Source organism: Bartonella grahamii subsp. shimonis (genome assembly GCF_036327415.1).
GTDB lineage: Bacteria > Pseudomonadota > Alphaproteobacteria > Rhizobiales > Rhizobiaceae > Bartonella > Bartonella shimonis.
Genome location: NZ_CP123961.1, coordinates 1 through 114468, shown reverse-complemented (window position 1 = coordinate 114468; position 114468 = coordinate 1). Strand labels below are relative to the sequence as shown.

Genomic DNA, 114468 nt, shown 5'->3' with positions numbered 1-114468 from the left:
CTTCATTGTATATTTTTATAATTTAATTGTTATTTTGTTGTTGCTTAGCGCGCTCTTTTGCTCTTTGTTCTTCTTCAGCGCGTTCTTTTGCTTCTTGTTCAGCTCGGAATTTTTTATTCTCTGCTCTCATTTTTTCAATCCTGGCGTCTTGTTCAGCTTTAGCTTTTTCCATTGCTTTACGATAACGTTCGTCATCTTCACGTGCTCTTTCTTCAGCTTTTGCTTCATATTCTTTTTGAAGTTCTAAAAATGCTAAACGCATGTTTTCACAATTTTTTGAAGTTCCTGCAAATCCACATTTCGCATCCCACTCTAGGCGTAATTTTTCATCTTTTTTAAATTCTGCGACGCTATAGGTTTTTTCACAACCAGCCGTGATGAGCCCTGTGCAAAGTAGCAGTGTTGTTATGAGAACTTTATTCATGGCGTGCTCCAGATCTTATCTATTCTTTTCTGATCCTCTTTAACTTTAGCTCGCCATTCAGCGTCTTCTTTAATTCTCTGTTTTTCAGCTTCAGCTTCCCGTTTTTCAGCTTGTTCTTTCTCTTTTTGTTCTTCTTCCGCGCGCTCTTTTGCTCTTCGTTCTTCTTCCGCGCGCTCTTTTGCTTCTTGTTCAGCTCGGAATTTTTCATTCTCAGCTCTCATTTTTTCAATCCAAGCTTTTTGTTTAGCTTTAAATTCTTCATCTAGTTTGCGATTATGTTCTTCAGCTTTTTTCCGGCGTTCCTTTTCAAGTTCTAAAGCTGCTACTCTTAGGTTTTCACAATTTTTTGAAGTTCCTGACCATCCACATCTTGCTCCCCATTCTTCCATCAAATTTTTATCTTTTTTAAATTCTGCTACGCTATAGGTTTTTTCACATCCAGCTGTGATGAGCCCTGTGCAAAGTAGCAATGTTGTTATGATGATCTTGTTCATGTTCAAGCCCCTCTTTTTTTACCCTTTATTGACCACGCAGTTTTTGGGCTAAAGCTTTGGTTCGTGCTTTAAATTCTTCCATTTCACGTCTTTCTGCCGCTTTTTCTTCTGCTTGTTGAATCATTGCGGCGGCTTGCATTTGAAGGACTTGTGTTTGCAGTTTTGCTTGTATCGCTTCTAGTTTTGCTTGAATGCCTTGAATTTCACCAGCCTTTTCAGTGTTCCCAAGTTCATCGAGAAGCTTGTTAATCTCTTTTTGTGTTTCACTGGCTTCTTCGTAGACGTCTTGGCCTTTTGCCGCTTGTCCTACAACGCGCTGTTCAGCTTTTTTGACTTCCTCTGCGTAAAAAGCATCTACTGCCTCTTTTGAGTCTGCTCCGCCTGAGGGCTCTTTGTATTTAAGTTCTTCTTGCCATTTTTGCGCGTTTTTGCTGCTGCTCCCGCCGCCACCGCCGCTGCCCATCGATTGTTGAAAGTGGTTAAAGTCAGAAGGTAGAGCGCCATTGCTTCCCTGCTGGTTAAACATTTCTTTCAATCCCGAAATGTCAGGCTTGGTATTTAAAGAGTTATATAATTGTTTCGCTTGATCGAGTTGATTTTGTAATTGCTTGAGTTGATCGTATCCTTGTTGAACTTGTTCTTTCAATTTGTTAAGTTGTTGCACGCTGTTCCGAATTTGCTCTCCCATGTTAGCCGCAGCTGTGGGATCAAATACCACGATAGCAAAGGCATTTGTTTGAAAGCCAAATGAAGCTGCACAGATGGCTGTTGCCAATAAAAGTTTTTTCATTGTTTTGACCTTTCTTGAAAAATAGGAAGCCATTTTTCTGGAGATTCACCAACTTCATCCATAATGGTCTCTAGGAGTTCAATATTCTTGGTGGTGCCACTTAAAATGGCTATTTCATCATCAAAGCCGCGTAAATTCAGTTCTGCTACAACTGAACTTTGCCCTTGTTTGATGAGAAAACGCCGCGACTCACGGCTTAATTCTGATTGTATCAGGTTAAATTCTCTATCCGATAATTTAAAACCTTCTACATAATCCCCATGATTGCCCTTTTGATTGGGAAAATAAATCTGCGTGGGGCATTGCTCTATAATGGTGTGGGCAATGGTCGAATTAATCGCATCTTTGGGGGATTGTGTCGCAAACAACATCAAACCATTTTGTTTACGAATGGTCTTCAGCCTGTCTTGCGCAAAGGCTTTAAAAGAATCGTCTTCTAGTGCTTTCCAGAACTCATCAATGACAATGATAATACGACGTCCATCAATCAGAGACAGAATTCTATGAAAAAGATACATCATTAACGGTGGACGAATTTCATTATTGTCTAAAAAATCCGTCATGTCATAACCAATAAATTTTGCATCAATGCCAATGTCGTCATCAGGATTGTCAAAAACCCACCCTAAGGCATTGCCTTTACACCATCTTTCTAAACGACCCGCTATCCCCTCCCTATGCGTGGTGTCAAAAAACATTTGTAAGGCGGAGATCGTCCTTTGTTCTTTTGGCAACAAGGCAAGCTGCTCAACAGCCGCCGTGATGTCTTGTCTTTCTGATTCACTGATCTTTTGATCTTCAGAAGAAACAAGCTTTATAATCCATTGGCGTAAAAAAACTCTATCTGCTGGATTGTTATAGTCTAAGCCTTTCAAGGGGGCTATGCCTGTCGGCCTACCATTTTTCAAAGGCATATAAGTGCCGCCACCCGCTCTGACAAAAAGTTCTGCACCCCGATCTTTGTCAAAAAAGACCATATTGGGATCATGCTTTTGAAGTTGTGCTAAAAGAAAATTGACGATAACCGTTTTCCCAGAACCAGAGGGACCACAAACAAACGTATTGCCTAAATCACCAAAGTGAAAGTTAAAATAAAATGGTGAACCAGCAGAGGTTTTCATCAAGGCTACCGCCGGTCCCCACACATTGCCATCTATTTTTCCAACCGGAAAAGAATGAAATGGAGAAAGCGCTGCATAATTGCGGCTGGTTATCGCCCCAGAGCGGGTTCGATAAGCATAATTGCCAGGCAATTGTGCCCACCAAGCCGCCGCTAACCCTAAATCTTCCCGCGCAATCACAGCACCACCATCTGTAAGACGAGAACGCGCTTTGGCAAGATTATCCGCTAACTCTTGTGGCGTATCAGCAAAAACTGCCAATGATAAATGATGCTCGCCTAAAACAAAACGATTGGATTCAAGATCATCAAGCGCATCATCAAGTTCCATAATTTGTGAGCCCGCACGGTCTCCTGCATTGACCATTTGGTTTTGTTTGCGCCCCATAATCTGCTTGGCAATGTTTTTGCTCTTGAAAACAAAAGATTGGGTGAAAATAAATTCAAAGGGAAGGGTGAGCAAACCATCCGCCATGCCTACCCTGGTTTTTGCTGGATATTCTTTCCAACCAAACATGCCCGCAAAGCGCTGTCCTGCCTCGGTGCGTATTTCTATGATCTCTTTCCCAAAAATGAGACGGTCTGAATAAACGGTCGACGCTATCGTCCCCCATGTGAGGGGAATACGTTCACGACGACCTCCCACCAATTGGTGGATAAACTCACTTTGCTGCGAATAAATATTACCTTCATGTTCATAAAGGCTCAGTCTTTTTGCACCATAGCGCTCTAAATTTTGAATAAGATCTGTCGTAATATCTTCAAGCTTGCGAATGGACTCTGCATCAACTTCTGTCTTTTCTTGCTTGGCTTTGCCTAAACGTTTGAAAAACTCCACTAATTTATCCGTCTGATCAACGTGTGGATTCCACAAAATTGAAAGATAAAGATCATTGCGATAAAGCTCCTGTGAAACCATCCGCTCGCGATATTTATCATCTAATTGCTTGGCAAATGCCGATCTGAAAGTGCCATTCGGATAAACGGTTTCACGCTTTCTGATAATATGGCTATAAAGCGCTATCCGTTCATCCGCAATGTTTTTAAACAGATTGTTGAGCTGTTCGTGAAGAACATTCAGATCAATAATATCCGCTGTCTCAAAGTTAATCCCTTCAAGTTTAATAACGGACATGAGAGCGCGTGAATCCAGCGCAATGATGTATTTATTAACATGGCGCACGTAAGGGATAATCGCCTCTGGCTGCTTTTCACGTTTGCGCTCTGTTGTTTTCATTTCAATTCCTCATAATTACGAATTAATCGTAATGGAGAAATACTTCCCCCACCCCATAGACTCGAATTTCTGGCAAAAATAGATGTCTTTTGCCATGTCAGAAGAATACGAAATTTGTTATGGTCATGCTTTAGGATTTCCTTGAATATGAAATGCATCATCACACCAAAGGTGAGAAGAAAAATATTGCCTGCCATAATGAACAATATCATCGTTCCTATCCCATTTAATCCCATAGCTTCCACCGTCACGCCTGCAATCATTGCAGGGCGCGTGCAAGCAAGAAATAACGTATCTTCTGTTAGCTTGTCGTGCTCTTTCATGGCTTTGAAAGGCAACGTTTAATGGGAAAACATGGATACAATTTGCGTTGCACCCATAACAATGCCGATGCCAACACAAACAAAAAAAGCTTTACGCATTTCAACATAACCAGCAATCCAGGCAAGCCCAATACCAGCAACCGCAATGGTTGCAATTGATGTTGCAATTTTTCCTGTTAAAGCTTCAATTATTTTATCAAGAGCAGTTTCAATTTTTCCGAAGCCGCCATCTGCAAATGCTGGTTCACTGAGTGCGATGAAGGCAATAAACAGCATCAATGCTGCTGTTAACCATTTCTTTTGGGTGTTGGATAGAGTAGTTTTTTGTAAAGTATGTTTACAACTGAACAAATTATTCATGTTTTTCATGAAAATTTCCCCGCTTTATGTTTAAGTTGATCGTAAAATTAATATTCAAAATATTAATCAGGAATCATATAAATGAAAAAATAAATTTTTCTATCGATAAATTAACAATATTTAATCTTTTCTTAGTTAACGAACAAAAAATATAGTAATATTCAAAATGATACTTATTATTATTTTTGGGTACTTTTATTTAAGTAAAAATAATGAACAACTTATTCAAACTTCTTTTTTAGAAGGATCAGAAAAGACAATAGAAAATCCTGTTCAAAAGCCGAAGTCACAATTGATGGATTATGCAAACCAACAAGGCGTAAACCAACAAAATGTAGTGTTGCAGCCTGAACTACTTGCATCACAATTTTATGAAGAAAATGTACCGGTTTATTCAGGTGCTATACAGGTCACAAGTGGTGTGACCTTTAAAATGATTACACCCGTGGATGATGGATGGAGAAAAAAAATCATCCGTGATATCCGATTATATGGTGTGGAAAGCTGTGAAATGAGGCAATTTGCCTCACGCAATGGAGTTAAATGGCCATGCGGTGCTTTTGTTACTGCTTGGCTTGTTTCAAAAACAATCGATAAAAAGGTTACTTGTCGGCAAGCACGTGTCATTCAACAGGTTCATTATGCGCAATGTTTTGTTGATGGTGTTGACCTTGCACGTTTGGGGCTTGCTGAAGGGTTGATGGTGTTGACAAAAGATCAGCATAATTTTCCATCCCCCGCAGACTATAAAACCTTACAATTGACAGCTCAAAAAGCACAAAATGGCTTATGGTCGAGCCAATTTCAACAACCAGAAGATTGGCGAAGAGATCACGGGAGCTATAATCCCATTGATCATAATTAATATTGACCATTATTGATAAAGCGGTTCTCTCAAGTGCTATTTAAAAATCAAGACAATATTCCACAACGAGCTTTATCAGAAAAAAGTTAACCACAAGCACATAGGTCTTGGTGGACAACCCTCGTTATGAAAAATTGTTTTATTTAAAGCTCGCTTACTTGTATAGGTTGGTCACTACAGCGCTGTAGGAGAGCACGTTTCGTTTCTTATACGTCATTTCGTTTTGCTTTTTTAAATGAAAGGCTCTCTGTTTCTCAAACTCTTAATAATCGTGCCCCAAAATCATGACATCAAACCTGCATTTAAATGAGAAGGCGAAAGGCCTTAAGTTAAAGACAGCAAAGGTGTTTTCACAAAAAATGTTGAATTAGAAAATAGGAAAACGGGGACCTCATTTTCCTTTAATATATTGAAAAGATTTTTGCCAATATCGTGGCATTTGACTCATTATGTAAAGTCATGAGTCGTTTCAAATAGAGGGAAATATGATGGCAAAAAAATAAAAACCCAACTGCGTTAACAGAAGGGTTTCTAAAATATCCGCACTAGCTATACGGCAAATTAAATACTACAGTGATTCCTAATTTAATTTATCGTGATGCATTCTGCAAGAGAAATTTTGTGGAAAAAGGGTATTTTTAACATTTTTTTTGCCTCCAATAGAGAGGTTTTAAAAATTATGGTTAAAAAAACATCTGGAAGAAAGATAAATGCACATCATATGGAATACAGAAAATTAGCAGAAAGCGCTGAGATTGGTTCTGTAAGCCGTGGTCAATTGATTGGATTGGCTAGAAACATGAAAAAAACTGGTTTAGTTAAAAAACCAGAAGGCGAACTTCTTCTTGAGTTACTGGATATAGCTTCAAGAGATTCATTTGAAAAAGGAGGAGTTCCTATTGTTTTCAAAAGCAATCAACAACTTGGTTATGACATTAGTCGTAGTGAAGGACGCGTTAGTCGATTGCTTTCATCTCTCTATGATTGTGGTTTTATTGTTATGCGGGATTCTGGAAACTTTAAACGCTATCCTATACGAAGCCGTGATCATGGAATTATAGCAGCTTGCGGTATTGATTTACGTATTCTTGTTGCGCGATATCATGAACTTACCAAAAAAGTTGATGAAGTCCTAGAGTTTCAGAACAAACAAAAGGATGCTTTGCATTGTTTTCGGGGCTTGGTGCGGCAAATTAAAGCTTTTTACGTAGCAATTGAATCTACATCATTTACATTATTGCTTTTTTCTAGAATGCAAAAAATTCTTCATATTATTGGACGACCGGCTAAAGCTTCGGTGGAAAAATTGCGTAAAGCAATAGGTCTTTTTGAGTGGATTTTACAGCGTTTTTTTGGGCAAAAACATCAAAAACAAGATACACGGATCTTGCTGGCAATATACACATAGAACATACAACCCCTAACTATAATTGTAATTGTAACAAAAATGAGTGTTCAGAAAAATCTGAACACACTCAAATCGTTAATGTGACCTCCGGTCACAATAAAATGGCTTATGAAAATATAGAGAACGGCAAAACCGAACCTTCACTTCCTTCAAAAGGTAGTACATTGCCTCAAATTAAGCCGGAGATACTAGAAAAGGCTTTACCAAATGCCGTCTTGTTTTCTAAATGTAGTTTCCAAACAGAAAGCGATTTGATACATTCTATGTATCCTATGTACAGAATGATTAAAGTTTCAGAACATGCCGCTGAACAAGCTACAAAAATTATGGGACTTAAAAAAACAGCTCTGGCCATTGCCATCATTTTTGAAAAATATGCTAGAGGACTTGTAAAATCCCCAGGAGGATATCTCCGCGGCATGATTGATAAAGAAAAAAAAGGGAGAATTATATCTAGAGCGTTCTTTATTCGCTTTATTGAAACAAGCTGATCAAGAAGAAATAAATAGTTTAAACTTAGAAAAAAATCAGAAAATAAAGCTAAACGAAGAAAAAAGCTCTTTGTTTGAGTTTGAACTCAATAAAACGTTAAATAATCTGACGATGTCAAAGGTTATATAAAAAAACTACTTGGTTTTAAAATTTACATAAAGAATAATTTATATACGAAATAAATATTTTAATTATTTATCTTTAGTGCCATTAATCCTTATTTTTAAAAGGCGTAAAGAAAGTCGAAAATGAGAAAAATTTTTGATTTTGAAAAAAGAGAAAGAGATAAATGATCAACTTATCCTAGCGGGGATAACTTTTTAGAACCTCTTCCTCCAAAAAAGATATATACAAGATATTTTTATTTAGCAATTATTTTATTAGATCCTTTATACTTTTTTAATGAGAGGCTATCCGCCTCTCAAACTCTCCGGAACGCTCACCAAAATCATGAGATCAGATCCGCGTTTAATGAGGGGACTAACAAGTCTTGGTTCTTAGTGTCAAGGAAACCATTACATGGCGCCTAACGGCGTCCTGGACCTAGAACCATAGAGGCTTGTTTCGTCCATCTAACGCGGCTCCGAAATCATGATTAAAAGGGAGAGCTTGTAAGGGCATATACTACAAAAGAAAGAGATAAAAATTATAAGCTATTTTATGAGATAAATATTTGAAAATATTATAAAAAATGCCAAAAAAAAGACAAAAAATAGTTGACAATAAATGGGTATTTTGCTGTATTAATACTTAAGTGATCAAAACACTAAACAACTGGCGGATAGATTACGAAACAATCTTCCCTATTCTATAAAAACTGACTGTCTTTTATGCTTTTATTAGCATATATAGTGATTTTGTCGGGTATGGTCACACCATACAATACCCTTATGGGAAAAGTGTGACGATGGACTAGTTGCTATGTTTCTAACACCCGACGCCCTTAAAGGGCTGTCAATAGAAACCTTTTTACAACTAGGAAATATTCAAATGAAAAAATATGAATTTACAAACGAAACCCAACAAGTTGGTGATGCTACACTTTATCGCATCCGTGCATTAAGAGGCTTTGGTGATGTCAAGGCTAGTGATTTAGGTGGTTTTATCGAAAAGGAAGATAACCTCTCTCATGACGGAATTTGCTGGGTTTACAATTACGCATGAGTCTTTCAAAATGCACGTGTTTTCGGAAATGCTATTTTTGAAGGCGGTATAATAAAGGGCAATGCAAAGCTTTATGGCAATGCACGTGCTAAAAATTGTGTGGTTATTGAAGGCGCTGCTCATATTTGTGATAGAGCTCAAGTTTATAATGATGCTGTTGTGTGTGGCGCTACCGTATCTGGTTATTCTCTCATTCATAGTAATGCCTCTTTATCATCTGATGATTATCATTTATCATTGAATTTGGAAAAGGCGTTTGGTCTATAAAGATGCAGGTGCTCTCGCGCCTGCTTTCAAAGAGCAATAAAGCCGCGTCTTTATGTGACGTAGCTTTATTGAAATGCAGATATTCTATGGGGGATCTCAGGTATGTCAAAAATTTTTATTGTTTATAATGATCATACTGTCTTAGAACAAATTAAACGTATTCTTTTCAAGCTTGGATTGGAACCATACGTTCTGAAATTTACTAGTCGTGATGATTTAACTACTATTGAGGATTTTAAACAAGAAATTAGTATGCAAACTAATTCTCCAAAATTTGGTATTGTGCTACTTACTTTCGATGACATTGGCTATGCAAAATCTGCTGATAAAAAAGACGCACAACCGCGCTAATCAAAATGTTATTTTAAAAATGGGTATGTTAGTTTCTGCAATTTCTTGCAGAAATCTTGCTATTTTAAAAAAACGAGATGTTGAAGTGCCTATAGATTATGAAGGGATTCATTACATTCCTTTTAATGAACACGTAAAAGAGACGCTCCCAAAACTTGTTGAACTATTAAACACAGCCGGATTCAATTTAGATACAGTTAACTACGGAAATTTTTGCTTTGCATGAAGTATACGCAAAATATACACTCTTCTTTGTTCTAAAGGATAAGGCTTTAGGAGCATATGGGATAAAAACGTCCCGTACAGGTTTATTTTCTTGTAATAAAAACATAAAATGATAAAATCATCCCGAAAGGGATGATTATGATTGAAAGCAGAATGAAAATATTAGGTTTTATTGTTAGAAATACACGTAAACAACAAGGATTAACACAAGAACAGTTAGCAGCTACATCAGGGGTTGGTGTGCGGTTTATCCGTGATTTAGAAAGAGGCAAAGAGTCTTGTCATGTTGGAAAAACCATACATGTGCTTTCAATGCTTGGTCTTGATATTCAGATTGAAAATGAAAAATTATGACCCGTATACTTGATGTTTATTTATACACAAAATTAGTAGGTCAATTGCAACAAGAAAAAAGTGGAGATCTCACGTTTCTCTACGATACTGACTATTTGTATCAAGATTTACAGGGCATCTCTGTCTCTCTTCCTCCTCGTGTTGAAGCTTATAAAGGTCAAACAGTAAAAGCTTTTTTTTCCGGTCTTTTACCTGACGAAAGTGTAAGATATCGTTTAGCAACTTATTTAGGTCTTTCTGAACAAAATGCTTTTGCTTTGCTTGAAGTTGTTGGTGGGGATTGTGCTGGAGCTCTCGCGTTATATCCCCATGGACAAGTTCCAAATTTGCCAACAGATGATATAGAAACTCTTGATGATGTCCAATTGAAGGAAATTCTTGAGTGTATTAAACGTCGTCCGATGCTTGCGGGGGATAGTGGTTACAGATTATCTCTTGCTGGAGCGCAAGATAAATTAGCGGTTGGCTTTAAAGATAACCATGTTCAGCTCATTAAAGGGGGGGCACCCACTACTCATATTTTAAAACCCCTGATTGAACATATTAATGATAGTACTCATAATGAACTTTTCTGTATGAAATTGGCAAAACTTATAGGCATTAACGTGCCTAAAGTGCATTTACATTTTGTGAATAATACACCTTACTATCTTATTGCGCGATATGATCGTCAAATCGCTTCTGACGGGACGGTATTGCGTATTCATCAAGAGGACTTTTGTCAAGCACTTAGCATTGCTCCAGAATTTAAATATGAGTGTGAAGGAGGACCTAGTATTGCTGCGTGTCAAACCATTATTTTTCAACATACATTGCGTCCTGCTGTTGATCAACTTAATTTCCTTAATATAGTTATTTTTAATTATTTAATTGGTAATGCCGATGCGCATGGCAAAAACTTTTCACTACTTTACCAACAGAAAAAAACAGAACTTGCTCCTGCATATGATTTGTTAAGCACAGCTATTTATTCAGATTTATCTCAAAAAATGGCTATGAAAATAGGAGGAGAATATATACCTAAAAAAATATATTTACGTCATTTTTATAAAATGGTTGCGGATACTAAATCCGCTCAATTGTCCTTAAAAAAGCAAATAAAAAGAATGACTGATTCAATCAATGATACAGCAATAAAATTAAAGAAAGAACTCGAGGGGGAAGGTTTGCGTTCTGAAGTTTTTGATGCAATCATCAATGTTATTCAACAGCGTTCTCAACATTTAAAAATTTAATTTCTTTTCTTTTTCATTTTCTAACGGATAAAGTTTTATGGCGCTATGGATAAACTGCTTAAATGTCCGCCTGATAAGGCTAATACTAATTTAATAATGTTAAGTAAGAAAAATTCTCAATTTTAGCTCTTGGTAGATATACAAAAAGGCTTTAGTTGAGTACAATGTACTCAACTAAAGAGGAGTTTTAGATAATGGCAAGAATTCAGGTACGAATTCATGATGATATAAATGATTCCGCAAGTGCCGTTATTGAAAAAGCAGGTCTCACTATATCTGATGTCGTATGTATGTTTTTAACAAATATTGCTGTAGATAGAGCCTTGCCTGTTTATTTATTTAGAACTGAAGGTAATGTCAAAATTCATCAATCTGTAGAGTGAACTAAAACTAGCCTAAATGAAGAGGAGTTTTGGATAATGGCAAGAATTCAAGTCCATGTCCCAGATGCCATCAAACACGTTTCAGAAGAGGTTATTCAATCTACGGGTTTAACTATTTCCGATGCTGTACGTATGTTGATGGTATATATTGCTAAAAATGAAGTTTTACCGCTTGATCTTTTTTAACCTTCTCCAGAAACGCTACAAGCTATCAAGGATGCAGAGGATGGGTGTATGGAAAGTATGTCATTAGATGATTTGCGAAACATGATCTGCAATGATGAAGATAAAAAAATCGACTTAAAAAAGCGCGCTTAAGCCAAGACATATGAGGGAAATTATCAGCACTAAATTATTTCGGCGTGATGTTAAACGTGAAAAAAAAGAAAGCACGCTTACATATTAAAAACAGACTTACTCCTTGTGATTGAAACATTGGCAAAAGACAAACAAACCATTGGAAGTACGTTTTAAAGATCATAGGATGATAGGTGCTTGGCGCGGTTGGCGCGGTTGTTATACACGATTGTTATAATTGCCATATTAAACCAGATCTTATTTTGCTTTATAGAAAGCCTGAAACTAATACATTAGAATTATTACGTCTTGGTTCCCATTCAGAACTGCGTATATGATTAATTATTTTTCCGTTCTTAAAAAATGAAATTAAAAAACATATATAACAACTTCTAATATCATAAAAAATGATGGATTTTTTAGCCACAATGAAGGGGATTTCTTTTCAGGCTCTTGAAGAAGCTAAAGAAATTATGATAAAAAATGTGCTTTCTTTTGCTATAAAAGAAAGCACATTGGGGGGGGATAGGATGACAGCTTTACATATTTTATTCTGAAAAGCGGTCTTTTTTATCTTTTTTCCACAGAAAATAAGTTGCAAGCCCGAGAATGGGAACACTCAATTTGGCAAAAGGGAGATGTCGACTAAGAGCAGCAAGGCTGGAAACAGTCGCATCTTTCATCAGTTTGTGGTGTTGTTCTTCTGTCTTTTTTTGTTGATCATAGCGTTGATAAGCCTTGAGAATTCGACTGATAATAAGACCTAATCCTGCAAGAGAAAGCCAAATTAAAAACATAATACTGGCGGCGGCAAGAGGCTTCATAACAGAACATAACGCAATAAAACAGATGATACATAAAAAAAGCAAAGACATGAAGAATGAAATGCCAATAACCCCACAAAAAATTGCTTGAAGGCGTATTTGCTTGACAGTGCTTTTAAGCCCTCCACCAACAAGATGGTTTAAAAGAGGAGTGATAAACTTATGCATTGCTTAACGACGCAGTAATTGAGAAAGAATAAAACCAACCCCTGCGGCAAACAAAACGCTTTTGCCAGGATTTTTGCGAACGCATTGATTCATGGTTTGTTCAAGATCACTGATTTTGTGTTTTGCTTGAGACATCATGTCTTCACTACTTTCTTTCGCTGAGTGATATAATTTTTCCGCTTTGTCTTTGGCGGCGTTAAATTTGTTTGCACCAAGATCTGTCAGGGTTGAGGTAATCCCTGAAATTTCATTGCGTAACTTTTCTAATTGTCCTTGTAGGTCTTTTTCTACGGCTGTTTTATCGTGCTGTGTTGTTTTATTCTGGGCCATGATATTTTTTCCCTCTTTTGATTTATTATATTTGTATTGGTGTGTTCATAGTGATCATTTGCATTGAAGTGAAAATTTTCACTGCTTGGGTAACGCCAAAAGTTTTTTTTGGTTCCTTTCATTTTGTCAAATTTAAAACTGTTTTTGATAAAATAAATCTTTCCTATACAATATGCTCTGTCCGTAAAGGATCACATCTGTTGAAAATTGTCTTATGTTTTTGCAGCAATGCGGCACCATTCTTCAGTTTTTCGTGGCACAGCTTTTTATAAAAGTTTTTTAAAAGCGTGTTGAGGCTTATTTTTTAGGCTTGTGATCGGTAAAAAACATGGTTGTTGCGATTTTGCAGCAGAAGTAATGTCATTCTTATGCTTTTGAAGCAAAGAAAGGAAAATAATATTGCTGTTCTTTGCTCTCTATGTATTTGGAGGCTAAACGAGCACTCCCTTTATACTTTTGCTCAGTTTAAAATATTACGATAGTTCTTTTTTAAAAAAGTTATATTTTTATTTTGGGATAAGAGGTATTTTAGCACATTGGTTATTAGAGATTGGAATAACCTTTTCTTCAAGAGTTTTATGACATTTTTGCTGCTTATTCCGTGCAAGCAAATATTTTGTTGGATTTAAAAGAGCCGCTGAAATGAGAGATGCTTTGCGATATGAAGGATTCATTCAACAGGAACAATGATAAATTATTCTTATAAGTCAATGTGTTGTAAATAGAAATATGATGCGTTATTCTCATGAATTAAAATATTATATGCGATATTTCTTGTAAGTCTATCATTTTGCCTAATTTAGGTAATAAATTGATTGGGTAAGATAAGCTTGTTGAATTGTTAGAAAAAAATTTCTTGAGTGGTTTCTTTAGAACAAGAAAGAGCTTGTAGAATAAAGCTATACTTGATTTATCAAGTCTTCTTTCTTAAGAGAAATGCGAAAGTGGTGTTAGAAGGGTAGTGGCATTGTGGAACAGTGATGCTATCCGGGGTGACTATCCAGCTCATAAAAAAATGAGACCACAAGAATGTGAGATAAAAATGGAATCTGAAACAATACCTTTAGCTGATATGTCTGCTGTATCGATAGCGCATGATTTTTCTCCTTTTTCTATGTTTATGGCTGCTGATTGGGTGGTGAAAGCCGTTATCATTCTTTTGTTACTTGCCTCTCTTATGTCTTGGACAATTGCTTTTGTGAAAATTATTGAGATCACTGTGGCAAAACGAAGAGTGCGTCATGAACTTCAATTGGTTCTTAATGCTCAGACTCTTACGCGTTTGGCAGCTAGCTTGAAAGAAAGCAAAGGGGCTGGTGTGTTTTTTCTCAAAGAAGTCCTTAAAGAGGTGTATCTTTCCACACAACAGGTTCATTTTGTTGCTCCTGAAGGGATAAACGAAAGCTCTGGTGAAAAAAACAGAGCAAGGGAAAGTGCACAAACGATTGAAGATATTCTCTTTTATGAGGAGAGCAATCAATATGAAGATGTTTCCCGCGATGTTCGCGATGTTAAGGCTCGCGATATTCATGAAGGTTTAAAAGAAAGGGTTCATTCACTTTTGTCGCGCTGCTTGTTGGCTGCTACACGCCGTGTTGCATGTGGAAGCGCTGTTCTTGCAACCATTGGTGCAATTGCCCCTTTTGTTGGTCTTTTTGCAACTGTTTGGGGAATTATGAATTCTTTTATTGGGATTGCTCAGTCTCAAACAACGCGGCTTGATGTGGTCGCTCCTGGGATTGCTGAAGCCTTATTCGCAACGGCTATTGGGCTTTTTGTAGCTATTCCCGCTGTTGTTATATATAATAGCCTTATGCGTGCTTTGAATGGTTATCGCAGTGATTTAGGCGATATCGCTGCTGCTCTTGAAAGGCTCTTGAGCCGTGAACTTGATAAACAAAGACAACAGAAAAGTCATAAAAAATGAAAGCAAGCCTTAATAATGATTGGGATACAGACGAGAGTGGGTTGCAAAGCGAAATCAATGTGACCCCTTTTATTGATGTTGTGTTGGTGTTGCTTATTGTTTTTATGGTTGCTGCACCTTTGGCAACATCTGTCATTCCTGTTCAGCTTCCTTCTATAACTCAAGCACCTTCAGTGGTTCAGTCTGATGAACCTCTTTATGTTACTTTGCAAAAAGATCGTTCTCTTTACATTGGTGGTCATTTTGTAGAACAAGCAGCTTTGAGAGAAGCTTTGTTGAGGGAAACTACGCAAAATTTAGAGACAAAAATTTTAATCAAAGCGGATAGCGAAATTGATTATGGTACTGTCATCGATCTATTAAATCAAATACGCATGGCTGGATATCATAAAATCGGTCTTGTAGGATTGCAAAACTCTGCCAATCTTGCTTCAAGAAGTGTGATCAATAATAAAACCACAGGGGTAACGTCTGCTGCTGTTGAGGGAGCGGGTGGTCGTGCGGGTGGTAACATTGTGGGGCATGGGGATGCCGTAACACCAAGCACTGCGGTAAACGCTAATATTTCGGGAGCTGTCTCTGACCAGTGATAAAAAACAGCCTTTGTTGAAGGAAGAAAGCATATTACTCAAAGTTATAGAGTGAAATTGATTATGGTACTGTCATCGATCTATTAAATCAAATACGCATGGCTGGATATCATAAAATCGGTCTTGTAGGATTGCAAAACTCTGCCAATCTTGCTTCAAGAAGTGTGATCAAGAAAAACAGCAGGGGCGATTGTCGTGTGTCTTAATATATCTTAAAGCTCTTTTTGCGATGGTGTTCATAAATGGTATAATGGTAAAGCCCCCGTAAAATAATCAAAAATCTATTGAACCTCACTATCTTTATGCGTAACAAAAGAGCAAGCGAGCACCATTATTATATTTGCCTCCCAATGTTGTGACAGATCTTGCATTAAGATGGTTCATAAGAGCCATTTTAGTTCTTTCTTGTACAGTTTTTACCCACACGCTAGCCCCGCTTTTGGCCTGCAAGGAAATGCTTTTGATTGATTCAACATGAGAGAGATTTGAAACGAGAGAATCTTACGGTATTTAGCTTTCTAATACAATATCAATAACGCTAAATTATCATTATAATCAATTCTTTGTCTTTTCAAATTGCTGCTTGTCAATCCAAGATCAGCAGAACCCGTTGTCGCGTAGTGAGGAAGCTCTAAACCTTTTCCGTGTGCAAGACGCTGAACAAATAAAGTCTGGGCATGTGAAGATTGAGAAGAGACTGGATGATTGTTTGGAGGGGCTTTTAGTGAAAGAGCTTCAAGAATAAATGCGCGTTTCTTTTACACTTTAAAAGCCCAAAGGACTTCCAGTGAAAGAGCGGTTAGAATAAGCGTGTGTTATTTTGAGAGTAGCAATTGTTTTAGAGCTTTTTAAGTATGCCCCGTTGAACCAAAACCTCCTGTTCCACGGCTCTCTTTATGGCTTTGGGTAGTTTGCTCTGGTTCAATGGCGCAAACATTGACTTGGGTTACGGGGGCGATGACTGTTTGGGCAATACGCATTCCCCGTTGGATGGAAAAGTCTTCTTGGCCCAAATTGATAAGAAGAACTTTGACTTCACTTCCGGATAATCACACTCAATCGTTCCTGGGGTGTTAAGACATGTGATGGTGTACTTTAAGGCTAAGCCAGAGCGTGGACGGATTTGTGCTTCAAACCCAAGAGATAAATGAAAAATGAGACCTGTTGGAATAAGTGCACGCTGCCCAGGGGCAAGAACAAGCGTTTCTTCTTCTCCAATGGCAGCACGTAGATCAAGACCCGCAGAACCAGCCGTTGCATAGTGAGGAAGCTCTAAACCTTCTCCGTGTGCAAGACGCTGGACAAATAAAGTCTGGGCATGTGAAGATTGAGAAGAGACTGGATGATTGTTTGGAGGGGCTTTTAGTGAAAGAGCTTCAAGAATAAATGCGCGTTTCTTTTACACTTTAAAAGCCCAAAGGACTTCCAGTGAAAGAGCGGTTAGAATAAGCGTGTGTTATTTTGAGAGTAGCAATTGTTTTAGAGCTTTTTAAGTATGCCCCGTTGAACCAAAACCTCCTGTTCCACGGCTCTCTTTATGGCTTTGGGTAGTTTGCTCTGGTTCAATGGCGCAAACATTGACTTGGGTTACGGGGGCGATGACTGTTTGGGCAATACGCATTCCCCGTTGGATGGAAAAGTCTTCTTGGCCCAAATTGATAAGAAGAACTTTGACTTCACTTCCGGATAATCACACTCAATCGTTCCTGGGGTGTTAAGACATGTGATGGTGTACTTTAAGGCTAAGCCAGAGCGTGGACGGATTTGTGCTTCAAACCCAAGAGATAAATGAAAAATGAGACCTGTTGGAATAAGTGCACGCTGCCCAGGGGCAAGAACAAGCGTTTCTTCTTCTCCAATGGCAGCACGTAGATCCAAGACCCGCAGAACCAGCCGTTGCGTAGTGAGGAAGCTCTAAACCTTCTCCGTGTGCAAGACGCTGAACAAATAAAGTCTGGGCATGTGAAGATTGAGAAGAGACTGGATGATTGTTTGGAGGGGCTTTTAGTGAAAGAGCTTCAAGAATAAATGCGCGTTTCTTTTACACTTTAAAAGCCCAAAGGACTTCCAGTGAAAGAGCGGTTAGAATAAGCGTGTGTTATTTTGAGAGTAGCAATTGTTTTAGAGCTTTTTAAGTATGCCCCGTTGAACCAAAACCTCCTGTTCCACGGCTCTCGTTATGGCTTTGGGTAGTTTGCTCTGGTTCAATGGCGCAAACATTGACTTGGGTTACGGGGGCGATGACTGTTTGGGCAATACGCATTCCCCGTTGGATGGAAAAGTCTTCTTGGCCCAAATTGATAAGAAGAACTTTGACTTCACCACGGTAATCACTATCAATCGTTCCTGGGGTGTTAAGACATGTGATGCCGTACTTTAAGGCTAAGCCAGAGCGTGGACGGATTTGTGCTTCAAACCCAAGAGATAAATGAAAAATGAGACCTGTTGGAATAAGTGCACGCTGCCCAGGGGCAAGAACAAGCGTTTCTTCTTCTCCAATGGCAGCACGTAGATCAAGACCCGCAGAACCAGCCGTTGCATAGTGAGGAAGCTCTAAACCTTCTCCGTGCAAGACGCTGGACAAATAAAGTCTGGGCATGTGAAGATTGAGAAGAGATTGGATGGTTGTTTAGAGGGGCGTTGGTTTCAGTATGCGACATGATCAAGGTATTTCCAAAATATGAGGTTTAGAAAAACGACACTTTAACAAAAGATATCCATAAAACCAAGTCGATAAAGGTTTGTTGATACAGGTTGTCCCCAGACCTTGCTGATCTAGAATATTCCAAAAACACCATCTAGCACCATCAATAGCATTTTTCAATAATGGCATCATCAATGATGGCCTATGCTTAGGGAAGTGCGCTTATTTGAGATCTAAATTATGTTTACGGATAAGATTTTTAGATACTACCGATAAGAATACCCGTGGCAAAAACCAGAGCACCACCAATGATGACCTGTAAAGAGGCGCGCCAAAAGGGAGTTGACATGAATTTGTTCTGGATCCAAACGATGGCGCCTAGTTCGAAAAAAACAATGATAAAGGCAATAATTGTCGCTACATAAAAAGAGTTGATCAAATAGGGAAGAGTATGGCCTAATCCTCCTAATGTTGTCATAATGCCGCTGGCAAGACCTCTTTATCAATGATGGCCTATGCTTAGGGAAGTGCGCTTATTTGAGATCTAAATTATGTTTACGGATAAGATTTTTAGATACTACCGATAAGAATACCCGTGGCAAAAACCAGAGCACCACCAATGATGACCTGTAAAGAGGCGCGCCAAAAGGGAGTTGACATGAATTTGTTCTGGATCCAAACGATGGCGCCTAGTTCGAAAAAAACAATGATAAAGGCAATAATTGTCGCTACATAAAAAGAGTTGATCAAATAGGGAAGAGTATGGCCTAATCCTCCTAATGTTGTCATAATGCCGCTGGCAAGACCTCTTTTTAATGGCGAACCACGCCCTGATAATTTGCCATCATCATGGGCTGCTTCTGTGAAACCCATCGAAAGTCCCGCACCAATTGAAGCAGAGAGCCCTATCAAAAAAGTTTGATGCGTATCTCCCGTGGCAAAAGCTGCTGCAAAAATGGGGGCAAGGGTGGAGACAGAGCCATCCATTAATCCTGCAAGACCTGGTTGAATCCAAGTCAAAAGTGTTTGTCTTTGCGTTTTCGAAGGTTTTTTTATGGTGTGATTGGCAGCTGTTGTTTTTTGGGAGGGAGGGCGGCTTTTGTTTTTTACAAGAGAAGTGCGGTCACATAGTGAACCGATAGTGTTTGCACGATTATGGCAAGAAAGACACAAAAGTTGCTTATAATTTTCAAGCTCTTGAAGCCCCATGGCGGTAAAAACCGCGGCTTCCTTAGGGGAATAAGGTTCTAGAGCTTTTGCATATTTTAAATAGAGTGCTGCATGTTGCTCTTTTACTTTGAGTGCTTGAAGTATCCTCTTTTGTGCTGAACGAAAGAACAAAGCTTTATGTTGTACAAATGAAAAAAACAAATTCAACATTTTCTGTTCCTTTGCACTTTAGAATAATTCTAAAACATAAGAAAAATAAACCGAAAGTCAATCTAAAAGTTAAAAACTGACAAATTGCAAAAAGGTTGCACTGAGAAAAAAGAATGCTGGGAAGTCAAGAAAGCAAAGGAGATTTATTAAGAAGAATGGTTACATGAAAGAAATGATTGCGTGAAAAAATTAAGAGACAATGTGCTTTATTTTGTTAAAGGGGCGTTCCAGTGAAGTGTTTCAATGTATTGTGCTAGGAGGTATAGGGAAAGGAATAAGCTGGCGCCATCATTCATTTTACTCGTTCAAAAGTCTGTAACAGCTCTTGAAATTTGAAATGATTCTTTTAAAGGAGACCTTTTTCAAGGGACAAAAGCCCATTTCGCGAGGGGGGCCCTGTGAAGAGTATAGAAGGGTAGAGCGACAAAATTTTCATGAAATAATATAAACTCCATTGAGTCTTCTTCTCTTTACGCTTCATAAAGGAGCAAGCCGACATCATCATACACCTTAATCATATACCTTAGCTCCCAGTGTTGCGACAGCCTTTAGCACGGTTCATTATAGGCATGGTATTTTATTGTACAGTTTTACGCCACTCGATCCCACTTGTGGAGGTATAAGACAGTATTCTTATGATATTTACGCGCATTTAGCGTTGTTACAGCTTTTGCATTTAGGTGGATTTTTAGCGTGTAACGAATTATCTTTTGTGCTGGGATTGCAGGGGCAGGTTTAAGGGTGGGGGTGTGTAAATGAGAGAGATATTATCATATCAAACTGTTTGAGATCACGCATAAAAATTTATGCTTTATGAAGAGGCATTTATCGCCTTGTAACTTGTCTGATATCTTGCATGAAAGCCCAAAATTCAGTAGGATTCTCTCATTTCAAAACTTCTTATCTTAAATCAATTCAAATCATTTTCTTGTGTATCACAAGCAGGGGTGTGGGTGCTGTATTTTTATTTAAAGTATGAGTTGAAATGTGAGAAGTGCATAATCTCTACGCGTTAACAAACGTTTTTGATGTTTTTAAAAAAGAATTAAGTTTCGTAGAAAAAAGAGGAACTTTATGGAAAATAGTGATGGTTTGAAATTATGGCAACTTTCTGAAAAACTCACAATATCACAGGCCGCATTGTTAATAGCCGGATTGAATCCAGGAAAGTATTGGTTTGTCAACAAAATAGAACCAGAAAAAGGTGATATTTACGAAAGTAACCGTCGCGTATCATCAGAGAAAACTGCTAATTTCCGTGCAGCCTATCATGCTATCGTTCAAGCAGGAAAAAGCAATCGATTAAAGATAGAATGGTCGTACTATAATTTTTTGGATTTTATAAATGCGGATTCCTCATATGTTCTCGTTGAAGATTTAAAAGAATGGCTTTTATTGCGTAATAAACGATTTTCCTTTTTTTTCCCTGAGGATGCTGCTGCTGAGACTAAGGACCAAAAATATGCGTTTCAAGATCCAACGCATCCACGTTATGCTCCAAAGCTTGCGGCGGTGGTTGCAGCATGGGAAGCGGTGAGAGAGGCTGAGGGTGGTAAAACTGTTAAAGGAACGCTTGCAAAATGGTTGCAACAGAATGCTGATCAATATGATTTACACAATAAGAAAAATGGTAAGTTAAAAAAGGATGTTATTGAGGAATTAGCGGCTGTTGCGAATTGGGAACCTACCGGAGGGGCTCCTAAGACACCTGCCAATTAATTTTATCAAAAGAAAAAAATAAAAAGATCACTAAAATTGTGCTGCTTTTTTTGATAATTTTGAAGGTAATCTCTTTTTCTGGGGGAGATTTTTACTTTTCTTCCCTAGATTATAAGTAATTGTTTTTCAATGAAAATAATTTTTGTAATGTTTCAATGACTGTTCAGACGGGGAAAAATAGACGTTGTTGGGCAGTAAAATTTACCCTGTAGTTTTCGTAACTTACCTCTCTATTTTTGTTTGATTTTTTTGGGCACTTTTAAAATCAAGATCAATTTAAATGGAATGCAACATGAGAAAAATATTTTCTTTTTTTACGGTGCGTGGAAGTGCAAAAAATTCTCAAGTAAGTGCACCGATAAATACACCGATATTGGAGCAGCCTGTTACGGATGAGGTAGTGCGTAAATCGTTTAGAGTAGGCGTATTATCGTGTTGGTTAAAGTTTGAACTTATCATTGTTATGGAAAAGGTCAAAACTGAACGCCATACGCTCTCTCCATAAAGAAATCTTGCTATCTATGAGCGGGTGAGAGTTTTTCTTAAGAAATTTGTACAATAGTAAAACTCGTTAGCAAAACCCGTTCTGTGGCGCAACAAAAAGGATATCATAAATGATTATCTCATCATAAATATGCTCTAAGCATGCCCCGTGTGTGGCGAAAGTCTATGGCGTAGTCGCTATAGATTTTTGCTCCGTGTGTGATGATCAATACTTTTGTTTATCTCTTGTCAATGCAAGTGCCAATGAAAGTGATGGATGTCTATTGCTCCACTCTGATGCTTGGTTGTTCGTGTTTAGAAACGACAAGTGTATTGAATGCGATAGGGCTGATAGATAAGGAGAACGCATCCTGTAAAAAATAGGTGTGTTTTAAAATAAAGCTGATAAACGGAATTATTTTTTTATCTACCTTTTATATGGTGAGAAAAGGGATTCAAAGCGCAAGCATAAGCAATTCAGCGGTAAATTCCAAAATAGCTTAACATAGATCGTTTTTAGGAGAAGAGGAAGAAAGGTCTATCTGCAAAAGCTGTGTTAGGTCGTGTGACCGGTGAAATAATGTGGTTAGGGTAATAAACAATTGTTATTGGTAAAGAGATAGAAATCGGTTGGGTGTTGATTTCTGGTTTATTAAAGAATTTTCTTTGTTATCTTGTAAAATACGATTATTTGAGGTGAGGTCATATAAAGCAAAGCTTTTTTGATATATTTTTTCAGTGTGTGGTGAATATTCTTAAATTTGTTGAACCTTAGATTTAAGTAAATTATGTATCAGTGACTTCACACCAGTGGGGGAAAGCCACTAAAATTCTAACTCTTGAGAAATCGACATTGGTTAGGAATCTTCGTTTTTTAAAAGAGCGAGGAGGAAGTCAATTTGATCATTGGTTAAGAAGAGTTTTGGGGTCTTGGTTGTCATCATATGGAATAATTCTGGGGAGGCATATAATTTGTGTGTTCTAAGGTGATATGAGAGGGGAGAGCGATTTACACTTTAAATGAGGGGAGAAAGATGCGAGCTCTTAGAACAAGTTTGTTGCTCTAAGTGTAAAGTACTGAATTGATAAAGTCACGGGTTTTGGAAGGTTGAGAAGAAATAGGAGAAAAGGAGAATTTTCTTTCATTGTTTTTGGACGTTGGTTATTCAAGGGAGGCGTTTTAAAAGATGAAAACCCATGGATGTAAATGTGCACTGCTTTGTTTCAAAAGGGGTGCTTTTTTATAGCTTCTTAAAGTGTATGCTCTGCTGAAACACCCTTGTAGTATGACTCTATGGCTTGGAGAAGGAGAATTTTGCTTTCGTATTTACGCTGGGGTGTAAGAAGAGGTATGTCTTTTTTCGAAAGAGTATAGGTGTTTTTAAGTTATGGTTTTTTATGAACTGAAAGAATGCCTTTTGAAGTAATATAGAGGCTCATAAGTGTGAAAAATAGGCTTGCAACGACATTCCAACCGGCAAATGAAAGAAAAAGAAAGCGCATGGATGCTTCAGAACAAGAAGGGGGATGAATGTTGTTTAATTGGTTTAGCAGTTGGTTAATGTCTGAGGTTTTTCTCACGGCACTTAAACCACAACTGAGGGGGGCTGCCCAAAAGCCATATTCAATACCTACATGATAAATGGCTAAAACAAGGCTGATGCACATTAAGACAAAAACACACAAAAATAAAAGTTGTATCCAAGCAGATATGCGGGAAAACCATGCCCCAAAACCTGCTAAGAGCAAAAATGGTATGGCACCATAATAGGGAAAACGCTCTATGAGACATAAATCGCAAGGAAGATACCCTCCAAAATATTCAAAACAAAGGGCAAGACCTATTGTGGCGGACAAGCAAAAAGCGAGAAAAAAAGCCCATAAACTTTGTTCTTTTCTGCTGGGTTCAAGATGAAGGTGCTTGTGTAAAAGTGGGTGAGAAGACAAAACGCATGCCATTAAGTCTGTTCCTTATAAAAGCTTTTTGTTTAAAAAAGCTATGAAAATCCCATAAATTAAAGGGAGACTAACACAACCAATAAGAATAATCCATTTGAAATGCTGTACTAAAAAATTCATTGCTTTTTGTCCAAAATGTTTAATAAGCCACGCGAGAAGATAAAAACGAGCGCCTCGGGAAAAAATACAAATAAGAATGAAAAGTTCAAGACGTACACTCATGACACCGGCCAAAATTGTGACAATTTTGATGGGGGGAAGATGTAAAAAACCCGATGTTATCAGTAAAACAATTAGAAATTGCAGAGTTGCATTATTTTTCAGAGATTCAAAACTTTCAACCTTACCGTAAAGTTCTAAAATAGGTTTGGCAAGGGTATCATAGGCAAAATGTCCGATAAACCAACCGGCAATTCCTCCCAAAACAGAACAGATAGTTGCAAGAAAAGCATAGCGATAAACTCGCTTTTGATGGATAAGCAGCATCGGAATATATAAAACATCTATGGGAATTGGAAAAACAGAACTTTCAATAAAGGCAATGAAACCAAGCCAGTGTGGTGCTGTACGCCGATTTGCTAAAGAAATCGTCCAAAGCTTTAATTTGTTTAATATCATGAGGCTTTTATAAATTTAAGAGGTAAAGACTTTACAAATGAGATTGCTATAAATCCGGTAGAGAAATTCAATAAACGAAAATATTCCCAAAAACAGATAAGAAAATGATATGAATTCTTAAAAAATGAGAAGTCTGGTGTTGACGAATCTGTGCTTCTTCATATAGTGCAAAGGAATAATCGGCAAGTCTATCTTTTATAGTCCTGTCTTTTATAGCAATGTGCGGGTGTGGTGGAACTGGTAGACGCGCCAGACTCAAAATCTGGTTCCGAGAGGAGTGTCGGTTCGAGTCCGACCACCCGCACCAGTTATGGGTTTTCTACAATATCACTTGATGTTGTTGTTTATCTTATCTTGTTGTTTTTATTTAATTAATTGTCTTTTATATACGACCTTGATATCCGATGAATCTGTCAAAAGCGCAATTCAAAAGGTGGTTTGAAAGGTGGTTTAAAAAGTGATTAGGAAAACAAGAACACGTGATAGATTATCCGCCTTATCTGTCAAAAATTTACCTAAAGGTAAATATGCGGATGGAGCTGGGCTATGGCTTATTAAGACAGCACAGAATCAAGGACGTTGGGTTTTTCGATTTGATTTCAATAAAAAACGTCGTGAAATGGGATTAGGCTCTTGTAGCATTGTATCTTTGAAAGAAGCAAGGCTTAAGGCTACAGCTTGCCGTGATCTTTTAAACCAAGGTATTGACCCGATTCGTAAAAGGAAAAATGAAAAATTACGGCGGGTGGTTGATAGTATTTCTTTAAGAGAAATTGTTTTAAGCGCTTTTGAAGCCAAGAAAAGTGAATTGAAGAATGAAGGAACAGCCGCAAGGTGGTTAACACCTCTTACATTGCATGTTTTTCCTAAGCTTGGAGATATAGCAATTACTGAATTGACGCAGATTGATATAAAAGAGTGCTTATCTCCTATTTGGAAAACCAAAAACGAAACAGCAAGCAAGGCTTTATCGCGTTTGAATATTGCTATAAAACATGCCGCAGCACGTGGCATAGATGTGGATATGCAATTGGTACCAAAAGCAAAAGCTTTATTGGGAAAATTTATTCAAAATGTTCAAAATATTCCGGCTATGCCATGGAAAGAAGTTCCGGAATTTTATCAATCCTTAGATGATAATATTGTATCAAATTTAGCCTTAAAGCTTTTAATTTTAACGGGGGTTCGTTCAATGCCCATTAGGCATATACGGTTGGAGGAGATTAATCAATCAATATGGATAATTCCAAAAGAAAATATGAAGGGGATAGTTGGAAAGGTTTTTGATTTTCGTGTACCGCTTACAGAAGAAGCGATTGCTATCATTGAAAAAGCAAAAAGAATCGAAAAAAATGGATTTTTGTTTGTTGGAAATTCTGGAAAGCCTATATCTGATATGACGCTTTCTAAATTTATGAAAGATAGAGGGATTGCTTATCGACCTCACGGATTCAGATCTAGTCTTCGTGATTGGATAGCAGAGACAACATCAACACCATTTGAAATCGCGGAATTTACTTTGTCTCATTCAGTGGGGAATTCAGTCACAAAAGCCTATATGAGAACTGACTTTTTAGAACAGCGTCGTATTCTTTTAGATCAGTGGTCATCTTTTGTGACTGGGCGTTGATTGTTACGATAGTGGTGGTAGTTCTATGGAATCTCTTTCGGCTTTTTTGCTTTCAATATATCGGTCAATTTCAACGATATCCCATTTTAAGTATCGTCCTTCTTGTATTGGTTTAGGGAAAACACCAGCTTTTACAAGCTCTCTAATATAGGTCATAGACATTCCAAGATAAATTGAGAGGTCTTGTATATTGACGAGCCTTTGCAAGCGCATTGATAGTAAAGCTTGTTCAAATAAACTTACTTTTTCTATTGAGGCTTTTAATTTTTTTTCATTCATTTAATGTAATCCTTCTTATTATAATTATGAAAGGGTGGAGGTGCTGGGAGGAGAGAGCACCCCCATAAGGTTAAGCAGCTTTTGTTGAGAGTTGTTTTATCTCTCGTTCTATTTCTGCTAAAAAGGCTTCAACAGCTTTATTAATCTGTTCAATTTGTTTCTCATCACGGTGGATGCGTTTGATTTTCATGCGCAAGTGAGATGATTCCCCCACAAAACGTGGGTCATAGCTTACGAAATCACACCATTGACGCTTTGTACAAGCCATTTGGAATTGTATTTGTGCGAGATATTCAGGCTTGATTTCGTCACCTATACAAAAGCGCATATGTGTTACTGATCTCGGGCATTTGACTTCGATTAAACCGTCTTCTCCAATAAGCCCATCAGGGCTAGCCCCCGCCATTTCCATTGTGGGGTGTTGGATAAACCCGCATCTTGTGACTTCTGTGTCATAAATGAAGCCATATTCTCTCAAGGCATCTTCTTCATGTTCAACGCCCCAACGCATATCTTCAGTTTCATAATGGGGGCTGGTTTCGCCTGTTAAGCGTTCTGTAATAAGTTTTATTTTGTAATCTTCATATTTGCTTGTAGGCAATCCTTTAGCTGTCTTACTGATTACGCTGTAAACATTAGATGCGGTGACTTTTCCCAAGCGGGCTTGAAACCATTCTGCTGTTCTTTGTTCCATTTTACACCGCCGTTCTTTGTTCTTGTGGTGTTGGTGCATATTCAACATCTTGAATGTGAATATATTCGGCATCTTGAGTGGAGAGATCGTTTTGCTCTTGTGGTGGTAAGGATTGTTGTATTCTTTCTTTTTGTTGTCTTGCTTTTATTTCTAAAAGCCCTAAAATCTCTTGTGCTGTTTCACAAGACATCTCTGTTAGATTTTCTACCTGCGCAAAAGAGAGAAGCTTCATTTCATCGGCTTGTGTTTGTTCGATTAATTCTCTGATTTTTATCAGTATATCTTGAGAAACCAATTGTTTTTGACTGTTATGGTTTGTTTCATTGATACGAGCTGCTTCATCTTCTTCATAAATACCGGAAAATCCGAAAGCATAGCGTGCACATTGTATAGTGGCTTTGTGACGCAACATACGGGCTGGAAAATCTTTCCAAGGCTTGCTGTTTTCTTGCTTGCATTCTTTTAAATATTCCGTGACCTCTATGGGGTCTTTAATGTCTTTGAGACGTATAGCACATTTAATTGCAATGAGATTACCATCCTTATCCAATTGATCTTGAAAGGTCATGCCATCAAATTTGGGATTAGACTTTATGATCTTTATCCAACCGTCGATAGAAACAACGGGTATGATGCCGCCGCCTTTTTTAGGGAGTGCATAGATTTCTTTTGTTAAAGGGTTAAGTCCATAAGTATTGGCAACAGAGATAAATGCAGCAAATTCTTCATCAGTACAATTATGACTGATACATGTTTTGATAATTGTTTTTCGAAATTCGTCATGAGAAAATCCATATTTTTGCGCCATAACGGTTAGGGGGGAATGTGTCATGTTTTATTTCTTTCAGTTGTACGCAATTCACCCGTGGCGTGAATTACGCATGTGTTAAAAGTTGTTTGTGTGGTTAGAAAGGGCTTATAGAGATACTATAAGATTAGTAGTTCGTATTTTCTCATCTGGTCTTTTCTCCAGTTGATATGGCGGTATAGCCGCCAACGTGTGCACCAAGATGAACTACCGCATCCCCGTAAACTTTTGCGTCACCATACACTTCTGCATTGTCATAAATTCCAGCATCACCGTAAATCCTTGCATTATCGTGCACAAGTACATAACCACCAACCAAAGCATTGTCATAAATCTCTGCACCATCATAAATCGAGGCATGCCCATAAACCCGTGCATTACCATAAACCTTGGCATTATGATAAACCCAACAGGAGTCCTCATGAGATAAATTGCCTTCACGCTCTATATAACCGCCTAGGTCACCTTTCTCGACATCAGAAAAGTCTCTCAGTGCACGAATGCGGTGGAGAGTTTTGCCATCAACCTCAATTGTTTCATCAGTCAGTTCGTATTTTTTTTCCATGGTTTATCTCTTTATTTAAAGAAGAATCTGCTTTTGCCATTTTTGCAAAAGAACGGCATTGCATTGTGTGGTAAATTTTTTGAAAATAACGGCGCTTTTAGAAACGCCCTGTATAATGAGGGTAGTTTGGAATGACATCCCAAAGAGTTAAACGGTGCTGTTGTTCATATGTCCCGTATGTTTCGTCTTCATATCGCTGCTGTTCGATTTCTTCTAAAAAAAAACCGTATGCTGAACTATGCTTAATAAAATCGTGAGGTATGTTTCCGTTGAAACACTGCTCTTCACATTCTTTAAGATAGAATTCGGCAATATCTTCAGAGATGTCTTCGCAACGGTTAGTCGTTGGTTCAATACGTAAAATTTGGACAGCATTATCGGCTTGGTCGATAAATTTTATAATGTCCTTTTCTTCGAAGAAAGTTCCATATTTAGCGAGATTTTGCTCTTCATTTTCGCACATCACTAAGAGAATTTCGTCAGATTTTATGAAAACGGGTTTTGTCACAAAAGCCTCCATAAGCCCTATTGGCAACGGTTATTTTCTAAGATATGGAGTGAATATATTTTCGTTTTACGGTAATGTCAATAAAAAAATACCGTATAACGAAAATTATTTTATGAATATTCATTTAAAGATTAGTGTATTTTTATAGATATTTGGAGATTTTATGAAAGGTTATAAGGTTGCCAAAAGAAAATTTTCACAATTGTCAAATGAAGAAAAAACAGCAGTTATTGCTTTTTTGATTCGATTAAAGTATGAAGAAACGCTAAAACTGCCCTCCGTTCTTCTTCATTGCAAGACGAATATAGATCATAAAAATCTTGATCTATCTTGCTTAAAGCCGGATACGGAGGATACTCCTTAAAGAAACTGTGTAGCAGCACTAGCTCTTCTGCGGTGATATCACGGTAGGCTTTAGAGTCAGAGTTATCAATCGATAATAAGCGCGTAATAGATGATGGACTCAATCCTAAATGTTGCCCTAAAGCCTTACGGCTTCCATGCCCCATTTCATTTAATTTTTCATTAATCCACATTTTTATTAGCTTTTGAAAATCCATTTCATTTTTCTCTTAAAATTATTAAATAATCAATATTGCGTATTACGAAAATTTTGTTTATATTTGCGTAATACGTAAATATATGACAGAAATTTTGGATTACATGATTACTCCAGCAATTATGATTATAAAATATTTAGGTGGTGCAAAACGTGTGTCGTTGATTTCTCAATGCCATGTGTCTGCTGTTTATAAATGGACTTACCCCTTTGAAAAGCGAGAGGGTAAAGGCGGCATCATTCCTGCTAAATATCAAGTTATACTTTTAAACTATGCACGAGATCACGGCATAGATTTACGCCCTGATGATTTCTTTTATCCAGAGCGCTTGCAGAGATTAATGCAAGAGAGACAAAGAATCTCAACATCAAGGTTTACCAAAAGTTCTGGCGTTAATGCGGCGTCTGATCACAGCAACGTTGTACAGCCTTAAGGAGATGATGATGGCTTTAGAAAAGAAGTATGAGTCCACAGGACATGGGATTATATTCGCACAACCTACAGAGTTTTTACATCATAGATGTGTCACTTAAACGTATACGCGCCTTAAGAGATTTTGGAAGCGTTAAAAAAGGCGACGTTGGTGGTTTTATTGAACATGAGAGTGATTTATCACACTTGGCGCATGGAGTTTGTTGCCTTCTTTTTTTAATGGAATGCGAAGCAAAACAGATTGGTCATGATGACCGTCCTCATAAAAATTAAAGGAGATAAAGATGAGTTTAAATGAAATTTTAACTGTAACATTCGTGGTGTTTGGAGCGTTGCTTATCGTGGGGATCACTTTTCGCGTTCTTTTGTATTATCGAGATCAGGCTAAAACACTTAAAGAAGAAATCGAAAATAAAAAGGGTGAGTTTGTACGGAAGCTTCAGAATATGAAAGAGGACTGGGATATTAAGATTAGAGAGAAAACTAAGCTAATTACGGAACGTGACAGAGAGATTGAGAGACTGAATCGAGGGCTTAATCAAGTGATTGAAGAAATGAAACAAAAAACAGGGGAGTATGATAAGGCGTTCAGAGATGTAAGTGAAGTTGTGACGACACTCGAAGCAGATGTGCAATCACGTGATGATGAAATTGAAAGATTAAAACAAGAGCTTAAGCCGCGTGATGAAGCAGTAAAAGCGCCGCCTCATAAGAGTAAAAAGAGTAAGAAGCAGGGTAAGTGAGGAGATAGAGATGAATGCAGGATCGTATACTGGTTTAATAGTATCTATAGCGGTAAATATTCAATTAGCTATTCAACTTTATCTATTTTATAAAGAATTACAAATAGTTAAAAAGGAAATAACGAAGAAAAATGAAAAAATATGGAGGCAAGAAGAGGAAATCCAAAGATTATCTTATCCTAGCATGTTCTCTTCTTCAAAAGATAGAAAAAAATCTGGCCAAAACTTAGTTTGAACTACTCTTTCTGGGTGATTTGATGAAGTGTGTTCAATTATAAAGATTGGTACAGTTTCGATATTTGGTTTGAGGTGGCGAACTGTGAGAAAAAATACTCTTTCTTCATCTTCCTTTAGATTAAAATAATTGCATATATCTTGCGATTTTAAGTCTGCTGTAAAAGGATTTTTAAAACTCATATATTTCTCGTTTTCGAGGATTAAAGATAGCGGATAATCTCCTAGGAAACTACCTTCAACAAATGCAAATGGGCTTTCATCAGGTATACGAAAATTATTCATTTTTATTGGATGTTTTGTAGGATTTTTTATGATTACCTCTATGTCAATAAGGAAATCTTTACCGCTCTTATGTGCGCATGGTTCTCCTTCTATAATAGGCTCTAGATTTGGACCTAAGTCTCGTCTCTCTTTTTCTTCCCATAAGATGGATAGATGTTCTTTTGCTGTTTCAGATTGTTCTTGTAATTGTCTTAGTTGTTTATTGAAATTTATAAGATCTATTTTTCGATTTCTACAACCTAACCATATTCCAAAAAATGAGATGAAAGTTGGTACTATTAATGAAATAATATCAATCACATCTTTATCTATTTGCATACTTCTTACACCCTTCTTTCCTTCATTTTCGGAAAAAAACACTTCTATAAAACACATTTTGTATGGAGTGGAGCTGTGATTAACACGATTCTTTGTTTTGATCTAGGTACCAAAACGGGGTGGGCGATACGTGGTGCAAGTGGTGACATATTCAGTGGTACCGTGAATTTTCAATCACGCCGTTTTGAAGGCGGTGGGATGCGTTATTTGCGTTTTAAGCAATGGCTATCAGAAATAAAGCAGACAGCAGGTCAAATTGACGCGGTGTATTTTGAAGAGGTGAGGCGTCATGTTGGCACGGATGCAGCGCATGTTTACGGTGGCTTGTTAGCAACGTTAACGGCGTGGTGTGAACATCATCAGATACCGTATGAGGGTATACCAGTAAGTACGATTAAGAAAGCGACGACAGGCAAGGGGAATGCGTCGAAAGAAGAGATGATTAAGGCGATATGTTCCAAAGGTCATGCGCCTTGTGATGACAACGAAGCAGATGCTTTAGCAATTTTATATTTAGTTAAAGAAAGGGAATTGGGGTATGTCCATTAAATTACCATGGACGAGGCTTTTTTCTTCACAATGGATTGTTGATGTTAGTGGCATGAGTATAGTGGAAAAAGGTCTTTATATGACACTTGTCTTATATATGTATGAAGAGCGCCGCCCTATTATTGAAGATGCTCCCAAATTAGCACGGTGGGCAGGTTGTTCAGTGAGAGTTCTAAAAAATACATTAGACATCCTATTACGTGATGAGAAGATCATACGTTTAGAAGATGGTCGTTTGTGGAGTTTAAGAGTTGAAGAAGAACTCAATAACTCAAACGAAAATTTAAACAAGTTTTCAGAGAGGGCACAGAAAGCAGCGCAAGCAAAATGGGCAAAACATCATAACGCAAAAACAATCAGTGATGATCAAGATGCTAAGCATGATGCTAACGGTATGCTTAATGATGCTAAGCATGATGCTAATGATGCTCTAAGCAATGCTAATAGCAATGCACAAGCAATGCTTAATGATGCTAAGCATGATGCTAATAGCAATGCTTGTGCAATGCTTAATGATGCTATTAACAATAACATTAACAATAACAATATATATAAAAAAACTAAAACTATCGTTTTAGCAAAAAAAGAAATTGATTTTGAAGATTTAGAAACAATCGATTTGGTTGACGAGCCAACAGAGGTTTATGCTGTTGAGAGCCAATCAGAGCAAATCGAAACGTTAGAAACAAACCAACCTCCCATTCACGAGCAAGAGAACGTTCCCAAAAAAGCAAAACGAGCGCAAGCTAATCGCGGTTGTCGCTTGCCTGCGGATTTTGAACCCGATTGCGATTTTGCCATTGCAGAGGGCTTGCCTCCAGAGCGTGTGAAAGTCGAAATTGCAAAATTTAGAGATTTTTGGAAAGCTAGAGCAGGCAAGGATGCACGCAAAACGGATTGGCAAGCAACATGGCGCAACTGGGTACGCAAGGCAATTGAAGATTTACAGAAAGGAAAAAACTATGGAAAGCCAAGCACTGAAACAACAGAACAGCAGCGTGGATGGAGTTATCGCGTTGCACAGCACATGTCCAATATCAAAAATTCAGATAGTGTGTACAAATTTCTATTCGAGGATGACAACCGAACCACCATTCCATTGGAAAACGGGGCAAAAACCATTGATTGCAGAAGCGGAGAGAATTACCTCATTAGTCCATGATGCGTTGCAAAAGCTTGAAAAGAAAGCGACTGAAGAAGAAATTCAAACAACGTATATTGTCCTTTCAAATGGACTTAAGAGCCCCATGGGATCAGATGAAAAAGCGACAGCGCTTGCGTATCTTTACGCTCTTGAAGGCATAAGCAGCTGGGTATTGCAAACAGCAACAAAGAACGCTTTGAAAGGCAAAGCAGAGGGCTTAAATGCAACCTTTATGCCATCAACAGCTGATTTTTATTGTTACTGCGAAAAACTTGAAAGCGATATTCGTTTTCGTGCAAACCGCATTCTTAGAAACCTTGAAAAGCCTGAGGTAACAGAAAAATCACAAGAGGTACCGTTAAACCTCGGACCGCATTGAAAAGCCTCAGAGAAGTCTTGAAGAGGTTTTAAAAGGTATTGAAGGATAAACAGCAAAGTAGTGAAATTTGCTGATGATTTTGAGAATAGATATGCGTTTAAATTGGCAGAAAGGTACCGTACAGAGCGATTTAAAGATTTTATGATAGAAACCATATTGTAATTAAAAACGCTTCTGTACGGTCCATTTTGAGGCAAATAAACCCATTGGTAAAGTTATGGATTTAGATAGAGGATATTAAACCAAGATGTTCTTAAAAAAATGTAAACAGCCAATGCAAAAAAAGTTTGTTGCAACAGCTGTTGGTTATGTTCCATGGGGATTGGGGGTTGCAGAGTATTTTTATAACCTTTACGAATATGAAGATGGGATGAGGGAATATGAGGAATTTGAAGGTGGACAGTATCATGAGATACCTAACAAAGTTGACTACAGTACCAAGGCACGAGTGAAAGCGTGGATTTATGGGGGTGATTTGCCAAAAAGCGTATTGAGTTATGAGGCGTTGATATGTGAGGTGAATAGGGAAATCAAAAAACGTACAAAGGATGATCAGTTGATTTGTGAGGTCACGAATGATTTTGAGAGAGGGTATCCATTATCAAGTGAAGAGATAGACAGAGAGCTAGAAAAAGCACTTGATATTCAATTAGGTAAGTATCAAAATGAAAAAAAGTGAAAAAAATAAAAAATACGTATTGACATTAAAGAAGGGTTCGTTTAGCCAAGTTGGTAAGTGCTTCAAAAACACTTAGCGATTAGCGGATAAATCACGATAAGATTTCTCCCATGCCTTTAAATACTGACTGTCTTTTATGCTTTAAGAGCGTATAATGGTTTATGTCGGGTGTGGTTACGCTATACAATACCCTCATGGGAAAAGCGTGACGACGGACTAATCGCCGTGTTTTTGAGCGCCCGGCGCCCTTATAGGGTGTCAATTCAAAAACAATTTTACGATTAGGAATATTATCATGACATATATGAATGATTTTCGTCGCGCTCTTATTAAAGCTATTGCAGACCACATGGGAGCAGATGATACCGGCCCCGTTCCTCCTAAAAAACAAGGCGTTCCTAAAAAATATGAATTCACAGGCGAGACGATTGTAGCTGGTATCCACACATTAAGACGTATTAGAGCCATTAGAGATTTTGCAGACGTTAAAGCAGGCGACTTAGGTGGGTTTATAGAAAGCAGTGAACATCTTTCGCATGATGGCGATTGCTGGGTGAGGGACAATGCTCGTATATGCCAACGGGCTCGTGTTTATGGGAATGCACAAATTGCTGGCGACGCATGGATTTATGGGGACGCTCGTGTTTACGATAATGCAAAAATACATGGCAAGGTTTGGATAGATGGTTGCGTTTATGGGAATGCTGAGGTTTTTGGTGAGGTACAAACTTTACATAGCGCTCGTATTTATGACAATGCCAAGGTTTATGGTAAAGCCGATGTAAGTGGTAAGGTTTATGGGAATGCGCATGTATTTGGCAATGCAAGTGTTTATAGAGATGCTTGTGTTTATGGTAATGCAAGAATATTTGGCAATGCTAGTGTTCATAATGATGTTAGTGACAATGTTGTCATCACTGGTCGTGAAAAGACTTTAGAGAAAGTTGCATAAAAAAGCAGCGGCGGCGCGGGGGGCTGCTTTATAGCAAAAAACCGCATCAAAATGAATTGATACGGCTTTTATGATCAAAAGAGCTAGCGATCCAAATAAACGATTAAAATAACCAATCGAAATATAAGAGAACATCTCTTTATTGCACAAAACGTGTAAAAACGCAAGCTGTTAAGTAAAATAAAAATGAGATTCATTCTTTAGATTCAGTTGGTTACAATAAATTTTGTTTGTAAAAATACACCATAATGTGTTATACTATTATCAGTTGTGAGATTGTTTTGTTCTAAGTACTATTTTCCATTAAAGGACAGAAAGCAAATGCTTAATAAAGTGATTTTAATTGGTCATTTAGGTGCTGATCCCGAGTGCAAAACTATGCCTTCTGGTGGTGAGGTGGTCAATTTTCGAATGGCTACGTCTGAGAGCTATACAGACAAGGCAACCAATAAGAGAATAGACAAAACAGAATGGCATTCCGTAGTGGTTTTTAATCCACATTTAGCAAAAGTAGCACTTCAATATCTCAACAAAGGTTCAAAGGTTTACATAGAAGGAAAATTACAGACACGCAAATGGCAAGATAAAAACGGTGTTGATCGCTATGTAACAGAAGTCATATTGCCTCAGTACAAAGGCGAGTTAAAGCTTTTAGATGGCAAAAATGATGATAATCAAGAGCAATCATCACCTTATGACAGAAGCTTCCAGAGACCCTTTGATATGCCTACAAATGCTTTAAATGACAGTGTTCCTTTTTAAGGATATTATTGAATGAGGAAAGTGATCATGTTAAAGAAATTCTGTAAAGTTGTACATTTTGTAGGGTATGAATGATATGTACCAAGTTCAGCAAATTGCTAACTTCTTTCTTGAAAAGGGACGTGAAGAGAATATCCCAATTTCTCCTATGAAACTCATTAAACTGGTGTATCTTGCGTATGGATGGATGTTAGCAGCTACAGATGAGCGTCTCTTTCCTGATCGCATAGAAGCATGGCAGCACGGTCCCGTAATTCCAGCTCTCTATCACGAGTTCAAAGATTGGGGAAGGCGTTTTATTGATTGTTATGCACGGACGGTTGATTTGGAAACAGGAGAGATGTTTATCCCCAAAATTCTTAAGAATTCAGCCAATGAATATACAGTTAAGTTATTAGAGATTGTTTGGAATGCTTATAAAAATTTTTCACCTTGGCACTTACGTACAGCTACTCATGAAGAAGGGTCTCCTTGGCATAAAGTGTATGATGAGCAGCGATGGGGTGTGGCGTTGAATGATGACGACATTAGAGAGTATTTCACTAAAAAAATTAATAGATATTTGAAAGCAGCAGATGAAAAAGAAGCCGCCTATTCATCTTGAGCAACTTCAGCGGGCTAGTAATACTGTTGAAGATGAAGATATGTCATCTGTATCATCACAGCCGTTTTTTAGAGTTACTGCGGATTGTCGTTCTAGAGTAACAACTCATTATGCTGTCACGGAGTTAGAAATAGAGTCATTAAGAGATTGTGCTGTGTATGCACATCATTTTGATACAGTCATAGGTATTTTATTAGGAGCGCTCGTATCTTTAACTTTAGGACTAATATGGGATGAAAGTCATTGGGAAAAGAAAGCTATAGTTATACTCATAATAAGTGTTTTTCTTGTATGGTTATGTTATTTGAAGAGAAAGGCACGGTTAAGATCAGATAGGATTTGGCAATATATTAAACAAGCATCTGAGGATATGAGTGAAAAAAAATAAAAAGAGGGGACGCCCTAAAATAGCAGGGCAGGTAAGAGAGCCAAATGGTCGTATAACACGTGCAAAAGCACCTCGTGAAGCCGTTGATAAGTTGGCAATAGAAATACGTGCAAAGCGCTTCGGTTTAACGCTACAAGAGGCAAAAAATCCACTTTCTGGTACCTATATCGGGCGGCTTTGTTTGCAAGGTATACTTACACAAGAGCAATATGACGCCGCACAAAAGTATTTACAGATAAGAAACGACTATTTATGTGCAAAAGGCTTGCCTAGTGCTGTTTATGATGAAATGCCGTCATCTGCTGATGATAAGGCAAGAGATAAATGGGTAGAATTTGCAACAGAACAGTTTTCTAATATGCAAGAGGCGTTAAAAGAAGCCCAGTGTCTTTATAGACAGTACAATCTTTATGCAGCGCTACAGTACCTCGTTATAGAAGATCAAGAATTACCACATCTTGTGAATTCACTGCGGGTTGCTCTTGATGCGCTTCAGAAATATTTTGATCAAAAAAGTGAATGATAAATGTTTTATGTAGTTTTTGTAGCATGATGTGAAACGTTTTTCTGTACAATTCGTTATATTTGTATTACAGTGAATACAAATATAAGGATTGCGTTATGACAATATCTATTCGGTTGCCTAGCGAACTTGAAGCACGTTTGAATAATTTAGCTGCGAAGACAGGGCGTACGAAGTCTTTTTATCTGCGAGAGATTATTGAACGTGGAATAGAGGAAGCGGAGGATTATTATTTAGCTTCACACGTAAGAGAGCGCATTCGAAGAGGAGAGGCTACTTTTTATAGCTCTGAAGAGGTAAGGAAAGAGCTTGGCTTGGACGATTAGATATGAAAAAAAGCTCTCAGTTTTTTAAAAAAATGCGATAAAAAAGAAGCGCGGCGGATTGTTGATTTTTTAGATAAACAGATTGCTTCTCTTGAAGATGTGCGTGCAGTAGGAAAGCCTTTAAGAGGTCAGTTATCGGGTTTGTGGAGATATCGTGTAGGAGATTATAGGATACTTTGTGATCTTTATGATAAGGAGCTTGTAGTATTAGTTTTGGCTGTTGGACATAGAAAAAATATATATAAAAGCTAAAGCAAATAATGTTATTTTTATATTGACAAATTGTAGCAAAACGTATTTAATGACTTTGCTGTACTTAGGCGTATTGTGTCTAGAGAGGGCGATGTACAGTTCAAAATCCCCGCAAATGCGGGGTTTTTTATTATCTGGAGGGCGTATTTTATGACATCAGAAAATACACAGCAGGCTCCACAACCAGTTAAAAAGCGTATACCCCCAAAGGCAGGTCAAGGGCGTGTCAAAGGCGTTCCCAATAAAATGACGCGCATTTTAAAAGAAGCAGTGGTTAAGGCTGCTGAGAATGCTGGGAATAAAATTGGCAATGATGGTTTGACCTCCTATTTGGAAAAGCAGGCTATGGATTGCCCCGCTGCTTATTTGGCATTGCTTGGTAAGGTGTTGCCTTTGCAGGTGACAGGGGAAGATGGGGGAGCTATTAAAGTGATAACGCGTGTAGAAATCGCGCCTTTGGTCAATGACAACCACACAGATTAAGATTGTTCCAAAACTTATACCGATTTTTACAGGTAAGGCTTTGGTGCGTTCTGCTTGGGGTGGAAGAGGATCTGGAAAGACAAGATCATTTGCCTTGATGGCTGCTTTAAAAGGTTATCAATTTGGTAGGGGAGGAATATCAGGCACTATCCTTTGTGCGCGTCAGTTTCAAAATTCTTTGGCAGAAAGTTCATTGGAGGAGATTAAACGCGCCATTGAAGCGCATGACTTTTTAAAGGACTATTACAAGGTTGGGGAGTCGTCGATTAAATCGATAGATGGTCGTATAGCCTTTCAGTTTTCTGGTCTTGACCGCAATATTGCAAGTATCAAGTCTATGGGACGTATTTTGCTTTGTTGGGTTGATGAAGCGGAGCCCGTTACAGAGACGGCTTGGCAAACGCTTATACCGACTTTACGTGAAGAAGGAGAGGGGTGGAGAGCAGAATTATGGGTGACATGGAACCCATTGCGAGAGAATGCCCCCGTTGAGAAGCGGTTTCGCTTTTCAGACAATGAGGCAATTAAGCGTGTTGAGATCAACTGGTCAGACAATCCGAAGTTTCCAAAGATCTTGAATGAAGCGCGGCTTGATGACCTTAGAAACCGCCCCGAGACCTATAAGCATATCTGGGAAGGGGCTTACCTTACAGCGGTTCAAGGTGCTTATTATCAAAAGGAAATGTTGGCAGCCGAGCAGGAGGGGCGGATAGGGCGTGTTGCTCGTGACCCTTTAATGCAAATCCGTGCTTTTTGGGACATTGGGGGAACAGGAGCCAAGGCAGATGCAACAGCGATATGGATAGCACAATTTATTGGGAAAGAGATTAGAGTTCTTGATTACTATGAAGCACAAGGGCAGCCGCTCTCGGAGCATATAGGGTGGTTGCGTCAAAATGGTTATGAGAAGGCATTGATGGTTCTCCCCCATGACGGTGCGACCAGAGATCGTGTGCACAATGTAAGTTTTGAGAGTGCTTTAAATGATGCGGGTTTTGAAACACAGGTCATTCCTAATCAAGGGGCAGGGGCGGTTAAGATGCGTATAGAGGCGGTGCGGCGTATTTTACCCTCTGTTTGGTTTAATGAAGAGATGACAGTAGCAGGGCGCAAGGCACTGAATTGGTATCACGAGAAATGGGATGAGAAGCGTAATATTGGCTTGGGAGCAGAGCATGATTGGTCCAGTCATGGAGCAGATGCCTTTGGATTGATGTGTGTGGCTTATGAAGAACCTCCGACGATACACAAGAGACAAGCTTATAGCGGCAGAACGGAATATGAGAGTACCTCATGGATGGCAGAATGATGCATGATGAAGAGCATTTAGAAAAAGACAGCAACGTATCTGATCTCTCTCATGAAGGTTTGTTTCGCAAGCTTGTGAGTTGGTACAAAGAAGATGTGGAGCATGTGAATAAATGGCGTGAACATGCACGGGAGGATTTTGGTTTTTACAATGGTGATCAATGGAATGAAGAAGATTTATCGGCGTTAAAAAAGCAACGCCGCCCCGTTATGACCTTTAATCGTATTGCTCCGCTTGTGAATGCTGTTGTAGGCTCTGAACGCAATAACAAGCGTGAGGTACAATTTATCCCGCGTCAGATAGGGAAGGCATTGCCAAGTGAATTGCTTACCGGAGCAGCCGAATGGTTTAGAGACATGGCGCATGCAGAATACGCTGATAGCGATGCTTTCCAAGATGCGGTTATCTGCGGCATGGGGTGGACCGATACGCGTCTTGATTATGAAAACAGCCTCGATGGTGAACCGGTTATTACCCGTTTAGATCCGTTAAAGATGGTATGGGACAGTGCAGCGGTGCAACCGAACTTAACCGATGCGCAACGTTTGTGGTATGTGGACCGCAAGCCTTTGGAAGTAGCCAAGCAGATGTTTCCCAAAGCCCATTGGAGTGAACTGAGTGCGGATTGGGCAAGGGATGGGAGCTCTCATGAAGGTGTTCACCACAATGATCTTGATTATTACAGTGATGAAGGGAGCATTGATGTTGAAAATGGTCGGCGAATGGTCACGCTTGTTGAATGCCGTTGGTTTGAAAGCGAGAGGTATTACAAAGCGCCCGATTTAAGCACTGGAGAACTTCGTGATTATAGCGAGGAAGAATTTAAACAGCTTCAATGTATGATGCCGGATATCCAAGGAGCAGCTTTCAATAAAAAGGTTGTTAAACGTGCTTTTTTAGGGAGAAAATTGCTTGAATCGCCCGATCAACCCATGGTTCCTACTGGCCAATTGGGTTGGGAGTGTATAACGGGTTATTTTGACAAGATAGAACGGCAATTTTATGGGGTTGTGCGTCCTACAAAAGACCCACAACGATGGGCGAATAAATATTTCAGTCAAGTAATGCATATCCTTAATAGCCAATCCAAAGGCGGGATTATGGCAGAGAGGGGGGCTTTTGAAGATGAGAGAGAAGCCGTAAAAAGTTGGAGCAGGGCAGATAGTATTACGGTTTTGAAAAATGGGGCTTTGGCAGGTGGTAAAATACAGCCCAAACCGGTCTCTCAGTTTCCAGCAGGTTTTTTCCAGCTGTTTAATGAAGCGAAGGAAGCGATTAATCAGGTAACGGGTTTATCACCTGAATTCATTGGGACACGGGAAGTAACGCAGGCAGGTATTTTAGAGGCACAACGACGCCAATCTAGTTTAAATCTGCTTGCTTGTCTGTTTGATGCTTTACGTTTGTATCGCAAGCGGCAAGGTAAGATTATTTTACACTTGATACAGAATTACTTGTCCGATGGGCGTTTGGTACGGATATCTGGTGAAGAGAATGCACAATATATTCCTTTGACACGTGAAGTGGTGATGAGTGTTGAGTATGATATTGTTGTGGATGATGCCCCAACCAGCCCGAACGAAAAAGAGCGCACCTTTGGCATTATCACACAACTGCTCCCATTGCTTCAAAATGCCATTACGCCGGATATTATGCTTGATCTACTTCGTTATTCACCATTGCCTGCGTCATTGCTTAATCGTGTGAGTGAGAAGATGCAACAGCAGCAAATGGCACAACAACAGCAGATGGACCCCGAGCGGGAAATGAAGTTGCAGGAAAAGCAGCAAGATATTGCGGCTAAAAGTCAGATGCAACAGATGGATTTACAAGGCAAGCAGATTGAATTGGTCATGCGTCAAAAGAGAGCAGAATTGGAAGCGGAATTGATGCAACAGAAGCATGAGCTTGAACGGGAGCGTATTCTTAATGAACGAGCGCAAAATCAAATCATGCGTGAAAGAGCGGCAACATACAGAGGAAGAAGCATTTGAGAGAGGTTAGAGAATGAATGCAGAAATGAACGAAGCGATGAATGAAGATTATAGAGTTGGAGCACCGGTATTTGATGATGAGAGCTCTTTTGATGCTGGCTCTTTTGATGTTGATCATGATCTAGAAACGGTTGAGAGCAATGACATCACGTCTCCAGAGCCGGTTGCGCAGCCCGTTGAAAAACCTTCAGAGATTGTTCCTAGTATAGAGCAGCAGCGTGTGGAGCAACAAGCCAAACAAGCTCGTGAAGCGCTTGTCAAGTTTTATGAACCCCAATCCCAGACACCAATGGTTGAAGGTGAAGGCGGACCTCCAGACCTACGTGAGGACCCTGTTCGTTTAGTGGCGTGGATGTTAGATAAGATTCAAAAGCAAGATGCGTATATTAGGGAACAGAAAGAAGCGCTAAGACAAGCTGAGGAACAGCAGCAGCACGATATGCGTCTTGGTGAATTTTTTAATAATTCTGTTAAGTCGTTTCAAAATAAATCCAGTGATTTTGATGCCGCGGCAAATTTTCTTTATGAGGCACGCGCAAAGGAATTGAGTTCTTGGTCATCACTTTATCCTGAGTATGGACAACAAAACACAATAGATGCGATTATAAGAGATCAATTGCATGCTCTTGTAGCGACTTGTGCACAAAGAGATCTCAATCCGGCAGAAGAGATTTATAGAATAGCGCAAAATCTTGGCTATCAGAACCAAGCAGTACAAGCGAATAATCAAGTTGCAGAACTTCAAAGCCGTCAGAATTCTGCGAGAACCTTAACGGCATCTGGTGGAGGGGGGAGTGTTGGACCAATCACCTTAGGCACGCTTGAGGGGATGTCTGATAAAGAATTTAGTGCTTGGTATAGCAATCCGAAAAACAAAAGCATTTTTCGTCAATTGCATGGCGTATTTGATGAGGATTAAGGGGTTATTCCCCAATAGCCCCAATATGCGGGTTGATCACTCCGGCTTTAAGCCGGTTTTTTTATACAGCAAAGAAAGGTCAAATAAATGGCAATCACAACAGTTAGAGAAAGCGATCTCCACTCGATGGGGACATGGTCAAAAATACTCAACGTAGAAGTTTCAAAGGCGATTCCTATTGCACCCTTAATTGGAAAAGATTCCAATAGTATTATTCAATTAAAGACCGAAACACAAAAAGGCAAAGGAGATAGTGTTATCTTTAGTTTGCGTGCGCAGATGTTAGGGCGCGGTGTTTCTTCGGGGCAGGTTTTGGAAGGCAATGAAGAGGCATTACAATTCCTTCATGACAGATTGTATATTGACGAGCTTGCGCATGCTGCTCGAGTTGCTAATGAAGGAAGCATTGATCAGCAGCGTACGGTCTTTAATTTGCGTGAAGAAGCCAAAAATGCTTTGGTTGATTGGTATGCCGATCGGTTAAGTTTGATGTTCTTCATTCACGCTTGTGGTTATACAGCGCCGACCATTTCTTTTGAGGAACGTGTTATAGACATAGAGCCTGTGTATTACGGATTTAATGAACCAACAGAACCAAGTGGTAAGCGGATTATTCGTCCTGATGGCAAAACCAAGGATGAAGATCTTACAGATAAAGCAAAACATAGCTTTAGTCTCAAACTGATTGACGAGGCAGTTAAATGCGCCAAACTAGCCAATCCCAAAATTAGGCCTGTGCGTGTGAATGGTGATAGTGTTTACGTGATGTACTTACATCCGACGCAAGTCATGCAATTGCGCACTAATACAGACAAGGGAGAATGGCTTGATATACAGCGTGCTGTTTATTCGGGTTCACGGAGCAAAAATCCCATCTTTGATGGTTCCCTTGGCATGTATAATGGCGTTGTTTTACGTGAATCTGAACATGTCACCCATGGTGTAAAATCAACGGATAAAACGATGGTTTCCAGTGTTCGACGTGCTGTATTCCTAGGGGCGCAAAGTGTTGTGATGGCTTTTGGGAATAATCGCGGGGTCAATCGTTACAAGCTTGAAGAAGAATATTTTGATTATAAGCGTGAATATGGTTTAGCGGCAAAGACGCTGATAGGGATGAAGAAGACTCGCTTTGTTTTCTCAGGTTTACAGAAACAGGAGCAGGACTTTGCAACGATTGTTATTCCAACTTATAGCGGTGAAACTGCTTCGTAATAAGGAGAGATGATATGGCAAGCGGATTACCAGAACCCTTACAAGGCAGAAATTGTCATACCCAACAGGTAAGTTTTTTGCGGCTTGATTTTACCCATGAAGACAAAGAACGCGTCATGATCATAGGGACGTTACCTCGTGGGGCACTGATTACTTCGATTAAAGTGTTTATCAAGACGGCTTTTTCAGATGCGAAAGTAAAAATTGGCAGCACCCATGGGGGAACTGAGTTTGGGGAACCAGATATTAAACAGCAAGGCATCCAATCGGTTACAATTTCTGGTCAAAAGGAGTTTGTTTCTCAGGATAAGGAAGTTACTCTTTACGCGAAGGCAAGTAAATCGGTTCAAGCAGGTGAGGCAACGGTAGTTGTTGAGTTTGTTACAAATCGCTAATGAAAGGAGCATGACATTATGGCAAGCGGATTACCAGAACCCTTACAAGGCAGAAATTGTCATGCCCAACAGGTGAGTTTTTTTAGGCTTGATTTTACCCATGAAGACAAAAAGAAGAGCTTAAAAATTGGCATTTTGCCGCGTGGATCACTGATTACTTCGATAAAAGTCTTTATCAAGACGGTTTTTTCGGAGGCAAAGGTGAAGATTGGCACCACTCGTGGAGGGGAGGAAATTGGTGAAGCGGATATCAAAGCACAAGGGACCAAAGAGATAACACCGAAAGATCAAAAGGAGTTTGTACCTTATGATAAGGAAGTTACTCTTTATGCCACAGCGGATAAAGAAGTTGCTTCTGGTGCGGCAACCATCGTTGTTGAATTCGTCACAAATCGGTAATGAGAGAAGAGAAGCATTACCGATTTCATGGAGTGGGAGACTGGACGCTTAGTTGCAAATTAAGAGCAGAGAGCACAGCGACTAAGGTAGAAAGTTTAGGGTCACCAGTTTTGCTTAAAGAGCGGTATAATCCACTGCGTTCGCGATTGGTTTCTTTTGCTAAGGCACTCATATTTTGCGCTCTAGCAACGATACCAAGGGCATCCGCTATATGCGCAGCATCACCTGTTTTGAAGGCTTCATTTAAAAAGACTTTTTGAGATTCTGGTGTTGTGAGGTGTTTTTCAAAGTTAAAGGTTTTCAATTTCATTTTTAAGATCCTCTAAAAGAGATAAGGCTTTTTGAATATCACTGGATTGTGTGGATTTGTCACCACCACAAAGCAATATAATGATTTTATCGCCTTTTTTTGTAAAATAAATTCGGTAACCAGCACCATAATGGATACGTAATTCACCTATACCATTAAAAAACTTTGCATCACCCAAAAGCCCTGAACGAATTCTATGAAGCCTTGCAAGAATTATATTAGCAGCTTTTCTGTCTTTAAGCTTTTCTAACCAGTTATCGAATTCATCTGTTGTTTTTATTATCGCTACCATCAGTGCACTATACTACACAAAGTATATAATATCAATAGTAATAATTTTTACAGAAAGGTATTTTGATGACGCGTCATTATATTCGGGTTAAGACCGGAGGACCGATACCTGTAAAGCGAGATGTTTATCGTCATAAGAGAACACTTTCTCACCTTGTATCGGTCATCCAAGATGAGATTGATGACATAGGGGATGAGTATGTTCATCAAATACAAGAAAGTATTTTTGCAGCCATTCGTTTTTGTGAGAGAGAAAATTTTTACTTTAACGAAAGCCGTGATGTGGTGTTTGAGACACGGGCGGGGAAAGGTGTTTATGATGCAAGTGACACCCACCATATTGAAACAGCCGTTAAGATCAAAAACGTTTATTTGAGTTCTGATCAACATCATAAGCTTGCATTGGAGTGTAAGGACCATGTTTCTTTAGAGCCTTTGTTATCATCAGAGCAGCAAGGAACGCCGGTTTGCTACAGTTATTTTGATAGGAAATTACATCTTTATCCCACGCCGGATAGAGCCTATCAGATTCAACTCATTCTCTCTCCATTGCGTTTATCAGAGATAGAGAGTGTCGATGAGGAGCATTCATGGTTTGTGCACGCGTTTGATCTGATCAAAGCGCGTGCAAAATACGAACTTTACAAGAATATCTTGAAAGACCCCGATTGTGCAGCAGCAGCTTACAATGACTTTAACGAACAGTTGAATGAATTGCATGCAGAGACGTCTCAACGTCATAACGTGACCAGAATAATACCAACGGATTTTTAGCATGGTTTATTTTCCCATTGCCGATTACAGACCAGATGTTGCGGTTGTCAACGGCAGCTTTACGGATAGCCTTGTGAATGTTTTACCGGCAGATGGCGGTTACATACCCATGCCTAGTGCAATGGTTGTTTCTAATCCTTTGGAAGAAAAGCCCTTGGGTTCAATCGCCTTTAGAAGCGGTAATGGTGTTAAGATAATCGTAGGAGGCAAGCAAAAGCTTTACAGTTATGATAGTCAAACGAAGGGTTGGAAGGACATAAGTCAAAGTGGTGTGACCTATCATGCGCATGAGGATAATCAATGGTCGTTTGCGTTATTTGGTGAAAGCGTTATTGCGGTGAACAAAAACGACAAACCACAGGTTTTAAATACCCATAGTTCTGAACGATTTGAAGATTTAGGAGGCAATCCGCCGAAAGCAGGCTTGGTGAAGGTTTGGGGACCTTTTGTTTGTTTGATGCAATTGACAGATAATCCTAATCGCATTCATTGGTCAGGTTTGGATGATGCAACTCATTGGACAGTTAAGCAGAAAGATTGCGATTTTCAGGATTTTCCGGATGGAGAATATGTTCAAGGGTCTACGGAATCCACCAATCCCCTCATTTTTATGCGTTCTGCTATTTATGCAGGAACCTTTGTTGCGGGTTCTAAGATTGTGTTTACGTTTCAAAAGATACAAGACAAGCGAGGAGCCCGCAGCGCAGCCTCTATAGCATGTCGAGGGAGTGATGCTTTTTTTGCGGGTGATGGTGGTTTTTATCAAATGAGTTTGGATGGTCAACTTTTACCGATAGGTTTTGAAAAGGTTGATAGAACGGTTTTTAAAACATTTGATAAGTTTGCTCTTGATGAGATGCAAGGAGTTATAGACCCCATTGATAACCGGATTTATTGGTCCTTAAAGAGTGGCAATAACGAGCAAACCACCTTTGTTTATGATTGGGGTTTACAGAAATGGTCGACACTACAGGGAAAGCTTTTCACGTTGTTTCCAGTGTTTACAACAGGTTATACTTTAGAACAGTTAGATGAGATTTCGATCAATCTTGAGGCATTGCCGGCTTCTTTAGACAGCCCTCGTTGGCAAAGTGGCGCGCCCATGCTTGGTGCTTTTGATGAAAACAATCGGCTTGTTATGTTTACAGGAGCCCCGATGGAGGCAACGGTTGTTTCGCAAGAGATGGGGGCACCGGATGGAAGTTTTAGCTTTATCACGAAGATGTTTGCTGAAGTTGATACGACAGAAGGTCTTTTAAGCATAGGAGAACGTCGTCTTCGCAATAATCAGACGCCGATCACATGGCATAAGGAGAGGGTGTGTTCTTATGTCACGGGCGCTTATCACGGTCGTTCGCGCAATCGTTATCACCGGTTTAAATTACGCATTCCTAAGAATGAACCTTGGACGATGATTACGGGCTTTAATGTGGATTTACGTCCTTTTGGTAGAGGGTAATGGCAAAAATCTTTTTGACCAGTTCTTGGGATATGGAGCGTATAGCGCCTTATCTTGAAGAAATCATTGCATCTTTTAATGAGTATGTAGAGCGTTTTAAACATGAAATTACGTTGCAGGAACTGATTGAAGCCATTTGCACGGGCAAGAAACAGTTATGGCTTGTTTTGGATGATGAAGAGCGATTTTTAGCGGTAGTCACGACACAGATACAACAGACAGTTTTAGGAAAGAAGCGCGCGCTCATTTGTGAATGTAGTGGGATGGGTGTTCTTGATTTGGTTGATAATTTGCAAGTTGCAGAGGATTGGGCGCGTGAGAATGGCGCTTTTGAAATGGAGATCTTGGGTCGTTTGGGTTGGAAACGTGCATTGGACAAGCAAGGTTACAGCATAGATATGCTTTATTACAGGAAGGAATTGTGAAATGGGGAGCAAGACACCAGCAACAACAGAACAAAAGCAGGTACAGACAAGCGCCCCTCCTGCTTGGATGGAAAATGTATTTAAGCGTGGGGGTAGGGATGCGTATCATCTGTATAATACAGGGGCGGGTGGTAATGTGTATGGGGGACCTCGTATTGCCCCGTTAAGTGATCAAACGCGCTATGGCATTGGTGGTCTTGGCAGTATTCCTCATCATTATCAAAATCGCTCTTTGATGAATACAATCTACAATCCAACGTCGGCAGCCATGAATCTTAGACATATGGCTTCTGGTGGTATGGTTGGACAGAATCCGTCTTTTAATGCCGCCCTTCAAAATAGCTTAGACCGTGTAAGAGATACGATTAACAGCTCTTTTGCAGGTGCGGGTCGTTATGGGTCCGGTGCACATGCAGGTGTATTGGCAAATGAACTTGGTGCTTTGTCCACAAGAGCTATGGCAGATCAATATAATCGTGATGCGGACCGCATGATGCAAGCGAATTCACTGATAGACCAAGCCAATCAAAATCAGTTGGGAGCCTCAAATAACTTCTTACAGGGTTATGGCAATGCCTATTCCAATGCCATACAGGGGGGAGGTGTGCTTGATGCCCACAATCAGAGAATTGTTGATGCCAATCGTGAACGTTGGCTGGAACAAGACAATAGCGGTTGGAATAGGTTGAATATGCTTATGAACGCCGGTCATGGCTTTGCAGGCAATTACGGCAGGACGACAAATAGCAACACAGCTTCTCTGATGCAAGGCAACAATCCTTTGCAGAATACAGGAACGGTAGGTTCTCTGGCACTTCAGGTAGCACCGATGGCTTTTGGTTACATGGCAGGTGGTCCAGCAGGAGCCACATTGGCAGGAGGAGCATCCAATGCCTTTTTAAATTACATGAATAGGTAATGAGAACTGTAAAATCATTAAATGATAGTTTTGTAGGAGAGTGTGATGGCATTTCCATTATTAGGCTTAGCTGCTGGGGCAGCAGGAGGGGCAGCATTGAGATATGGACCTCATATTTTTAGGTATTTTTATCCCAGAGTCGTTCCCAAAATGGTTACAGGGGCGAAAGGATTGGGACAATTAATGAAACCAAGCCCGAAGAATCCTTTAGTAATTGGTGGGGCGATTGGGAGTATTCTGGATAATATAAATGAAGCACATGCTCCCTCCAACCCTTATTTACAGAATATGCAGCAGCCATATGGACCATTTATGCCCTCTACGGCTCCTAGAACGGAAATGCCTCTTGGTGTAGGAAATCATCCACCACTCCCTAATGCACAGGAGGCAACCCCACAAGAACTTAAACCTTATATTAATGAACAAATTCAACCCCAAACGCAACCATTAGCTACAGCATCTCAAGCACCACCTCCTGAACCGACAGATTTAGATAAATTTTTACAGTCCAATACTTATAAGTTTTTTCAATCAGATGCTTATAAGAAGCTACAAGATCTTTTTGCAGGTATGTCAGCAGCGCCATCAGGCGGTTCAGGATGGGATGCGCTAGCAAGCGGTGTGAAGCATCTTAATGAAGTAGATAAACAAAGAGGGCAGGTTAACCAGACCGTCGAGTATCTGAAGTCTAAAGGATACAGCGAAGAAGAAGCTGCTGTCATGGCACGTAATCCTCAAATGCTTAGTGCATTGCTCACAGGTGGTACAGATAGCATAAAACATTACAATGATGGAAGTTCGTTAATTGATGACCCAACATCACCAACGGGAAAGAGAGTGGTTTATCACCCTGGTGGGAAGGCGTATCTGGACAACGAACGTGCAGCCGCTTTACGTCAACATAAAAACGTGTATGCAAAGGTTTTGCTAGACGATATTGATTATGTGCAGGAATACCTTGAGAAATTTAAGGATAAGGCGACAGGTAATATAGCTTTAGTTGCTAGCTATGCGTCGCCAACGTCGGAACAATCTGATGCACGACAAATTTTGGAATCAATACAATCGCGTATAGCGCTTGACCGTATAGATCAAATGAAACTGTTGTCGCAGAGAGGGGCGCTAGGACTTGGAAATGTTAGCGATAAAGACATTGAAATGTTAAAAGAGTCTCTTGGGAAATTAAGTTTACGTATGTCTACACGAGAGCTTAAACGGCGTTTGTCAACAATAAAAGATGTTTTATCAAGACTGAACCCTGAAGTACAAGGTATTGTATTAGGTAAGATTGAGGCTACAGAAGATAATATGAGAAATGCCGTTACGGCAGAAAATGGTCAATATTCTACCGACTATCTGATGCTTCCGGAAAAGTATGCCGGTGTGTCGGTTATCACTACAAATGAAGCTGTTCAAAATCTTCCAAAAGGATCAAAATTTGCATTTCATACTCAAGATGGCATAAGGATTTATGAGAGGTAAGTTGTAGAATGTCTTCTCCTAACAACTACAGCAGTCAAATACCAGATTGGCTTAAAAAATACAGATTAGTTGACATTATTCCAAATAATTCGACTTCCACAGGTTTTGAAGGTAATAAAAATCAACCTGTACCGGATTGGCTTAAAGAATACAAATTGGTTGATATTATTCCAAATACCTCGTCTTTTACAGATTATGAAAATGCTCAACAGTCTCCAGAAATCACGCAAAGTGAAGCTTTTTGGAACTCTTTAAAGCATGGTTTGAGTTTTAATTTAGATGATGAAATTGCGGGGATTACAGCGGCAGGACGTGATGATGAGAATGAGAATGCACTAAAGGCTTTTGGAAAGGGACTTATCGGATATTGGTTATCTGGAGATAAAAAATACGAAGATAAGTATGACAAAGCAGTCAATAAATTACGTGATTATCAACGTAGGGTAAGCAATGCGCATTATTGGACGTCTTTAGGTGGAAATGCTTTAGGTTCGGCACTCCCTTCACTTGCGACGTTAGGAACAGGAGCGGTTGCAGGGCTTGTTGGAAGGGTAGCGCCTCATGTTGCTTCAAAATTAGGTCAAGCCTTTTTGAAAGCGGGGCAAACGCCGGTAGGAAGAGCGGGGCGATATGTAGGCGAAAAGGCAAGCCCATTTTTAGGTATCACGAAAAACACAACACTTCCTCATTTGCTTAAAGTTGGTGCGGCATCTGGTGCAGCACATGGAGCAGGTGAAGGAGAGGGGTTTGGTAGTAGGCTTACAAGTGCAGCAGTTGGTGGAGGATTGGGAGCAGCAGGCACAGCGGTTGGGAGCTTAGTTGGTTCCGCGCTTGGTTCTACTGTCGGCGGAATACGAAGACTTCTTTCCCCTTCTCATAAGCAAGGTATTTCAAAAGACGTGTTAAGAGAAATTAGTAAGCATTTAAGCAATGATGCTTCTGAAGAGCTTGGAAAATCTTTTGGTCGTTCCAAAAGTCCTACAGATTATGTTGTAGATCACAGCCCAATTTTACAGGATTTAGTGTTTGAACTCTCAAGGAAAAATCCGGATGCTTCCCTTGATTTTATCGAAAGAGCCGCCGCGAGAGCGCTGGGAGGAGGGGAGCGTATTCATCAGGCAGCAGATGAACACTTTGTTCCTCGTCAAAATGTCACAGGTTTAAAAGATGATCTTATTGCAAGCAAGAAAGCAGCGACAGATAGTCTTTACGAAATAGCCAAGAAAACGCCGATAGGAGAAAAATATTATGGTGCTCTTAATGAATTAATGGAGCGTCCTTATTTTAAACAAGCTTATGACGAAGGATTAAAGGAGTTCACGAGTGGTGGGAACAAAGTCAGTCCGTTTTCGTCTCAAAAGTTTAGTCTCCTTAAAGAAAAACCGAACATGGGGCTTCTTCATGAAACGCAGCGTAAACTTCGTTTTATGACAGATACAGCAAGGAACATGAGAGATGATAGCAAAGTTCGTACCTTATTAGGTATCCGGAAAAAATTGTTAGAGCTTATGGATGATATATCGTCTGAATATAAGAAAGGACGGGCATTGTATCATCAATATAGTGCACGTGTAGACGCCATGGATGCAGGCTCCAAAATCCTTAGCAAGTCGGTTAATAAGGATGAATTCAGTAAAATTTTTGATGAATTACCAGAGGGACAACAAAAATACTTTAAAAAGGGATCAAGGGGAGAACTTTTCGAGGGCATGAGGCAAACGACAGATAAAGTCTCCAAAGCAAAAGAGATTTTTGATACGGATGATCTTTATGAAAGATTTGCAAAGATTTACGGAGCAGATAAAGCTTCTGCTGTTAAGAAGGTTGTCAATAAAGAAGCCAATTATGCAGATCTTTATAACAGAATACCCAATCGTATAGCGAATAAAGAGATATCTTTTACGCATAATATGCATATGCCTACCAGTACCCAAGATGCAGCCTTGCAGGTTGGAAAAGCAGCGGTGAAGGCTTCTTCTATTCCCTTCAAAGAAGCGGCTTTAAGAGAGCGTCAACGCATTGAAAAGGATATCGTCAAGTTATTAACAGGTGGTTCAAAAATTTCCAATGATAAAATTGTAGAGCTCATTCAAAGCATGGTGACAGCGCATAATCGCGGATACGTTACAAAAGAGTGGGTGAACCAATTTTTGGCTTCGTTGCTTGGAGGAGGAGGAAAAGCATTGGCTGGTCAATTTAATATGCTGAGTACACCAAGGTAGGGGAGAATGTATAAAGCTATGACCCGTTATAGTCCTTCTGTTAATCAAGCGATACGGCAAACAGCAGCGCGTTATGGCTTGCCAGAGAGTTATTTATACCGTGTTGCGCAAGTGGAAAGTGGAGGCAATCCGAATGCAAGGAATCCCCGCTCTTCTGCTGGTGGTTTGTATCAATTTATCGATAGCACAGCCAAACAATATGGTTTGCAGGATAGGTTTGACCCCATGCAAGCGGCAGATGCCATGGGGCGCTTGACACTTGATAATCGCAATCATTTAAGCCGCCTGTTGGGGAGAGCCCCTAGTGAAGCGGAGTTGTATTTAGCACATCAACAAGGGGCAGGAGGAGCTGCGCGGCTTCTTCAAAATCCCCATGCCAATGCGGCGCAAATTGTTGGGAGCAATGCAGTTGGCTTGAATGGTGGAAACAATGCTATGCGTGCAAGTGATTTTGTGAACCGTGTATTACAGATGTATGGTGGGCAGCAGGCAAGGAGCCCATCTCCTGTTGCTTATGGTCATCCTATAGCACAGGGAAAATTTGGCAATAGAGACAATTTGCTCGAGGTTTTAAGGGCATTATTAGCATCACAAGAAGAAGCTTCGGAAGAAGAAGAGAGTGATGATGATAATCCTTTGATGACGCAATTCATGCGGGCGTTTTACGGACCATTTTACCGGAACTAGGATTCATGAGAAATGTCAACGATCTATGATTGGTCGCTTAGAGCGGCGGATAATACGCGCGTGGATGATTTGATTGATTGGTCAGAGGGACAGCACCCTAGCAGTGTGAATACGAGCGCCCGTGTGATGATGCAAAGGATAAGTGAGTATTTATCGGATACGGGTGGAGCGCTTGAAGGCATTGTTACAAATGATCATGTCCAACAAACGAGTGTGATAAGACTTGCAAGCACCTCACAGTTTTTAGAGTATAAGAATGGTATCCTTTTGCGCTTTATGGCTATGGGTAAGAATGTTGGAGCGACCACGATTGTCTTAAATGATTTAGTTGCTAAGCCGGTTTATAAGGCGACAGAATTAGGCATCAGTGCATTATCGGGAGGGGAAATCCAACAAGGGTGCATTTATACATTGGTTTATAATGGAGATCATTGGCATCTTGTTAATCCTACCTCTATCCCTTTAGAAGAAGAAAGCAGTCTTTATCCCACGGGTTTTATAGGAACATTTGGAATGCGCGGGATTCCAAAGGATTGGTTACCCTGTGATGGGAAAGCTTATTTGCGTCGTGATTATCGTGATTTATTTGAGACAATAGGAACGGTTTGGGGAGAGGGGGATGGCGTTGAGACGTTTAATGTTCCAGATTTTCGAGGGATGTTTTTACGGGGTGTTGATGGAGGGCGCAATATTGATGAAGGGCGTTCTTTTGCAAGTGTGCAAACAGATTTAATCGAGGCGCATCAACATCAAGGACAGAGCCTTTCGATGTCTCATTTTACCAGCAACGAAAACTTTTGGGATGGGAATACGACGGATGTGTTGGGCTATCGTCTAGGCTTGTTTGGGGGGAGTTCTCTAGCGAATTTTATGGGCATAGAGCGTGAGAATTTAGGGGGATACATTGTAAGTTCTCATACTCTTGATGAGAGCCAAGAGGTTGTTTTGGAGAGCACTGGTGAAGGCGAGACGCGTCCAGTAAATGTGAGTGTTCTGTTTGCGATTAAGACATGAGGTTTAAGATGTCGACGATCTATGATTGGTCTTTAAATGCCTCCTTGAATGCCTATTGTGATGATTTGATTGATTGGTCAAAAGGACAACGTCCTAGCAGCGTGAATAATAGCGCCCGTGTGATGATGCAGCGTGTACGTGAATATTTATCCGATACGGGTGGTGTGATTGAAAATACCTTTAGGGTTGATGCTGAACAACAGACGACGTTGATAAGACTTCAAAGTAAATCTCATTTTTTGAAATATAAGAATGGGATATCAATATGTTTTAAAGCAAAGGGTAAGAATGTTGGAGAAACCGCAATTGCCTTGAATGATTTAGCCGCTAAACCTGTTTACAAGGCAACGGAATTAGGCATGCGTGCTTTATCGGGAGGCGAACTTCAAAGGGGATGCATTTATAGCTTGGTTTATAGGGATCATGCTTGGCAAGTTTTAAATCCTACGCCTCTCTCTTTATCACAAGAACCGGTTATTCCCGTTTATCCTACAGGGACCATAGGGATTTTTGGGATGCAAGTTTTGCCAGAGGGCTGGTTACCCTGTGATGGGAAGGCTTATTTGCGCAGTGATTATAGTGATCTGTATGCAGCAATAGGAACAAGGTGGGGAGGAAGTGATAGTTCGACCAAGTTTAACGTTCCTGATTTGCGTGGTGTTTTTTTACGAGGTGTTGATGATGACCGCGAGATAGACCGCTTTCGTTATCTTGGCACTTTACAAAATGATGCTATGAGAAAGCATGACCATGGGGGGCAATCCTTTACGATTTTGAATGATGAAGATGAGGAAGAGAGTTGGCATGGTGATATGACGATCATCTGGGGGTATGTGTTGAATGAACAGCAAAGGGTAAAGCTTGCAGAACGTCTGGATGTGAGAGCAGAGGATATACGCGTGCACCATAAGCTAGCCTTTCCCCATTCCCACCTTCATATGCGTGATGTTGAATTGGTAAGTTCAGGTGTAAGTGAGACGCGCCCGATTAATATGAGTGTTGTGTTTGGAATCAAGACGTGAGGTTTAAGATGTCGACGATTTATGATTGGTCTTTAACGGCATCTGAGAATGGTGGGGCTGATGCTTTGATTAATTGGTCAGAGGGACAGCATCCTAACACGGTCAATAACAGTGCTCGTGTTATGATGCAACGGGTGAGGGAATATTTATCGGATACAGGTGGAGTGCTTGAAGGGATTGTGACGGGTGATGATCAACAAAAGACGAGTGCGATAAGGCTTCTAAGCCAATCGGCATTTTTAGAGTATAAGAATGGCATATCGGTTTGTTTTAAAGCGAAGGGAAAGAATGTAGGGGCGACAACAATTGCTTTGAATAATTTAGTTGGCAAGCCCGTTTATAAGGCGACAGAAACCGGTTTATTAGCTTTATCGGGAGGAGAGATACAAGATAGTTGTCTTTATACGCTTGTGTATGATGAAGAGCTTACGGGGTGGCAAGTTCTCAACCCGACAAGGGGCAAAGTTTCTTCATTAAAACGCTTACCTTCTGGTCTGATAGGACCGTTTGCAATGGAACGCTTGCCGGATGGTTGGTTGCCTTGTGATGGGCGTGCTTATTCACGGCTTGTTTATTGGGATTTATTTTGTGTAATAGGAACGACGTGGGGAGAGGGAGATGGCGTTAGGACGTTTAATGTTCCCGATTTTCGGGGGATGTTTTTACGAGGACTGGATTATGAACGCAATCTAGATCCTTGGCGTTCTTTTGCAAGTGTACAACCCTGTTCTTTAAAAGCGCATGAACATTTTATAGGTCCAGCGTTATCAGAAGGTCTTTCTTCTCGTAAAAAACGGGATGTTTCTTCTTCTGAAGCTTTCTTGCAAAGGCGAAAGAGATTGGTAGACGAAGAGTGTGTAGGTTTGAGTGGGGATGCCTTATCCAAGTGTAATAAAGAATTTGACCAAATAGCAGGAAGTTCACAGTCAGAAGTTCCCTTTTGGTTTACAGAACAAGACAAACCGCCACGCTTACCGTGGTTTATCAGGAGTCCCTTTGCTAATTTTTTATATTATTCAACGCCTATAACAGAAGGGCTGAATGACAGAGCGCATCATGAACATCACCTTATGGCAGAGAGGGTTGGTGGTGTTGAAACGCGCCCCGTTAATGTGAGTGTAATTTATGGAATAAAGACATGAGGATATGAAATGTTATTAAAGCCGTTTGCGATATCAGAGATTAGCGACCCGTCCCAAGTACGGGTCGTTTTGTATTCGGGGGGAGGCTTTGTACATGCGCCGCTTGATGGCGTTTTTGATTTACTGAAAGCAGCTTTGAAAACGGAGCTTGATGGATCTGTGAAAGATTTAGAGAAGCGCTTAGAGACATTAAGAGAAGATTTTGAAGATTTGAAAAAGTGTTCATTATTAGACGAAGTACTCTGAATGATGTGAGGAGGAAAGCAGATGAAGATACCCGATCATGAACATGAATATTTGATACCTATCGCGACGAGAGAAGAAGTGATAGCAGGAACTTCTCAAGACAGCGTTATTGTTCCCAAGCTTTTAGGGACGGCCTCTTTGTATTCGTATGAAACCTTTGCGCCGTTAGAGCAGGTTGTTAATGCGAGGCAAGAAGCTGAAAAAGCCATGGCGCGTGCGAATGGCGCGCAACAAACAGCAGATCAAGCGAAAACTATAGCAGACAGTGTCAAGGAATTATCGGATGCAGCAGCGACGACGATAGCGCAAGCAGCCAGCACAGCAGCGAGTGCAGTTGCTGTAGCTTCTGAAGCCAAGACAACAGCAGAGACAGCTTTAGAGCAGGCAAATACGGCATTAACAGCATCCAATGCCGCTAAGACAACAGCAGAGGTATCGAAAGTCTCTGTAGAAGATTCCAAGATGAAATCAGAAGCAGCCGAGAGGTTAGCGCAAGAAGCCAAGCGTATTGCGGAGGATACTAAAAGTACAGCCGATAGAGTGACGACAGCGGTCACGGAAAGCTCTCAAATAGTGACACAAATACAAGGCACAGTAGAGACAGCTTTGACAGAGGCAAGAGAAGCCAAGGCAACGGCAGGAGATGCAAAAACACTTTCCGAACAAACCAAAAGCGCTTTTGATGATGCCAAGCAGGTGATGGGTGAGGTGAAGAATGTTGCAGAAACAGCGGCAGCGAGCAGTGGGCAAGCCCTCACCACAGCGAATGAAGCCAAGAGTGCAGCGGATACAGCATCTTCGGTAGCTGGTGATGCAAAAGAAACGGCGTCTAAAGCCCTGTCGGTAGCGAATGATCTTAAGCAATCGGTTGATCATGTTAAGAATACAGTTGAGGGAGTCAAAAGGACAGCAGAAGGGGTAGAACAGAAGGCTTTAACAGTAGAAGATGTTGCTACACAAGCCAAGACTAAAGCCGATGAAGCCAAACAATTGGTTGAAGAAGTTAAGACGACAGCGCATTCGGCAGAAACGTTAGCGAATAATGCAAAGCGGTTAGCGGATAGCGCAAAAAACACAGCGGTGGAAGCGAAAAATAAAGCAGAGGATGCTTATGTACTTTCGCAAGAAGCTAAGAGCACAGCAGAAACGGCAGAAGAGAAAGCCGCAAGAGCCGAAAAGAAGGCGGATGATGCGACAGTCACAGCTTCTGAAGCCAAGACTATGGCGCAAGAGGCAAAACAGGCGTTAGAGACAGCAACAGCGCAACAAGATGCTTCTGAAACACTGTCTAAAGCCGCTGAAGCGAAGAAAGTAGCAGATCAGGCAGCAACGTTAGCCAATGAAAGTAAAACGACAGCTGTTGAGGCAAAAGGTTTAGTCGAGGAAGTACAACAATCGGTAGCGACAGCGACAGAAACAGCAGAAGATGCAAAAAATACAGCAAGGAAAGCGACAGTAGATATTATTTCTATCAAGGCAAAGGCTTTAACAGCAGAGAGCGTAGCTAATGAAGCCAAAGTAGCATCAGAAACCGCTGTTAGGGCGGCGAATACAGCGAAGACCACAGCAGAAGAAGCCAAGAGTGCAGCGGATACAGCAACAGCGACGGCTCTTCAAACCCAACAGAGTGCAACAGAAGCTTCTAGGATAGCCTTGGAAGCAAAAGCGGCAGCAGAGTCTGCGGCGCGTTTAGGAGAGACAGCAGGGCAGGTAAGTTCAGAAGCGGTGAAGGGTATAGCGGAAGAGGCAAAGAGTAAAGCCGAAGCAGCTGAGAAGGTTGCACAAGAATCTCAAGGTGCTTTGGATGAACTAAAACAAGTTGCCAATAGTGCGAAGTCGATAGCGGAAGAAGCAAAAAAGGTTTCTGAAAGCGCCCAGAAGAAGGTAGTACAGGTAGAGACAGTAGCGGGTGAAGCTGAAAAGATAGCGAAAGAAGCCAAACAGACAGCTGGTTATGCTAACCATGAGGCGGCACAAGCGCGCAGTGAGGCGGAAAAGGCAAAAAGCACAGCGAATGAAGCGTGGAGTAAAGCTTACGACGCGAATGAGGCAGCCAATAATGCTAAGGTTATAGCAAGATTAGCGGAAATGGCAGGCGAAGAAGCCAAGAAAATAGCGGAGAAAGCCGATGACCGAGCGTATGAAGCCAAGAATGAAGTAGAAAAAGCCAAGGATATAGCGAGTAATGCAAAATATATAGCAGAACAAGCGCAGAGGGCAGCCGAAGCAGCGGGTAAAAAAGCGGCGTCTTTGGAAGAAGAAGCGGAAGAGGCACAAAAAACAGCCAAAGAAGCCAAGGAGTCTGCTGGTTATGCAAGACATGACGCGGGGCAAGCCCGTAGTCAGGCAGAAAAGGCAGAGAATATAGCCTCGTCTGCGATGAGTAGGGTTATCGATATCAATCAAGTGGTTGAGAATTTTAAAGCCCCCGTAAGTTTAGCGCGGATGTACTCAGAAGAAGCCAAGAAAAAAGCCGAGGCAGCAGATTCAAAAGCCTATCAAGCCAAGAGCGAAGCCGAAAAAGCCAAGGAAGTTGCCGATAGAGCGAAAAGAACAGCAGAAGAAGCCAAAACAACCGCCGATACGACGAAGCAAGAGCTTGGTGGTATCAAGAGTTCCCTAGCAACGGCAACAACAGCCCATACAGTAGCCTCACAGGCAAAAGTGCTAGCGGAAGAGATAAACAATTTACTGAAACGGTCTAATTTAACGGTTCTTTCAATCTCCACACCGTTTCTTGTTGCGACAGGCAAAGCGCAATTAACCGTGAAAAAAGGAACCTATCTAACTTTGCCACGAACTCATGATATTTTGGTTGCAAGTTATGCGGCAGATACAAGAATAAACGTTCCTTCTCTTTCGGCAGGTAAGGATTATTATGTCTATTTGGTTTCTGATGGAAAGCAGTCTCATAAAATTGTTGTATCAGAAAACTCTACGTATCCAAACGGTTACAGCGTCAATAATTCGCGCAAGATAGGAGGGTTTCATACGCTTTGTGCGGATGTTGGTACGATTTCTGGTCACCCCTTGTCTGGTTATAGGGCAGGGGATATTTTACCCAATTCAGTTTGGTGTTTAAATCACCGCCCGTATAGTTCACCAGAGGGAATGGTCTACGACCCCTCTACAGATCTTTGGGTTGATATTTATCTTCAATCAGGGACGGGTGAAAATACGAAATCAATGTATCGTACCAATATAATAACAAACCGTAATTATACCGAACATGTAACAGATATGGCGCGTGTTAAAAAATCTTTACTGAGTGATGAAGCGTTTGCTTCTGCTATGTATGGAAGCAATGAAAAGACACATATTGTTGGCAAGAAAGAACCAACCTCTAAGGTTTCAGGTGGATATAAGGATACGGCGAATCGTCGAATGATCTCGCATATCGGTTGTGAGGATGGTTGCGGTTATGTTTGGCAATTTTTATCGGGCACGTTTCCTATACCCATAAGCCGTACGCAAAATACGTTTGAAATGAGAGCATTGTTAGGGGGTGGTAGCTGGAGTAATACAACGGATAATGGGCGTTTTACTCGAGCCGCCATGATCGTCAATGGTGGAAATGAACAAGTTGCGGCGCGTGGATGTAGCCATACGCGTCATTTTGTTTAGGAGGGAGAGATGATAGATTATCCAGAGCATTTAAATAGCAAGGAAGATTATCTGAATATGCTTGAATTTGACAAAGTTGAAACGGTAAGAAGGCTAGAGGATCTTTTAGCAACCCGTTTTTATTGGGTCTTTGTTAAAGAGCTTGGAGAGGGAGAAGAGGGGATTGAAGATGATACGCATAAGGTTTGTCTAACAACAACTATGCCGTTTGATTCAAATGGTGATTTTGTAGAAAAGCGTTGTCAGTATGAATTACAGGAAAGCGAATATGCGCCGCTCTTTCAACTTGGCTTTCGTGTTGACGAAGTCGAGCAACTGATCAAAGAGCATAGTCAATAGAGATCATAAAAAAACATTTTTATCCAGCCCCACTTTTGTGGGGCTTTTTTTTATGGAGCGTCAGATGAGAAAGATATCGAAAGAAGGATTAGAGCTTATCAAACAATGGGAAGGTTTGCGTTTAGAGGCTTATAGAGATACGGCATGTGTCTGGACGATTGGTTATGGTCACACCAGCAATGCGGGTCACCCCCTTGTCAAAAAAGGCATGTGTATTAGCCAAGAGCAAGCAGAAGAAATCCTTTGTAAAGACTTAAAGCAATTCGAGCAGACGGTAGAGGAATCGGTCACGGTTTCGTTAACGGATTGCCAATTCGCGGCATTGGTCTCGTTTTGCTATAACGTAGGAACAGCTGCTTTCCGCAAGTCAACATTGTTGAAGAAACTTAATCAAGGCGATTATGAAGCCGTACCCTTAGAATTACAGAAATGGAATAAGGTAGATGGTAAACCTCTTCAAGGACTTGCGAACCGTAGAGCAGCGGAAGCGGGATTATGGGCAAAAGGGGCTTATATTTCCTCAAATTATCAAAGAGTGGAAACGAAAGCAGCGACAGGGCTTTTAAAGATAGAAGCACTTGCCCCGATTATAGGGTCTTGTTCTGGTTTTGGCGGCTTGTTAGCAGGCAATGGTCCAATCCAATGGGCATTAGCAGGCATAATGGTTTTAGCGGCTGTAACGGGCATTGTGTTTGTCGCCAAGAGGTTTCGCGAGCAACGCTTATGATTTTGTGGCTAAAGAAATATCATCTGATGTTTACAGCGGCTTTAGCCGTTTTTTTTATGGCTTTAGCCAAAGCCTTTCACCTTGGCAAGCAAAGCGAACGGCAAAAGCAAACAGAGAATGCTTTAAAGACAGCAACAACCCGTCTTGAGGTAGAAAATGAAGTTAATCAAAAAAGTGATGCTGGGGTGCGCACTGAACTTTCTCGTTGGGTGCGTGGCAAATAGGTCAGTTTCTTGTGGTGGCTGGTTGCCCATTTATTTGGATAATAAGGATGTTGCGGTCATCAGTTCCAACCTTGCAAGAGATATTTTGAAGCATAACAAGCAGGGAGCCCATTTATGTGGTTGGAAAGATGGTCAAGAAACGAAGCACCAAAGATAAAGATCTTACAGAAACAGAACAACAGCTCCTTCACGAGATGATAGAGATCTACCAAGGCGTAAAAATGATGTCACGCATCATGAAATGGTTAGCATTCATCATTTTTATGTTTGTAATAGATTTTGCCCGCATTATGGACGCACTCGATAATATCTTCTCACATCTCAAAAAGTGGATAACAAAAAGTTAAATATCAAATCTCTCCTTTTAAAATATGATGAAACAAGAATTTACACAAACATTGTTTGCGTGGATGGGTGGTAAACACTATCTGCGTAAGAAAATTATACCGATTTTAAATAATATTGACCATGAGACCTATGTTGAAGCGTTTTTAGGTTCAGGTGTTATTTTTCTAAACAAACGACCAGCAAAATATTCAGTTATTAATGATCTGAATGGTGAGATCACGAATTTGTTTCAGTGTGTTCAAAATGATTTTGATGATTTAGCCAAACGACTGGAGTGGTTTGTTTGTTCAAGACAGTTGTTTTTTGAACTTGCGGCTATTGAACCAGAGAGCCTCTCCGAAGTTGAAAGAGCCGCTCGCTTTTTGTTTCTCCAACGTTGTGTGATGTATGGGAAAAAAGAGTATGTCTCTTTTGGCTTTGGAAGGAAAAAGCCTCCATTATTTAATCCCGATAAGCTTTTAGCAAGGATGCGACGTGTTAGACAGAAGCTTCTTGATACGACGATCTTAAATTTGTCGTGGGAGCGGGTTGTCGAACTTTTTGATGCTCCAGATAGCTTGTTTTACCTAGACCCGCCTTATCTTGTGAAGAAGAAGTGTTACAGCTCTGGGAATTTTGTTGAAGATGATTTTGTGAACATGGCAAAAGTTCTCAAAAGCATCCAAGGCAAATTCGCCTTGAGTCTGAATGATTGTGATGCGGTTCGAGAGATCTTTAAAGATTTTGACTTTTTAGAATTAGAGACCCTTTGGACAGCAGGTACGGCAAAAAAACCTCCCCGAAAAGAACTCTTGATTTGTAATTGCAATATATAGATGATGGTGCTATTTGATAGTGTTATAGATTCTGTATATCAGGTGGTTTAAAAGGTGGTTTTATTATTTGATATTTTTATTAACTTATTGAAAATATTATAAAAATACTTATAAAATGGTACAGACCACCCGCACCAGTTATGGGTTTTCTTTATTCTGTTATGCATATCACGTTGATTTATAGAACACGTTGATTTATAAAACACGTTGATTTATAAAACACGGGGGATTTATAAAACACGGGGGATTTATAAAACATGTGGGATTTATAAACAGTGTTTAATGTTTTGCATGTTGAATGAAAAACCTCGAATACCGTAGGATTTTCTCATTTTAAGTCTGTTTATAGTAAATTAACCATAATCATGTCTCTTGTACATTACAAGCTAGGTAAGCTATTGCTATTGTGGAATGAAATTTTACAAAAAAGGAATAAAAATGCCTCTTAATAAACCGTTTCAAGGGCATCATTGGGGTAGGAGTGTATGATGGATGGTGCCAGCTTGCACTTTTATCTTGTACTTTTATGGAGTGTTAAAGATGGTGCTTTATAGATTTTATATTCTTGTGGGGCATTGTCGCAAAATGGGTTTGAGGGTTTTGAGAGATGTGTCTTTAAAATACGCATGGAAATTGGCAACCCAAGTGTTTTGGATTTGAGTGTGTTTGGTTTGGAGCGCTGTCGTATGACATGAAGGGCGTGATTCCAAACAGATCCGTGAGAAACAAAAGCATGAGACAATGCGTAATCTCCACTCTTTAAAGGACAGAGTTTTAGAGGCTTAAAAGATAGTGCTTTAGAGGCTTTTGAAAGTCGTAAAGCCGAAGTAAAAAGAAATGGTAAGGTTGGAAATTGATTTTTGCCTTGACAACTTCATGTTCTCCCTAAATGAAGCTGTCTCCCCGCTACAGAAATTACATAAACAGAGAACCGCAATATCCTCGCTCTACTTTGGTATATAATAGCTGTAAAACGTTGTTAGTTGAAGTGTGGTCATAGAGGGACTGTAAACTTCCTTGAAATGCTACAGTATTTTTTCAGTGTATGTGTGTTGGATATTCTTAAGTGTGTTTATCTTGCTTTAGGTTTAAGGGAAGTTCAATGGGGAGGCACCCAGAGAAGCCCGCCCCAAGAGTCCCCCAAGAAGCGCCCAAGAGAGTCCCGCCAAGAGCCCGCCCAAGAGCCCGCCCAAGAGTCTGCCCAAGAGACCCAAAGAGTCGTTGTGTTTTTGCAAACGGATATGGTTTTTAAAAATGGTTTTTTAGAATCTTTATCCTTTGAGGGGGGAGGTAAGTCAGCTCTCGTTATTTTATAAAGCGATCCTATCAGGAGAAGCTGGCGAGTTTATAGCGAAAAAAACAATTGTCTATGGATTAATGGAGAAAGTTTTACTTTTTAGGGGTGAAGTGGCGGTTACGATCCTTTATTCTCAGTTATTCGAAGAGCTGTAATCTTTTCTTTTACTGAGCAGTCATCTTTACAATAGAGGTTTTCTTTTGCAAAAGTATGGAAAGAAACAAAGTGTGAAAGTAATGGATTACACGTCGTGAAACCGTTATTTCTACCATTATGGTTTTGTTGGTAACTGCGTTGGTTTCAGCTCTCTTTTTTAGCGGAAGGGGGATTGGATAAAATCTCGAAAAGTAGATTCGTTATCTTATGAAGTAAAGCGCGAGAAGTGACTAGGGTCGTTACTGTTTAGAAAAAACTGAATTGTTTATGGATTAATGAGGGAGATATTTTTGCTCTTGAGGGAGATTAAAAATTAACATATGAAATAATCTGCTATTTTGTGCTGTTATTGCGTTATTCCGTTTATGTCGTAAAACGTTGTTAGTTGAAGTGTGGTCATAGAGGGACTGTAAACTTCCTTGAAATGTTACAGTATTTTTTCAGTGTGTGTTGGATATTCTTAAGTGTGTTTATCTTGCTTTAGGTTTAAGGGAAGTTCAATGGGGAGGCACCCAGAGAAGCCCGCCCCAAGAGTCCCCCAAGAAGCGCCCAAGAGAGTCCCGCCAAGAGCCCGCCCAAGAGCCCGCCCAAGAGTCTGCCCAAGAGACCCAAAGAGTCGTTGTGTTTTTGCAAACGGATATGGTTTTTAAAAATGGTTTTTTAGAATCTTTATCCTTTGAGGGGGGAGGAGGTAAGTCGACATTATCCTATGAAACTGCAATTGATGCACAATATCCATATTTCTTTTAAAGAAATAGTTCTTAATAACTGCTCTCAATTTGTTTTACGATGGTGCCAGTGCTATGATGGTAAAGCTTTTATATTCTAAATGCATTATATGAAAGGGTGAGAGGATAGGGGCTTGCTTTAAAAGAGGGAGAGGCTGAACTGTTTCGTGACTATTTGTTTATAGTTTCTTAGTTTTTAGAATCTAGGTCTTTTAAGGGGAAAGGGGCATAAAAAAACCCCGTTTTTAACAGGGTTTTTTAATCGTTCAATTTCTCTACAAAATTTAGAATTTATAAGCGATACCAAAACGAAAATCATGCGTTTGGGAAGAGATTTTAAGGTTATCGTTTGCAAATTTCTTTTTAAAAAAATCTGAATAACGATATTCTGTACGCATGATGATATTATCTGTCATTGCAAGATCAAAACCACCACCAACAGTGTAGCCAAACATTATTTTTGTCTCATCTAATACATTGCCAGAAGCAAAAATTGTCGAATCTTCTTGCGATTTTGATAAAAGTGACATGATATATTGCATCTGTGTATAGGCTATACCCCCTGCAATATAAGGCATAAGACGATGGGAAGCAAAACCAATACGCGTGCGCGCAGCACCAGTCCATTTTTCTTTCAATGTTACACTGCTGACAACAATATCACCATAATTGGGTATCGTTTCATCCGGAGCTGCAGGCTTTATGATAGGAATCCCAGCTTCTTTAAAGGCAATGTTAATAGAGTCTAATTCATCTAGAATTTTCTTTCCATTGTTTGTTTGGGTGCTTTTTTGCCCAGACCAGGCTATGTCTGTATCAAAACCGAAAACAAAGTCACCTCCCAGATCAATATTAGAACCTGCATACAAACTTGCTCTCAATCCTGATAGTTTTGGTGATAAATTTCTATCAACCCAAGCCCATTTCCCAGTCTTGGCTTCTTGTGCGTAATTTAGAGTATTTTTATTGGAAAAATATCCAATTTGTCCTCCAAAATAAAAACCAGACCAAGAAAAAGGTGCAGAAACAGTAACCGGAGAGATACGTGACGATGAAGCATTCTGCAATGAAACCTTCGGTTTTGATGGCTCAAAGATTACCGTATCTGCTGCTTGCGCTGTTGAAGCGGTAATGAAAGTGAGAATAGATAGTGTAATTAAACATGTCGTTTTCATAAAAAATATTCCCAATGTTATTTCAGATACAGAGCGCATTATACACGATTTGGTTAAAGAAATCTAAAGTTTAATTTCATTATGAAAACTAAAATACTCAAAAAATCTATAATTACCCATATTTAAGCATTTTTTAAACTTGCTTTCGTGCTATTACCCCTGTTTGTATTAATTTTTCAGGACTTTTTATATACTCTTTCAGTGTTGCTGTGTTTTAGAAAAAATTATGGTATAGTAAATAAGCTTTTGATTTATTTAAAAAATAATTATTTTATATATGAAAAATACTCTTTAATTAGTCAGTGTTAAACGTATTATCCATAATGATTAATATCATTGTGCTTAATATTTAATTGATAGTAAAAAATGCATAGGCGCACTATCATATTTTTTTACTGGTTTCCAATATTGCAGAGCTTTATATTGCGATAGTCTTTTGAGCCCTTGAGAGGATGAACGACTTTATTTCTTTTTTATCTATATGCCACTTTTGCTTATGACAATCCAAGCGAATGGTTTTGATTGATTGAATGGAATACGAAGAATAAGAGGGAGCAAAGTGCGAGAATTTTATGTTCTCTGAGGTTTCTCATGCAGCGTATAAAAACGATAAACGATTCTTTCCATTTGCCTAAACCGGAACGTGGACCAGAGCCTAAAAACCGAATGTCATTGGCAATTTTAAAGAGATTAGCGCGTGCATTCAAGCTCCCGTGGAAATGCGCAAGGGCGCCATGATGGGCAAGTGCTTCAAATTTATTGTGAGCTTTCAAGGATATTCCCGTTAGAGAGCTGATTGTTTTAGCAAAGGTCAAAACCTTTCGGTGCATTGAGTTCTGTTCCAACAGCTGTTTCTCCATTGAGCACTTCCATCTTTAAGCCTCTAAAAGGAGCAAGCCGCGGTACTATCACACTCATTTGCCAGCTTCATGTTGAGACAGCTCTCTCCCAATGTTGCGATAGCCTTTGGCATTTGAGGCTGTTCATTAGAGGCGTTTTAGTCCTTTCTTATACAATTGCTATCCACACATTCAGCCCACTTGTGATGTGCAAGCAAGTGATTTTGATTGCTTCAACATGGGACAGATTTAAAATGAGAAAATCTTACGGTATTCAGGATTCTTAATTCAAGATGAATAACGCTATATTATCATTATAAATCAATATATTATCTCTTTTATACAAAAGCATAAATATGGACAAAAGCTTAAAATGAATACTGTGAGTAATCGTTATCTGTCATCATCGGGGCATTTATGCCCCGATCTTTTGACAGAAAGATTGGGTTTAAGACGCTTGTATCTTTTTTTATTAGGTTGTTTATTGGTTTTATTGGGGAGAAATCATCTTTTTGGGATCAACTAATCGGTCATAATCTTCTACAGAAACGCCTGCTTTTAATGCTTCGGTGCGCAAAGTTGTATCATTTTTATGCGCTGCTTTGGCAATTTCAGCAGCTTTTTCATAGCCAATTTCTGGTGCAAGAGCTGTGACTAACATGAGTGAGCGCTCCATGAGCGAGTGAATATGAATGCGATTGGCCTGTAATCCTTGAATGCAATGCATATCAAAAGAGCGCATGCAATCACCAAGAAGGGTAATCGATTGTAAAACGTTATAGCCAATAACAGGTTTATAAACGTTGAGTTCAAAATGTCCTTGGCTTGCGGCAAAGGTTACGCTGGTATGATTACCAAAAACTTGGGCTGCAACCATTGTCATGGCTTCACATTGGGTGGGGTTAACTTTGCCAGGCATAATAGAAGAGCCGGGTTCATTTTCAGGCAAATTTAATTCGCCTAAACCGGAACGTGGTCCTGAGCCTAAAAACCGAATGTCATTGGCAATTTTAAACAGATCAGCAGCGAGGGCATTCAAGCTCCCGTGGAAATGCGCAAGGGCGCCATGATGGGCAAGTGCTTCAAATTTATTGTGAGCCGTCTTAAAGGATATTCCCGTTAGAGAGCTGATTGTTTCAGCAAAGGCAACGTCAAAACCTTTTGGTGCATTCAGTCCTGTTCCGACAGCTGTTTCTCCATTGAGCACTTCCATCTTTAGGCTTCATAAAGGAGCAAGCCGCGGTACTATCACACTCATTTGCCAGCTTCATGTTGAGATAGCTCTCTCTCCCAATGTTGCGATAGCCCTTGGCATTTGAGGCTGTTCATTAGAGGCGTTTTAGTCCTTTCTTATACAATTGCTATCCACACATTCAGCCCACTTGTGATGTGCAAGTAAGTGATTTTGATTGCTTCAACATGGGACAGATTTAAAATGAGAAAATCTTACGGTATTCAGGATTCTTAATTCAAGATGAATAACGCTATATTATCATTATAAATCAATATATTATCTCTTTTATACAAAAGCATAAATATGGACAAAAGCTTAAAATGAATACTGTGAGTAATCGTTATCTGTCATCATCGGGGCATTTATGCCCCGATCTTTTGACAGAAAGATTGGGTTTAAGACGCTTGTATCTTTTTTTATTAGGTTGTTTATTGGTTTTATTGGGGAGAAATCATCTTTTTGGGATCAACTAATCGGTCATAATCTTCTACAGAAACGCCTGCTTTTAATGCTTCGGTGCGCAAAGTTGTATCATTTTTATGCGCTGCTTTGGCAATTTCAGCAGCTTTTTCATAGCCAATTTCTGGTGCAAGAGCTGTGACTAACATGAGTGAGCGCTCCATGAGCGAGTGAATATGAATGCGATTGGCCTGTAATCCTTGAATGCAATGCATATCAAAAGAGCGCATGCAATCACCAAGAAGGGTAATCGATTGTAAAACGTTATAGCCAATAACAGGTTTATAAACGTTGAGTTCAAAATGTCCTTGGCTTGCGGCAAAGGTTACGCTGGTATGATTACCAAAAACTTGGGCTGCAACCATTGTCATGGCTTCACATTGGGTGGGGTTGACTTTGCCAGGCATAATAGAAGAGCCGGGTTCATTTTCAGGCAAATTTAATTCGCCTAAACCGGAACGTGGTCCTGAGCCTAAAAACCGAATGTCATTGGCAATTTTAAACAGATCAGCAGCGAGGGCATTCAAGCTCCCGTGGAAATGCGCAAGGGCGCCATGATGGGCAAGTGCTTCAAATTTATTGTGAGCCGTCTTAAAGGATATTCCCGTTAGAGAGCTGATTGTTTCAGCAAAGGCAACGTCAAAACCTTTTGGTGCATTCAGTCCTGTTCCGACAGCTGTTCCTCCTTGGGCAAGCATTTGAACATCAGCAAGGGCCGTTTCAATGCGTTGAAGATTGGCTTCTAATGCGGCACGATAGCCTGAAAATTCTTGTGCAAGCGTTAAGGGGGTTGCATCTTGCGTATGGGTGCGGCCGATTTTAATGATATCGGCAAATTCTTCTTCTTTTTTTCTTAAAGTGGTGATGAGTGCTTCAAGAATGGGAAAGAGATGTTGGCGTGTTTGCAGCGTGGTGGCAATATGAAGTGCTGTGGGAAAGGAATCGTTCGATGATTGGCTCATATTGACATGGTCATTGGGATGAACAGGCTTTTTGCTTCCCAGTTTTCCTCCTAAAAGCATGCTGGCGTGGTTGGCGATAACTTCGTTGACATTCATATTGCTTTGAGTGCCAGAGCCTGTTTGCCAAACAGAAAGGGGAAAATGCGTATCGAATGTGCCAGAGAGAACTTCATCGGCAGCCGTGACAATCGCTTTTCCAATCTTTGGTGAAAGCTTACCTTTGTCCATATTTACAAGGGCAGCAGCTTTTTTTACAAGGCTTAAGGCGTAAATGATGGTAAGAGGCTGCTTTTCACTGCCAATATTAAAATTATGCAGAGAACGTTCAGTTTGTGCGCCCCAATAACGATCTTGACGTACCGAAATCGTTCCAAAGCTATCCGTTTCCTGACGTGTTTCAACCATGATAAGATCCTTTTTTGTTTACGGGTTCTTAAAAAAGTTAGATAGCGCGAAAGTGCAATAAGAGGCAAGACTTTGAAGCTTAATTTAGAAAAATTATTTTATGGCTATTCTTGACATTGAGAGATGCCGATTTTATATCTAACCCATGCTAGCACTCATAGTTTGAGAGTGCTAGCAAGAACTTTTAAGATTAATGCAATTATGTTCAGTTTTAAGGATTTAAAACATGGCTAATATACAATTCCGCCCACTTCACGATCGTGTCGTTGTCCGTCGGGTTGAATCTGAAAATAAAACGGCAGGTGGGATTATCATCCCTGATACAGCAAAAGAAAAACCTCAAGAAGGCGAAGTGATTGCTGTTGGCAATGGCGCTCTCGATGATAATGGCAAGCGTGTGCCTTTAGAGGTAAAAACAGGAGACCGTATTCTGTTTGGAAAATGGTCTGGAACTGAAGTCAAGATTAATGGGGAAGACCTCCTCATTATGAAAGAATCTGACATTATGGGAATTATGGGCTAATTGAAGCGCTCAATTTTTCATTGTGTACTATTTTGAGAAAACTCCAAGGAGAAATTAAATGGCTGCTAAAGAAGTCAAATTTGGCCGTGAAGCGCGTGAGCGTTTGTTGCGCGGTGTCGACATCCTTGCTAATGCTGTTAAGGTGACACTCGGCCCTAAAGGTCGCAATGTGGTGATTGATAAATCATTTGGTGCGCCTCGCATCACAAAAGATGGTGTATCCGTTGCAAAGGAAATCGAACTCGAAGATAAGTTCGAAAATATGGGTGCACAAATGTTGCGCGAAGTTGCTTCTAAAACCAATGATATTGCTGGTGATGGAACAACGACAGCAACTGTTTTAGGACAAGCTATTGTGCAAGAAGGTGTTAAAGCTGTTGCTGCGGGTATGAACCCAATGGATCTTAAACGCGGGATTGATGCTGCTGTGGATGAAGTGGTGGCAAATCTCTTCAAAAAAGCAAAAAAAATCCAAACTTCAGCAGAAATTGCACAAGTAGGAACAATTTCTGCTAATGGCGCTGCTGAAATCGGTAAAATGATTGCTGATGCTATGGAAAAAGTGGGCAATGAAGGCGTCATTACCGTGGAAGAAGCTAAAACCGCTGAAACGGAATTAGAAGTCGTTGAAGGAATGCAATTTGACCGTGGGTATCTTTCCCCTTATTTTGTCACAAATGCTGAGAAAATGGTCGCTGATCTTGATGATCCTTACATTCTCATTCATGAAAAGAAACTGTCTAATTTGCAATCCTTACTTCCTGTGCTTGAAGCTGTTGTGCAATCTGGAAAACCACTTCTCATTATCGCTGAAGATGTGGAAGGTGAAGCTTTGGCAACGCTCGTGGTCAACAAGTTGCGTGGTGGTTTGAAAATTGCTGCTGTAAAAGCACCTGGATTTGGTGATCGCCGTAAAGCAATGTTAGAGGATATCGCAATCTTGACATCCGGACAGGTTATTTCTGAAGATGTGGGCATTAAACTTGAAAATGTTACTTTAGATATGCTTGGCCGTGCAAAGAAAGTGAATATTTCTAAAGAAAACACCACCATTATTGATGGTGCTGGGCAAAAGGCTGAAATTACTGCTCGCGTCAATCAAATCAAAGCTCAGATTGAAGAAACAACCTCTGACTATGATCGTGAAAAATTGCAAGAAAGACTTGCTAAACTCGCTGGTGGTGTTGCTGTTATCCGTGTGGGTGGTGCAACAGAAGTTGAAGTGAAAGAAAAGAAAGACCGTGTTGATGATGCTTTGAATGCAACACGTGCTGCTGTTGAAGAAGGTATTGTTGCTGGTGGTGGTACCGCATTGTTGCGTGCAGCAAATGCGTTGACCGTTAAGGGAAGTAATCCTGACCAAGAAGCTGGTATTCACATCGTTCGCCGTGCTCTCCAAGCGCCAGCACGTCAAATTGCAACCAATGCCGGTGAAGAAGCCGCTATTATTGTGGGCAAGGTGTTGGAAAATAATGCTGACACTTATGGTTACAATACCGCCACGGGTGAATTTGGTGATTTGATTGCTTTGGGAATTGTTGACCCTGTAAAGGTTGTGCGTTCTGCTCTCCAGAATGCGGCTTCGATTGCTAGCCTTTTGATTACAACAGAAGCAATGGTTGCTGAACTTCAAAGAAAGATACACCAATGCCTCCAATGCCAGGTGGCGGAATGGGTGGAATGGGCGGAATGGATTTCTAAGCTCTTGTTCCATAGAGGTAATAAAGAAACGGGCCTTTTGTGCCCGTTTTTTTTAGCTGCGATTATTGTGGGCAAGGTGTTGGAAAATAATGCTGACACTTATGGTTACAATACCGCCACGGGTGAATTTGGTGATTTGATTGCTTTCAAGAATTGTTGACCCTGTAAAGGTTGTGCGTTCTGCTCTCCAGAATGCGGCTTCGATTGCTAGCCTTTTGATTACAACAGAAGCAATGGTTGCTGAACTTCCAAAGAAAGATACACCAATGCCTCCAATGCCAGGTGGCGGAATGGGTGGAATGGGCGGAATGGATTTCTAAGCTCTTGTTCCATAGAGGTAATAAAGAAACGGGCCTTTTGTGCCCGTTTTTTTTAGCTGCGATTATTGTGGGCAAGGTGTTGGAAAATAATGCTGACACTTATGGTTACAATACCGCCACGGGTGAATTTGGTGATTTGATTGCTTTCAAGAATTGTTGACCCTGTAAAGGTTGTGCGTTCTGCTCTCCAGAATGCGGCTTCGATTGCTAGCCTTTTGATTACAACAGAAGCAATGGTTGCTGAACTCAAAGAAAGATACACCAATGCCTCCAATGCCAGGTGGCGGAATGGGTGGAATGGGCGGAATGGATTTCTAAGCTCTTGTTCCATAGAGGTAATAAAGAAACGGGCCTTTTGTGCCCGTTTTTTTTAGCTGCGATTATTGTGGGCAAGGTGTTGGAAAATAATGCTGACACTTATGGTTACAATACCGCCACGGGTGAATTTGGTGATTTGATTGCTTTCAAGAATTGTTGACCCTGTAAAGGTTGTGCGTTCTGCTCTCCAGAATGCGGCTTCGATTGCTAGCCTTTTGATTACAACAGAAGCAATGGTTGCTGAACTTCCAAAGAAAGATACACCAATGCCTCCAATGCCAGGTGGCGGAATGGGTGGAATGGGCGGAATGGATTTCTAAGCTCTTGTTCCATAGAATAAAGAAACGGGCTTTTTGTGCCCGTTTTTTTTTAGCCGCGATTATTGTGGGCAAGGTGTTGGAAAATAATGCTGACACTTATGGTTACAATACCGCCACGGGTGAATTTGGTGATTTGATTGCTTTCAAGAATTGTTGACCCTGTAAAGGTTGTGCGTTCTGCTCTCCAGAATGCGGCTTCGATTGCTAGCCTTTTGATTACAACAGAAGCAATGGTTGCTGAACTTCCAAAGAAAGATACACCAATGCCTCCAATGCCAGGTGGCGGAATGGGTGGAATGGGCGGAATGGATTTCTAAGCTCTTGTTCCATAGAGGTAATAAAGAAACGGGCCTTTTGTGCCCGTTTTTTAAATGCTTTTTCACGTTTCGTACAGTTATTTCTTTTACGACAGTGATCTTATAGCATTTTTTATTTTTCATTGGTTGATGTATCGCCATTGTGAGTAGATCTCTCTCTTTATTCATGACTTTTTTCTTGCATTTATGAGGTGTTTTTATTGTGGGGAGGGGGATCGTGATTGTCTTTGAAAATATTTTATTGATGAAAATACAACTTTTTGATTTATATTCATTTTTTCTTATACAGTTCCATTTTTTATTTCAAGTTTACGCATGCACCCTTAAAAAAATCCTGTGTTTGTGCTTTAGTGTTTGTGCTTTAGAAGGGGGGACGAACCAACGCAAGAGTTCGGGCCTATTGAAAGTTGAATAGAGCATGTTGGTCTTGTTTATTTTTTTATGAATAAGATGCTGGTGCTTAAGCTTTTGTATGAAAACAAAACTCAGTGTTTGCTTTGTTAAACGACTTTTGTATACTGGGACAAGCATATCTCTGTTTGAGTTAATCTCTATAATAGAAAGACAGTCTCATTGAGAAAGAATGTGAAAACATATAATCACTCGTCTTGCCATCATCTTTTTGCTTTATGGCTTTTAGAGGTATTTATAGTAATATCTTATTAAATAATGAAGATGATGCCTTCTTTTGTTGTTTGCGTGTTTTTTTGGGCAAAATCCCGTCATTATGGAGTACTTGATGTAGCATTTGCACAAAACCAATGTTTATGAGTGATGTGTGTTATTTATTACCCTTAGCTCTATTATGCGTTTTACAGAACATTTCACAATTAGCCTTGTCGGTTGCACCCCCTTTACTCCACGCGGTCACATGGTCTGCATCCATGTTGGCAAGTTTCCAAATTTTATTTTTATTGACATTGTTACTGATTACACATAGCGGGCAATTTGAAATACCATTCACTTCGGAATTGGTGGTTTGTTTGGCATAGGTTGATTTTTTTGTAGCTTCATCAAATACTCTTACATTAAGTAATTTTTTATCCATCATACCACCTAGCACATATTCAAAAATTCCTTTACGGTCTTTGACATAAGGGTCTGCATATAGGGTTTTTACTTGCTCACTAATGGTTTGCGGATTGTAAGGCTTGGATTTGTAGGTTTCATATAATCGCCCCCATTCTAACCCTTGCATTTCTTTCTCAACAGTAGTAAAAATCCCTGATACCCAGTCAATTACGGTATTAAAATAGGTTTTTAGTTTGCTGATGTTGTCATTATGACGGTAACGGCTCATGTAGTCGCCTACATTGTTACGGCTGACCCATTCAAGGGCGGTGGCTAAAAAGTCTTGGCGTAAAGCTGATCCTCGCACATAACTCGCCCATTTGTTAATATTGGCGTTTTGGCTGTTGCTAAATTCGGCTTTCGCTAGGGTTACAAATTTTCCTGAATAGACAGCATTTAATAATTCTTGTTCATTGAGTGGTACGCCTGCAATGTTGATGGTTTTAAACCAGTTTTTAATTTCGATTTCCTCACCGTCACATACATATACTAAAAGGTTGGTTTTATTAATCAAATCTTGCTGTTCAGGTGGTAGTGCGTTGAAATATTGCGGGGTCTTATTGTTATCCATGATGGCAAATTTATTGGTAACAAATCGCCCGATACTGGTAATGCGTTGCTGTCCGTCTAAAACCTCATAGATACCATCCCCTGTTTGGTTAAAATACAACAAACCCAATGGGTAGCCTTTTAGGATAGATTTAATAACGGCAACATCACGTTTACCATCAGCATAGATATAATTGCGTTGGTATTCAGGTTGAATGGTAAGTTTGCCTGAGTAAGCCAAATAAGCCTTTGCCTTCAAATTCGTTATAGGTGAATCCATGACAGATATCGGCAATGCTATAAGTCTTAAGCGTGGTTTTCATAAATTATTCTTATTTTCCGTTAGATGCTTCATCAGCGACAACGTTTAACATTAGTTGAATTATAGAAATACAATCAAGGGCATTTTTAATTTTTAATTTTCGATATTTTGCGGTGTTAGACTTATTGAAATTATCTGACTGCATAGAGCCATAATATGATATCGTATCATCAAGCATCATGTTTTTGGTGGCTCCACCGACAAAATAGACAACCAAATCTCGTTTCAAAAATAAATTATCATCGAAATACTGTTCACTTAAAAACTTAACTGTAGTAGCACTATAATCTATACCGCCTTTATTATTTTTAACGTACTGCCCGTTATTTGTAATCAAGACTAAAAAGAAAACGCAAATAGAAATCTTTATTCATTTCTATAGTTTTGACATGGTTAGTATAAGTCCCTAATTATCAAAATCTTTTATTATAGCCTCTGCTATCGGCTTAAATGGAAAAGAGGAGCGTATCTCTACTGTTTTTACGGCTTGATGTTCAATGTCTGATTGGTCTTTCCATCTTTTGATAATTTTTATATCAACTTGATTGATAGAATTATTTGAACTATCTATTTGTATAGAAACATTTTTACTTGTATTGTAGTGATTAAGCATAGTAAAGCATAGTTGCTCAATGATTAAAACCACACAAGCCTTTTAACTGAATTTCTCTTAAATTTCTCGTATCACCTGACGAATTGGCTGAATTAAAATTTATATTGCTTAAACGCTTTTTTGCAATCTCAATGATATTTTGCGTGTTTTGATTATCAGGTGTAAGCACAATACGCTGTATTCTAAATGGTAGATTGTTGAAATAATCACATCGGATCATGTGACTATTGTCAAATAGCATTTGCCTATCATTATAATCTATATATTCAATATACATATTAGGGACTCTCATTATTCTGCTTGTATGAGGATTCGTGAGTACATCCGATTACCATTAATGTAAGCACGGTCTAACTTACCATTCCAATCAGCAACAGCTAAATCACTTAATGATTCATTTTTGACTTCTAAATCCATACCAATAATTTTAAATTGTTCAGGGTTGTGTTTGTCTAAAAAGCTAATAGGCACACCCATAACACCTTTATAATCGCTTGGTGTGGCGATCGTTACGGGTACCTCAATGGCGTTGTAATAATCGTATTTTTGATAAGCATTTTTTCCTTGAATTTTCTTATTAAATTTAAGATTTTCTGCCATTGTCATCAGTTGCAAGGGTTGATGTCGTCTGCCATGGTCGATATTTGTAAACCACCGAACGCCTTTTACACGAATATATTTATTCCCCTCATCATCAATTCTAAATCCTGCTGCTTCAAGTGGGTAGCTTTCAGGCACTCTAAACTCTCTATCACCACTATTAATGGTCGCACCTAACCGTGCTTCATTATTTTTAATGAGTGAAAATATGTCTTTACAGGTAATGGCGTTTATATTTTCAATAATGGAAAATTGTTTAGCCGTTTCCACTATCCATGCCAAAAACTCACGAAATAGTGAAAAGGGTGGATTGGTGATAATCATATCCGCTTCATCTCGCAAGGCTTTGATTTCATCTGTTTTAAAATCCCCTGTGCCATTAAGGTAATGCCATTGCAAATCCTTAATATCGACTTTACCGTCATGGTTACTGTCTTTATCAAGGATGAATATTTTACCCTGTTTTACCGATTTATCTTTGTCATAATTTGGGCTTTGAGTTTCAAATAAAGACGGTTGATAATCAGCTTGTAAATCTTTACTGGTATGTGCGTAACTGGTGCTAATGAGTTTTTTAAGCCAAATCGTTCAAAGTTTTGAGCGAAATACTTGGTAAAGTTACTCCAATCGGGGGCGTCACATGGTAAAAAGACAATTTTACCTCGAAAAACGTTAACGTCATAGTCAAGGTGTAGGCGTGCATTTCCTTTTCAATATCGTTGTATTGCGTGTAAAATTCACCCTTTTTGGTACTTTTGGCTTTAGACAAGCCACTATTTTTACTTTCAAGATGTGCATCATTATTAAACATATTAAAACGTTCTCACTAAGACCAATTCAAAACTATCGTTTATAAAAAAATCTTATTAAATCAAACGAATTTCATTGCATCCAATCGCAGTCAAAACCTGCAACATAAAGTCCGCCCCAAAAGCTCCACGAGAAATCTTATTGCTAAGGTTCTGTGGGGTTTCCTCAATACCTAAGTCTTTTAACTTTTCTGCCACATCAGCATAGCTAAGGTTTCTAAGGGCAATTTCCGCTTTAACAATGCCTTTGGCTTTATTTCGCCATTCATCGCTCTTTGAGTGTTGCATATCGTACTTTCTCACTATTTAAAACATATAATCATTATAAACGATTATAAACCTATTGTCAAAATTGGTTATAAGGCGTATAATCATGACAAACGATGATTAACAGTCTTAAATTATGATAAAACACTTTTTATGAACAGCCTGTGCTCGCAGTATGTTGTCATTAGCCATTGCTTGGTTAAGTGATGACAAGTGCCATGCTATGCTGTGTGAATTGCGTTGGGGTAGTGCAGAAATCGTGGTTTGCCCGAAATGCCAAGTACAAAATAAAGCCTATTACATTGCCAGTTGTAAACAATGGCAATGTAAGCATTGCAAATATCACTTTAGTGTAATATCAAGCACTCTCTTTTCTCACCATAATTGCCATTATGGACGATTCTTTTTGCCTGTGCCATTTACGTCAATGCGGTGAAAGGTATATCAGCCCTGCCGCTATCTCGTCACCTAGATGTTCAGTACAAAACTGCTTTTGTCCTAGCTCATAAAATCCGTGAATTACTCCAAGCCCAAAAAGATGTGTTTCCGCTGTAGCTTGACACTAGGTTTTATACTAAGTGGGAAGAGGTGGGAGTAGGTGGGAAGAGGTGGGAAGAGGTGGGAAGAGGTGGGAAGAGGTGGGAAGAGGTGGGAATACGTAGTAACTTGTTGTTTTTATGACTCATTTTTAGCATTAAATGCGCGTTTTGTCAAAATAGATTTTGACACCTAAAATTGTGAAAATTAGCGAAAATCAGAAAAAAGAGTGGTTTCATAGTAAAAATGAGAAAAGACTTTGAAAGGTCTTTGAAAATCCTTTGAAAAAAATAAATTGGTACAAAACCTTCTGTCAAAATATACAAAACCCGCTGGAAAGTTACACCGCTGGCAAGTTATACCGCTGGCAAGTTATACCGCGCTGGCAAGTTATACACTGCTGGCAAGTTACACTGCTGGCAAGTTACACTGTTGGCAAGCTACACTGCTGGCAAGCTACATCCGCGCTGGCAAGTTACACTGCTGGCAAGCTATACCGCTGGCAAGCTATACCGCTGGCAAGCTACACTGTTGGAAAGTTACATCCGCTGGCAAGTTACACTGCTGGCAAGTTACACCGCTGGCAAGTTATACCGCTGGCAAGTTACACCGCGCTGGCAAGTTATACTGTGCTGGCAAGCTACATCCGCTCTGGAAAGTTATACACTGCTGGCAAGCTACACCGCTGGCAAGTTATACCGCGCTGGCAAGCTACACTGCTGGCAAGCTACACCGCTGGCAAGTTACACCGTGCTGGAAAGTTACACTGCTCTGGCAAGCTATACCGCTGGCAAGCTACACCGCTGGCAAGTTATACCGCTGGCAAGCTACATCCGCTCTGGAAAGTTACACTGTTGGCAAGTTACACTGCTGGCAAGTTACATCCGCTGGCAAGTTACACTGCTCTGGAAAGTTATACCGCTCTGGCAAGTTATACCGCTGGCAAGTTATACACTGCTGGCAAGTTACACTGCTGGCAAGTTACACCGCGCTGGCAAGTTATACTGTGCTGGCAAGCTACATCCGCTCTGGAAAGTTATACACTGCTGGCAAGCTACACCGCTGGCAAGTTATACCGCGCTGGCAAGCTACACTGCTGGCAAGCTACACCGCTGGCAAGTTACACCGTGCTGGAAAGTTACACTGCTCTGGCAAGCTATACCGCTGGCAAGCTACACCGCTGGCAAGTTATACCGCTGGCAAGTTACACCGCTGGCAAGCTATACTGCTCTGGCAAGCTATACCACTGGCAAGTTACATCCGCTGGCAAGTTACACTGCTCTGGAAAGTTATACCGCTCTGGCAAGTTATACCGCTGGCAAGTTACATCCGCTGGCAAGTTATACCGCGCTGGCAAGTTACTGCTAAATGGTGAAATCCACATGGACGGTAGTAGCTACGTCCACTCAAGTGTGCGTGAGGAAAATAAAAAGATTTGATAGGGTTGATAGACGTTTAAAGGTCAATGAGAACCCCAATAAGCGTTGTATCATCGTTATGCTTAATCGCTACACCACAGACGAAATCCTAGCCAATCTACAACTCGCAGAGGCTAAAATGGCATATACCTTCGTGGCATTGAGTGAAATCCCTCACGTAAAGTGGAAAAGCCGCAAATATACAAATACATTTGTCTCCAAATATATATTTTTGCATATTGACGTGTTTTTTAAGAGACATCTCGCTCGTCACACCGATTTTACAATGGACGATTTCGTAATGGATTCATGAATTGGATAAGGGTAAAGTTCCCATGAAGTGCATAACCATAGGGCACGACTATCTTTACGCTTAATAAAAGAATATGCTAACGTTATCATACACTTTTCCAGCTCTCAATGTTATGACAAGCTGTTGGTCCGTGAGACGGTGAGGCATGCCTTGCTTATAGAGTTTTGAACACTACACTGTAATATGCAAGTGGCGTGGTTTTTATGGTTTCAAAAGGAAATAGGTTTGGAAAATGAGAGAATCCTATGATAGGCAGTGTTTTAATTCAAGTTGAATAATGCTTAATGATAATTATAAATCAATGTGAGGTGGTTTTACGGTTTTCAAGAACCTTGCATTCTTGCAAATAACGATAATCATGTGTTGCTTCACATTTTAATGGATTTTAGTGGAGTAACGCTTTTATTTATAATAATCATTCATTGTTTTGAATGTTGAGTAAGAGATTTTTATTGCGGTGGATTTTTTTATTTCAATCCTCTCTTATGTTGAAAAAACTCAATCTTTTTCTTATACCTCACAAATGGAGTGAGCTAGAGTAAAATACTTAAAGAAAATAAAAATGCTTCTCATGAATATTTTCAAATAGTCAGTTTTTTATAAATAGGTTTTTTATAAACAGGGGGTATAAATATTGAAGATTGGTGATGTGTGAGGTGGTGTGTCCGATTGCTCTTTTTTAAGCGTAAAGAAAGGGGACTTTAGGCAAGTTAATACCCTTGCGTTGTTTACTTATACGCTTATTAAAAAATATCTTTAAATATTTTCAATTTTTTCGCGATGGTATCTTTCCGATGGTATTTGTGAAAAGTATAAAATCTTTTGAGCATCAATGGGTTATTTAAAAAGTGTGCGTTGGTATAATCATTTTCTTATGTTACCAAGGTTGTTGATTTACGCGTTTGTTAGAAATCTCTCTTAATGCTCTTAAGTTCATTTCATGAAGGCGTGTGTGAAGAGTGTATAAAAATTTTCCATGAGACGTGAAAAATCATCAATAAAATCTCCGTGTTTTCAAAAAATAACGGAAGGCTTTTTATATTTAAGAAAAGATTGAACACGTCTCACGTTTTATTGTTTATTTTAGAGTTGAATATTTGATTTTTGTGTAAAAATACTTCCCAACGCATCCATGATACGTGAAAAATCAAGCGCTAATAAGAAAATGATGAATATAATCCATTTCGTATAGCGTGACATTATTTTTACACTTTTATAAGTCGTGATGATTTCTTGTAGAATTTCTTTTTCCTTTTCTGTAAGCTCTATTTGTTTTTCTGTTTTTTTTCTAACCATGTTTCCACCCACACAAACCTTCCCCTTGTTTGTTATGCTTTAAAATATCTCTTGCGAGATTTGAGCTGATGATATTGAGATCTTTTTTGTCTAAATAAATGGGCATCCAACCAACGCAAGAAAAAGGCTCATTGATTGTTTTTATCGCGCAACCAGTGAGTAAGAGCAGCGCGTACATCAGGATCACTTTTTTGATTAATTTCATTTTCCACCTCTAGCCGTGTTGTTGATGACTTAAGCGTTTTTTCTATTTGCTTTTGTTGTTCAATCTTTTTTCCAAGAGTGAAAACTTTTGCTAAAGCGATAAAAAAAGCGGTCAGAGCCGCTCCTGTTATCATCAGATTTTTTTTCATCCACCACATCATAAGCGTTGCTCCCGAAACCGTTTTGCCACAAAGAAGATGCCAGCACAGGCGGCTAAAACCATAATAGTTGCCAATGCCCATTGGATGGGACCATTGCCTGCCAATAAGCCTCCAAGTCCAGAGAAAGAACCAATAATCGGTGTAAGCGCTTCTGCTTTGAAAAATCCCATTGGTGCTTGCGTTTCTACGGTTTGGTAGTTGGGAGAAACATAAGCCCCTTTTGCCCATAATCCTGCTTCGGCTGCACGACGGTGCGCTAAACCGTGAAGACGTTTTCCTCCTGCCTTAGTCCACTTTTGTAATTCAGCAGGGACGGCTTCATATTCTCCGTTATTGAGCTTTTTGAGCAGGGTCGAATTGCAAAAAGCCGATGTTCCTATATTATAGCAAAACGATACTAACGCGGCGAATTGTTCATCCGTTAAGGAAACCGTCACATTTTTTTCAACGGTATTCTCAAATTGTCTTAAATCTTGAGAAAGAATTTCTTCTGCTTGTTTTTCAGTAATGGTCATGCCCTTGTGAACGAAGGGTCTGCCAGCAGTGCTGGTATGCCCATAGCCGATTGTCCATACCCCGATGGTATCTTTATAGGCTTGTAAACGCAATCCTTCCCATTGTTTAATGAGCGCAAGGCCTGCTGATGATATTTTTCTCATTTGCTTCTCCATAAAATAAAGCCCCACGTTAAAGTGAGGCTGGCCGACATATTAAAAATGAAATTTTTCACTCTTCAAAAACAGAAGAGACATGAGACTTTGATGAAATCAAAAGGTTAGTTATGGCATCTTAGGGGATGGGGTAAGGGTTGGTTGGGGTGATGTTGGTGCGGGTCTTGTTGGTGCGGGTGATGTACGCAATGGCATTATGGTGGCATTACGGTTGTGTTAGCGGTGGCATGATGGGTGAGGTTGGAGGGGTAACATGTATGTATGGTAACATGTATGTATGGGTGAATGGAACTCTCAGAAAGCACTGTTGGCGCAGCAGGGGGGGTGGTTGGGGTGATGTTGGGGTGATGTACGCAATGGCATTATGGTGGCATTACGGTTGTGTTAGCGGTGGCATGATGGGTGAGGTTGGAGGGGTAACATGTATGTATGGTAACATGTATGTATGGGTGAATGGAACTCTCAGAAAGCACTGTTGGCGCGGCAGGGGGTGTGTTGGGGTGATGTTGGTGCGGGTGATGTTGGTGCGGCAGGGGGGGTTGGGGTCTTGTTGGTGCGGGTGATGTTGGTGCGGGTGATGTACGCAATGGCATTATGGCGGCATTACGGTTGTGTTAGCGGGGGCATGACGGGTGAGGTTGGAGGGGTAACATATATGTATGGTAACATATATGTATGGGTGAATGGAACTCTCAGAAGGCACTGTTGGCGCGGCAGGGGGTGGTTGGGGTGATGTTGGCGCGGGTGATGTACGCAATGGCATTATGGTGGCATTACGGTTGTGTTAGCGGTGGCATGACGGGTGAGGTTGGAGGGGTAACATATATGTATGGTAACATGTATGTATGGGTGAATGAAATTCTCAGAAAGCACTGTTGGCGCAGCAGGGGGGGTGGTTGGGGTGATGTTGGGGTGATGTACGCAATGGCATTATGGTGGCATTACGGTTGTGTTAGCGGTGGCATGATGATGGGTGAAGGTTGGAGGGGTAACATATATGTATGGGTGAATGAAATTCTCAGAAAGAACTGTTGGCGCGGCAGGGGGTGGTTGGGGTGATGTTGGTTGCCGGGTGATGTTGGTGCGGGTGATGTACGCAATGGCATTATGGTGGCATTACGGTTGTGTTAGCGGTGGCATGATGATGGGTGAGGTTGGAGGGGTAACATATATGTATGGGTGAATGGAACTCTCAGAAAGCACTGTTGGCGCGGCAGGGGGTGGTTGGGGTGATGTTGGTGCGGGTGATGTTGGTGCGGGTGATGTACGCAATGGCATTATGGTGGCATTACGGTTGTGTTAGCGGTGGCATGACGGGTGAGGTTGGAGGGGTAACATGTATGTATGGTAACATATATGTATGGGTGAATGGAACTCTCAGAAGGCACTGTTGGCGCGGCAGGGGGTGTGTTGGGGTGATGTTGGTTGCCGGGTGATGTTGGTGATTGTGTTGATGTACGCAATGGCATTATGGTGGCATTACGGTTGTGTTAGCGGTGGCATGATGGGTGAGGTTGGAGGGGTAACATATATGTATGGTGACATGTATGTATGGGTGAATGGAATTCTTAGAAGGCATTGTTGGCGCGGCAGGGGTGGTTGGAGTGATGTTGGTTGCCGGGTGATGTTGGGGTGATGTTGGGGTGATGTTGGTGCGGGTCTTGTTGGCATTGGTGTTGGTGATTACGGTTGTTTTGGCAGTGGTTGGGGTGAGGGCTGGGGAGGATGGATAGTGTGATTGTGAGGGACAGAGAGCGGCTGTTTGCGGTTGTTTTGTAGCATGGCATTGATGTGGAGGCGCTTGAGATAAAAGCGGACACTCTTAGAAAAATGCTACAGGAGGAGGCGTGTGCTTTTAATTAACATCCAAAACCATAAAATATTTTATGTATCCAGCCTTCTATCTATTCAAATAGGGTCCTATAGTACATAGCGAAGAAGAGCTTTGGACTTTTGATACAATTTTAAAATCGGCTGATTTTGATAGAACAATAGTGTCTTACTCTTAAGCTCAAGCTGTTGGTTGTTTGCGTCTTACAAACGGAAAAAAGATTAGCTAACAGCAACCTATATCTTACTGTCAAGCAGCATAACTTCGTTCTTTATGGGCATGAAAAAAATCTCCATTACATCATCAGAGATGTGTATTCCGTTGCCCTTTTTCTGTGTTGTGAAACAGAAAAAGTTTTTGTCTCTGTTGAACTTAAGTTTTTTTCAAATCTCTCGGTTAGCGTTTCTTGCTTTTTGTTGACTTTTTCATGTGCTGCTTGCGGATTGGCTTTTAGATATTGTTCGAGACGTCTTCTTCCTTGTGCGTGTTTATAAAAAGTGGTTGGAAGATATGTATCTAACTTTTCAGGAGATAGAGGCGTATCTGGTTTACATAATACACCCTTAATATTATCTCTGTGCAGTCTTTCTAATTTATCAGCTTCAAGATAAAGCTTTTTGGCAAGGCTTAAGCTTAAACATTCCACATTCAGAGGAACTGCGTTGAATATCCATTTCTGCCATGGCAAAAGAACAGTGAGACAATCCATGCGATTTAATGGACAATTGTGTCCTTAATGCTAGCATTGCTGGTCTCATATTGTTAAGTGTTGTAGGTTCAAAAAATATCACGGACGTTTTGTCATCGATGGTTTGATGGTCAATTACTGAAAAATGAATTCCTCTATCCTTTGTGTGAATGATAAATCTAGAAGATTGAACGCTGTTTTTGATGGCTTCTTTTAATGCAAGGGCAAAGTCATGAGATGACGCTACCAATTGAAGATGCATTTCTGGATATTTACGGTTTGCTTGTTCTACCAAGGCTGGCATCAGTTTGAGATCTGTACTTGCATAATTAGCTGTGAACCAACGTCCGGTTGAGATGTCATCTTCTAAACGGGCAATGATATTTTTTAATTCCTTATGATTGAATGGGATATTTTCTCCTTTTTCGTTGCTTTGTTGTTCTAAATGTGCAGCAAGATTTTCTAATGATGAATCTGCATGCGCCCCTTCTGGTGTCTTCGTAGCTTTTTGTGCGCTTGCTTCTTCGGGTGCATTTGCCATTCTTAGTATTTGTGATGCATGAGCGGCGGTATCTTTTGAATCTTGTGGCTTCATAATATTAGCCTCTATGTTGATAATCGATAGATGGCATTATTTTCTTTAATTCTGGCTAAACAATGTTTTGAAAAAGAACCTTTATCTCTTGAAGATTAAGGAAAAAATCATTTTTCAGCTATTTTTATATTTTTATAAGAAAGTGTGGGCGGGTCTTTTCAAAACTTGCGTGTTTTATGTTTTTTCAAAGTCTTAAAATACGGACTATGGGCTACTTTTAATAGAATACTATTGTTTGCCTTTTATCTTGAAGAGGTAATGGCTCACTTTTTGCGTATTTACCTCTTTCAAAGGAAAAAGAAGATTAGCTAACAGCAACCTACATCTTACTGTCAAGCAGCATAACTTCGTTCTTTATGGATATGAAAAAAGTCTCCATTACATCATCAGAGATTTGTATTCTGTTGCCCTTTTTCTGTGTTGTGAAACAGAAACAGTTTTTGTCTCTGTTGAACTTAAGTTTTTTTCAAATCTCTCGGTTAGCGTTTCTTGCTTTTTGTTGACTTTTTCATGTGCTGCTTGCGGATTGGCTTTTAGATATTGTTCGAGACGTCTTCTCCCTTGCACGTGTTTGTATAAACGAGCTGGAAGATATGGATCTAATTTTTCAGGAGGTAGAGGCGTATCTGGTTCACATAACATACCCTTAATATTATCTCTGTGCAGTCTTTCTAATTTATCAGCTTCAAGATAAAGCTTTTTGGCAAGGCTTAAGCTAAACATTCCACATTCAGAGGAACTGCGTTGAATATCCATTTCTGCCATGGCCAAATGAATATTTGGCAATTGGTGATCTTCAATGGATTGTCGTGTTCTTAGTGCGAGTAATGCGGGGAGTGTGTCACGCAGTGAGGTAGGTTCTAAAAAGATCAAAGACGTTTTGCCATCAACCGTTTGATGATCGACAACCGCAAAATGGATGCCCCTATCATGTGCATTAACAATCAGTCTAGAAGATTTTATGCCGTTCGCTAGTGTTTCTTTGAGGGCAAGGGCAAAGCCGTCAGGGGGCGTCGCAAGTTTAAGATTCATCTCTGAATATTTACGATTTGCTTGATCTACCAAGGCTGGCATCATGTAAAGATCTAAAATATCATAATAGTTCTTGCTCCAACTTCCATCGGCATTATGCTGTTCTAAACCAGCAATGATATCTTTTAATTCCGCACGGTTGAAAGGAGTATTTTTAATTTTTTCGATGTTGAGCCGTTCTAAATGTGCTGTGAGATTGACGAGTGATGCATCTGCATGCGCCCCTTCTGGTGTCTTCGTAGCTTTTTGTGCGCTTGCTTCTTCGGGTGCATTTGCCATTCCTAGTATTTGTGAGGAATGAGGGAGGGAAGAATCTGAAGAATCTTGTGGCTTCATAATATTAGCCTCCATGTTGATAATTGATAGATGGCATTATTTTCTTCAATTCTGGCTAAACAATGTTTTGAAAAAAGCCTCCGCATCTTGAAAGATGAGGCGATGAGAGCATATTGTTGCCGTTTTTATATTTTTTTCGTGTATTGCTCGTTATTTCTGTAATGTATTGTATCGGTGTTTTATTGGGGTATTATTAGGGCGTTCTATTGAGAACCCTTATTGAATACTGCCTGTTTTGAAGGTTTCAAAATTATAGAGCTGTTGGTAATGCAAGCTGGATAATGCAAAAGAAAAACAGTCAGAAAAAGACGAAAAGTATCTTCAAACAGGAGACTTTTAAAGATTGTCGCGAAACACACTGTTTTATAACAGTCTATAATAACTTTATAACTCTATAATAACTTTATAACAATCTATAATAACGTAAACATTTGATGATGAAATTCAGACGCAAAAAAGCCTCTACCGCACCTGTCATTAAATACGATTTTTCATATTCTGTCAACAGCAAAACGATAATTTTTCCTTTTTTATTGCGGAAAAAAATCGACAGAAAAAAGCGCATTTATTAGCTATGCAGCAAAATATGTTGTTTTAATGGGCAAATTTTTTGATGCGGTAAAAAACATTTTCTCCTTTGAAAATTGAGTAGCATAAATGCTTTTTCTCCTTTGAGATAAGGAGGAGACAAGGTGAAGGGAGAGGGGAGAGTTGTGGTTTTGAAATCCCTGCTATTTTATTGATGGAATTGAGAGGGGGGGAAGATGTTGCGGGGGTGAAGCTTAGGTGTTGCGATTGTGTTGGCGATTGGGGCTGTGGGGGATGTCATATTAGCGGTGGCGTGATGGATGGATGATTGCTGGCGCCCGCGTTGTTGATGTGGGAGGAGATTGTTGGTGGAGACTTTTTCTTTCGTTTAAGGGATGATGCTTTGTGGATATTTTAAAGCTTGTTTATTGTGCGTTTTAAGCGTGTTAATCCTGTGAAATTTTATGAAAGGCAAGCCTGTTGTTACAATGGGGGGTGATGGGGAAAGGGATGATGCTTTTAATTTTATAAAAAAATCAACGTGTTTTTTTAATGATAAGCTATTAACTTATAAATGATACTTTAATCGTTATTTATCTTAAATGAGAAACCTAGATTATGCTGCAATCAACGCCATGTCTTTTGTTCTTCATAAGATCAGGAGGACCATATAGAAATTGTACAAGAAGGTCTCAAAATGTTTATAATGAATTGTCTCAAGAGCTAAGGCTGCCGTGATATTGGGGGGAAAGTATATGATGACGGCGGTTTATTACAATGGGGGGTGATGGGGGAAATATTGCTGTCTGAAGAGGGGCAATAGTTATCTTGCCCATGCCGTGAAATATGCCGTGAATTATTGTCCTTTGAGGCATGGGTAGATACAAGTGAGGTGTGGTAATATAAGGTAAGGTTCTTTGACAGGTTGAAGCGTTTTTTAAAGGGCGTGGTGGATATTTTAAAGCTTGTTTATTGTGCGTTTTAAGCGTGTTAATCCTGTGAAATTTTATGAAAGGCAAGCCTGGTGTTACAATGGGGGTGATGGGGAAAGGGATGATGCTTTTAATTTTATAAAAAAATCAACGTGTTTTTTTAATGATAAGCTATTAACTTATAAATGATACTTTAATCGTTATTTATCTTAAATGAGAAACCTAGATTATGCTGCAATCAACGCCATGTCTTTTGTTCTTCATAAGATCAGGAGGACCATATAGAAATTGTACAAGAAGGTCTCAAAATGTTTATAATGAATTGTCTCAAGAGCTAAGGCTGCCGTGATATTGGGGGGAAAGTATATGATGACGGCGGTTTATTACAATGGGGGGTGATGGGGAAAATATTGCTGTCTGAAGAGGGGCAATAGTTATCTTGCCCATGCCGTGAAATATGCCGTGAATTATTGTCCTTTGAGGCATGGGTAGATACAAGTGAGGTGTGGTAATATAAGGTAAGGTTCTTTGACAGGTTGAAGCGTTTTTTAAAGGGCGTGGTGGATATTTTAAAGCTTGTTTATTGCGCGTTTTAAGCGTGTTAATCCTGTGAAATTTTATGAAAGGCAAGCCTGTTAGATCTCAAGTGTAACTTGCCAAGAAGGATTGTCTCTTTACAAAGGAGCTGGTTACAAAAGGACATGTTACAAAGGGAAGGGGGTAGAATCTTTATCCTGTGAGGGAGAGAAAACGGTGGGTGTTTTTAGCCAATGCTCTTTTTGCTAGAACAGTCAAAATGTTTATAAAGAGCATTAAGAATAATACGCAACGAACCAACAAGAGTAGGCAGCGGTTGATCTTCTATAACAAGATATTGTAATGCCGCATGAAAGTTGTGTTGACGGTGCAAATATTGCGCTTCTTTAATCGCTTCTTGCATATCTTCATAGCAATTTGTTGCTCTTTGAACCCATTGCTTTTTTGCTTTCTCATCTGATGCGCTGTGCCTAAAACCATCATAATAGCCGTTTGGTAAGCCTTTTGCACATAAATAGTCGTTTCTGATTTGCAAGTATCGTTGCGCCGTATCATATTGCTCTTTACTGATGCCTGATGAATTCTCTTTATACCCAAGCAAACAAAGACGCCCAATATAGGTTCCGACAAGCGGATTTTTCGCTTCTTCGAGGCTTAATCCAAAGTGTTTTGCACGCATTTCAATCGCAGATTGAAGCGCAGATTCGCTGGGGCTTTGGGCACGTGAAATACGGCCATTGGGCTCTCTCAGTTTGCCTGTTATTCTCGGTCTACCGCGTTTTTTACGTATTTTCATGAACTTAACCATTTAAATGAAAAATAAACTGTCTGTTGATGGGGGACAGTGATGTAAAAAGCACTTGGAACAAATACTAGGGGGAACAAATACTAGGGGGAACAAATACTGGGGAGAATAAATACTGGGGGGAATATGAGCCGTTGCAGATCAGAGGAGAAACGGATACTAAAGGCGTCTTTAAGCACAAAAAACAGCAACGGTGCAGGGGCGAAAAATCATCTTTAAGGTGTTTCGTACCATTTTTATCTTGCCCCTATCAGTCTTATTTCTTGCTCCTATCATACTTATTTTTTCATGGATAGCAGCTTTTTTCATGGATAGCAGCTTATTTGCTTTCTAAAGATCTCTCAACGTCTCTGGAACAAAATGAAAAGAAACTTTTGTCACATGTGAATAAAAAACAAGAATGATGTTTTATGGGTATGCCGTTGTCTTTCTAATAGGAAGTTTTTTCTAATAGGATTATTTGCCTTTTTCTCATGAGCGCTTTTCTTATGGGCACTTTGTGGAAACTTTTCAGTCTCACGTTTGAAAAGCCATTGCTTTTAGTGGGTTTTTATCATTTGTGGGGCTTTCTTATTGGGGGGCATATTGGGGTTTTCTTATTGGGCGCTGTACCAAGATGTCTGATGTAGAGCAGGCTGCTAAGCATATTTTTATCCTTTATAGAGGATCTTATCTTCTTTTGAGCGGTACAGAGCTTTAAAAACAAACATTTCCAATGTGCTTATAATAGCACAAGATCCTTACCTTTTCAAATAAAATATCGTTTATAAGTTCAAAATAACAAAATAAACCGTGAAGGGTCAAGCGATTTATGGTCATCTTTTATGGAGGATAAAATTTTTCGTTTTTGCTGTTTTAATGGATTTCATTATAAAAAAGGGAGGCTGTTACTTAAATGGCGGGAGGAAATATTCAAAGAAGCTTTATAAGCGGCATTTAGCTTGATAAAAGAGGCGTTTATAAGAGATGCTTTTATAAAGGTGGGGGCTTGAGATATGAGGCATTTCTCTTTTAATTTTAAAATAGCGTCTTTTTTAATCAAGAAATTTTAAAATGAGAATTAAAAAATTTCAAAACTGTTGTCGGCGTATTTTAGATAATCGGTTGTTTGATTTTGTCTGTGGGGTGTACTTACTGCCTCACGCTTTTGTTTGTCGCTTTTGTTTATCCCATTTTTTGGGGCACATCTCTTACGTTATACACAATGCCCCAAATGGAATATACTTATTGTTGCATATTCATACGCTTGTTTTAAAGAGGCATGTCTTACATGCGCTCGAGCCTATTTCATGATGGTTGTTCAAGAAGGGTATCATGATAACGCTTTCATAATAATATAAAATCCCATGATAATATAAGTCTATTGAGCATCAGCATTTTTAGGCTTCATAAAAGCGTAAGCTGGTATCATCACACACTTTGCTAATCCCCAATATGTATTACAGCTCTTGGCACTTGAGACGGTTTATAAGAGGCATTTTTATTTTTATTGTGCAGTTTCACGTCCGCAGGGCTCCCCCACTTTTTACGTGCAAGTAAATAATTTTGATTAATTTAACAGGGGATAGATTTGAAAGGAGAGAATCTTACAGCATTGATGATGTGTTGATGATCAAGATAAAGGCGCTTGTGAAAATGTTTTTTATCTTGTTATGCTATAAAATACTATCATTCATTTGAGGCGGGGATAGGAAGGCTTATGAGGCATTACAACGCTTGATGCATTAAGTATAAAATAAAGGTGCGATGTTAAGGAAGGATTCTTCCGTAGAGCGCTTTGTGCAAGTGGAGCCCATAAGTGATCAGCAGGCGGAGTGCACTTAAGAGCAATGGAATTGTTTACAAACTGATGTGGGGTTTAAACTCTTCATTCTTTTCATTCTTTGAGATGAGCAAGGAATATCATCATCCTTTGCTTCATATATACTCGGCTTCATTTAAGCGGTGAAAACACTGTCGTTTATGGTGGGCATGTCAGTTTTCCATATGAGATGTTTTTTAGATTAAATATTCGTTGGGTTTTTGTAAAACGGTGTGCTTTAGGGTTTATGTGATCGATAAAGGGAGGAAAAGGGGTGTTTGGGCTTGTAAGCGCGTCACATATAAATGCGTATAGGGCCAAGTGAATAAAATATTTAGAAGGGAGATTTATAGTGCTTGCTTTACTCTGAGAAGAGTGCTAAGCGAACTCACCACGCTGGTGGCGTGCTATCAAATATTGAAGAGTGGGAATTTTAAAAGTGGGGGATTATCCGTATGATCGAAGATAAATCACAACAGCAATCTGCCCATGAGGGAAATACGGCTTTTGTATCACAGCCGCTGTTGAACCAAGCAGCAGCTTTCAAAAAATGGATGGTTCTCTCAACAAGTGATTATATCATCATTTGTTGCTTGGCTATCCTCTTGTTGGTGCTTTTTTCTGCGACTGTCTATATGAATCCTTTGGATTTTTTTCACATTATGTCCAAAGAACAGTTCAAAGCACTGGGACAAATGAAACAAGAAGATTTTCAAGAAATGAGTCAGAGTTTTATACGGGTTCCTGCGATCGAATTTCTTCGTAACTTCGGGTGGAATGGTGTTTGGGCTTTTTTATGTCTCTTACCGCAAATAATTTTTGGTTTTCTTTTCGTGTTTTTTCCGCTCTTTTCTATTTTTAACGCCGTATTTAAACGGGATGCGAAGGAAATGATGAAGCTGCGGGAAACATTGCCAGAGCAACAACAGCTAGACAACCAATCTCTCAATAAAATATGATAGGGGGGAAAAGTGACCACTTCTATAATGCCTCTTTTAATAACTGCATTATTGATCTCCTTAGGGGTGAGTATCTTTATTTATTCTGCATGGAGCATGATACTCTTTTCTACCGTGAAGATCATTGTGGCCATTTATTATTCTTTGATAAAACGGGCAGTACTGTTATGTAAGATGCGAAGGAAATTAAAAAAGGGTGCAGCGCAGAATTTGAGGCATAATCAGGCAGAGGATAGAGGACAGAATACAGTTCTTGCAACACAGTTCAGTGCTTTTTCTTTTCAAGAATCTTTGCTTCTCTCAAAAAAAGACTATAAAATAATCTCTTGGATAGCTTTCATTGCAGTTGCGCTTTTTATATGGGCTACGCTTTTTTTGTCCTTTATTGTACGATATGCGATTGTTTTACACAATGATCCGTTGTTTTTTTTGTTATTGATTATTGCGCTGCCGTTTTTGTTTATTTTGGTCTGTAGTGCCATCACTTTGCCTGTTATTTTAATTCTCCATAGTTTCCTTCATTATGGCGTGAAAAAAACAGTAAAGAGATTGAAAACATTTGCTTGAGCAGAGGATAAAAATGATAATTTCACATCAATGCGATAGGGGGAAAAAGTGGGCAGCATCATAGGATATTTGGTTTTTTTAGGGTGCATCATTATTGCCATTTTAATGTTTATGGTCATGATCAGGCTTCCTTACCTGTTGATCAAACATATGAGGTTATCCTTTAAATTTGCTCAAGACGTGAAAAAGAGTACGACGCAACAAAAGCAAGCCATACAACAGTTGCGCAACGATTTGGGAGAAATGAAAAGACGCAATCTCGCGCTTGAGACACTTGATGCGAAAATACGCTTTCTTAACTTTAAAGAATCTCTGCCTCTTTATTCAAAAGAATGTAAAATAATTCTTTTTATTTGTATCCTCTTTACCATTTTGCAATTTGCTTTCTTTATCGTACATTTGGTATGGTGGAAGAGTGATATGGCCAGCTTTATGATACCGCGGTTTTCAATAGGTCGCATTATTTATAGTCTTCTATGGTTAGGGATTCTTCTCTTTTCTCCGATCATTGGGATGATGTGCATAAAATTAACGAGAAAATTGAGAAAAACACTTCAACAATTGGAAGAAGCAATACAACAACGCGATCAGGCAATCCGTATGCAGAATGTGGAAGGGGGACAAAATGATGAGTAGTCTTATAACATTAGTAGCCTTTTATTTTCTGTTCTTGACGCTCTTAAATGTTTTAATATGGGTGCCGATTTTTATCATTTATTATCTGTTTATCAAGCGCGCGAGGCTCTATTGCCGCGTGAAAAAGGAACTGGAATGCGTGCTGAATGAACGCGATATTGCCTTAAAACAGATCTCCCAAAAATAAAAAAATGAAAAACAGCAGCGTGTTTGATAAAAAACAGCTTACTCTTGTTTGGCAAGACTATAAAAAAATATTCTATATTTCTACGGTCATAGTGACAGCTCCGACGGTTATAACTGTTATCGTTAAGATATGGAGAAGAAAGGACTTTTTTTCTGCTGCTATATTAGAACCACTGGTATGGGTGCTTGCCTGTGCTTTTTTATTATTACCAATTGTTTTTATTATGCTTTTTATCATAACCCGTCAGTTAAACAAAATGATACGGCAATTGGAAGAAGAGGTTGAGCAGAAAAAAGCACCAATCATACGCTACAATGTGAGGGAGGGAAAAGTGAGGGAGGGAAAAGTGAGGGAGGGAAAAGTGAGGGAGGGAAAAAAGTGAAGAGAGGCTTTTATTGTCATAAGTCTTGCCTTTGGCGTGTTCATTAAGGAGCATGGGATGCATTTCTCGTTTTATGTTTTTTTTGTATTTGTGTCGTGTGTTTTGAAAAGAATAGTGGCTTTTTTTTGAGAGGGGCTCTTTCTTGAGCGGTAAGGGGGAAAGTGAAGAGAGGCTGCTCTTGGGCTTTCCTTGTTGTTGGTGTTCTCTTTAAGAGAGAAAATCTTGTAACTTATTTTTCTTTTATCAAAAAATGTGTCTTACCAAGCGATATTGAGGGCGAAAAATCTATACTTAAAGCAAAGATGAGGCCGCGGTGCTCGGGAAAAACGAGCCCATTTTCGAGAAAATGGAGAAGCAAGGCGCATGAAGAAGGTGAGCTAAAAGCCAAAGTTTTTGATCAACAGGTTTTGCCCCATGGAAAGTGCAACGGCGCTTTTAAAGAGCTTGGGTCGGAGGGTGAAATTGAAAGAAAAGGGGGATATCTATTTATTTACGAGACCGAAGGATAGTTTCTCTATCTGGATGAAAAAGGTTTTGTGCAATTTGATTATGGAATTGTGGGAGGTGCTGATATACATGCTGCGGTTTGCCAAATAATTAATCCTTATCATTTTGGGGCTTGGGCATTGAGGGCTGAGTTTCGAGGCAAAGGTAAGCGCTCGGCGTTTACGCCGTATGCTTGAGGAAGCTTTAGATAAGGGCGATGAACGAGGTTGATCTTGGTAACGTGCTTGGCTTTCAATATGGGGGCGCCATTTTGGAAAAAGGAAATTATGATATCTGAGTAGCTTCTTCTTTGATGTGCACCCTTGGGGCTTGGGCATTGAGGGCTGAGTTTCGAGGCAAAGGTAAGCGCTCGGCGTTTACGCCGTATGCTTGAGGAAGCTTTAGATAAGGGCGATGAACGAGGTTGATCTTGGTAACGTGCTTGGCTTTCAATATGGGGGCGCCATTTTGGAAAAAGGAAATTATGATATCTGAGTAGCTTCTTCTTTGATGTGCACCCTTGGGGCTTGGGCATTGAGGGCTGATGTTAAAACTATCTTCTCACAAAAGCTTTATGGAAGATGAAAGTTTGGGCTTTGAAAAAAATATCAAAAAAATCTATTTGGGCCGGCTTTGCTGATGGTTCAAGTCGTCATAAAGACAAAGCAACTTCGTTACGATTTTCTTTGCACCTCTTTGGAAAGAGGCTTATCTCTTGGAAATAAAAAGAGCAGCGATTAGAATTTTAGAGCCAGAGACTCAAATTTGTGCAATAGAAGAAGATATTCTTATGAAAGTTTAATCGAAGAGAAAAAAGAAGCCTTAAGACAACAGGGGATACACTGTAAGTGATAAAAACATGATGTTTGAAGTTGATGGAAAAAAATGTAGCTCTGATGCAACTCTGATATTGTTTTCATAAAAGATGAGGGATACAAGCGCTTGATATTGATGAATTGAATTCATTGTGAGGACGAAAGCTTCGGTTCATGAAAATGACTTGAAAATTGAGACAAATGAGGGATAAAAAATGAGGGGCAATGGAAAAAACGCATCATTAGATGAAAAACCGCGGTCTTTTGCGCTCGAAGAAGCGTTTCTAACAAGAAAAAATTATAAAGTTATCTTGCATTGCTTTTATTATTAGCGCTTTTAAAGTGGCACTCTTTATATTTTTTGAGTGGGATTTGACAGAGTGGTGGAATTATATCCTGTTCATTTTAATATTAATATTGGGTTTTATATTAACGCTTATTTTTTTGTTCATCCCTGTTGCCTTTGGGGTTCGTATCATCTTCACAGTTTTGTTGGAAAAAAAGATCAATAAGTTGGAGCAAGCAATCTGGCAGCGGAGAAAAGTCGCTTCTCAACAAAAAAGCGCATGAAGGGAGGGCAGAAAATGAATACGGGTCTTTATATATTCTTATGCGTTGTAGAAGCACTTCTCTTAGTGTGATGTTTGAAGTTGATGGAAAAATGTAGCTCTGATGCAACTCTGATATTGTTTTCATAAAAGATGAGGGATACAAGCGCTTGATATTGATGAATTGAATTCATTGTGAGGACGAAAGCTTCGGTTCATGAAAATGACTTGAAAATTGAGACAAATGAGGGATAAAAAATGAGGGGCAATGGAAAAAACGCATCATTAGATGAAGAACTGCGGTCTTTTGCGCTCGAAGAAGCATTTCTGACAAGCAAAAATTATAAAGTTATCTTTTGCATTGCTTTTATTATTAGCGCTTTTAAAGTGGCACTCTTTATATTTTTTGAGTGGGATTTGACAGAGTGGTGGAATTATATCCTGTTCATTTTAATATTAATATTGGGTTTTATATTAACGCTTATTTTTGTGCTCATTCCTGTTGCTTTTTTGGTTCGTATCATCTTCACAGTTTTGTTGGAAAAAAAGATCAATAAGTTGGAGCAAGCAATCTGGCAGCGGAGAAAAGTCGCTTCTCAACAAAAAAGCGCATGAAGGGAGGGGGAAAATGAATACGGGTCTTTATATATTCTTATGCGTTGTAGAAGCACTTCTCTTAGTGTGATGTTTGAAGTTGATGGAAAAAAATGTAGCTCTGATGCAACTCTGATATTGTTTTCATAAAAGATGAGGGATACAAGCGCTTGATATTGATGAATTGAATTCATTGTGAGGACGAAAGCTTCGGTTCATGAAAATGACTTGAAAATTGAGACAAATGAGGGATAAAAAATGAGGGGCAATGGAAAAAACGCATCATTAGATGAAAAACCGCGGTCTTTTGCGCTCGAAGAAGCGTTTCTGACACGCAAAAATTATAAAGTTATCTTTTGCATTGCTTTTATTATTTCAGTTTTTAGAACGGTTCCCTTCGTACCAATGTTGCTTGAGTTTAAGTTGACAGAGTGGGAAGGGAATATCGTGATTGCTTTCTTTTTCATCCTGCAGTTTATATTCGAGTTTCTTTTGATATTTATCCTCGTTGCTGTTGCTTTTTTGGTTCGTATCATCTTCACAGTTTTGTTGGAAAAAAAGATCGATAAGTTGGAGCAAGCAATCTGGCAGCGGAGCAAAGCCGCTTCTCAACAAAAAAGCGCGTGAAGGGAGGGGGAAAATGATAGATCTTAAAATGATAGATATTATTGTTATATTCTCATGGGGTGTGAACTTGACGTTCTTCACGCTGCTTTCTGCTGTGGTCACGATGTTTATTGGGGCATTGTATTACTCTACTTTCAAGCGAGTGAGACTGTATTGCCAAGTGACAAAAGAACTAAGGCGCGTGCTTAAACAACCTATCGCTTTTGAGCCGTCTAGTGGGGAAATGCCGATGATTAAGCCGTTATCTGATGAAAAAGCTTTTTCTCTTTCTGATGAGGAAATCTTAACGATGGAAAGTGCAACGGCGCTGTTAAAAAGCTTGGGGTGGAGGGTGAAAATTGAAGAGAAAGGAGACCATTTGGCCACCTATTATTTACCAGATCGTGAAGTACAGTTTCTTTATAATGATGAGAAGGGGTATCCGCAATTTGATTTTGCAATTGCGGTGGGCTCTGGTATCCATGCGGCGGCTTGCCAAACGATAGACCCTTATAATTCTGGAGGCTTGATTGCTCTCGAATTGAGTTTTGATGTAAAGGGGTTGGAAATTTTTGAAGAAAAGGTAAGTGTTGGACATTTACGCTGTGCACTCGAGAAAGCTTTAGAAAAGGCAATGACAGATGTTGATCTTGGCAACATGCTTCGCTCTCAATATTGCATCCTGCCTTGGGAAAACAAAATTGTAGTCCCTCAGTTGACTTCTTATTCGCTGCGCTATCTTGCAGCTCTGGCTTTGATGGGTGATGTTGAAACCTTACACGCTTATCACAAAAGCTTTATGGAAGGTGAGAAGCTGGGCTTTGAGACAAGTATCGAAGAGGAGCATCTGGAACGCGCGATGGTGATTGCTCAAGCCGTGAAAAAGACAAAGCAACCCAGTTACGATTTGCTTCAACAAACGGCAAAGGATTTTTCCATGGAAGTGGAGAGCTATGAATATTTTAGAGCTACAGATCCCAGTTTGTGTAATAGAAGAAGAGATTCTTATGAAAAATTGATCGAGGAAAAAAGAGAAGAATTAAGGCAACGGGGATATTTCGTTTACGAAAAGGACGCGATTTGTAAGGTTGATGGAAAAAACTATCGTCCCGATATTCTTTACATAAAGGATGGGGAGTTAGAATATATGGATGTAGAAATTAGGATTGAGGAAAAAATTTATTGAGAAAATAAAGAGTTTAGATAAATTAAAAAGAGCTTAAACCTTAAAATGGCGCGTAAAGAACGTGCCGTATAAAAGCAGAGGGGATCAATGCAGGAGAAAAATGTAACATTTGAAGAGTCTTTCTTTTCATTCAAAAAATTTATGGTGCTTTCAGTGGAAAGGTGTAAAGGGATGGAAAAGTATCAAATGATAGGCCGATCATTTTTCATCATGGTTTGCACATGCTTTATCATGATGGCTTTGGAAGTTCCTGCGGGTGCAAAATCTCTGGGACAGCCGTTGCAATGGACAAGATGGGAGGGGATTGGTTCTCTTATTTTTCTTTTACCGGTGTTGATTTGGTTTTGTCTTCTCACACCGCTTCCGATCCTTTGGGGACTTCGTCGTTTTAAAGAGCGCAAATTGAAAAAAATAAAGAAAAAACTGAAAGAAGAAATAAAGCAGCGAGAGATTATTCAATGAGGTTATGGCTATGAGGAGTGAGGCTGCGGTTTTTATTTTGTTTCTGCCGGTTGGATGTTTTCTTCTAAATGCAGTTACAGTTTTTGCCATTTTCGTGAATATGATTATTGTGGCGCCTTATTATTCTTTAATCAAGCGTTTGAGGCTCTATTACAGAGTGAAAAAACAAAGACGTTTGATGAAAGAACAGCCGCAGCATTTTTGTTTCTCTGAAAAAAGCCTCAAAGAGATCGTGCAGCAAAACTTAGCACTGAACACAAAAATAAGTTCCCATTCATTAAAAAAATGGCTCGCTTTTTCACGCAAAGATTATATCATCCACGCATGCCTCTCTTTCATCATTATGTTTTTCAAAGTTTATGTCTATGTGATTTTCTTTAAAGGGATAGATGAGATAGATGAGAGCAGATTTATGTATATTGTCATTCTCTTGTTTTTCTGGTTTTTTTTATCTGTATCTATTTTTGCAACGATTCCTGTTGTTGTGATCCTTCGTGAAATTTTAACCTCTCGGTTGAAAAAGAAAATTCAGCAATTGGAAGAAGTGACTGAAGCAACCCAATAAATCAATTTATACCACACAAATCAATTTATAAAGAGAAGGGGATAAAATGCATTACGAAATGGCGGCAGTTGCTACAGCGGTTTTAATGATCTTGCTGGGGGGTGTTTTTGATTTGTTCTTAACAATACCCATTGTGGCACTGTATATTTCTTTTATCAAGCGTTTGAGGCTCTATTACAGAGTGAAAAAACAAAGACGTTTGATGAAAGAACAGCCGCAGCATTTTTGTTTCTCTGAAAAAAGCCTCAAAGAGATCGTGCAGCAAAACTTAGCACTGAACACAAAAATAAGTTCCCATTCATTAAAAAAATGGCTCGCTTTTTCACGCAAAGATTATATCATCCACGCATGCCTCTCTTTCATCATTATGTTTTTCAAAGTTTATGTCTATGTGATTTTCTTTAAAGGGATAGATGAGATAGATGAGAGCAGATTTATGTATATTGTCATTCTCTTGTTTTTCTGGTTTTTTTTATCTGTATCTATTTTTGCAACGATTCCTGTTGTTGTGATCCTTCGTGAAATTTTAACCTCTCGGTTGAAAAAGAAAATTCAGCAATTGGAAGAAGTGACTGAAGCAACCCAATAAATCAATTTATACCACACAAATCAATTTATAAAGAGAAGGGGATAAAATGCATTACGAAATGGCGGCAGTTGCTACAGCGGTTTTAATGATCTTGCTGGGGGGTGTTTTTGATTTGTTCTTAACAATACCCATTGTGGCACTGTATATTTCTTTTATCAAGCGTTTGATATCGTATTACAAAGTTACGAAACAATTAAATGCAGCGCTGAAAAAGCGGGTGTAGCACTCATGTCATGGGGGGCATAAGTTTTTAGATCATGGCATTGCTTCATAGCTTGGGATCATAGCTTGGGAAGAGGGTATCAACTGTTTTTCTCATTTTACGCTATCTCTGTGTGAAAAAGGCTGATGCCCATTAATAGGCTTGTGATATGCTTGTAATAGGTTTCAAAGGGGTTGTTTATTGGAAGTTTGCTTGTTTTCTGTGAATTTGCAAAATCGTAAAAACGTGGAACTGTAAAAGGCTAGGAAGTGGGAATGTTCAAGAGCTGTGACGGTTGTGGGGCACTTGGGAAGAAAAGGGCGCCAATGGAAGCCGTGAAGCTTGGAGTGTGAAATGCCTCTTTGGAATAGGGGCGTTTTGTGAAAAAGGCTGATGCCCATTAATAGGCTGGCAATAGGCTTGTAATAGGTTTGTAATAAGCTTGTGATAGGTTTCAAAGGGGTTGTTTATTGGAAGTTTGCTTGTTTTCTGTGAATTTGTAAAATCGTAAAAACGTGGAACTGTAAAGGCAAGGAAGTGGGGGGGTGAAAAGCTGTGACGGTTGTGGGGCACTTGGGAAGAAAAGGGCGCCAATGGAAGCCGTGAAGCTTGGAGTGTGAAATGCCTCTTTGGAATAGGGGCGTTTTGTGGTGGGGAAGGTGTATGTGGAATGGCGTTGAAAAGATAAGGAAAATAAAGCGCAGGTGTGGCACTGTATATTTCTTTTATCAAGCGTTTGATATCGTATTACAAAGTTACGAAACAATTAAACGCAGCGCTGAAAAAGCGCGTTTAGCACTCATGTCATGGGGGGCATAAGTTTTTAGATCATGCCATTGCTTCATAGCTTGGGATCATAGCTTGGGAAGAGGGTATCAACTGTTTTTCTCATTTTACGCTATCTCTGTGTGAAAAGGGTTGATGCCCATTAATAGGTTTGTAATAAGCTTGTGATAGGCTGGTGATAGATTTCAAAGGGGTTGTTTATTGGAAGTTTGCTTGTTTTCTGTGGATTTGCAAAATCGTAAAAACGTGGAACTGTAAAGGCTAGGAAGTGGGGGTGGTGAAAAGCCGTGTTGGTTGTGGGGCACTTGGGGAGAAAAGGGCGCCAATGAAAGCGTGAAGCTTGGAGTGTGGAATGCCTCATTGGAATAGGGGCGTTTTGTGGTGGGGAAGGTGTATGTGGAATGGCGTTGAAAAGATAAGGAAAATAAAGTGCAGGTGTGGCACTGTATATTTCTTTTATCAAGCGTTTGATATCGTATTACAAAGTTACGAAACAATTAAATGCAGCGCTGAAAAAGCGCGTTTAGCACTCATGTCATGGGGGGCATAAGTTTTTAGATCATGCCATTGCTTCATAGCTTGGGAGGAGGGTATCAACTGTTTTTCTCATTTTACGCTATCTCTGTGTGAAAAGGGCTGATGCCCATTAATAGGTTTGTAATAAGCTTGTAATAGGCTGGTGATAGATTTCAAAGGGGTTGTTTATTGGAAGTTTGCTTGTTTTCTGTGAATTTGCAAAATCGTAAAAACGTGGAACTGTAAAAGGCTAGGAAGTGGGAATGTTCAAGAGCTGTGACGGTTGTGGGGCACTTGGGGAGAAGAGGGCGCCAATGAAAGCGTGAAGGCTGGAGTGTGGAATGCCTCATTGGAATAGGGGCGTTTTTTGTGAAAAAGGCTGATGCCCATTAATAGGCTTGTAATAGGTTTGTGATAAGCTTGTAATAGGCTGGTGATAGGTTTCAAAGGGGTTGTTTATTGGAAGTTTGCTTGTTTTCTGTGAATTTGCAAAATCGTAAAAACGTGGAACTGTAAAAGGCAAGGACGTGGGGGGTGGTGAAAAGCCGTGTTGGTTGTGGGGCACTTGGGGAGAAGAGGGCGCCAATGGAAGCCGTGAAGGCTGGAGTGTGGAGGGCGTTAAGATTGAAATAGTGAGGGGGGGAGTTTTGTGGTGGGGAAGGTGTATGTGGAGGATGAGGGAAAAGGTTGGATGTGAGGGGAGGTGAAGCGTTTTGTCTCAATTTATTTAAAAGATTAGCTTTTAAAAATTTAATTGGTGATGGTTTTGTAAATTTCATGATTTGAAGAGCTGTAAAGAGCTGGTGATCTCTTTTTGTATAAATTGAGAGAAGGTTTTCGTATCTTTGGTATATCTTGTATATGATCAGTAGTTTTCCTTATAAGGCCTTAAATTTAGCTGAATTCACCACTTGTTTTTTGAGCTTGATGGCTTGAAAGTTTTACGGTTCTTTATTTTACGTTTTCTTCTTTTCTGGCGTAAAAATGCATTTAAAGCAACCATATTTGCTAATTGTGTTTTCTATTGGTTTTTTCTTTTCAGTTTATTGTGCAACTTTTTTATCATTCTTACCATATGAGAGTGCTTTTTGCACGCTGACTGTAAGGGTGTTTGATTCTCATTCGGTTTTGGTATGGTGTTTTTTATAATATATCATCCTATGATGTTATAAAATTCTGTTTTGATATAAGCTTTCTTGGTACGTTTAAGTGTTTTTTTAAGGAGCGCGTTGAAATTTCTTAAAAAAGCTTGTCGGGTATAACTATTAAGGGAAGACTATGCGTGGGAAGTCAAGTCAAACCCACTAAAATTGGGATTGTAGAAAGAGAAGATTTTCGTGGAAACCTTACGTCCTGTAAAAACTTCCGTTCTTTGAGGTGGGGGGGGAGGTTAGTTTTAAAATAGATAAAAAATTCTAAACATAATTTGCTGTTGTAAGTTTTATACCATAACGCCCCATAAGATTATGCTTTATAAGTCGCGTGAGAAGGGAATAAGTCGCGTGAAGGTAATAAAAGATAATAAACTGTGAGAGGGGGATAAGCCCGTGTGAGAAGGGTAAAACCGTTTGGTTCTGGAGCTGTTGATATAGGGATGCTGTTTTAGGGGTAGGGAGGGAATTATTCGTTTTTAAAGTCCCTATGATTTAGAGAGTATGGGGTTTCAAGAAGATGTTCGGGTATGGATGGAGATTGAGGGCCCCCTGCTTCTTTGCAAAGCATAGGTATTGATCATAAGTTTTATTTATTCATATGGTTTTTTATGGCATCTAGTATCTGTTGGCTTATCTCCTGATGGGTTAGCCATCGTGAACCTTTTGACGTTGTTTTTTGTCCTAATTGAATGGGTATGAAATCAACCTTGTTTTTGCGCGCGCAATCGGTAATCATTTGATCATGCGTGTTGGAACCAAAAATATGAAGAATACATGGTGGTGTGGGCAAAAGAGCCAATCGCTCAATTAATGCGCAAGAAAATGCATGGGCGGGCGAATGAATCCATAATATGCAATATTTTAGATCACGCCATTGACTTACAGCTTCTAAAAATTGCGCCTTTGATGCTGCACAATCATAGTCCAATGGTACGCACATATGCTGTTTTTGTAATGCCTCAAACTGGACTTTATTTGAAAGAAAGCGTGCAGCAATAATCACTTCTTTTGGCTCTAGTGATTGACACAAAGGGGCAAGCATTCCTGTACCGCCTACCACTAAATAACGATAGCCGCACATCCTTTTTTTCATGCCCCTTCCCTCGTTGTTTTAAATCCCACTTCGTTGCTTTAAAAATGTGCACATTTCATCAGCAAGACGTTCACAACGCGTTTGTACCTCTTCGCTTATAACTTTCCAAGTACGACCTTCATCATCTGAGGAAAAATCTTCGTTGGAAGAGGCGATTTGGCATTGGAGTGCATACCCATAAAGTGTGCGAACCACCGGCACTAAATGTTCACACGGTTGTGCACATTTTTTGGCGGTACTTCCATGAGAGATAAGCCCAACAGGTTTATTTAAAAAGGCATTATAGCTTAAATTATCAAGAGCGTTTTTTAAAACACCCGAATAAGATCCTTGATAAAGGGGGCTTGCTAGAATAACGCCATCAGCCGCTGCAATGGTTTTTACAAACTGACGAACCGCAGCACTTGGATTAGCCTCTACCTGATGATGATAGTCTGGGTCTGTCATCGGCAAGGGGGTGTCACGTAAATCAACCCAATGAAGTGATGCACCCCGCTTCATGAGACAATTTGCTAAATAACTGGCTAAAGTTCGTGTTAATGAAGGTTGGCGCACAGACCCCAAAATAATTGCTATATTCAATAGGATTCTCCTTTATTTTTTCTCGACAAGCCTATAACGCAAGGCTTCTAAAGAATTGTAAGTAAAATGACGCATATCATTATGCTGTCCATAAAGAGCAATTGTGATGATATCGCATAGTTATAGAATCAATCCATGCTAACAAGATTGTTGACAAAACAACACCTCAAACTTGCACGGAAATGTCAGTGCTTTCATTAATATTAAAACGCGTGATCTCAAGAATAGCGGCTGTCTTGTGTCTTAGAAGCGTTTTTATGAATATATTCTTAGCTATTGGCTTGCAAGATCCCCAATGAAAAATGGAATATATCGTCATATTTTGAATGATCGTGAGAATTGATCCTTTTTAATTAGAATAAGAGTGTTTTAGATTTTCTCATTTCAAACGCGCTTATTGTGCTCTCATTTGCAAATCAATGAAAGTTATTTTTTCTGTCATAAAGGGGGCGGAAAACAATTGAGAAAAGAATAAAAATGCTTCTATCATTTCAAATGATAAGCGCTCTCATAGAGGCGGGGTATGGCTGTCGTAGGGAGCGGGGGTATGGCTGTCGTAGGGAGCGGGGGTATGGCTTTGTAGGGGGTGTGGGTATGGCTTTGTAGAGGGGGTGCGGGTTATGTATGGCTGTTGTAGAGGCGGGGTATGGCTGTCGTAGGGAGCGGGGGTATGGCCTTTGTAGGGGGCGTGGTTAGGCTTGTTGTAGGGGGTGTGGGTATGGTTGTAGGCGGCGTGGGTTATGGCTGTTGTAGGGGGCGGGGTATGGGCTTTGTAGGCGGCGGGGTATGGTTTGCTGTAGGCGGCGTGGGTTATGGCTGTCGTAGGGGGCGCGGGGTATGGTTGTAGGGGGCGGGGGTGCTATTGTAGGGGGTGTGGGTATGGCTTGTTGTAGGGGGCGTGGTTATGGCTGTTGTAGGGGGCGGGGGTTATGGCTGTCGTAGGGGGCGTGGGTTATGGCTGTCGTAGGGAGCGGGGTATGGGCTTTGTAGGGGGCGTGGGTTATGGCTTGTTGTAGGCGGCGTGGTTAGGCTTGCTGTAGGGGGCGCGGGTATGGCTGTCGTAAGGGGCGCGGGTATGGCTGTCGTAAGGGGCGTGGGTTATGGCTGTCGTAGGGGGCCGTGGGTTATGGCTGTTGCAGGGGCGTGGTTAGGCTTGCTGTAGGGGGCGCGGGTATGGCTGTCGTAAGGGGCGTGGGTTATGGCTGTCGTAGGGGGCCGTGGGTTATGGCTGTTGCAGGGGCGTGGTTAGGCTTGCTGTAGGGGGCGCGGGTATGGCTGTCGTAGGGAGCTGGGTGTGGCTGTCGTAGGGGGCTGGGTGTGGCTGTTGTAGGCGGCGTGGTTAGGCTTGTCGTAGGCGGCGTGGGTTATGGCTGTCGTGTAGGGAGCGTGGGTATGGCTGTAGGGGGTTGTGGGTATGGCTTTGTAGAAGGGGGTGCGGGTTATGTATGGCTGTTGTAAGGGGCGTGGGTTATGGCTGTCGTAGGGGGTGTGGGTATGGCTTTGTAGAGGGGGTGCGGGTTATGTATGGCTGTTGTAAGGGGCGTGGTTATGGCTGTTGTAGGGGGCTGGGTGTGGCTGTTGTAGGGGGTGTGGGTATGGCTTTGTAGAGGGGGTGCGGGTTATGTATGGCTGTTGTAAGGGGCGTGGGTTATGGCTGTCGTAGGGGGCGTGGTTATGGCTTGTTGTAGGGGCGCGGGTATGGCTGTTGTAGGGAGCGTGGGTTATGGCTGTCGTGTAGGGAGCGTGGGTATGGCTGTAGGGGGTTGTGGGTATGGCTGTAGGGGGCGGGGTATGGCTGTTGTAGGGAGCGGGTTATATGGCTGTTGCAGGGGCGTGGTTATGGGCTTTGTAGGGGGCTCTGGGTGTGGGCTTTGTAGGCGGCGGGTTATATGGCTTGTTGTAGGGAGCGGGGTATGGGCTTTGTAGGGGGCTGGGTGTCGCTGTTGTAGGGGGCGGGTTATATGGCTGTTGCAGGGGCGTGGGTTATGGCTGTCGTAGGGCGCGGTTTATATGGCTGTCGTAGGGGGGGTGTGGCTGTTGCAGGGGGGGTATGGCCTTTGTAGGCGGTGTGGGTATGGCTTTGTAGGCGGCGTGGTTATGGCTGTTGTAGGGAGCGGGTTATATGGCTGTTGCAGGGGCGTGGGTTATGGCTGTCGTAGGGCGCGGTTTATATGGCTGTCGTAGGGGGGGTGTGGCTGTTGCAGGGGGCTGGGTGTGGCTGTTGCAGGCGGCAGCAGGCGGCGTATATGAATGGCACCGGATTACACTTTTTATTGAAACAATAGGGGAATTTTATAGAGGGGATATTTATCAGAGTTATATCTTTCATGGGTGTTGTTCATGAAATAGGGTGGACGCGCATTGGTTTGGAAGTGTTGAGAGATGTTTCTTTAAAACAAGCACGTGAATTGGCAAAATGAAGTTGAATTGGCAAAATGAAGTATTGGCAACACAAATATGTAATACAAGTGTTCTCTGGGGGGCTGTTTGACGATAATGGACGAAATTTTACTTGAGAGATTGTTTGTGTCCTTATAAAAGCCATGGACAAACAGTTCATAAAAAGGGAAGAGCAATGAAGTGGAAAAATTCCACATTTTATAACAAACTGCGCTCTCTTGTTTTTGGAAAATCATTTCGTTCTTATAAAGATCATATTATCATTTGTTTTATTTCTATCCTTATTGGGATAGGTCATAAAGCTCTTTTGATCCCATTAGAATCCAAGTGGTCGTTGAGTGTATCGCAGGATAGCACTCTTTTAGCGCTTTTTGTGCTGCGTGAAGTCATCATGGTGTGTGTTATTGCCTTGATGCCTGTTTTATTGGTGCTTTATCTCATCTTAACGTATTTGTTGAAAAAAAAGATTCAGCAATTAAAAGAGGCGATCCAGCAACGGGGTCACACAACTGAACAACAAAATAATCCGGTAAAAAAGGATAGAGAAAAAATAAGCCGTTTTTTTATCGTATACTTTTGGTTGATATTTCTGCTAGACGTCTTTTTTCCTGCGGGTGTTGTCATGCTCATTTTAGAATTTTATTATTTTGTTTTCAAGCAGGTGAGAACGTATTGTAGAGTGAGACGGGCATTAAAACGCGTAAGAAAAGAGCGTGACAAGGCACTTTTGTAGCTATCGTGAGGGGGGAGAGGCAATGTTTAGAAGCTCGTGACACTAGAAGAGGGGCTGAATAGTTGGAAAATCGTCAGGCAAAGAGGAGAGCCTATTTTCGTTTGTAATGATGAGGATGCTCTTATCATTTGGAAGAGCAACTGCGCTTTTAGAAAGTCGGGGTTTTTGTTGAAAATAAGGAAGGCGCCATGCATCGCACTTTTAGTGGTTCTTAAAAGAGTAAGCATGAGATAAAGACGTGAGATAAAGAAATGCATTTTTCATAAAAAGGGAAGAGCAATGAAGTGGAAAAATTCAGCATTTTGTAATGGACTATGCTATTTTTTCGAAAAAAGTATTTTTTCTGAGCGAGAGCATGTTGTCATTTGTTTTCTCTCCCTCATTATTGAGTTGTGCAACAGGATTTTCTTTCTTGAGCTGTGGAACAGGATTCTCTTTTTCTCATCCTTGGATAGCAAAAAGTACAACATTTTCTCTCTTGAGCTGTGGAACAAGATTTTCTTTCTCCTATCCTTGGGTAGCAATGGAGAACGGACAGGGTGGTGGGATACACCTCTTTTTCTCTCTCTGTATGCGTTTTGGAAAGTTATTATAGTGTGTGTTTTGGTCTTGTTCCCAGTTATGTTGATACTCTACATCATATTGTGGTTTTTGTTGGTAAAAAATATTCGGAAATTGAAAGGAATAAACCAGCAACGGGGTAAAATAACCGATCAAAAGGATCGATATAAAGAAAGTGTGAACTGGAAAATGGACGATATTCTTGTCATGATATTTGTTTTCGTGCTTATGTGCGTGACATTGGTGGTTGCTTTTATTCCCATGATGTTTTTACAACTTTATTATGGTGTCTTTAAGCAGGTGAGAACGTATTGTAGAGTGAGACGGGCATTAAAACGCGTAAGAAAAGAGCGTGACAAGGCACTTTTGTAGCTATCGTGAGGGGGGAGAGGCAATGTTTAGAAGCTCGTGACACTAGAAGAGGGGCTGAATAGTTGGAAAATCGTCAGGCAAAGAGGAGAGCCTATTTTCGTTTGTAATGATGAGGATGCTCTTAATCATTTGGAAGAGCAACTGCGCTTTTAGAAAGTCGGGGTTTTTGTTGAAAATAAGGAAGGCGCCATGCATCGCACTTTTAGTGGTTCTTAAAAGAGCAAGCATGAGATAAAGACGTGAGATAAAGAAATGCATTTTTCATAAAAAGGGAAGAGCAATGAAGTGGAAAAATTCAGCATTTTGTAATGGACTACGCCATTTTTTCGAGAAAGATTATTTTTCTGTGCGAGAGTATGTTGTCATTTGTTTTCTCTCCCTCATTATTGAGTTGTGCAACAGGATTTTCTTTTTCCAATCCTTAGGCAGCAAAGAGAACTTGACAGGGTGGCAGGATACACCCCTTTTTCTCTCTCTGTGTACGTTTTGGCAAGTTATTACAGTGTGTGTTTGGGTCTTGTTCCCAGTTATGTTGATACTCTGCATCATATTGTGGCGTTTGTTGGTAAAAAATACTCGAAAATTGAAAGAAATAAACCAGCAACGGGGTAAAATAACCGATCAAAAGGATCGGTATAAAAAAGGCGATAGAGAAAAATGGAGTGATATTCTTGTTACAATATTGGGTCTCATGCTTGTGTTCGTGACAGTGTGGTTTGCTGTTATTCCCATGATGATTTTACAACTTTATTATTTTGTTTTCAAGCAGGTGAGAACGTATCGCTTTTTTAAAAAAGAACTGAAAAACGTCTTGCAAGAACAGGATACAGCGTTTGAGAAGTCATGAGAAGGGAAAAATGGTTAATCATGGGGCGATAAGCATTTATAGGGATGGCTCTCTATACCATTTTGCCTCTGATATTTGTTGTGCTCTTTCATGGGGGGGGGCCGTAAATATTGCTCTAAGGCGCAGTGTTGAGGATGGCATTGAGTGGAAGAAAAGCCGATTATGGACCATTATTGATTAAAGGGAATAAAAGCCCGTGGGGTTTAGAGCCTAGAGTGAGCGCTTGGGACTTACTTCATTGTTTGAAATGTGAGGAAGGAACGGTTTTGGAAGCAGGTGGTCCCGGGTATATGGGGTGTTTTCGTATTTTTAGAGGCCTTGTTCATAGAGTTTTTTTAATGAATCCTATTGAAGTGGGGATGTAGGATCATTTTCTTGAAAACAGAGGAATTTATTGGAAGAAAAAAAGGATTGCGGATCCTGATTGATTAAAGCGCTATGGGGGAGGAGCTAGGAAGCAGAGCCTTTGTCGCTTGAAGTGTGAGGACAAGTAAAAAATGTTATTTTGGGCCGTGTTAAGGTCTTTTGCTTTTGAGGTGTTTTTTGTCTTTTGAAACAGTACTTGCCAATAAAGCTGCGCTTGCTAAGCTTCAACAGCATCTCAATAACACATCTCAATAACACATCTCAATAACAGCATCTCAATGTAGAGGGATATTGGTACGAAATTTAGGGTATTTTTGTGTTTTTCAGTCTGGTTCATGGAGATTTGGAAGTAAATCCGATGGCGTAGGGGATGTAGGATCATTTTCTTGAAAACAGAGGAATTTATTGGAAGAAAAAAAGGATTGCGGATCCTGATTGACTAAAGCGCTATGGGGGAGGAGCTAAGGAGAGAGCCTTTGTCGCTTGAAGTGTGAGGACAAGTAAAAAATGTTATTTTGGGCCGTGTTAAGGTCTTTTGCTTTTGAGGTGTTTTTTGTCTTTTGAAACAGTGCTTGCCAATAAAGCTGCGCTTGTTAAGCTTCAACAGCATCTCAATAACACATCTCAATAACACATCTCAATAACAGCATCTCAATGTAGAGGGATATTGGTACGAAATTTAGGGTATTTTTGTGTTTTTCAGTCTGGTTCATGGAGATTTGGAAGTAAATCCGATGGCGTAGGGGATGTAGAATTATTTTCTTGAAAACAGAGGAATTTATGGAAGAAAAAAAGGATTGTGACTATTGTTTACAAATTGGTGCGGTTTAAAAATTTCACTATTTGAAGTGTGAGGAAGGTAAGAGGGTGGCAAGGTACTAGGAATATTATTGTTTTTATTATGACGGTCGCCATAATGGCCTGTGCACTTTTCTTGATTCCGGTTATGTTACGGCTTCGCACCAAAGTGATGTGTGAGTTGGAAAAAAATATTCAGAAACTAGAAGAAGCAATCTCTGTACAAGAGCACATAAGCTCTCTGTCGCACGGGCTTTTTTAAAGATTGAGAGAGGGGAAATACATGAAGGAGCAAAATTGGACATCAGAGCAAGAAACGCATAAAGAAGCGCATTCTTTTTCGCTCCAGCAAGCGTTGCTTTCAGCAAAGGATTATAAAATTATCTTTGCTATGGCTGTTATCATTATCATGTGGAGAATGGTTCTAGAAATACCAGATGTATTAAATTGGCAGCTGACAGGGTGGCAATATGTTGTGCATGCCGTTCTCTTTAAAACGACTCTCGCCATAATGGCCTGTGCACTTTTCTTGATTCCGGTTATGTTACGGCTTCGCACCAAAGTGATGTGTGAGTTGGAAAAAAATATTCAGAAACTAGAAGAAGCAATCTCTGTACAAGAGCACATAAGCTCTCTGTCGCACGGGCTTTTTTAAAGATTGAGAGAGGGGAAAATGAACAGTGGTCCTATAGCAGTACTTCTATTAAATCCCGAGTTCTGGGTGATGATTGCTATTTTCATGATCATTATCATGCTTATTTTGGCTCTTTATACCTCTGTCTTTAAACGGATGAAAATGAATTTCCAAGTGAAAGGCGAGCTGGAAAGAGTGCTTAAAGAAAATGATCTTGCAACGCAGCAATTTTGGAAAGATGAAGCCGTGGTGCAGGAGAGGCGTTTGCAACTAAAGGAAAAAGAGTTCCCTGTCGATTATGATGATGATGAAATTCTCACGATAGAAAGTGCAACAGGGCTTTTAAGAAGCTTGGGATGGTCGGTGGAAATCGAGGGAAAAGGAGATTATTTGGCAACCCTCTTTTTACCAGATCGCGAAGTGCAGTTTCTCTATAACGAGAAACCAGTGGAAGAATTTTCACCTTTTGATCGTGGACTTTTAATTATGAGCGGTATTTTTGCTGCGGCTTGTCAGACGATTAATCCTCATAATTCTGGGGTTTTGCCAACGGTATTTATGAATTTTGTATCCAATGGATTGGGAATTTTTGAAGAAAAAGTGAGTGCTGCGCGTTTAAAGAAAGCTCTTGAGAAAACTTTAGAATGGACAATGGAAGATGATTCTTTGCATGAAATGTTTCGCTCTCAATATCGTCTTCCCCCTTGGGAAAAAGACTCTTTATCTTGGGCATTGGATGATGACGTAGAGGACGTAGAGTTTGCACCTTATGCTTTGCTGCATCTTGCTGCTCTTGCCTTGCTGGGCGATGTTGAGACTTTAGCTTCTTATGATGAAAGTTTTACGGCTGGGGACCAGCTTGGCTTTGATGAAACCATTGAAAAAGTTCATTTGGAACGCGCGATAGAGATCGCTCAAGAAGTGAAAGGGGCAGGAAATTTCAGTTACGATCTGCTGGAACGGGTTGCTGAAAAGTGGTCTATAGCCATAGACTATCAGCTTTTCAGAGTGAGATCCCCTAATACGTGTAATCAAAAACGAGATTTTCATAAAAAAATAGTCGAGGAGAAAAAACAAGAATTAAGGGAACAAGGATATATTGTGAGTGATGAACAGCTCGTGATTGAAGCAGAGGGGGTAAAACATGCTCCTGATATTACTTATATCAAAGATGGTGAACCTGCATTTATGGATATAAACATTGATTAGTTTACTCTCCTGTTGAAGAAAAGCCCCTTTATTTGAAAGATGTGAAAGTCCTATGATTGAGGCGCTTTCACACTTTTCACACCAGAGCAAAATAAAGTGCTCGAAAAATCAAGAATAATAGCCAAGATGTTAAAATAGACTGAAAATGGCTTGATCCTCAAGAATAGGGTTCTGGCCAATGTCCTGTGACTTTGGTGAAACCAGCCTCGAAGAAGCAGGAAATCAACAGTATATTTCATCAGAAATGATCATATTTACATAAGTTTGATAGAATGGAGAAAAATTAATTATAAATTCTGCTATCTTTTTAAAGACGGTTCCTTTTTTGTTAGAAAATACTCATAAATAATCGTTTATTCAAACGCTATGGGAAAGCTCCATTGACTAAAGCGCTATGGGGGGAGCTAAGGAGCAGAGCCCTCATTATTCGAGAAGTGAGGACAAGTAAAAAATGTTATTTTGGGCCGTGTTAAGGTCTTTTGCTTTTGAGGTGTTTTTTGTCTTTTGAAACAGTGCTTGCCAATAAAGCTGCGCTTGCTAAGCTTCAACAGCATCTCAATAACAGCATCTCAATGTAGAGGGATATTGGTACGAAATTTAGGGTATTTTTGTGTTTTTCAGTCTGGTTCATGGAGATTTGGAAGTAAATCCGATGGCGTAGGGGATGTAGGATTATTTTCTTGAAAACAGAGGAATTTATTGGAAGAAAAAAAGGATTGCGGATCCTGATTGACTAAAGCGCTATGGGGGAGGAGCTAGGAAGCAGAGCCTTTGTCGCTTGAAGTGTGAGGACAAGTAAAAAATGTTATTTTGGGCCGTGTTAAGGTCTTTTGCTTTTGAGGTGTTTTTTGTCTTTTGAAACAGTGCTTGCCAATAAAGCTGCGCTTGTTAAGCTTCAACAGCATCTCAATAACACATCTCAATAACACATCTCAATAACAGCATCTCAATGTAGAGGGATATTGGTACGAAATTTAGGGTATTTTTGTGTTTTTCAGTCTGGTTCATGGAGATTTGGAAGTAAATCCGATGGCGTAGGGGATGTAGAATTATTTTCTTGAAAACAGAGGAGTTTTTGGGAAGAACAAAAGGATTGTGGCCCCTGATTGACTAAAGCGCTATGGGGGAGGAGCTAGGAGCAGAGCCTTTGTCGCTTGAAGTGTGAGGACAAGTAAAAAATGTTATTTTTGAAAGCGGCGATATTTGGTCAATAAAAATAAAAACATAATAAAAATTAAACTAAAACAAAGGCCCCATTGTAAAAGGGCCTTTTTATTTAAATTTTATAATATATACAAAATGTGTATAATCTTATTTTAATGAATTTTTGTATCTTATACTCTAGTAGAAACTGTTTGTATGAAATATATAATAAATGACCCTAAAAAACTAGATATTGCATTCAATAAAGTTTTTCCTTTTTCGTATATATCGTTTATTGATGCTTGTTCTGATGCGCTTCTATTATTTACTCTCAGTATATTCAATGTATCCGATGTGTTCCTTACTTGTTTAAAAAATCGTAAATATGTTTTATCAATAGTATAAGGAGCAACAATAGGAGAGGGTTGTTTATTGACTATACGATCAGATTTTTGAATCGCGAGAGCTAAACCACTTGTAATTGCCCCTGCTATGAAAAAATATCTGATATTCATAGTTTTTCTCCTATATTTATTTCTATAAATAAATATCGGGATGTATCATATATAAATCCTGTTTAAATAACTATAGTAAAAATACAACAATCACAAAAAAGAATAAAGTTTGTCTATAAATTGACAAAATTTACCCTTAATTGCCTTAATGAATTCTTTCATATTCATATTTTATGAAGGTGTAAAAAAGTTTGAAAGCTTTGTATGGAAGGGGAATTCCATAAGTTGGGTAATACAATAGTTGCTAGCAAACTTCTTTTTTGTACCTTTGATCAAAGATTCATAAAAATGAGGGTTCATAAGAATGAGATGCGATGAAAGTTGAGTAAAACCCGTTGAGGGGAAGGATGCACTCTTTGAAGGGTTGGAGTGCATCCTCTCATGGGATTGGATGCTTGCCTAGGGTCAGGGCGGTATCCGTTTGAGGGGAAGGATGCACTCTTTGAGGGCTGGAGTGCATCCTCTTATGGATAAAA

120 protein-coding genes, 1 tRNA gene and 18 pseudogenes are annotated in these 114468 nt (G+C 39.9%); 95 read left to right on the top strand and 44 right to left on the bottom strand.

Features of this window, described 5'->3' with window-relative positions; translation table 11 throughout:
• Positions 1-22: 22 nt before the first annotated feature.
• The 6 genes and pseudogenes from QHG57_RS00695 to QHG57_RS00670 all read right to left on the bottom strand — a co-directional run bounded on the left by QHG57_RS00695 (position 23) and on the right by QHG57_RS00670 (position 4757).
• Positions 23-424 carry an EexN family lipoprotein gene (locus QHG57_RS00695; protein WP_330169268.1) on the bottom strand — a complete coding sequence of 134 codons (402 nt, stop codon included), beginning with the start codon at positions 422-424 and terminating at the stop codon, positions 23-25.
• 122 nt (positions 425-546) lie between these two features.
• Positions 547-918 (bottom strand): annotated as a pseudogene (locus tag QHG57_RS00690) (EexN family lipoprotein); the annotation flags it as partial.
• A 25-nt stretch (positions 919-943) separates the two neighbouring features.
• A complete protein-coding gene (locus tag QHG57_RS00685) occupies positions 944-1708 on the bottom strand; it encodes a type IV secretion system protein (protein ID WP_330168207.1) in 765 nt (254 codons plus the stop codon).
• Positions 1705-4065, bottom strand: a complete 2361-nt coding sequence (locus tag QHG57_RS00680; RefSeq protein WP_330168206.1) for a VirB4 family type IV secretion/conjugal transfer ATPase — start codon at positions 4063-4065, stop codon at positions 1705-1707. The genes QHG57_RS00685 and QHG57_RS00680 overlap by 4 nt, the downstream gene beginning before the upstream one ends.
• Entirely contained in the window at positions 4062-4388 is a 327-nt protein-coding gene (locus tag QHG57_RS00675) for a VirB3 family type IV secretion system protein (protein ID WP_330168205.1), read from the bottom strand. Before QHG57_RS00675 ends, QHG57_RS00680 begins: the two co-directional genes overlap by 4 nt.
• Positions 4389-4406: 18 nt before the next feature.
• On the bottom strand, positions 4407-4757 hold the full coding sequence (locus QHG57_RS00670; protein ID WP_330168204.1) for a TrbC/VirB2 family protein: 351 nt from the start codon (positions 4755-4757) through the stop codon (positions 4407-4409).
• 157 nt (positions 4758-4914) lie between these two features.
• Between QHG57_RS00670 and QHG57_RS00665 the strand changes: the two genes are divergently transcribed.
• The 11 genes and pseudogenes from QHG57_RS00665 to QHG57_RS09805 all read left to right on the top strand — a co-directional run bounded on the left by QHG57_RS00665 (position 4915) and on the right by QHG57_RS09805 (position 12127).
• The gene (locus QHG57_RS00665) at positions 4915-5613 is read left to right on the top strand and encodes a nuclease (RefSeq protein ID WP_330169267.1); all 699 of its coding nucleotides are present in this window, start codon (positions 4915-4917) and stop codon (positions 5611-5613) included.
• Between the two features lie 679 nt (positions 5614-6292).
• A complete protein-coding gene (locus tag QHG57_RS00660) occupies positions 6293-7021 on the top strand; it encodes a helix-turn-helix domain-containing protein (RefSeq protein WP_330169266.1) in 729 nt (242 codons plus the stop codon).
• Positions 6946-7512 carry a replication initiation protein RepC gene (gene repC, locus QHG57_RS00655; RefSeq protein WP_330169265.1) on the top strand — a complete coding sequence of 189 codons (567 nt, stop codon included), beginning with the start codon at positions 6946-6948 and terminating at the stop codon, positions 7510-7512. The genes QHG57_RS00660 and repC overlap by 76 nt, the downstream gene beginning before the upstream one ends.
• Before the next feature lie 991 nt (positions 7513-8503).
• Positions 8504-8902: pseudogene (locus QHG57_RS00650) on the top strand (hypothetical protein); the annotation flags it as partial.
• A 144-nt stretch (positions 8903-9046) separates the two neighbouring features.
• A complete protein-coding gene (locus QHG57_RS00645) occupies positions 9047-9295 on the top strand; it encodes a TIR domain-containing protein (RefSeq protein ID WP_330169264.1) in 249 nt (82 codons plus the stop codon).
• The gene (locus tag QHG57_RS00640; protein ID WP_330169263.1) at positions 9255-9521 is read left to right on the top strand and encodes a TIR domain-containing protein; all 267 of its coding nucleotides are present in this window, start codon (positions 9255-9257) and stop codon (positions 9519-9521) included. Before QHG57_RS00645 ends, QHG57_RS00640 begins: the two co-directional genes overlap by 41 nt.
• A 137-nt stretch (positions 9522-9658) precedes the next feature.
• Positions 9659-9874, top strand: a complete 216-nt coding sequence (locus QHG57_RS00635) for a type II toxin-antitoxin system Y4mF family antitoxin (protein ID WP_007552402.1) — start codon at positions 9659-9661, stop codon at positions 9872-9874.
• On the top strand, positions 9871-11109 hold the full coding sequence (locus QHG57_RS00630) for a type II toxin-antitoxin system HipA family toxin (RefSeq protein ID WP_330169262.1): 1239 nt from the start codon (positions 9871-9873) through the stop codon (positions 11107-11109). Before QHG57_RS00635 ends, QHG57_RS00630 begins: the two co-directional genes overlap by 4 nt.
• Before the next feature lie 194 nt (positions 11110-11303).
• Entirely contained in the window at positions 11304-11492 is a 189-nt protein-coding gene (locus QHG57_RS00625; RefSeq protein ID WP_330168198.1) for a type II toxin-antitoxin system RelB/DinJ family antitoxin, read from the top strand.
• A 36-nt stretch (positions 11493-11528) separates the two neighbouring features.
• Positions 11529-11678: a type II toxin-antitoxin system RelB/DinJ family antitoxin gene (locus QHG57_RS00620; protein WP_330168197.1), complete on the top strand. Its 150-nt coding sequence runs from the start codon at positions 11529-11531 to the stop codon at positions 11676-11678.
• Between the two features lie 305 nt (positions 11679-11983).
• Positions 11984-12127, top strand: coding sequence for a type II toxin-antitoxin system mRNA interferase toxin, RelE/StbE family (locus tag QHG57_RS09805; RefSeq protein ID WP_494407659.1), 144 nt, complete (start codon positions 11984-11986; stop codon positions 12125-12127).
• Positions 12128-12337: 210 nt separating this feature from the next.
• Here QHG57_RS09805 and QHG57_RS00610 read toward each other — a convergent pair whose 3' ends face one another.
• Complete coding sequence (locus tag QHG57_RS00610; protein WP_330168196.1) at positions 12338-12781, bottom strand: phage holin family protein; 444 nt, start codon at positions 12779-12781, stop codon at positions 12338-12340.
• A 3-nt stretch (positions 12782-12784) separates the two neighbouring features.
• Entirely contained in the window at positions 12785-13111 is a 327-nt protein-coding gene (locus QHG57_RS00605) for an ElaB/YgaM/YqjD family protein (protein ID WP_330168195.1), read from the bottom strand.
• A gap of 1042 nt (positions 13112-14153) precedes the next feature.
• Between QHG57_RS00605 and QHG57_RS00600 the strand changes: the two genes are divergently transcribed.
• The 3 genes and pseudogenes from QHG57_RS00600 to QHG57_RS00590 all read left to right on the top strand — a co-directional run.
• Complete coding sequence (locus QHG57_RS00600; RefSeq protein WP_330169261.1) at positions 14154-15038, top strand: MotA/TolQ/ExbB proton channel family protein; 885 nt, start codon at positions 14154-14156, stop codon at positions 15036-15038.
• Positions 15035-15628: a biopolymer transporter ExbD gene (locus QHG57_RS00595; protein WP_330168193.1), complete on the top strand. Its 594-nt coding sequence runs from the start codon at positions 15035-15037 to the stop codon at positions 15626-15628. The genes QHG57_RS00600 and QHG57_RS00595 overlap by 4 nt, the downstream gene beginning before the upstream one ends.
• A 50-nt stretch (positions 15629-15678) precedes the next feature.
• Positions 15679-15789: pseudogene (locus QHG57_RS00590) on the top strand (biopolymer transporter ExbD); the annotation flags it as partial.
• A gap of 687 nt (positions 15790-16476) precedes the next feature.
• Here QHG57_RS00590 and dut (QHG57_RS00585) read toward each other — a convergent pair.
• From dut (QHG57_RS00585) to QHG57_RS00560, 6 genes and pseudogenes are all read right to left on the bottom strand, one after another.
• Positions 16477-17012, bottom strand: a pseudogene (gene dut / locus QHG57_RS00585) (dUTP diphosphatase).
• A 105-nt stretch (positions 17013-17117) separates the two neighbouring features.
• A pseudogene (gene dut, locus QHG57_RS00580) lies at positions 17118-17654 on the bottom strand (dUTP diphosphatase).
• A 105-nt stretch (positions 17655-17759) separates the two neighbouring features.
• Positions 17760-18288: pseudogene (gene dut / locus QHG57_RS00575) on the bottom strand (dUTP diphosphatase).
• 2 nt (positions 18289-18290) lie between these two features.
• Positions 18291-18464, bottom strand: coding sequence for a hypothetical protein (locus QHG57_RS00570; protein ID WP_330168190.1), 174 nt, complete (start codon positions 18462-18464; stop codon positions 18291-18293).
• 67 nt (positions 18465-18531) lie between these two features.
• A pseudogene (locus tag QHG57_RS00565) lies at positions 18532-18771 on the bottom strand (VIT1/CCC1 transporter family protein); the annotation flags it as partial.
• Positions 18772-18842: 71 nt separating this feature from the next.
• A complete protein-coding gene (locus QHG57_RS00560) occupies positions 18843-19652 on the bottom strand; it encodes a VIT1/CCC1 transporter family protein (RefSeq protein ID WP_330169260.1) in 810 nt (269 codons plus the stop codon).
• A 1074-nt stretch (positions 19653-20726) separates the two neighbouring features.
• Between QHG57_RS00560 and QHG57_RS00555 the strand changes: the two genes are divergently transcribed.
• A complete protein-coding gene (locus QHG57_RS00555; protein ID WP_330168188.1) occupies positions 20727-21371 on the top strand; it encodes a hypothetical protein in 645 nt (214 codons plus the stop codon).
• A 292-nt stretch (positions 21372-21663) separates the two neighbouring features.
• Complete coding sequence (locus QHG57_RS00550) at positions 21664-21876, top strand: hypothetical protein (RefSeq protein ID WP_330168187.1); 213 nt, start codon at positions 21664-21666, stop codon at positions 21874-21876.
• Between the two features lie 1364 nt (positions 21877-23240).
• Here QHG57_RS00550 and QHG57_RS00545 read toward each other — a convergent pair.
• Positions 23241-23813, bottom strand: a complete 573-nt coding sequence (locus QHG57_RS00545) for a disulfide bond formation protein B (protein ID WP_330168186.1) — start codon at positions 23811-23813, stop codon at positions 23241-23243.
• 12 nt (positions 23814-23825) lie between these two features.
• Positions 23826-24431 (bottom strand): YqaA family protein, encoded by a 606-nt coding sequence (locus tag QHG57_RS00540; RefSeq protein WP_330168185.1) that lies wholly within the window; start codon positions 24429-24431, stop codon positions 23826-23828.
• Between the two features lie 222 nt (positions 24432-24653).
• On the opposite strand from QHG57_RS00540, the gene QHG57_RS00535 reads away from it, so the two are divergent.
• Positions 24654-24738, top strand: a tRNA-Leu gene (locus tag QHG57_RS00535).
• A 150-nt stretch (positions 24739-24888) separates the two neighbouring features.
• Positions 24889-26061, top strand: coding sequence for a tyrosine-type recombinase/integrase (locus QHG57_RS00530; protein ID WP_317993857.1), 1173 nt, complete (start codon positions 24889-24891; stop codon positions 26059-26061).
• Between the two features lie 3 nt (positions 26062-26064).
• On the opposite strand, the gene QHG57_RS00525 is transcribed toward QHG57_RS00530, so the two are convergent.
• The 6 genes from QHG57_RS00525 to QHG57_RS00500 form a co-directional block, all read right to left on the bottom strand.
• Positions 26065-26340, bottom strand: a complete 276-nt coding sequence (locus QHG57_RS00525; protein ID WP_317993856.1) for a helix-turn-helix transcriptional regulator — start codon at positions 26338-26340, stop codon at positions 26065-26067.
• A 70-nt stretch (positions 26341-26410) separates the two neighbouring features.
• Complete coding sequence (locus QHG57_RS00520; protein WP_317993855.1) at positions 26411-27034, bottom strand: lambda exonuclease family protein; 624 nt, start codon at positions 27032-27034, stop codon at positions 26411-26413.
• Position 27035: 1 nt separating this feature from the next.
• Entirely contained in the window at positions 27036-27866 is an 831-nt protein-coding gene (gene bet, locus QHG57_RS00515; protein ID WP_317993854.1) for a phage recombination protein Bet, read from the bottom strand.
• A 121-nt stretch (positions 27867-27987) separates the two neighbouring features.
• Positions 27988-28407 carry a hypothetical protein gene (locus tag QHG57_RS00510; RefSeq protein ID WP_317993851.1) on the bottom strand — a complete coding sequence of 140 codons (420 nt, stop codon included), beginning with the start codon at positions 28405-28407 and terminating at the stop codon, positions 27988-27990.
• A 97-nt stretch (positions 28408-28504) separates the two neighbouring features.
• Positions 28505-28915, bottom strand: a complete 411-nt coding sequence (locus QHG57_RS00505; RefSeq protein WP_330167520.1) for a hypothetical protein — start codon at positions 28913-28915, stop codon at positions 28505-28507.
• 227 nt (positions 28916-29142) lie between these two features.
• Positions 29143-29475, bottom strand: coding sequence for a hypothetical protein (locus tag QHG57_RS00500; protein ID WP_330169259.1), 333 nt, complete (start codon positions 29473-29475; stop codon positions 29143-29145).
• Positions 29476-29578: 103 nt separating this feature from the next.
• Here QHG57_RS00500 and QHG57_RS00495 point away from each other — a divergent pair, with 103 nt between their 5' ends.
• The 3 genes from QHG57_RS00495 to QHG57_RS00485 are packed head-to-tail and all read left to right on the top strand — an operon-like array spanning position 29579 to position 30650.
• Positions 29579-29908 (top strand): hypothetical protein, encoded by a 330-nt coding sequence (locus tag QHG57_RS00495; RefSeq protein WP_330168763.1) that lies wholly within the window; start codon positions 29579-29581, stop codon positions 29906-29908.
• Positions 29909-29937: 29 nt separating this feature from the next.
• Positions 29938-30180 carry a hypothetical protein gene (locus tag QHG57_RS00490; RefSeq protein WP_330167523.1) on the top strand — a complete coding sequence of 81 codons (243 nt, stop codon included), beginning with the start codon at positions 29938-29940 and terminating at the stop codon, positions 30178-30180.
• 11 nt (positions 30181-30191) lie between these two features.
• Positions 30192-30650 carry a hypothetical protein gene (locus QHG57_RS00485; protein WP_330169258.1) on the top strand — a complete coding sequence of 153 codons (459 nt, stop codon included), beginning with the start codon at positions 30192-30194 and terminating at the stop codon, positions 30648-30650.
• A gap of 174 nt (positions 30651-30824) precedes the next feature.
• Here the strand turns inward: QHG57_RS00485 and QHG57_RS00480 are convergent, their stop codons facing one another.
• On the bottom strand, positions 30825-31487 hold the full coding sequence (locus QHG57_RS00480) for a hypothetical protein (protein WP_317993846.1): 663 nt from the start codon (positions 31485-31487) through the stop codon (positions 30825-30827).
• A 75-nt stretch (positions 31488-31562) separates the two neighbouring features.
• On the opposite strand from QHG57_RS00480, the gene QHG57_RS00475 reads away from it, so the two are divergent.
• The 18 genes and pseudogenes from QHG57_RS00475 (at position 31563) to QHG57_RS00390 (ending at position 44759) form a co-directional block, all read left to right on the top strand.
• Positions 31563-32036, top strand: a complete 474-nt coding sequence (locus QHG57_RS00475) for a crossover junction endodeoxyribonuclease RuvC (protein ID WP_317993845.1) — start codon at positions 31563-31565, stop codon at positions 32034-32036.
• Entirely contained in the window at positions 32026-33198 is a 1173-nt protein-coding gene (locus tag QHG57_RS00470) for a DUF1376 domain-containing protein (protein WP_330168909.1), read from the top strand. The genes QHG57_RS00475 and QHG57_RS00470 overlap by 11 nt, the downstream gene beginning before the upstream one ends.
• Positions 33158-33559 carry a hypothetical protein gene (locus tag QHG57_RS00465; RefSeq protein ID WP_330169257.1) on the top strand — a complete coding sequence of 134 codons (402 nt, stop codon included), beginning with the start codon at positions 33158-33160 and terminating at the stop codon, positions 33557-33559. The genes QHG57_RS00470 and QHG57_RS00465 overlap by 41 nt, the downstream gene beginning before the upstream one ends.
• Positions 33560-33806: 247 nt before the next feature.
• On the top strand, positions 33807-34238 hold the full coding sequence (locus QHG57_RS00460; RefSeq protein ID WP_330169256.1) for a hypothetical protein: 432 nt from the start codon (positions 33807-33809) through the stop codon (positions 34236-34238).
• A gap of 295 nt (positions 34239-34533) precedes the next feature.
• Entirely contained in the window at positions 34534-35190 is a 657-nt protein-coding gene (locus tag QHG57_RS00455) for a hypothetical protein (RefSeq protein WP_330168181.1), read from the top strand.
• 321 nt (positions 35191-35511) lie between these two features.
• The gene (gene ssb / locus QHG57_RS00450) at positions 35512-35952 is read left to right on the top strand and encodes a single-stranded DNA-binding protein (protein WP_330168180.1); all 441 of its coding nucleotides are present in this window, start codon (positions 35512-35514) and stop codon (positions 35950-35952) included.
• A 76-nt stretch (positions 35953-36028) separates the two neighbouring features.
• Positions 36029-36556, top strand: coding sequence for a Panacea domain-containing protein (locus QHG57_RS00445; RefSeq protein WP_330169255.1), 528 nt, complete (start codon positions 36029-36031; stop codon positions 36554-36556).
• Positions 36528-36944: a hypothetical protein gene (locus QHG57_RS00440; protein WP_330169254.1), complete on the top strand. Its 417-nt coding sequence runs from the start codon at positions 36528-36530 to the stop codon at positions 36942-36944. The genes QHG57_RS00445 and QHG57_RS00440 overlap by 29 nt, the downstream gene beginning before the upstream one ends.
• Positions 36931-37467, top strand: coding sequence for a hypothetical protein (locus QHG57_RS00435; protein WP_317993839.1), 537 nt, complete (start codon positions 36931-36933; stop codon positions 37465-37467). The genes QHG57_RS00440 and QHG57_RS00435 overlap by 14 nt, the downstream gene beginning before the upstream one ends.
• Before the next feature lie 98 nt (positions 37468-37565).
• Positions 37566-37793: a type II toxin-antitoxin system RelB family antitoxin gene (gene relB, locus QHG57_RS00430; RefSeq protein ID WP_317993838.1), complete on the top strand. Its 228-nt coding sequence runs from the start codon at positions 37566-37568 to the stop codon at positions 37791-37793.
• A pseudogene (locus QHG57_RS00425) lies at positions 37777-38045 on the top strand (type II toxin-antitoxin system RelE family toxin). Before relB ends, QHG57_RS00425 begins: the two are co-directional and overlap by 17 nt.
• A gap of 150 nt (positions 38046-38195) precedes the next feature.
• Entirely contained in the window at positions 38196-38528 is a 333-nt protein-coding gene (locus QHG57_RS00420; RefSeq protein ID WP_317993837.1) for a hypothetical protein, read from the top strand.
• Positions 38509-39837, top strand: a complete 1329-nt coding sequence (locus QHG57_RS00415; protein WP_330169253.1) for a PBSX family phage terminase large subunit — start codon at positions 38509-38511, stop codon at positions 39835-39837. The genes QHG57_RS00420 and QHG57_RS00415 overlap by 20 nt, the downstream gene beginning before the upstream one ends.
• Positions 39822-41831, top strand: coding sequence for a BaGTA-type gene transfer agent portal protein BgtI (gene bgtI / locus QHG57_RS00410; RefSeq protein WP_330168179.1), 2010 nt, complete (start codon positions 39822-39824; stop codon positions 41829-41831). Before QHG57_RS00415 ends, bgtI begins: the two co-directional genes overlap by 16 nt.
• Positions 41832-41844: 13 nt before the next feature.
• Positions 41845-42750, top strand: a complete 906-nt coding sequence (locus QHG57_RS00405; protein WP_317993834.1) for a hypothetical protein — start codon at positions 41845-41847, stop codon at positions 42748-42750.
• An 87-nt stretch (positions 42751-42837) separates the two neighbouring features.
• Positions 42838-43965: a BaGTA-type gene transfer agent major capsid protein gene (gene bgtG / locus QHG57_RS00400; protein WP_317993833.1), complete on the top strand. Its 1128-nt coding sequence runs from the start codon at positions 42838-42840 to the stop codon at positions 43963-43965.
• A 14-nt stretch (positions 43966-43979) separates the two neighbouring features.
• Entirely contained in the window at positions 43980-44360 is a 381-nt protein-coding gene (locus QHG57_RS00395; RefSeq protein ID WP_317993832.1) for a hypothetical protein, read from the top strand.
• A gap of 18 nt (positions 44361-44378) precedes the next feature.
• The gene (locus tag QHG57_RS00390) at positions 44379-44759 is read left to right on the top strand and encodes a hypothetical protein (protein WP_330169252.1); all 381 of its coding nucleotides are present in this window, start codon (positions 44379-44381) and stop codon (positions 44757-44759) included.
• A 25-nt stretch (positions 44760-44784) separates the two neighbouring features.
• On the opposite strand, the gene QHG57_RS00385 is transcribed toward QHG57_RS00390, so the two are convergent.
• Both QHG57_RS00385 and QHG57_RS00380 read right to left on the bottom strand, forming a co-directional pair.
• Positions 44785-45069: an addiction module antidote protein gene (locus QHG57_RS00385; protein WP_317993830.1), complete on the bottom strand. Its 285-nt coding sequence runs from the start codon at positions 45067-45069 to the stop codon at positions 44785-44787.
• A complete protein-coding gene (locus tag QHG57_RS00380; protein ID WP_017196508.1) occupies positions 45050-45361 on the bottom strand; it encodes a type II toxin-antitoxin system RelE/ParE family toxin in 312 nt (103 codons plus the stop codon). The genes QHG57_RS00385 and QHG57_RS00380 overlap by 20 nt, the downstream gene beginning before the upstream one ends.
• A gap of 65 nt (positions 45362-45426) precedes the next feature.
• On the opposite strand from QHG57_RS00380, the gene QHG57_RS00375 reads away from it, so the two are divergent.
• The 19 genes and pseudogenes from QHG57_RS00375 to QHG57_RS00280 all read left to right on the top strand — a co-directional run bounded on the left by QHG57_RS00375 (position 45427) and on the right by QHG57_RS00280 (position 65032).
• The gene (locus QHG57_RS00375; protein ID WP_317993829.1) at positions 45427-46134 is read left to right on the top strand and encodes a phage adaptor protein; all 708 of its coding nucleotides are present in this window, start codon (positions 45427-45429) and stop codon (positions 46132-46134) included.
• A 1-nt stretch (position 46135) separates the two neighbouring features.
• The gene (gene bgtE, locus QHG57_RS00370) at positions 46136-47593 is read left to right on the top strand and encodes a gene transfer agent protein BgtE (protein ID WP_317993828.1); all 1458 of its coding nucleotides are present in this window, start codon (positions 46136-46138) and stop codon (positions 47591-47593) included.
• Positions 47593-48018 (top strand): hypothetical protein, encoded by a 426-nt coding sequence (locus QHG57_RS00365; RefSeq protein WP_317993827.1) that lies wholly within the window; start codon positions 47593-47595, stop codon positions 48016-48018. Before bgtE ends, QHG57_RS00365 begins: the two co-directional genes overlap by 1 nt.
• Position 48019: 1 nt before the next feature.
• On the top strand, positions 48020-48937 hold the full coding sequence (gene bgtD / locus QHG57_RS00360) for a BaGTA-type gene transfer agent maturation protease BgtD (RefSeq protein WP_317993826.1): 918 nt from the start codon (positions 48020-48022) through the stop codon (positions 48935-48937).
• 45 nt (positions 48938-48982) lie between these two features.
• A complete protein-coding gene (locus QHG57_RS00355) occupies positions 48983-50419 on the top strand; it encodes a hypothetical protein (RefSeq protein WP_317993825.1) in 1437 nt (478 codons plus the stop codon).
• Between the two features lie 8 nt (positions 50420-50427).
• Entirely contained in the window at positions 50428-52641 is a 2214-nt protein-coding gene (locus tag QHG57_RS00350; protein WP_330169251.1) for a hypothetical protein, read from the top strand.
• A gap of 18 nt (positions 52642-52659) precedes the next feature.
• A complete protein-coding gene (locus tag QHG57_RS00345) occupies positions 52660-53328 on the top strand; it encodes a transglycosylase SLT domain-containing protein (RefSeq protein WP_330168762.1) in 669 nt (222 codons plus the stop codon).
• Between the two features lie 12 nt (positions 53329-53340).
• Complete coding sequence (gene bgtC, locus QHG57_RS00340; protein WP_330169250.1) at positions 53341-54342, top strand: gene transfer agent tail collar protein BgtC; 1002 nt, start codon at positions 53341-53343, stop codon at positions 54340-54342.
• An 8-nt stretch (positions 54343-54350) separates the two neighbouring features.
• Positions 54351-55364 carry a gene transfer agent tail collar protein BgtC gene (bgtC, locus tag QHG57_RS00335; protein ID WP_317993822.1) on the top strand — a complete coding sequence of 338 codons (1014 nt, stop codon included), beginning with the start codon at positions 54351-54353 and terminating at the stop codon, positions 55362-55364.
• Between the two features lie 8 nt (positions 55365-55372).
• A complete protein-coding gene (gene bgtC / locus QHG57_RS00330) occupies positions 55373-56506 on the top strand; it encodes a gene transfer agent tail collar protein BgtC (protein WP_330169249.1) in 1134 nt (377 codons plus the stop codon).
• Between the two features lie 9 nt (positions 56507-56515).
• On the top strand, positions 56516-56752 hold the full coding sequence (locus QHG57_RS00325) for a prefoldin domain-containing protein (RefSeq protein ID WP_317993820.1): 237 nt from the start codon (positions 56516-56518) through the stop codon (positions 56750-56752).
• Between the two features lie 21 nt (positions 56753-56773).
• A complete protein-coding gene (locus QHG57_RS00320; protein ID WP_330169248.1) occupies positions 56774-60376 on the top strand; it encodes a phage major tropism determinant in 3603 nt (1200 codons plus the stop codon).
• 9 nt (positions 60377-60385) lie between these two features.
• Entirely contained in the window at positions 60386-60715 is a 330-nt protein-coding gene (locus QHG57_RS00315; protein WP_317993818.1) for a hypothetical protein, read from the top strand.
• Between the two features lie 64 nt (positions 60716-60779).
• Positions 60780-61442 carry a gene transfer agent endolysin BgtA gene (gene bgtA / locus QHG57_RS00310; protein WP_317993817.1) on the top strand — a complete coding sequence of 221 codons (663 nt, stop codon included), beginning with the start codon at positions 60780-60782 and terminating at the stop codon, positions 61440-61442.
• Positions 61439-61666 carry a hypothetical protein gene (locus QHG57_RS00305; RefSeq protein WP_317993816.1) on the top strand — a complete coding sequence of 76 codons (228 nt, stop codon included), beginning with the start codon at positions 61439-61441 and terminating at the stop codon, positions 61664-61666. Before bgtA (QHG57_RS00310) ends, QHG57_RS00305 begins: the two co-directional genes overlap by 4 nt.
• Positions 61667-61782: 116 nt before the next feature.
• Positions 61783-62013 carry a hypothetical protein gene (locus tag QHG57_RS00295; RefSeq protein WP_330169247.1) on the top strand — a complete coding sequence of 77 codons (231 nt, stop codon included), beginning with the start codon at positions 61783-61785 and terminating at the stop codon, positions 62011-62013.
• A 24-nt stretch (positions 62014-62037) separates the two neighbouring features.
• Entirely contained in the window at positions 62038-62829 is a 792-nt protein-coding gene (locus QHG57_RS00290) for a DNA adenine methylase (protein WP_317993813.1), read from the top strand.
• Positions 62830-64363: 1534 nt separating this feature from the next.
• Positions 64364-64441: pseudogene (locus QHG57_RS00285) on the top strand (preprotein translocase subunit SecE); the annotation flags it as partial.
• Positions 64442-64903: 462 nt separating this feature from the next.
• Positions 64904-65032, top strand: coding sequence for a hypothetical protein (locus tag QHG57_RS00280; protein ID WP_330169246.1), 129 nt, complete (start codon positions 64904-64906; stop codon positions 65030-65032).
• 262 nt (positions 65033-65294) lie between these two features.
• On the opposite strand, the gene QHG57_RS00275 is transcribed toward QHG57_RS00280, so the two are convergent.
• The 4 genes and pseudogenes from QHG57_RS00275 to fumC form a co-directional block, all read right to left on the bottom strand.
• Complete coding sequence (locus QHG57_RS00275) at positions 65295-66185, bottom strand: outer membrane protein (protein WP_330169245.1); 891 nt, start codon at positions 66183-66185, stop codon at positions 65295-65297.
• Between the two features lie 626 nt (positions 66186-66811).
• Positions 66812-67043: pseudogene (locus tag QHG57_RS00270) on the bottom strand (lyase family protein); the annotation flags it as partial.
• A 471-nt stretch (positions 67044-67514) separates the two neighbouring features.
• Positions 67515-68222, bottom strand: a pseudogene (locus tag QHG57_RS00265) (lyase family protein); the annotation flags it as partial.
• Positions 68223-68695: 473 nt separating this feature from the next.
• Positions 68696-70084 carry a class II fumarate hydratase gene (gene fumC / locus QHG57_RS00260; protein ID WP_330168172.1) on the bottom strand — a complete coding sequence of 463 codons (1389 nt, stop codon included), beginning with the start codon at positions 70082-70084 and terminating at the stop codon, positions 68696-68698.
• A 226-nt stretch (positions 70085-70310) separates the two neighbouring features.
• Between fumC and groES the strand changes: the two genes are divergently transcribed.
• From groES to QHG57_RS00230, 6 genes and pseudogenes are all read left to right on the top strand, one after another.
• On the top strand, positions 70311-70607 hold the full coding sequence (gene groES / locus QHG57_RS00255) for a co-chaperone GroES (RefSeq protein ID WP_005774667.1): 297 nt from the start codon (positions 70311-70313) through the stop codon (positions 70605-70607).
• Positions 70608-70665: 58 nt separating this feature from the next.
• Positions 70666-72308, top strand: a pseudogene (groL, locus tag QHG57_RS00250) (chaperonin GroEL).
• A gap of 55 nt (positions 72309-72363) precedes the next feature.
• Positions 72364-72628: pseudogene (locus QHG57_RS00245) on the top strand (TCP-1/cpn60 chaperonin family protein); the annotation flags it as partial.
• A 55-nt stretch (positions 72629-72683) separates the two neighbouring features.
• A pseudogene (locus QHG57_RS00240) lies at positions 72684-72946 on the top strand (TCP-1/cpn60 chaperonin family protein); the annotation flags it as partial.
• A 55-nt stretch (positions 72947-73001) separates the two neighbouring features.
• Positions 73002-73266: pseudogene (locus QHG57_RS00235) on the top strand (TCP-1/cpn60 chaperonin family protein); the annotation flags it as partial.
• Between the two features lie 52 nt (positions 73267-73318).
• Positions 73319-73583, top strand: a pseudogene (locus QHG57_RS00230) (TCP-1/cpn60 chaperonin family protein); the annotation flags it as partial.
• A 781-nt stretch (positions 73584-74364) separates the two neighbouring features.
• On the opposite strand, the gene QHG57_RS00225 reads toward QHG57_RS00230, so the two are convergent.
• From QHG57_RS00225 to QHG57_RS00205, 5 genes and pseudogenes are all read right to left on the bottom strand, one after another.
• A complete protein-coding gene (locus QHG57_RS00225; RefSeq protein ID WP_330169244.1) occupies positions 74365-75483 on the bottom strand; it encodes a GmrSD restriction endonuclease domain-containing protein in 1119 nt (372 codons plus the stop codon).
• Positions 75484-75535: 52 nt separating this feature from the next.
• Complete coding sequence (locus QHG57_RS00220; RefSeq protein ID WP_330169243.1) at positions 75536-75862, bottom strand: hypothetical protein; 327 nt, start codon at positions 75860-75862, stop codon at positions 75536-75538.
• Between the two features lie 69 nt (positions 75863-75931).
• Complete coding sequence (locus tag QHG57_RS00215) at positions 75932-76171, bottom strand: hypothetical protein (protein WP_330168168.1); 240 nt, start codon at positions 76169-76171, stop codon at positions 75932-75934.
• Between the two features lie 258 nt (positions 76172-76429).
• Positions 76430-77394: pseudogene (locus QHG57_RS00210) on the bottom strand (adenine-specific methyltransferase EcoRI family protein).
• A gap of 210 nt (positions 77395-77604) precedes the next feature.
• Positions 77605-77835 carry a DUF6471 domain-containing protein gene (locus QHG57_RS00205; protein ID WP_330168167.1) on the bottom strand — a complete coding sequence of 77 codons (231 nt, stop codon included), beginning with the start codon at positions 77833-77835 and terminating at the stop codon, positions 77605-77607.
• A 154-nt stretch (positions 77836-77989) separates the two neighbouring features.
• Between QHG57_RS00205 and QHG57_RS09705 the strand changes: the two genes are divergently transcribed.
• Entirely contained in the window at positions 77990-78250 is a 261-nt protein-coding gene (locus QHG57_RS09705; protein ID WP_419196330.1) for a transposase, read from the top strand.
• A 396-nt stretch (positions 78251-78646) separates the two neighbouring features.
• A complete protein-coding gene (locus QHG57_RS00200; RefSeq protein ID WP_330169242.1) occupies positions 78647-79726 on the top strand; it encodes a hypothetical protein in 1080 nt (359 codons plus the stop codon).
• Positions 79727-81165: 1439 nt separating this feature from the next.
• Here the strand turns inward: QHG57_RS00200 and QHG57_RS00195 are convergent.
• The 4 genes from QHG57_RS00195 to bgtA (QHG57_RS00180) are packed head-to-tail and all read right to left on the bottom strand — an operon-like array spanning position 81166 to position 82402.
• Positions 81166-81378: a hypothetical protein gene (locus QHG57_RS00195; protein ID WP_330168164.1), complete on the bottom strand. Its 213-nt coding sequence runs from the start codon at positions 81376-81378 to the stop codon at positions 81166-81168.
• Complete coding sequence (locus QHG57_RS00190) at positions 81371-81583, bottom strand: hypothetical protein (protein WP_273788509.1); 213 nt, start codon at positions 81581-81583, stop codon at positions 81371-81373. Before QHG57_RS00190 ends, QHG57_RS00195 begins: the two co-directional genes overlap by 8 nt.
• Positions 81507-81743, bottom strand: a complete 237-nt coding sequence (locus QHG57_RS00185) for a hypothetical protein (protein WP_330168163.1) — start codon at positions 81741-81743, stop codon at positions 81507-81509. The genes QHG57_RS00190 and QHG57_RS00185 overlap by 77 nt, the downstream gene beginning before the upstream one ends.
• Entirely contained in the window at positions 81740-82402 is a 663-nt protein-coding gene (bgtA, locus tag QHG57_RS00180) for a gene transfer agent endolysin BgtA (protein WP_330168162.1), read from the bottom strand. Before bgtA (QHG57_RS00180) ends, QHG57_RS00185 begins: the two co-directional genes overlap by 4 nt.
• Before the next feature lie 149 nt (positions 82403-82551).
• On the opposite strand from bgtA (QHG57_RS00180), the gene QHG57_RS00175 reads away from it, so the two are divergent.
• The 5 genes from QHG57_RS00175 (at position 82552) to QHG57_RS00155 (ending at position 84050) form a co-directional block, all read left to right on the top strand.
• Complete coding sequence (locus tag QHG57_RS00175) at positions 82552-82977, top strand: hypothetical protein (protein ID WP_330169241.1); 426 nt, start codon at positions 82552-82554, stop codon at positions 82975-82977.
• Positions 82905-83147, top strand: a complete 243-nt coding sequence (locus QHG57_RS00170; RefSeq protein WP_330169240.1) for a hypothetical protein — start codon at positions 82905-82907, stop codon at positions 83145-83147. The genes QHG57_RS00175 and QHG57_RS00170 overlap by 73 nt, the downstream gene beginning before the upstream one ends.
• The gene (locus QHG57_RS00165) at positions 83120-83473 is read left to right on the top strand and encodes a hypothetical protein (RefSeq protein WP_330169239.1); all 354 of its coding nucleotides are present in this window, start codon (positions 83120-83122) and stop codon (positions 83471-83473) included. Before QHG57_RS00170 ends, QHG57_RS00165 begins: the two co-directional genes overlap by 28 nt.
• Complete coding sequence (locus QHG57_RS00160) at positions 83424-83597, top strand: hypothetical protein (RefSeq protein ID WP_330169238.1); 174 nt, start codon at positions 83424-83426, stop codon at positions 83595-83597. The genes QHG57_RS00165 and QHG57_RS00160 overlap by 50 nt, the downstream gene beginning before the upstream one ends.
• A gap of 177 nt (positions 83598-83774) precedes the next feature.
• Positions 83775-84050 carry a hypothetical protein gene (locus QHG57_RS00155; RefSeq protein ID WP_330169237.1) on the top strand — a complete coding sequence of 92 codons (276 nt, stop codon included), beginning with the start codon at positions 83775-83777 and terminating at the stop codon, positions 84048-84050.
• A 490-nt stretch (positions 84051-84540) separates the two neighbouring features.
• On the opposite strand, the pseudogene QHG57_RS00150 reads toward QHG57_RS00155, so the two are convergent.
• From QHG57_RS00150 to QHG57_RS00140, 3 genes and pseudogenes are all read right to left on the bottom strand, one after another.
• Positions 84541-85528: pseudogene (locus QHG57_RS00150) on the bottom strand (YopJ/AvrA family T3SS effector serine/threonine acetyltransferase).
• 378 nt (positions 85529-85906) lie between these two features.
• A complete protein-coding gene (locus tag QHG57_RS00145; RefSeq protein WP_330169236.1) occupies positions 85907-86896 on the bottom strand; it encodes a YopJ/AvrA family T3SS effector serine/threonine acetyltransferase in 990 nt (329 codons plus the stop codon).
• Between the two features lie 2223 nt (positions 86897-89119).
• A complete protein-coding gene (locus tag QHG57_RS00140) occupies positions 89120-89689 on the bottom strand; it encodes a hypothetical protein (RefSeq protein WP_330169235.1) in 570 nt (189 codons plus the stop codon).
• A gap of 2265 nt (positions 89690-91954) precedes the next feature.
• Between QHG57_RS00140 and QHG57_RS00135 the strand changes: the two genes are divergently transcribed.
• The 12 genes from QHG57_RS00135 (at position 91955) to QHG57_RS00080 (ending at position 100971) form a co-directional block, all read left to right on the top strand.
• The gene (locus tag QHG57_RS00135) at positions 91955-92458 is read left to right on the top strand and encodes a hypothetical protein (RefSeq protein WP_330169234.1); all 504 of its coding nucleotides are present in this window, start codon (positions 91955-91957) and stop codon (positions 92456-92458) included.
• 12 nt (positions 92459-92470) lie between these two features.
• A complete protein-coding gene (locus QHG57_RS00130) occupies positions 92471-93025 on the top strand; it encodes a hypothetical protein (RefSeq protein ID WP_330169233.1) in 555 nt (184 codons plus the stop codon).
• 48 nt (positions 93026-93073) lie between these two features.
• Complete coding sequence (locus QHG57_RS00125; RefSeq protein WP_330169232.1) at positions 93074-93661, top strand: hypothetical protein; 588 nt, start codon at positions 93074-93076, stop codon at positions 93659-93661.
• A 191-nt stretch (positions 93662-93852) separates the two neighbouring features.
• A complete protein-coding gene (locus tag QHG57_RS00120) occupies positions 93853-94230 on the top strand; it encodes a hypothetical protein (protein ID WP_330169231.1) in 378 nt (125 codons plus the stop codon).
• 2107 nt (positions 94231-96337) lie between these two features.
• On the top strand, positions 96338-96694 hold the full coding sequence (locus QHG57_RS00115) for a hypothetical protein (RefSeq protein ID WP_330168149.1): 357 nt from the start codon (positions 96338-96340) through the stop codon (positions 96692-96694).
• A 237-nt stretch (positions 96695-96931) separates the two neighbouring features.
• Positions 96932-97300, top strand: a complete 369-nt coding sequence (locus QHG57_RS00110; RefSeq protein WP_330169230.1) for a hypothetical protein — start codon at positions 96932-96934, stop codon at positions 97298-97300.
• A 13-nt stretch (positions 97301-97313) separates the two neighbouring features.
• The gene (locus QHG57_RS00105) at positions 97314-98465 is read left to right on the top strand and encodes a DUF6990 domain-containing protein (protein WP_419196329.1); all 1152 of its coding nucleotides are present in this window, start codon (positions 97314-97316) and stop codon (positions 98463-98465) included.
• 171 nt (positions 98466-98636) lie between these two features.
• Positions 98637-98927: a hypothetical protein gene (locus QHG57_RS00100; RefSeq protein WP_330168148.1), complete on the top strand. Its 291-nt coding sequence runs from the start codon at positions 98637-98639 to the stop codon at positions 98925-98927.
• 412 nt (positions 98928-99339) lie between these two features.
• Positions 99340-99492, top strand: coding sequence for a hypothetical protein (locus tag QHG57_RS00095; protein WP_244596093.1), 153 nt, complete (start codon positions 99340-99342; stop codon positions 99490-99492).
• 46 nt (positions 99493-99538) lie between these two features.
• The gene (locus tag QHG57_RS00090) at positions 99539-100081 is read left to right on the top strand and encodes a hypothetical protein (protein WP_330169229.1); all 543 of its coding nucleotides are present in this window, start codon (positions 99539-99541) and stop codon (positions 100079-100081) included.
• 46 nt (positions 100082-100127) lie between these two features.
• Positions 100128-100304: a hypothetical protein gene (locus QHG57_RS00085; protein WP_330168147.1), complete on the top strand. Its 177-nt coding sequence runs from the start codon at positions 100128-100130 to the stop codon at positions 100302-100304.
• A 541-nt stretch (positions 100305-100845) separates the two neighbouring features.
• Positions 100846-100971, top strand: coding sequence for a hypothetical protein (locus QHG57_RS00080; RefSeq protein WP_330169228.1), 126 nt, complete (start codon positions 100846-100848; stop codon positions 100969-100971).
• Positions 100972-103325: 2354 nt separating this feature from the next.
• Here the strand turns inward: QHG57_RS00080 and QHG57_RS00075 are convergent.
• Both QHG57_RS00075 and QHG57_RS00070 read right to left on the bottom strand, forming a co-directional pair.
• Positions 103326-103832, bottom strand: a complete 507-nt coding sequence (locus tag QHG57_RS00075) for a Rossmann-fold NAD(P)-binding domain-containing protein (RefSeq protein ID WP_330169227.1) — start codon at positions 103830-103832, stop codon at positions 103326-103328.
• An 18-nt stretch (positions 103833-103850) separates the two neighbouring features.
• The gene (locus QHG57_RS00070; protein WP_330168143.1) at positions 103851-104414 is read right to left on the bottom strand and encodes an NADPH-dependent FMN reductase; all 564 of its coding nucleotides are present in this window, start codon (positions 104412-104414) and stop codon (positions 103851-103853) included.
• 477 nt (positions 104415-104891) lie between these two features.
• On the opposite strand from QHG57_RS00070, the gene QHG57_RS00065 reads away from it, so the two are divergent.
• The 12 genes from QHG57_RS00065 to QHG57_RS00010 all read left to right on the top strand — a co-directional run bounded on the left by QHG57_RS00065 (position 104892) and on the right by QHG57_RS00010 (position 112334).
• Entirely contained in the window at positions 104892-105020 is a 129-nt protein-coding gene (locus tag QHG57_RS00065; protein ID WP_330169226.1) for a hypothetical protein, read from the top strand.
• Between the two features lie 64 nt (positions 105021-105084).
• Positions 105085-105261 (top strand): hypothetical protein, encoded by a 177-nt coding sequence (locus tag QHG57_RS00060; RefSeq protein WP_330169225.1) that lies wholly within the window; start codon positions 105085-105087, stop codon positions 105259-105261.
• Positions 105262-105435: 174 nt separating this feature from the next.
• Positions 105436-105576: a hypothetical protein gene (locus QHG57_RS00055; protein ID WP_330169224.1), complete on the top strand. Its 141-nt coding sequence runs from the start codon at positions 105436-105438 to the stop codon at positions 105574-105576.
• A 155-nt stretch (positions 105577-105731) separates the two neighbouring features.
• A complete protein-coding gene (locus tag QHG57_RS00050) occupies positions 105732-105872 on the top strand; it encodes a hypothetical protein (RefSeq protein WP_330169223.1) in 141 nt (46 codons plus the stop codon).
• Entirely contained in the window at positions 105860-106021 is a 162-nt protein-coding gene (locus tag QHG57_RS00045) for a hypothetical protein (protein ID WP_330169222.1), read from the top strand. Before QHG57_RS00050 ends, QHG57_RS00045 begins: the two co-directional genes overlap by 13 nt.
• A 43-nt stretch (positions 106022-106064) precedes the next feature.
• Positions 106065-106340 (top strand): hypothetical protein, encoded by a 276-nt coding sequence (locus QHG57_RS00040; protein ID WP_330169221.1) that lies wholly within the window; start codon positions 106065-106067, stop codon positions 106338-106340.
• Positions 106341-106536: 196 nt separating this feature from the next.
• Positions 106537-106758, top strand: a complete 222-nt coding sequence (locus tag QHG57_RS00035; RefSeq protein WP_330169220.1) for a hypothetical protein — start codon at positions 106537-106539, stop codon at positions 106756-106758.
• Positions 106759-106989: 231 nt separating this feature from the next.
• On the top strand, positions 106990-107547 hold the full coding sequence (locus tag QHG57_RS00030; RefSeq protein WP_330169219.1) for a hypothetical protein: 558 nt from the start codon (positions 106990-106992) through the stop codon (positions 107545-107547).
• Between the two features lie 1213 nt (positions 107548-108760).
• Positions 108761-109327, top strand: coding sequence for a hypothetical protein (locus QHG57_RS00025; protein ID WP_330168134.1), 567 nt, complete (start codon positions 108761-108763; stop codon positions 109325-109327).
• A gap of 134 nt (positions 109328-109461) precedes the next feature.
• Positions 109462-109692, top strand: coding sequence for a hypothetical protein (locus QHG57_RS00020; protein WP_330169218.1), 231 nt, complete (start codon positions 109462-109464; stop codon positions 109690-109692).
• Positions 109693-110774: 1082 nt separating this feature from the next.
• The gene (locus tag QHG57_RS00015; RefSeq protein WP_330169217.1) at positions 110775-111146 is read left to right on the top strand and encodes a hypothetical protein; all 372 of its coding nucleotides are present in this window, start codon (positions 110775-110777) and stop codon (positions 111144-111146) included.
• A gap of 18 nt (positions 111147-111164) precedes the next feature.
• A complete protein-coding gene (locus QHG57_RS00010; RefSeq protein WP_330169216.1) occupies positions 111165-112334 on the top strand; it encodes a DUF6990 domain-containing protein in 1170 nt (389 codons plus the stop codon).
• 1334 nt (positions 112335-113668) lie between these two features.
• On the opposite strand, the gene QHG57_RS00005 is transcribed toward QHG57_RS00010, so the two are convergent.
• Complete coding sequence (locus tag QHG57_RS00005; RefSeq protein WP_330168130.1) at positions 113669-113992, bottom strand: hypothetical protein; 324 nt, start codon at positions 113990-113992, stop codon at positions 113669-113671.
• Between the last annotated feature and the right edge of the window lie 476 nt (positions 113993-114468).

Excerpts from the sequence above, each read along its gene's own strand:
- QHG57_RS00275 (WP_330169245.1), bottom strand. The coding sequence starts at position 66,185 with ATGAAAACGACATGTTTAATTACACTATCTATTCTCACTTTCATTACC.
- QHG57_RS09705 (WP_419196330.1), top strand. The coding sequence starts at position 77,990 with ATGTTGTCATTAGCCATTGCTTGGTTAAGTGATGACAAGTGCCATGCT.
- QHG57_RS00315 (WP_317993818.1), top strand. The coding sequence starts at position 60,386 with ATGATAGATTATCCAGAGCATTTAAATAGCAAGGAAGATTATCTGAAT.
- QHG57_RS00415 (WP_330169253.1), top strand. The coding sequence starts at position 38,509 with ATGACAACCACACAGATTAAGATTGTTCCAAAACTTATACCGATTTTT.
- QHG57_RS00600 (WP_330169261.1), top strand. The coding sequence starts at position 14,154 with ATGGAATCTGAAACAATACCTTTAGCTGATATGTCTGCTGTATCGATA.
- QHG57_RS00555 (WP_330168188.1), top strand. The coding sequence starts at position 20,727 with ATGGAAAATAGTGATGGTTTGAAATTATGGCAACTTTCTGAAAAACTC.
- QHG57_RS00550 (WP_330168187.1), top strand. The coding sequence starts at position 21,664 with ATGAGAAAAATATTTTCTTTTTTTACGGTGCGTGGAAGTGCAAAAAAT.
- QHG57_RS00495 (WP_330168763.1), top strand. The coding sequence starts at position 29,579 with ATGATTACTCCAGCAATTATGATTATAAAATATTTAGGTGGTGCAAAA.
- QHG57_RS00110 (WP_330169230.1), top strand. The coding sequence starts at position 96,932 with ATGAGGGGCAATGGAAAAAACGCATCATTAGATGAAAAACCGCGGTCT.
- QHG57_RS00445 (WP_330169255.1), top strand. The coding sequence starts at position 36,029 with ATGTACCAAGTTCAGCAAATTGCTAACTTCTTTCTTGAAAAGGGACGT.
- QHG57_RS00670 (WP_330168204.1), bottom strand. The coding sequence starts at position 4,757 with ATGAAAAACATGAATAATTTGTTCAGTTGTAAACATACTTTACAAAAA.
- QHG57_RS00390 (WP_330169252.1), top strand. The coding sequence starts at position 44,379 with ATGGCAAGCGGATTACCAGAACCCTTACAAGGCAGAAATTGTCATGCC.
- QHG57_RS00195 (WP_330168164.1), bottom strand. The coding sequence starts at position 81,378 with ATGGTTAGAAAAAAAACAGAAAAACAAATAGAGCTTACAGAAAAGGAA.
- bgtA (WP_330168162.1), bottom strand. The coding sequence starts at position 82,402 with ATGAGAAAAATATCATCAGCAGGCCTTGCGCTCATTAAACAATGGGAA.
- QHG57_RS00685 (WP_330168207.1), bottom strand. The coding sequence starts at position 1,708 with ATGAAAAAACTTTTATTGGCAACAGCCATCTGTGCAGCTTCATTTGGC.
- QHG57_RS00075 (WP_330169227.1), bottom strand. The coding sequence starts at position 103,832 with ATGAAAAAAAGGATGTGCGGCTATCGTTATTTAGTGGTAGGCGGTACA.
- QHG57_RS00225 (WP_330169244.1), bottom strand. The coding sequence starts at position 75,483 with ATGGATTCACCTATAACGAATTTGAAGGCAAAGGCTTATTTGGCTTAC.
- QHG57_RS00420 (WP_317993837.1), top strand. The coding sequence starts at position 38,196 with ATGACATCAGAAAATACACAGCAGGCTCCACAACCAGTTAAAAAGCGT.
- QHG57_RS00020 (WP_330169218.1), top strand. The coding sequence starts at position 109,462 with ATGGCATTGAGTGGAAGAAAAGCCGATTATGGACCATTATTGATTAAA.
- QHG57_RS00490 (WP_330167523.1), top strand. The coding sequence starts at position 29,938 with ATGAGTCCACAGGACATGGGATTATATTCGCACAACCTACAGAGTTTT.
- QHG57_RS00500 (WP_330169259.1), bottom strand. The coding sequence starts at position 29,475 with ATGGATTTTCAAAAGCTAATAAAAATGTGGATTAATGAAAAATTAAAT.
- QHG57_RS00305 (WP_317993816.1), top strand. The coding sequence starts at position 61,439 with ATGATTTTGTGGCTAAAGAAATATCATCTGATGTTTACAGCGGCTTTA.
- QHG57_RS00640 (WP_330169263.1), top strand. The coding sequence starts at position 9,255 with ATGCAAAATCTGCTGATAAAAAAGACGCACAACCGCGCTAATCAAAAT.
- QHG57_RS00015 (WP_330169217.1), top strand. The coding sequence starts at position 110,775 with ATGAAGGAGCAAAATTGGACATCAGAGCAAGAAACGCATAAAGAAGCG.
- QHG57_RS00350 (WP_330169251.1), top strand. The coding sequence starts at position 50,428 with ATGTCTTCTCCTAACAACTACAGCAGTCAAATACCAGATTGGCTTAAA.
- QHG57_RS00030 (WP_330169219.1), top strand. The coding sequence starts at position 106,990 with ATGAAGTGGAAAAATTCCACATTTTATAACAAACTGCGCTCTCTTGTT.
- QHG57_RS00105 (WP_419196329.1), top strand. The coding sequence starts at position 97,314 with ATGATAGATCTTAAAATGATAGATATTATTGTTATATTCTCATGGGGT.
- QHG57_RS00135 (WP_330169234.1), top strand. The coding sequence starts at position 91,955 with ATGATCGAAGATAAATCACAACAGCAATCTGCCCATGAGGGAAATACG.
- QHG57_RS00190 (WP_273788509.1), bottom strand. The coding sequence starts at position 81,583 with ATGAAATTAATCAAAAAAGTGATCCTGATGTACGCGCTGCTCTTACTC.
- QHG57_RS00365 (WP_317993827.1), top strand. The coding sequence starts at position 47,593 with ATGGCAAAAATCTTTTTGACCAGTTCTTGGGATATGGAGCGTATAGCG.
- QHG57_RS00345 (WP_330168762.1), top strand. The coding sequence starts at position 52,660 with ATGACCCGTTATAGTCCTTCTGTTAATCAAGCGATACGGCAAACAGCA.
- QHG57_RS00595 (WP_330168193.1), top strand. The coding sequence starts at position 15,035 with ATGAAAGCAAGCCTTAATAATGATTGGGATACAGACGAGAGTGGGTTG.
- QHG57_RS00520 (WP_317993855.1), bottom strand. The coding sequence starts at position 27,034 with ATGGAACAAAGAACAGCAGAATGGTTTCAAGCCCGCTTGGGAAAAGTC.
- QHG57_RS00160 (WP_330169238.1), top strand. The coding sequence starts at position 83,424 with ATGAAATTCTCAGAAAGAACTGTTGGCGCGGCAGGGGGTGGTTGGGGT.
- QHG57_RS00610 (WP_330168196.1), bottom strand. The coding sequence starts at position 12,781 with ATGCATAAGTTTATCACTCCTCTTTTAAACCATCTTGTTGGTGGAGGG.
- QHG57_RS00480 (WP_317993846.1), bottom strand. The coding sequence starts at position 31,487 with ATGCAAATAGATAAAGATGTGATTGATATTATTTCATTAATAGTACCA.
- QHG57_RS00665 (WP_330169267.1), top strand. The coding sequence starts at position 4,915 with ATGATACTTATTATTATTTTTGGGTACTTTTATTTAAGTAAAAATAAT.
- bgtC (WP_330169249.1), top strand. The coding sequence starts at position 55,373 with ATGTCGACGATTTATGATTGGTCTTTAACGGCATCTGAGAATGGTGGG.
- QHG57_RS00660 (WP_330169266.1), top strand. The coding sequence starts at position 6,293 with ATGGTTAAAAAAACATCTGGAAGAAAGATAAATGCACATCATATGGAA.
- QHG57_RS00065 (WP_330169226.1), top strand. The coding sequence starts at position 104,892 with ATGCTTCTATCATTTCAAATGATAAGCGCTCTCATAGAGGCGGGGTAT.
- QHG57_RS00440 (WP_330169254.1), top strand. The coding sequence starts at position 36,528 with ATGAAAAAGAAGCCGCCTATTCATCTTGAGCAACTTCAGCGGGCTAGT.
- relB (WP_317993838.1), top strand. The coding sequence starts at position 37,566 with ATGACAATATCTATTCGGTTGCCTAGCGAACTTGAAGCACGTTTGAAT.
- QHG57_RS00085 (WP_330168147.1), top strand. The coding sequence starts at position 100,128 with ATGCATTACGAAATGGCGGCAGTTGCTACAGCGGTTTTAATGATCTTG.
- QHG57_RS00560 (WP_330169260.1), bottom strand. The coding sequence starts at position 19,652 with ATGTTGAATTTGTTTTTTTCATTTGTACAACATAAAGCTTTGTTCTTT.
- QHG57_RS00010 (WP_330169216.1), top strand. The coding sequence starts at position 111,165 with ATGAACAGTGGTCCTATAGCAGTACTTCTATTAAATCCCGAGTTCTGG.
- bgtC (WP_317993822.1), top strand. The coding sequence starts at position 54,351 with ATGTCGACGATCTATGATTGGTCTTTAAATGCCTCCTTGAATGCCTAT.
- QHG57_RS00470 (WP_330168909.1), top strand. The coding sequence starts at position 32,026 with ATGTCCATTAAATTACCATGGACGAGGCTTTTTTCTTCACAATGGATT.
- bgtE (WP_317993828.1), top strand. The coding sequence starts at position 46,136 with ATGGTTTATTTTCCCATTGCCGATTACAGACCAGATGTTGCGGTTGTC.
- ssb (WP_330168180.1), top strand. The coding sequence starts at position 35,512 with ATGCTTAATAAAGTGATTTTAATTGGTCATTTAGGTGCTGATCCCGAG.
- QHG57_RS00355 (WP_317993825.1), top strand. The coding sequence starts at position 48,983 with ATGGCATTTCCATTATTAGGCTTAGCTGCTGGGGCAGCAGGAGGGGCA.
- QHG57_RS00680 (WP_330168206.1), bottom strand. The coding sequence starts at position 4,065 with ATGAAAACAACAGAGCGCAAACGTGAAAAGCAGCCAGAGGCGATTATC.
- bet (WP_317993854.1), bottom strand. The coding sequence starts at position 27,866 with ATGACACATTCCCCCCTAACCGTTATGGCGCAAAAATATGGATTTTCT.
- QHG57_RS00605 (WP_330168195.1), bottom strand. The coding sequence starts at position 13,111 with ATGGCCCAGAATAAAACAACACAGCACGATAAAACAGCCGTAGAAAAA.
- QHG57_RS00460 (WP_330169256.1), top strand. The coding sequence starts at position 33,807 with ATGTTCTTAAAAAAATGTAAACAGCCAATGCAAAAAAAGTTTGTTGCA.
- bgtA (WP_317993817.1), top strand. The coding sequence starts at position 60,780 with ATGAGAAAGATATCGAAAGAAGGATTAGAGCTTATCAAACAATGGGAA.
- QHG57_RS00045 (WP_330169222.1), top strand. The coding sequence starts at position 105,860 with ATGGCTGTTGTAAGGGGCGTGGGTTATGGCTGTCGTAGGGGGTGTGGG.
- QHG57_RS00620 (WP_330168197.1), top strand. The coding sequence starts at position 11,529 with ATGGCAAGAATTCAAGTCCATGTCCCAGATGCCATCAAACACGTTTCA.
- QHG57_RS00155 (WP_330169237.1), top strand. The coding sequence starts at position 83,775 with ATGGGTGAATGGAACTCTCAGAAGGCACTGTTGGCGCGGCAGGGGGTG.
- QHG57_RS00140 (WP_330169235.1), bottom strand. The coding sequence starts at position 89,689 with ATGAAAATACGTAAAAAACGCGGTAGACCGAGAATAACAGGCAAACTG.
- QHG57_RS00385 (WP_317993830.1), bottom strand. The coding sequence starts at position 45,069 with ATGAAATTGAAAACCTTTAACTTTGAAAAACACCTCACAACACCAGAA.
- QHG57_RS00115 (WP_330168149.1), top strand. The coding sequence starts at position 96,338 with ATGAGGGGCAATGGAAAAAACGCATCATTAGATGAAGAACTGCGGTCT.
- QHG57_RS00405 (WP_317993834.1), top strand. The coding sequence starts at position 41,845 with ATGAATGCAGAAATGAACGAAGCGATGAATGAAGATTATAGAGTTGGA.
- bgtC (WP_330169250.1), top strand. The coding sequence starts at position 53,341 with ATGTCAACGATCTATGATTGGTCGCTTAGAGCGGCGGATAATACGCGC.
- QHG57_RS00095 (WP_244596093.1), top strand. The coding sequence starts at position 99,340 with ATGTATATTGTCATTCTCTTGTTTTTCTGGTTTTTTTTATCTGTATCT.
- QHG57_RS00025 (WP_330168134.1), top strand. The coding sequence starts at position 108,761 with ATGAAGTGGAAAAATTCAGCATTTTGTAATGGACTACGCCATTTTTTC.
- QHG57_RS00185 (WP_330168163.1), bottom strand. The coding sequence starts at position 81,743 with ATGATGTGGTGGATGAAAAAAAATCTGATGATAACAGGAGCGGCTCTG.
- QHG57_RS00035 (WP_330169220.1), top strand. The coding sequence starts at position 106,537 with ATGGCTGTTGCAGGGGCGTGGGTTATGGCTGTCGTAGGGCGCGGTTTA.
- QHG57_RS00290 (WP_317993813.1), top strand. The coding sequence starts at position 62,038 with ATGATGAAACAAGAATTTACACAAACATTGTTTGCGTGGATGGGTGGT.
- QHG57_RS00090 (WP_330169229.1), top strand. The coding sequence starts at position 99,539 with ATGCATTACGAAATGGCGGCAGTTGCTACAGCGGTTTTAATGATCTTG.
- QHG57_RS00540 (WP_330168185.1), bottom strand. The coding sequence starts at position 24,431 with ATGATATTAAACAAATTAAAGCTTTGGACGATTTCTTTAGCAAATCGG.
- QHG57_RS00630 (WP_330169262.1), top strand. The coding sequence starts at position 9,871 with ATGACCCGTATACTTGATGTTTATTTATACACAAAATTAGTAGGTCAA.
- QHG57_RS00525 (WP_317993856.1), bottom strand. The coding sequence starts at position 26,340 with ATGAATGAAAAAAAATTAAAAGCCTCAATAGAAAAAGTAAGTTTATTT.
- QHG57_RS00455 (WP_330168181.1), top strand. The coding sequence starts at position 34,534 with ATGACATATATGAATGATTTTCGTCGCGCTCTTATTAAAGCTATTGCA.
- QHG57_RS00635 (WP_007552402.1), top strand. The coding sequence starts at position 9,659 with ATGATTGAAAGCAGAATGAAAATATTAGGTTTTATTGTTAGAAATACA.
- QHG57_RS00100 (WP_330168148.1), top strand. The coding sequence starts at position 98,637 with ATGGAAAAGTATCAAATGATAGGCCGATCATTTTTCATCATGGTTTGC.
- QHG57_RS00060 (WP_330169225.1), top strand. The coding sequence starts at position 105,085 with ATGGCCTTTGTAGGGGGCGTGGTTAGGCTTGTTGTAGGGGGTGTGGGT.
- QHG57_RS00205 (WP_330168167.1), bottom strand. The coding sequence starts at position 77,835 with ATGCAACACTCAAAGAGCGATGAATGGCGAAATAAAGCCAAAGGCATT.
- QHG57_RS00625 (WP_330168198.1), top strand. The coding sequence starts at position 11,304 with ATGGCAAGAATTCAGGTACGAATTCATGATGATATAAATGATTCCGCA.
- QHG57_RS00040 (WP_330169221.1), top strand. The coding sequence starts at position 106,065 with ATGGCTGTCGTAGGGGGCGTGGTTATGGCTTGTTGTAGGGGCGCGGGT.
- QHG57_RS00395 (WP_317993832.1), top strand. The coding sequence starts at position 43,980 with ATGGCAAGCGGATTACCAGAACCCTTACAAGGCAGAAATTGTCATACC.
- QHG57_RS00510 (WP_317993851.1), bottom strand. The coding sequence starts at position 28,407 with ATGGAAAAAAAATACGAACTGACTGATGAAACAATTGAGGTTGATGGC.
- QHG57_RS00120 (WP_330169231.1), top strand. The coding sequence starts at position 93,853 with ATGAAAAACAGCAGCGTGTTTGATAAAAAACAGCTTACTCTTGTTTGG.
- QHG57_RS00695 (WP_330169268.1), bottom strand. The coding sequence starts at position 424 with ATGAATAAAGTTCTCATAACAACACTGCTACTTTGCACAGGGCTCATC.
- QHG57_RS00485 (WP_330169258.1), top strand. The coding sequence starts at position 30,192 with ATGAGTTTAAATGAAATTTTAACTGTAACATTCGTGGTGTTTGGAGCG.
- fumC (WP_330168172.1), bottom strand. The coding sequence starts at position 70,084 with ATGGTTGAAACACGTCAGGAAACGGATAGCTTTGGAACGATTTCGGTA.
- QHG57_RS00320 (WP_330169248.1), top strand. The coding sequence starts at position 56,774 with ATGAAGATACCCGATCATGAACATGAATATTTGATACCTATCGCGACG.
- bgtI (WP_330168179.1), top strand. The coding sequence starts at position 39,822 with ATGGATGGCAGAATGATGCATGATGAAGAGCATTTAGAAAAAGACAGC.
- QHG57_RS00380 (WP_017196508.1), bottom strand. The coding sequence starts at position 45,361 with ATGGTAGCGATAATAAAAACAACAGATGAATTCGATAACTGGTTAGAA.
- bgtG (WP_317993833.1), top strand. The coding sequence starts at position 42,838 with ATGGCAATCACAACAGTTAGAGAAAGCGATCTCCACTCGATGGGGACA.
- QHG57_RS00645 (WP_330169264.1), top strand. The coding sequence starts at position 9,047 with ATGTCAAAAATTTTTATTGTTTATAATGATCATACTGTCTTAGAACAA.
- groES (WP_005774667.1), top strand. The coding sequence starts at position 70,311 with ATGGCTAATATACAATTCCGCCCACTTCACGATCGTGTCGTTGTCCGT.
- QHG57_RS00570 (WP_330168190.1), bottom strand. The coding sequence starts at position 18,464 with ATGATGCCATTATTGAAAAATGCTATTGATGGTGCTAGATGGTGTTTT.
- QHG57_RS00325 (WP_317993820.1), top strand. The coding sequence starts at position 56,516 with ATGTTATTAAAGCCGTTTGCGATATCAGAGATTAGCGACCCGTCCCAA.
- bgtD (WP_317993826.1), top strand. The coding sequence starts at position 48,020 with ATGGGGAGCAAGACACCAGCAACAACAGAACAAAAGCAGGTACAGACA.
- QHG57_RS00675 (WP_330168205.1), bottom strand. The coding sequence starts at position 4,388 with ATGAAAGAGCACGACAAGCTAACAGAAGATACGTTATTTCTTGCTTGC.
- QHG57_RS00375 (WP_317993829.1), top strand. The coding sequence starts at position 45,427 with ATGACGCGTCATTATATTCGGGTTAAGACCGGAGGACCGATACCTGTA.
- QHG57_RS00005 (WP_330168130.1), bottom strand. The coding sequence starts at position 113,992 with ATGAATATCAGATATTTTTTCATAGCAGGGGCAATTACAAGTGGTTTA.
- QHG57_RS00145 (WP_330169236.1), bottom strand. The coding sequence starts at position 86,896 with ATGAAGCCACAAGATTCTTCAGATTCTTCCCTCCCTCATTCCTCACAA.
- QHG57_RS00545 (WP_330168186.1), bottom strand. The coding sequence starts at position 23,813 with ATGGCATGCGTTTTGTCTTCTCACCCACTTTTACACAAGCACCTTCAT.